Annotated in this window: 95 protein-coding genes, 2 tRNA genes and 1 pseudogene (1 of these 98 only partly in view); 66 read left to right on the top strand and 32 right to left on the bottom strand. The window is 65.7% G+C overall.

Annotated elements, in window-relative coordinates:
- From ASD75_RS23340 to ASD75_RS11790, 17 genes and pseudogenes are all read left to right on the top strand, one after another.
- Window positions 1-97: pseudogene (locus tag ASD75_RS23340) on the top strand (elongation factor Tu); the annotation flags it as partial.
- A gap of 15 nt (window positions 98-112) precedes the next feature.
- Window positions 113-188 (top strand) — tRNA-Trp (locus ASD75_RS11865).
- Between the two features lie 91 nt (window positions 189-279).
- Window positions 280-666, top strand: a complete 387-nt coding sequence (gene secE, locus ASD75_RS11860) for a preprotein translocase subunit SecE (RefSeq protein WP_056745845.1) — start codon at window positions 280-282, stop codon at window positions 664-666.
- Window positions 663-1,259, top strand: coding sequence for a transcription termination/antitermination protein NusG (gene nusG / locus ASD75_RS11855; protein ID WP_015012231.1), 597 nt, complete (start codon window positions 663-665; stop codon window positions 1,257-1,259). The genes secE and nusG overlap by 4 nt, the downstream gene beginning before the upstream one ends.
- Before the next feature lie 160 nt (window positions 1,260-1,419).
- Window positions 1,420-1,851 carry a 50S ribosomal protein L11 gene (gene rplK, locus ASD75_RS11850; protein ID WP_008907082.1) on the top strand — a complete coding sequence of 144 codons (432 nt, stop codon included), beginning with the start codon at window positions 1,420-1,422 and terminating at the stop codon, window positions 1,849-1,851.
- A complete protein-coding gene (gene rplA / locus ASD75_RS11845) occupies window positions 1,852-2,547 on the top strand; it encodes a 50S ribosomal protein L1 (RefSeq protein WP_056059944.1) in 696 nt (231 codons plus the stop codon). It begins immediately after the preceding gene.
- A gap of 241 nt (window positions 2,548-2,788) precedes the next feature.
- On the top strand, window positions 2,789-3,313 hold the full coding sequence (rplJ, locus tag ASD75_RS11840) for a 50S ribosomal protein L10 (RefSeq protein ID WP_056745843.1): 525 nt from the start codon (window positions 2,789-2,791) through the stop codon (window positions 3,311-3,313).
- A 40-nt stretch (window positions 3,314-3,353) separates the two neighbouring features.
- Window positions 3,354-3,731, top strand: a complete 378-nt coding sequence (gene rplL / locus ASD75_RS11835) for a 50S ribosomal protein L7/L12 (RefSeq protein ID WP_008907085.1) — start codon at window positions 3,354-3,356, stop codon at window positions 3,729-3,731.
- Window positions 3,732-3,997: 266 nt separating this feature from the next.
- The gene (gene rpoB / locus ASD75_RS11830) at window positions 3,998-8,110 is read left to right on the top strand and encodes a DNA-directed RNA polymerase subunit beta (protein ID WP_056745841.1); all 4,113 of its coding nucleotides are present in this window, start codon (window positions 3,998-4,000) and stop codon (window positions 8,108-8,110) included.
- A gap of 21 nt (window positions 8,111-8,131) precedes the next feature.
- Complete coding sequence (gene rpoC, locus ASD75_RS11825; protein ID WP_056745839.1) at window positions 8,132-12,367, top strand: DNA-directed RNA polymerase subunit beta'; 4,236 nt, start codon at window positions 8,132-8,134, stop codon at window positions 12,365-12,367.
- Between the two features lie 179 nt (window positions 12,368-12,546).
- Window positions 12,547-13,155: a LemA family protein gene (locus tag ASD75_RS11820; RefSeq protein ID WP_056745837.1), complete on the top strand. Its 609-nt coding sequence runs from the start codon at window positions 12,547-12,549 to the stop codon at window positions 13,153-13,155.
- Window positions 13,156-13,173: 18 nt separating this feature from the next.
- Window positions 13,174-14,646 (top strand): 16S rRNA (cytosine(967)-C(5))-methyltransferase RsmB, encoded by a 1,473-nt coding sequence (gene rsmB, locus ASD75_RS11815; protein ID WP_235511606.1) that lies wholly within the window; start codon window positions 13,174-13,176, stop codon window positions 14,644-14,646.
- A gap of 10 nt (window positions 14,647-14,656) precedes the next feature.
- Window positions 14,657-15,268, top strand: a complete 612-nt coding sequence (locus ASD75_RS11810) for a DUF4390 domain-containing protein (RefSeq protein ID WP_056059932.1) — start codon at window positions 14,657-14,659, stop codon at window positions 15,266-15,268.
- Window positions 15,265-17,559, top strand: a complete 2,295-nt coding sequence (locus ASD75_RS11805; protein ID WP_056745833.1) for an ATP-binding protein — start codon at window positions 15,265-15,267, stop codon at window positions 17,557-17,559. The genes ASD75_RS11810 and ASD75_RS11805 overlap by 4 nt, the downstream gene beginning before the upstream one ends.
- A gap of 42 nt (window positions 17,560-17,601) precedes the next feature.
- Window positions 17,602-18,285 (top strand): response regulator, encoded by a 684-nt coding sequence (locus tag ASD75_RS11800; protein WP_056745831.1) that lies wholly within the window; start codon window positions 17,602-17,604, stop codon window positions 18,283-18,285.
- Window positions 18,286-18,345: 60 nt separating this feature from the next.
- Window positions 18,346-18,421 (top strand) — tRNA-Phe (locus ASD75_RS11795).
- A gap of 169 nt (window positions 18,422-18,590) precedes the next feature.
- Complete coding sequence (locus tag ASD75_RS11790) at window positions 18,591-19,844, top strand: Hsp70 family protein (RefSeq protein WP_056745828.1); 1,254 nt, start codon at window positions 18,591-18,593, stop codon at window positions 19,842-19,844.
- 101 nt (window positions 19,845-19,945) lie between these two features.
- Here the strand turns inward: ASD75_RS11790 and rsmI are convergent, their stop codons facing one another.
- A complete protein-coding gene (gene rsmI / locus ASD75_RS11785; RefSeq protein ID WP_056745826.1) occupies window positions 19,946-20,875 on the bottom strand; it encodes a 16S rRNA (cytidine(1402)-2'-O)-methyltransferase in 930 nt (309 codons plus the stop codon).
- Here rsmI and ASD75_RS11780 point away from each other — a divergent pair.
- From ASD75_RS11780 to ASD75_RS11770, 3 genes are all read left to right on the top strand, one after another.
- Window positions 20,875-21,285: a YraN family protein gene (locus tag ASD75_RS11780; protein ID WP_056745824.1), complete on the top strand. Its 411-nt coding sequence runs from the start codon at window positions 20,875-20,877 to the stop codon at window positions 21,283-21,285. The genes rsmI and ASD75_RS11780 overlap by 1 nt on opposite strands.
- Window positions 21,286-21,375: 90 nt before the next feature.
- Window positions 21,376-21,975 (top strand): SIS domain-containing protein, encoded by a 600-nt coding sequence (locus ASD75_RS11775; protein ID WP_056059914.1) that lies wholly within the window; start codon window positions 21,376-21,378, stop codon window positions 21,973-21,975.
- A complete protein-coding gene (locus ASD75_RS11770; protein ID WP_056745822.1) occupies window positions 21,972-22,637 on the top strand; it encodes a BON domain-containing protein in 666 nt (221 codons plus the stop codon). The genes ASD75_RS11775 and ASD75_RS11770 overlap by 4 nt, the downstream gene beginning before the upstream one ends.
- Window positions 22,638-22,836: 199 nt before the next feature.
- Here the strand turns inward: ASD75_RS11770 and ASD75_RS11765 are convergent, their stop codons facing one another.
- The 4 genes from ASD75_RS11765 to ASD75_RS11750 form a co-directional block, all read right to left on the bottom strand.
- On the bottom strand, window positions 22,837-23,751 hold the full coding sequence (locus ASD75_RS11765; RefSeq protein WP_056745820.1) for an NAD(P)-dependent oxidoreductase: 915 nt from the start codon (window positions 23,749-23,751) through the stop codon (window positions 22,837-22,839).
- Between the two features lie 99 nt (window positions 23,752-23,850).
- On the bottom strand, window positions 23,851-24,987 hold the full coding sequence (locus ASD75_RS11760) for a PilT/PilU family type 4a pilus ATPase (protein ID WP_056059906.1): 1,137 nt from the start codon (window positions 24,985-24,987) through the stop codon (window positions 23,851-23,853).
- Between the two features lie 58 nt (window positions 24,988-25,045).
- Complete coding sequence (locus tag ASD75_RS11755) at window positions 25,046-25,681, bottom strand: Crp/Fnr family transcriptional regulator (protein WP_015012256.1); 636 nt, start codon at window positions 25,679-25,681, stop codon at window positions 25,046-25,048.
- 66 nt (window positions 25,682-25,747) lie between these two features.
- Complete coding sequence (locus tag ASD75_RS11750; RefSeq protein WP_015012257.1) at window positions 25,748-26,791, bottom strand: type IV pilus twitching motility protein PilT; 1,044 nt, start codon at window positions 26,789-26,791, stop codon at window positions 25,748-25,750.
- 37 nt (window positions 26,792-26,828) lie between these two features.
- Between ASD75_RS11750 and ASD75_RS11745 the strand changes: the two genes are divergently transcribed.
- A complete protein-coding gene (locus ASD75_RS11745; protein WP_056745817.1) occupies window positions 26,829-27,548 on the top strand; it encodes a YggS family pyridoxal phosphate-dependent enzyme in 720 nt (239 codons plus the stop codon).
- Between the two features lie 6 nt (window positions 27,549-27,554).
- Here ASD75_RS11745 and ltaE read toward each other — a convergent pair whose 3' ends face one another.
- The 3 genes from ltaE to ASD75_RS11730 form a co-directional block, all read right to left on the bottom strand.
- Window positions 27,555-28,625, bottom strand: a complete 1,071-nt coding sequence (gene ltaE, locus ASD75_RS11740; RefSeq protein ID WP_056745815.1) for a low-specificity L-threonine aldolase — start codon at window positions 28,623-28,625, stop codon at window positions 27,555-27,557.
- 109 nt (window positions 28,626-28,734) lie between these two features.
- Window positions 28,735-29,982: a branched-chain amino acid ABC transporter substrate-binding protein gene (locus tag ASD75_RS11735; protein WP_056745814.1), complete on the bottom strand. Its 1,248-nt coding sequence runs from the start codon at window positions 29,980-29,982 to the stop codon at window positions 28,735-28,737.
- Between the two features lie 54 nt (window positions 29,983-30,036).
- Window positions 30,037-30,687, bottom strand: coding sequence for a TetR/AcrR family transcriptional regulator (locus ASD75_RS11730; protein WP_056745811.1), 651 nt, complete (start codon window positions 30,685-30,687; stop codon window positions 30,037-30,039).
- Window positions 30,688-30,842: 155 nt separating this feature from the next.
- Between ASD75_RS11730 and ASD75_RS11725 the strand changes: the two genes are divergently transcribed.
- Together ASD75_RS11725 and ASD75_RS11720 are read left to right on the top strand one after the other, a co-directional pair.
- Entirely contained in the window at window positions 30,843-32,453 is a 1,611-nt protein-coding gene (locus ASD75_RS11725) for an AMP-binding protein (protein WP_056745809.1), read from the top strand.
- An 87-nt stretch (window positions 32,454-32,540) separates the two neighbouring features.
- Window positions 32,541-35,813, top strand: coding sequence for a carboxyl transferase domain-containing protein (locus tag ASD75_RS11720; protein ID WP_056745931.1), 3,273 nt, complete (start codon window positions 32,541-32,543; stop codon window positions 35,811-35,813).
- Window positions 35,814-35,841: 28 nt separating this feature from the next.
- On the opposite strand, the gene ASD75_RS11715 is transcribed toward ASD75_RS11720, so the two are convergent.
- Window positions 35,842-36,453 (bottom strand): LysE family translocator, encoded by a 612-nt coding sequence (locus ASD75_RS11715; protein ID WP_056745929.1) that lies wholly within the window; start codon window positions 36,451-36,453, stop codon window positions 35,842-35,844.
- A gap of 95 nt (window positions 36,454-36,548) precedes the next feature.
- Entirely contained in the window at window positions 36,549-37,355 is an 807-nt protein-coding gene (locus ASD75_RS11710; RefSeq protein WP_056745807.1) for an AraC family transcriptional regulator, read from the bottom strand.
- 90 nt (window positions 37,356-37,445) lie between these two features.
- Between ASD75_RS11710 and ASD75_RS11705 the strand changes: the two genes are divergently transcribed.
- Together ASD75_RS11705 and ASD75_RS11700 are read left to right on the top strand one after the other, a co-directional pair.
- A complete protein-coding gene (locus tag ASD75_RS11705) occupies window positions 37,446-38,585 on the top strand; it encodes an aminotransferase class V-fold PLP-dependent enzyme (protein ID WP_056745806.1) in 1,140 nt (379 codons plus the stop codon).
- Between the two features lie 33 nt (window positions 38,586-38,618).
- Window positions 38,619-39,914, top strand: a complete 1,296-nt coding sequence (locus ASD75_RS11700) for a DUF445 domain-containing protein (protein WP_056745804.1) — start codon at window positions 38,619-38,621, stop codon at window positions 39,912-39,914.
- Between the two features lie 55 nt (window positions 39,915-39,969).
- Here ASD75_RS11700 and ASD75_RS11695 read toward each other — a convergent pair whose 3' ends face one another.
- The 5 genes from ASD75_RS11695 to purU all read right to left on the bottom strand — a co-directional run bounded on the left by ASD75_RS11695 (window position 39,970) and on the right by purU (window position 44,579).
- Window positions 39,970-40,695 (bottom strand): LrgB family protein, encoded by a 726-nt coding sequence (locus ASD75_RS11695; protein ID WP_056745802.1) that lies wholly within the window; start codon window positions 40,693-40,695, stop codon window positions 39,970-39,972.
- A complete protein-coding gene (locus ASD75_RS11690) occupies window positions 40,679-41,038 on the bottom strand; it encodes a CidA/LrgA family protein (RefSeq protein ID WP_056745800.1) in 360 nt (119 codons plus the stop codon). The genes ASD75_RS11695 and ASD75_RS11690 overlap by 17 nt, the downstream gene beginning before the upstream one ends.
- Before the next feature lie 5 nt (window positions 41,039-41,043).
- Window positions 41,044-42,543, bottom strand: coding sequence for an FAD-linked oxidase C-terminal domain-containing protein (locus tag ASD75_RS11685; RefSeq protein ID WP_056059869.1), 1,500 nt, complete (start codon window positions 42,541-42,543; stop codon window positions 41,044-41,046).
- Between the two features lie 269 nt (window positions 42,544-42,812).
- A complete protein-coding gene (locus ASD75_RS11680) occupies window positions 42,813-43,718 on the bottom strand; it encodes a LysR substrate-binding domain-containing protein (protein ID WP_056059867.1) in 906 nt (301 codons plus the stop codon).
- A 12-nt stretch (window positions 43,719-43,730) separates the two neighbouring features.
- Window positions 43,731-44,579, bottom strand: a complete 849-nt coding sequence (gene purU / locus ASD75_RS11675; protein ID WP_056059864.1) for a formyltetrahydrofolate deformylase — start codon at window positions 44,577-44,579, stop codon at window positions 43,731-43,733.
- A gap of 72 nt (window positions 44,580-44,651) precedes the next feature.
- Here purU and ASD75_RS11670 point away from each other — a divergent pair, with 72 nt between their 5' ends.
- Window positions 44,652-46,973 carry a bifunctional diguanylate cyclase/phosphodiesterase gene (locus ASD75_RS11670; RefSeq protein ID WP_056745798.1) on the top strand — a complete coding sequence of 774 codons (2,322 nt, stop codon included), beginning with the start codon at window positions 44,652-44,654 and terminating at the stop codon, window positions 46,971-46,973.
- A gap of 26 nt (window positions 46,974-46,999) precedes the next feature.
- On the opposite strand, the gene ASD75_RS11665 is transcribed toward ASD75_RS11670, so the two are convergent.
- Window positions 47,000-47,866: a ChaN family lipoprotein gene (locus ASD75_RS11665; protein WP_056745796.1), complete on the bottom strand. Its 867-nt coding sequence runs from the start codon at window positions 47,864-47,866 to the stop codon at window positions 47,000-47,002.
- 71 nt (window positions 47,867-47,937) lie between these two features.
- Between ASD75_RS11665 and ASD75_RS11660 the strand changes: the two genes are divergently transcribed.
- The 4 genes from ASD75_RS11660 to ASD75_RS11645 all read left to right on the top strand — a co-directional run bounded on the left by ASD75_RS11660 (window position 47,938) and on the right by ASD75_RS11645 (window position 51,817).
- A complete protein-coding gene (locus ASD75_RS11660) occupies window positions 47,938-49,884 on the top strand; it encodes a type IV pili methyl-accepting chemotaxis transducer N-terminal domain-containing protein (protein WP_235511605.1) in 1,947 nt (648 codons plus the stop codon).
- On the top strand, window positions 49,881-50,630 hold the full coding sequence (locus ASD75_RS11655; protein WP_056745794.1) for a response regulator: 750 nt from the start codon (window positions 49,881-49,883) through the stop codon (window positions 50,628-50,630). Before ASD75_RS11660 ends, ASD75_RS11655 begins: the two co-directional genes overlap by 4 nt.
- A gap of 271 nt (window positions 50,631-50,901) precedes the next feature.
- A complete protein-coding gene (locus tag ASD75_RS11650; protein ID WP_056745792.1) occupies window positions 50,902-51,315 on the top strand; it encodes a globin domain-containing protein in 414 nt (137 codons plus the stop codon).
- A gap of 130 nt (window positions 51,316-51,445) precedes the next feature.
- Window positions 51,446-51,817 carry a hypothetical protein gene (locus ASD75_RS11645; protein WP_200947587.1) on the top strand — a complete coding sequence of 124 codons (372 nt, stop codon included), beginning with the start codon at window positions 51,446-51,448 and terminating at the stop codon, window positions 51,815-51,817.
- A 129-nt stretch (window positions 51,818-51,946) separates the two neighbouring features.
- On the opposite strand, the gene ASD75_RS11640 is transcribed toward ASD75_RS11645, so the two are convergent.
- The gene (locus ASD75_RS11640) at window positions 51,947-53,053 is read right to left on the bottom strand and encodes a helix-turn-helix transcriptional regulator (protein ID WP_056745791.1); all 1,107 of its coding nucleotides are present in this window, start codon (window positions 53,051-53,053) and stop codon (window positions 51,947-51,949) included.
- A gap of 938 nt (window positions 53,054-53,991) precedes the next feature.
- On the opposite strand from ASD75_RS11640, the gene ASD75_RS23855 reads away from it, so the two are divergent.
- From ASD75_RS23855 to ASD75_RS11545, 18 genes are all read left to right on the top strand, one after another.
- On the top strand, window positions 53,992-54,372 hold the full coding sequence (locus tag ASD75_RS23855) for an IPTL-CTERM sorting domain-containing protein (RefSeq protein ID WP_056745787.1): 381 nt from the start codon (window positions 53,992-53,994) through the stop codon (window positions 54,370-54,372).
- 188 nt (window positions 54,373-54,560) lie between these two features.
- Window positions 54,561-55,232 (top strand): hypothetical protein, encoded by a 672-nt coding sequence (locus tag ASD75_RS11625; RefSeq protein WP_056745784.1) that lies wholly within the window; start codon window positions 54,561-54,563, stop codon window positions 55,230-55,232.
- An 88-nt stretch (window positions 55,233-55,320) separates the two neighbouring features.
- Window positions 55,321-55,992, top strand: coding sequence for an IPTL-CTERM sorting domain-containing protein (locus tag ASD75_RS11620; protein ID WP_056745783.1), 672 nt, complete (start codon window positions 55,321-55,323; stop codon window positions 55,990-55,992).
- 150 nt (window positions 55,993-56,142) lie between these two features.
- Entirely contained in the window at window positions 56,143-56,838 is a 696-nt protein-coding gene (locus ASD75_RS11615; protein WP_056745781.1) for an IPTL-CTERM sorting domain-containing protein, read from the top strand.
- A 381-nt stretch (window positions 56,839-57,219) separates the two neighbouring features.
- A complete protein-coding gene (locus tag ASD75_RS11610) occupies window positions 57,220-58,512 on the top strand; it encodes a nitrate/nitrite transporter (protein WP_056745779.1) in 1,293 nt (430 codons plus the stop codon).
- 20 nt (window positions 58,513-58,532) lie between these two features.
- Window positions 58,533-59,942, top strand: a complete 1,410-nt coding sequence (locus ASD75_RS11605; protein WP_056745778.1) for a NarK family nitrate/nitrite MFS transporter — start codon at window positions 58,533-58,535, stop codon at window positions 59,940-59,942.
- Between the two features lie 39 nt (window positions 59,943-59,981).
- Window positions 59,982-63,785 carry a nitrate reductase subunit alpha gene (locus ASD75_RS11600; protein WP_056745776.1) on the top strand — a complete coding sequence of 1,268 codons (3,804 nt, stop codon included), beginning with the start codon at window positions 59,982-59,984 and terminating at the stop codon, window positions 63,783-63,785.
- A 17-nt stretch (window positions 63,786-63,802) separates the two neighbouring features.
- The gene (narH, locus tag ASD75_RS11595; RefSeq protein ID WP_056745774.1) at window positions 63,803-65,326 is read left to right on the top strand and encodes a nitrate reductase subunit beta; all 1,524 of its coding nucleotides are present in this window, start codon (window positions 63,803-63,805) and stop codon (window positions 65,324-65,326) included.
- Window positions 65,327-65,346: 20 nt separating this feature from the next.
- Window positions 65,347-66,048: a nitrate reductase molybdenum cofactor assembly chaperone gene (gene narJ / locus ASD75_RS11590; protein ID WP_056059837.1), complete on the top strand. Its 702-nt coding sequence runs from the start codon at window positions 65,347-65,349 to the stop codon at window positions 66,046-66,048.
- On the top strand, window positions 66,045-66,776 hold the full coding sequence (gene narI, locus ASD75_RS11585; RefSeq protein WP_056059835.1) for a respiratory nitrate reductase subunit gamma: 732 nt from the start codon (window positions 66,045-66,047) through the stop codon (window positions 66,774-66,776). Before narJ ends, narI begins: the two co-directional genes overlap by 4 nt.
- A 147-nt stretch (window positions 66,777-66,923) precedes the next feature.
- The gene (locus tag ASD75_RS11580; RefSeq protein WP_056745925.1) at window positions 66,924-67,757 is read left to right on the top strand and encodes a peptidylprolyl isomerase; all 834 of its coding nucleotides are present in this window, start codon (window positions 66,924-66,926) and stop codon (window positions 67,755-67,757) included.
- A 36-nt stretch (window positions 67,758-67,793) separates the two neighbouring features.
- The gene (locus tag ASD75_RS11575) at window positions 67,794-68,471 is read left to right on the top strand and encodes a carbonic anhydrase (protein ID WP_015012284.1); all 678 of its coding nucleotides are present in this window, start codon (window positions 67,794-67,796) and stop codon (window positions 68,469-68,471) included.
- Between the two features lie 100 nt (window positions 68,472-68,571).
- A complete protein-coding gene (locus tag ASD75_RS11570; RefSeq protein WP_056745771.1) occupies window positions 68,572-71,016 on the top strand; it encodes an adenosylcobalamin-dependent ribonucleoside-diphosphate reductase in 2,445 nt (814 codons plus the stop codon).
- 59 nt (window positions 71,017-71,075) lie between these two features.
- On the top strand, window positions 71,076-71,753 hold the full coding sequence (locus ASD75_RS11565) for a nitroreductase (protein ID WP_200947586.1): 678 nt from the start codon (window positions 71,076-71,078) through the stop codon (window positions 71,751-71,753).
- Between the two features lie 45 nt (window positions 71,754-71,798).
- A complete protein-coding gene (locus ASD75_RS11560; protein WP_056745769.1) occupies window positions 71,799-72,212 on the top strand; it encodes a hypothetical protein in 414 nt (137 codons plus the stop codon).
- A 125-nt stretch (window positions 72,213-72,337) separates the two neighbouring features.
- Window positions 72,338-72,817, top strand: coding sequence for a hemerythrin domain-containing protein (locus tag ASD75_RS11555; protein WP_225581135.1), 480 nt, complete (start codon window positions 72,338-72,340; stop codon window positions 72,815-72,817).
- Window positions 72,818-73,067: 250 nt separating this feature from the next.
- Window positions 73,068-74,135: an AbrB family transcriptional regulator gene (locus ASD75_RS11550; RefSeq protein ID WP_056745765.1), complete on the top strand. Its 1,068-nt coding sequence runs from the start codon at window positions 73,068-73,070 to the stop codon at window positions 74,133-74,135.
- 123 nt (window positions 74,136-74,258) lie between these two features.
- Window positions 74,259-76,688 (top strand): tetratricopeptide repeat protein, encoded by a 2,430-nt coding sequence (locus ASD75_RS11545; RefSeq protein ID WP_056745763.1) that lies wholly within the window; start codon window positions 74,259-74,261, stop codon window positions 76,686-76,688.
- A 52-nt stretch (window positions 76,689-76,740) separates the two neighbouring features.
- Here ASD75_RS11545 and ASD75_RS11540 read toward each other — a convergent pair whose 3' ends face one another.
- From ASD75_RS11540 to ASD75_RS11530, 3 genes are all read right to left on the bottom strand, one after another.
- Window positions 76,741-77,040, bottom strand: a complete 300-nt coding sequence (locus tag ASD75_RS11540) for a DUF3567 domain-containing protein (protein WP_055392879.1) — start codon at window positions 77,038-77,040, stop codon at window positions 76,741-76,743.
- A 484-nt stretch (window positions 77,041-77,524) separates the two neighbouring features.
- Window positions 77,525-78,676: a DUF3108 domain-containing protein gene (locus ASD75_RS11535; protein WP_056745761.1), complete on the bottom strand. Its 1,152-nt coding sequence runs from the start codon at window positions 78,674-78,676 to the stop codon at window positions 77,525-77,527.
- Window positions 78,677-78,710: 34 nt separating this feature from the next.
- Entirely contained in the window at window positions 78,711-79,493 is a 783-nt protein-coding gene (locus ASD75_RS11530) for an IclR family transcriptional regulator (RefSeq protein WP_056745760.1), read from the bottom strand.
- Window positions 79,494-79,595: 102 nt separating this feature from the next.
- Between ASD75_RS11530 and ASD75_RS11525 the strand changes: the two genes are divergently transcribed.
- Together ASD75_RS11525 and ASD75_RS11520 are read left to right on the top strand one after the other, a co-directional pair.
- On the top strand, window positions 79,596-80,606 hold the full coding sequence (locus ASD75_RS11525) for a fumarylacetoacetate hydrolase family protein (RefSeq protein ID WP_056745757.1): 1,011 nt from the start codon (window positions 79,596-79,598) through the stop codon (window positions 80,604-80,606).
- Between the two features lie 96 nt (window positions 80,607-80,702).
- A complete protein-coding gene (locus tag ASD75_RS11520; RefSeq protein ID WP_056745756.1) occupies window positions 80,703-81,680 on the top strand; it encodes a tripartite tricarboxylate transporter substrate binding protein in 978 nt (325 codons plus the stop codon).
- A gap of 120 nt (window positions 81,681-81,800) precedes the next feature.
- Here ASD75_RS11520 and ASD75_RS11515 read toward each other — a convergent pair whose 3' ends face one another.
- From ASD75_RS11515 to ASD75_RS11505, 3 genes are all read right to left on the bottom strand, one after another.
- Complete coding sequence (locus tag ASD75_RS11515; RefSeq protein ID WP_056745754.1) at window positions 81,801-82,214, bottom strand: VOC family protein; 414 nt, start codon at window positions 82,212-82,214, stop codon at window positions 81,801-81,803.
- A 125-nt stretch (window positions 82,215-82,339) separates the two neighbouring features.
- Window positions 82,340-83,362 carry a zinc-binding alcohol dehydrogenase family protein gene (locus tag ASD75_RS11510; RefSeq protein ID WP_056745752.1) on the bottom strand — a complete coding sequence of 341 codons (1,023 nt, stop codon included), beginning with the start codon at window positions 83,360-83,362 and terminating at the stop codon, window positions 82,340-82,342.
- Window positions 83,363-83,435: 73 nt separating this feature from the next.
- Window positions 83,436-84,593: an alkene reductase gene (locus tag ASD75_RS11505; protein WP_056745921.1), complete on the bottom strand. Its 1,158-nt coding sequence runs from the start codon at window positions 84,591-84,593 to the stop codon at window positions 83,436-83,438.
- A 177-nt stretch (window positions 84,594-84,770) separates the two neighbouring features.
- Between ASD75_RS11505 and ASD75_RS11500 the strand changes: the two genes are divergently transcribed.
- The 4 genes from ASD75_RS11500 (at window position 84,771) to ASD75_RS11485 (ending at window position 89,198) form a co-directional block, all read left to right on the top strand.
- Entirely contained in the window at window positions 84,771-85,688 is a 918-nt protein-coding gene (locus ASD75_RS11500) for a LysR family transcriptional regulator (RefSeq protein ID WP_056745750.1), read from the top strand.
- Window positions 85,689-85,941: 253 nt separating this feature from the next.
- Complete coding sequence (locus tag ASD75_RS11495; protein ID WP_056059812.1) at window positions 85,942-87,105, top strand: iron-containing alcohol dehydrogenase; 1,164 nt, start codon at window positions 85,942-85,944, stop codon at window positions 87,103-87,105.
- A gap of 174 nt (window positions 87,106-87,279) precedes the next feature.
- The gene (locus ASD75_RS11490) at window positions 87,280-88,371 is read left to right on the top strand and encodes an alpha/beta fold hydrolase (RefSeq protein WP_235511603.1); all 1,092 of its coding nucleotides are present in this window, start codon (window positions 87,280-87,282) and stop codon (window positions 88,369-88,371) included.
- Between the two features lie 146 nt (window positions 88,372-88,517).
- Entirely contained in the window at window positions 88,518-89,198 is a 681-nt protein-coding gene (locus ASD75_RS11485) for a type 1 glutamine amidotransferase domain-containing protein (RefSeq protein ID WP_056745749.1), read from the top strand.
- Window positions 89,199-89,376: 178 nt separating this feature from the next.
- Here the strand turns inward: ASD75_RS11485 and ASD75_RS11480 are convergent, their stop codons facing one another.
- A complete protein-coding gene (locus ASD75_RS11480; RefSeq protein ID WP_056745747.1) occupies window positions 89,377-90,279 on the bottom strand; it encodes a LysR substrate-binding domain-containing protein in 903 nt (300 codons plus the stop codon).
- A 180-nt stretch (window positions 90,280-90,459) separates the two neighbouring features.
- Here ASD75_RS11480 and ASD75_RS11475 point away from each other — a divergent pair, with 180 nt between their 5' ends.
- The 5 genes from ASD75_RS11475 to ASD75_RS11460 all read left to right on the top strand — a co-directional run bounded on the left by ASD75_RS11475 (window position 90,460) and on the right by ASD75_RS11460 (window position 95,901).
- Window positions 90,460-91,188, top strand: coding sequence for a pirin family protein (locus tag ASD75_RS11475; protein WP_056745745.1), 729 nt, complete (start codon window positions 90,460-90,462; stop codon window positions 91,186-91,188).
- A 128-nt stretch (window positions 91,189-91,316) separates the two neighbouring features.
- Window positions 91,317-92,009 (top strand): hydrolase, encoded by a 693-nt coding sequence (locus ASD75_RS11470; protein WP_056745743.1) that lies wholly within the window; start codon window positions 91,317-91,319, stop codon window positions 92,007-92,009.
- 160 nt (window positions 92,010-92,169) lie between these two features.
- Entirely contained in the window at window positions 92,170-94,080 is a 1,911-nt protein-coding gene (locus ASD75_RS11465) for an amidohydrolase (protein ID WP_056745742.1), read from the top strand.
- A gap of 5 nt (window positions 94,081-94,085) precedes the next feature.
- Window positions 94,086-94,220 (top strand): hypothetical protein, encoded by a 135-nt coding sequence (locus ASD75_RS24185; RefSeq protein WP_255356270.1) that lies wholly within the window; start codon window positions 94,086-94,088, stop codon window positions 94,218-94,220.
- A complete protein-coding gene (locus ASD75_RS11460) occupies window positions 94,210-95,901 on the top strand; it encodes an MFS transporter (protein WP_056745740.1) in 1,692 nt (563 codons plus the stop codon). The genes ASD75_RS24185 and ASD75_RS11460 overlap by 11 nt, the downstream gene beginning before the upstream one ends.
- A 91-nt stretch (window positions 95,902-95,992) precedes the next feature.
- Here ASD75_RS11460 and ASD75_RS11455 read toward each other — a convergent pair whose 3' ends face one another.
- A complete protein-coding gene (locus ASD75_RS11455) occupies window positions 95,993-98,092 on the bottom strand; it encodes a molybdopterin-dependent oxidoreductase (protein ID WP_056745738.1) in 2,100 nt (699 codons plus the stop codon).
- 137 nt (window positions 98,093-98,229) lie between these two features.
- Here ASD75_RS11455 and ASD75_RS11450 point away from each other — a divergent pair, with 137 nt between their 5' ends.
- The gene (locus ASD75_RS11450) at window positions 98,230-99,378 is read left to right on the top strand and encodes an ABC transporter substrate-binding protein (RefSeq protein ID WP_056745736.1); all 1,149 of its coding nucleotides are present in this window, start codon (window positions 98,230-98,232) and stop codon (window positions 99,376-99,378) included.
- 48 nt (window positions 99,379-99,426) lie between these two features.
- On the opposite strand, the gene argE is transcribed toward ASD75_RS11450, so the two are convergent.
- Window positions 99,427-100,584, bottom strand: coding sequence for an acetylornithine deacetylase (argE, locus tag ASD75_RS11445; RefSeq protein WP_056745734.1), 1,158 nt, complete (start codon window positions 100,582-100,584; stop codon window positions 99,427-99,429).
- Window positions 100,585-100,660: 76 nt separating this feature from the next.
- On the opposite strand from argE, the gene ASD75_RS11440 reads away from it, so the two are divergent.
- The 4 genes from ASD75_RS11440 to ASD75_RS11425 all read left to right on the top strand — a co-directional run bounded on the left by ASD75_RS11440 (window position 100,661) and on the right by ASD75_RS11425 (window position 106,029).
- A complete protein-coding gene (locus ASD75_RS11440) occupies window positions 100,661-101,872 on the top strand; it encodes a M20 aminoacylase family protein (RefSeq protein ID WP_056745732.1) in 1,212 nt (403 codons plus the stop codon).
- Window positions 101,873-101,973: 101 nt separating this feature from the next.
- The gene (locus ASD75_RS11435) at window positions 101,974-103,071 is read left to right on the top strand and encodes a M14 family metallopeptidase (RefSeq protein WP_056745730.1); all 1,098 of its coding nucleotides are present in this window, start codon (window positions 101,974-101,976) and stop codon (window positions 103,069-103,071) included.
- A 157-nt stretch (window positions 103,072-103,228) separates the two neighbouring features.
- A complete protein-coding gene (locus ASD75_RS11430; protein WP_056745727.1) occupies window positions 103,229-104,203 on the top strand; it encodes a LuxR C-terminal-related transcriptional regulator in 975 nt (324 codons plus the stop codon).
- 185 nt (window positions 104,204-104,388) lie between these two features.
- Window positions 104,389-106,029, top strand: coding sequence for a tannase/feruloyl esterase family alpha/beta hydrolase (locus tag ASD75_RS11425; RefSeq protein ID WP_235511602.1), 1,641 nt, complete (start codon window positions 104,389-104,391; stop codon window positions 106,027-106,029).
- A gap of 60 nt (window positions 106,030-106,089) precedes the next feature.
- Here the strand turns inward: ASD75_RS11425 and ASD75_RS11420 are convergent, their stop codons facing one another.
- The 4 genes from ASD75_RS11420 to ASD75_RS11405 all read right to left on the bottom strand — a co-directional run bounded on the left by ASD75_RS11420 (window position 106,090) and on the right by ASD75_RS11405 (window position 109,979).
- A complete protein-coding gene (locus ASD75_RS11420) occupies window positions 106,090-107,256 on the bottom strand; it encodes a mandelate racemase/muconate lactonizing enzyme family protein (protein WP_056745725.1) in 1,167 nt (388 codons plus the stop codon).
- Between the two features lie 52 nt (window positions 107,257-107,308).
- Window positions 107,309-108,007 (bottom strand): SDR family NAD(P)-dependent oxidoreductase, encoded by a 699-nt coding sequence (locus ASD75_RS11415; protein ID WP_056745723.1) that lies wholly within the window; start codon window positions 108,005-108,007, stop codon window positions 107,309-107,311.
- Window positions 107,997-108,959: a tripartite tricarboxylate transporter substrate binding protein gene (locus tag ASD75_RS11410; protein WP_056745721.1), complete on the bottom strand. Its 963-nt coding sequence runs from the start codon at window positions 108,957-108,959 to the stop codon at window positions 107,997-107,999. Before ASD75_RS11410 ends, ASD75_RS11415 begins: the two co-directional genes overlap by 11 nt.
- Window positions 108,960-109,040: 81 nt before the next feature.
- A complete protein-coding gene (locus ASD75_RS11405; RefSeq protein ID WP_056745719.1) occupies window positions 109,041-109,979 on the bottom strand; it encodes a dihydrodipicolinate synthase family protein in 939 nt (312 codons plus the stop codon).
- Window positions 109,980-110,097: 118 nt separating this feature from the next.
- Here ASD75_RS11405 and ASD75_RS11400 point away from each other — a divergent pair, with 118 nt between their 5' ends.
- Window positions 110,098-111,045 carry a LysR family transcriptional regulator gene (locus ASD75_RS11400; protein ID WP_056745718.1) on the top strand — a complete coding sequence of 316 codons (948 nt, stop codon included), beginning with the start codon at window positions 110,098-110,100 and terminating at the stop codon, window positions 111,043-111,045.
- A gap of 33 nt (window positions 111,046-111,078) precedes the next feature.
- Here ASD75_RS11400 and ASD75_RS11395 read toward each other — a convergent pair whose 3' ends face one another.
- On the bottom strand, window positions 111,079-111,546 hold the full coding sequence (locus ASD75_RS11395; protein WP_056059789.1) for a nuclear transport factor 2 family protein: 468 nt from the start codon (window positions 111,544-111,546) through the stop codon (window positions 111,079-111,081).
- 89 nt (window positions 111,547-111,635) lie between these two features.
- On the opposite strand from ASD75_RS11395, the gene ASD75_RS11390 reads away from it, so the two are divergent.
- The gene (locus tag ASD75_RS11390; RefSeq protein WP_056745716.1) at window positions 111,636-112,244 is read left to right on the top strand and encodes a TetR/AcrR family transcriptional regulator; all 609 of its coding nucleotides are present in this window, start codon (window positions 111,636-111,638) and stop codon (window positions 112,242-112,244) included.
- A 52-nt stretch (window positions 112,245-112,296) separates the two neighbouring features.
- Here the strand turns inward: ASD75_RS11390 and ASD75_RS11385 are convergent, their stop codons facing one another.
- A protein-coding gene (locus tag ASD75_RS11385) for a DUF922 domain-containing Zn-dependent protease (protein WP_235511601.1) crosses the window boundary here: on the bottom strand, window positions 112,297-112,583 show its 3' portion. The gene runs 253 nt beyond the window's last position; only the last 287 of its 540 coding nucleotides appear in the window; its start codon lies beyond the right edge, outside the window; the stop codon is at window positions 112,297-112,299.

The following is a 112,583-nucleotide window of genomic DNA, read 5'->3' as shown; positions in this document are numbered from 1 at the left end:
GATCAACCCCATCGCCATGGAAGAAGGTCTGCGCTTCGCTATCCGCGAAGGCGGCCGTACCGTGGGCGCTGGCGTCGTGGCCAAGATCATTGCTTAATCAAGCAAGGTATACAGGGGTATAGCTCAATTGGCAGAGCGTCGGTCTCCAAAACCGAAGGTTGTAGGTTCGATTCCTACTGCCCCTGCCACTTGAATGTGGCCCCCAACAAGCCCGCCAGACCCTGGCGGGCTTCGGTGTCTTAAGTGATGCCGTGAATAGGAAGCAGGAAATACTCAAAGATGGCCACTTCACAGGTTGAAACTGTCAATACAGGCGCAGACAAGGCCAAGCTCGCAGCGGTAGTGGCGTTGGTCATTGCCTCCGTTGCGGGCTTTTATTTGTTGAGCAAGCAAGGCGCCGTCGTGCAGTGGGCGGCATTGATCGTCGGGCTGGTTGCGGCTACGGCGGTGTTTTTGGTGTCGGAATCGGGGCGTCAATTCGTCGCGTTTGCCAAAGACGCATGGCGCGAAGTGAAGAAGGTGGTCTGGCCCACGCGCAAGGAAACCTTGCAGATGACGGCCTATGTGTTCGCCTTCGTGGTCATCATGGCGCTTTTTCTGTGGTTCACGGACAAGACTCTAGAGTGGGTCTTGTACGACTTGATTTTGGGTTGGAGAAAGTCATGACGACCGCTGCGGAAATCACGGGAGCACAAGCTCCTGCAGGCGCTTCTGCCTCGGCCAATCCAGACCTGCGCTGGTACATCGTCCATGCCTATTCGGGCATGGAAAAAGCGGTCGAACGCAACATTCAGGAGCGCATCGGCCGCTCTGGCATGCAAGACAAATTTGGTCGGATCTTGGTGCCGACCGAAGAAGTCGTGGAAATGAAGAACGGCCAGCGCAAGACGACGGAGCGTCGCTTGTTCCCTGGCTATGTGTTCGTTGAGATGGTGATGGATGACGACACCTGGCACTTGGTGAAGCACACCAACAAGGTCACGGGTTTCGTGGGCGGCGCCAAGAACAGGCCTGCCCCCATCTCGGAAGACGAAGTGCAAAAGATCGTCAGCCAGATGCAGGAAGGCACCGACAAACCACGCCACAAGATCGAGTTCATGGTGGGCGAGTTGGTGCGCGTCAAGGAAGGTCCTTTCACTGACTTCAACGGCTCTGTCGAGGAAGTCAATTACGAAAAGAGTCGCGTGCGCGTCTCTGTGATGATTTTCGGTCGCTCGACCCCTGTGGAGTTGGAGTTCGGGCAGGTCGAAAAGACATAAATCTGTCGATCACAAGTCTGACTGCCTCGGCAGCCAGGGCAATGATTTTGGACGCCGCACTTTTCGGCTCGGTGCGGACGTCGTCACGGTGAGTCGTTAACCCGGGGAGCTGGTGGTTGCATGGTGCAACACAAGCGTTATGACCCGTCAGGAGTAAAGCATGGCGAAAAAAATCGTCGGTTTTATCAAGCTGCAAGTTCCAGCTGGTAAGGCCAATCCATCCCCACCGATCGGCCCAGCACTGGGTCAACGTGGCCTCAACATCATGGAGTTCTGCAAGGCATTCAATGCGCAGACCCAAGGTGTGGAGCCAGGTCTGCCACTGCCCGTGGTCATCACGGCGTTCGCAGACAAGAGCTTTACCTTCATCATCAAGACGCCGCCTGCGACGACTCTGATCAAGAAGGCCATCAAGCTCGAAAAGGGTTCTTCCAATGCCCTGAAGACTAAGGTTGGCAAGATCACGCGCGAACAGCTCGAAGAGATCGCCAAGACCAAGATGAAGGACATGAACGCCGCTAACGTTGACGCTGCTGTCCGTACGCTGGCTGGTTCCGCACGCTCGATGGGCGTGACGGTGGAGGGTTTGTAAATGGCCAAGTTGACGAAAAAGCAAAAGGCCCTGCAGGGCAAGGTTGACAGCACCAAGCTGTACGCTTTTGCAGACGCAGTGGCGCTCGTGAAAGAAGCTGCAACGGCCAAGTTCGATGAATCCATCGACGTGGCAGTGCAACTGGGCATCGATGCCAAGAAGTCGGACCAAGTGGTGCGTGGCGCCGTGGTGCTGCCCAATGGCACTGGCAAGACGACCCGTGTCGCTGTGTTTGCACAAGGCGCCAAAGCGGAAGAAGCCAAGGCTGCGGGTGCTGACATCGTTGGCATGGACGACCTGGCTGCCATGGTCAAGGCTGGTGACATGCCTTTCGACGTGGTGATTGCTGCCCCCGACGCTATGCGCGTTGTGGGTACGCTGGGCCAGATTCTGGGCCCTCGTGGTCTGATGCCTAACCCCAAGGTTGGCACCGTGACTCCTGACGTTGCCACGGCTGTGAAGAACGCCAAGGCTGGTCAGGTGCAATTCCGCGTAGACAAGGCCGGTATCGTGCACAGCACCATTGGCCGCCGTTCGTTCGACAACGAAAAGCTGCAAGGCAACCTGGCTGCGCTGATCGATGCACTGAACAAGGCCAAGCCAGCTTCGAGCAAGGGTCTGTACCTGCGCAAGGTCGCTGTGTCCTCCACGATGGGCGTTGGCGTCCGCGTGGATACGCAATCCATCGCAGCATAATTGCGATTGAAATCTTCGGGCCTTTTTCAAAGGGCCTGATGTGGTGGGCTGTGGGTGGTGCAATACCTGCCTGCAGGCCATCCAAGACCGTTGGTGTGTGGCTCGCCGCACTTAATCCCCTTGCGGGGCCAACGCAGATGGCGATCCCGCTGCAGATGGAATTCGTTCCGAAACAGTTGGTCGCTGCAACAAGAGCGCGCAGGAGGGTGCAAGCCTGAGTGCGCAATTTAAGGAGTAGACCTTGAGTCTTAATCGCAGTGAGAAAGAAGCGGTCATCAGTGAAGTGACCAGCCTCGCCGCTAAAGCTCAAACGCTTGTGATCGCGGAATACCGTGGCATCACGGTCGCCGACATGACCAAACTGCGCGTTGATGCTCGCAGCAAGGGTGTGAGCCTGAGTGTTCTGAAGAACACTCTGGCCCGCCGTGCTGTGGCAGGCAGCCAGTTTGACGTGGTGGCAGACCAGATGACCGGTCCCCTGATCTATGGCTTCTCCGAAGACGCCGTGGCTGCCGCGAAAGTGGTGGCTAACTTTGCGAAGACCAACGACAAGTTGGTGATTCGCGGTGGCGCTTTCGGTGGTAAAGCCCTGGACGTCAACGGCGTGAAGCAACTGGCCAACATTCCTTCCAAGGAAGTTCTGCTGGCTCAGATTTGTGGCTTGCTTATGTCCCCCATGTCGCGTACAGCCGTTGTGCTGGGCGCACTGGCGGCGAAAAAAGGCGAAGGCGCAGCCGCACCGGCCGCCGAACCTGCAGCAGCTTGATAGCTGGGCAGTCAACCAACACAATTGTTAGGAAATCAAAATGGCATTCGATAAAGACGCATTTTTGACCGCGCTGGACAGCATGACGGTTCTGGAACTCAATGACCTGGTGAAGGCCATTGAAGAGAAGTTTGGCGTGAGCGCTGCAGCTATGGCTGCTCCTGCTGCCGCTGGTGGTGGCGCTGGCGCCGCTGCTGCTGAAGAAAAGACGGAATTCAACGTGGTGCTGACCGAAGCCGGCGCCAACAAGGTGTCCGTCATCAAGGCAGTGCGCGAAATCACCGGCCTGGGCCTCAAGGAAGCCAAGGACCTGGTGGACGGCGCTCCCAAGAACGTCAAGGAAGGCATTGCCAAGGCCGACGCCGAAGCAGCCGTCAAGAAGCTGGTGGAAGCCGGCGCCAAGGCCGAACTCAAGTAATTCGGTCTTGCTCAAGGGCTGGAGTGCTCCTCAAAGGGCCTCCAGCCTTTGGTGCTTTCAGAGAGCACCCGTAAGCCCCGTCTGCAACGAGGCTTTCGAGTGTCTTCTGACAACCCCGACAGCAGAAGACGCCTTGGTTCGGGTGATGTGCAACGCATCACCGTCCGCCATGGTTGGTAGTGGCCAACCGCCAAGCCCGTAAGGACCACGCTCCTTGCGGGTCAGTCGTCGAAGACCCAGGACTCATGTCTTTGCCCGGAGATCTCATGGCCTATTCCTACACCGAACGCAAGCGAATTCGCAAAAGTTTCGGCACCCGCGATAGCGTGCTCGAAGTTCCTTATCTGCTGCAGATGCAGAAGGACGCATACACCGCTTTCCTGCAGGCAGATACAGCACCCCAGAAAAGAACCATCGAAGGCCTTCAGGCTGCATTCGACGCTGCCTTCCCCATCGTCTCCCACAACGGTTTTGTGGAGATGAAGTTCATTGAGTACAACCTGGCAAAGCCTGCCTTCGATGTGCGTGAGTGCCAGACCCGTGGTCTGACGTTCGCCTCGGCCGTGCGCGCCAAGGTGCAACTGATCATCTATGACCGCGAGTCCTCGACGTCGCAGTCCAAGGTGGTCAAGGAGGTGAAGGAGCAAGAGGTCTACATGGGTGAAGTGCCCCTGATGACCGACAAGGGCTCGTTCATCATCAACGGCACGGAGCGCGTGATCGTGTCGCAACTGCACCGTTCGCCAGGCGTGTTTTTCGAGCATGACAAGGGCAAGACCCACAGCTCGGGCAAGCTGCTGTTCTCGGCTCGGATCATCCCGTACCGCGGCTCCTGGCTCGACTTCGAGTTCGACCCCAAGGACATCCTGTACTTCCGCGTGGACCGTCGCCGCAAGATGCCGGTCACGATTCTGCTCAAGGCCATCGGCCTGAACCCCGAGTCCATCCTGGCGAACTTCTTCGTCAACGACAACTTCCGTCTGATGGACAGCGGTGCGCAGATGGAGTTTGTCTCCGAGCGCCTGCGTGGCGAAGTGGCACGTTTCGACATCACCGACAAGTCGGGCAAGGTGGTTGTGGCCAAGGACAAGCGCGTCACGGCCCGTCACACCCGCGAACTGGAGCAGTCTGGCACCACGCACATCAGCGTGCCAGAAGACTTCCTGATTGGCCGTGTGGTCGCTCGCAACATTGTGGACGCCGACACGGGCGAAATCATCGCCAAGGCCAATGAAGAACTGACTGAAGCGCTGCTCAAGAAGCTGCGTACTGCCGGCGTGCAAGACCTGCAGGTCATCTACACGAACGAACTGGACCAAGGCGCCTACATCTCGCAGACCCTGCGCATCGATGAAACGGTGGACGAGTTCGCTGCCCGCGTGGCCATCTACCGCATGATGCGCCCCGGCGAGCCGCCGACAGAAGACGCCGTGCAGGCCCTATTCCAGCGCCTGTTCTACAACCCCGACACGTACGACCTGTCGCGCGTGGGTCGCATGAAGTTCAACGCCAAGATTGGCCGCGACGAATCCACCGGCCCCATGGTGCTGTCCAACGAAGACATCTTGGCCGTGGTCAAGATCCTGGTGGATCTGCGCAACGGCAACGGCGAAGTCGATGACATCGATCACTTGGGCAACCGCCGCGTGCGTTGCGTGGGCGAACTGGCCGAAAACCAGTACCGCACGGGCCTGGCACGTATCGAAAAGGCCGTGAAGGAGCGTCTGGGCCAGGCCGAGCAAGAGCCGCTGATGCCCCACGACCTGATCAACAGCAAGCCGATCTCGGCCGCCCTGAAGGAATTCTTCGGTGCCTCGCAGCTGTCGCAGTTCATGGACCAGACCAACCCGCTGGCTGAAATCACGCATAAGCGCCGTGTATCTGCCCTCGGCCCAGGCGGTCTGACCCGTGAACGTGCAGGCTTCGAAGTGCGTGACGTGCACGTGACCCACTACGGTCGCGTCTGCCCTATCGAAACGCCTGAAGGTCCCAACATTGGTCTGATCAACTCGCTGGCTCTGTACGCCCGCCTGAACGAGTACGGTTTCATTGAGACCCCGTACCGTCGTGTGGTGGACGGCAAGGTGACCAACGACATCGACTATCTGTCGGCGATCGAAGAAGGCAAATACGTGATTGCGCAGGCCAATGCGCAGCTCGACAAGGACGGTCGTCTGACGGGCGAACTGGTCTCAGCCCGTGAAAAGGGTGAGTCGATTCTGTGCGGCGCAGATCGCGTGCAGTACATGGACGTGTCGCCAGCGCAGATCGTGTCGGTGGCAGCCTCGCTGGTGCCATTCCTGGAGCACGATGACGCGAACCGCGCGTTGATGGGCGCCAACATGTCGCGCCAGGCCGTGCCTGTGCTGCGTCCTGAAAAGCCCCTGGTTGGTACGGGCATTGAACGCGTGGCCGCTGTGGACTCGGGCACCGTGGTGACCGCTACACGTGGTGGTATCGTGGATTACGTGGATGCCACCCGTATCGTGGTCCGCGTGAATGACGACGAAGCCGTGGCCGGTGAAGTGGGTGTGGACATCTACAACCTCATCAAGTACCAGCGTTCCAACCAGAACACCAACATCCACCAGCGTCCTATCGTCAAGAAGGGTGACAAGCTGGTCAAGGGTGACGTCGTGGCCGACGGTGCATCGACGGACTTTGGCGAAATCGCCATCGGCCAGAACATGCTGATCGCGTTCATGCCCTGGAACGGCTACAACTTCGAAGACTCGATCCTGATCTCCGAACGCGTGGTGTCCGAAGACCGCTACACCTCGATCCACATCGAAGAGCTGGTGGTCATGGCTCGCGACACGAAGCTGGGTGCAGAAGAAATCACACGCGACATTCCGAACCTGTCGGAACAGCAACTGAACCGTCTGGACGAGTCCGGCATCATCTACGTGGGCGCCGAAGTGCAACCCGGCGACACGCTGGTCGGCAAGGTCACGCCCAAGGGCGAAACCACCCTCACGCCTGAAGAGAAGCTGCTGCGCGCCATCTTCGGCGAGAAGGCTTCCGACGTGAAGGACACGTCGCTGCGCGTGGACCAGGGTTCGTCCGGCACCGTGATCGACGTGCAGGTGTTCACACGTGAAGGCATCCAGCGCGACAAGCGTGCCCAGCAGATCATCGACGATGAACTCAAGCGCTTCCGTCTGGACCTGAACGATCAGCTGCGCATCGTGGAGGCCGACGCCTTTGATCGTATCGAGAAGCTGCTGACCGGCCGCGTGGCCAACGGCGGCCCACAGAAGCTCGCCAAGGGCACGAAGATCGACAAGGCCTATCTGGCTTCCGTCGAGAAGTTCCACTGGTTCGACATCCGCCCTGCGGAAGACGAAGTCGCCACCCAGCTCGAATCCATCAAGAACGCGCTGGAGCAAACTCGCCACAGCTTCGACCTGGCCTTTGAAGAAAAGCGCAAGAAGCTCACGCAAGGCGACGAGCTGCCTGCTGGCGTGCTCAAGATGGTCAAGGTGTACCTTGCCGTCAAGCGCCGTCTGCAGCCTGGCGACAAAATGGCTGGCCGCCACGGTAACAAGGGTGTGGTGTCCAAGATCGTTCCGGTCGAAGACATGCCCTACATGGCCGACGGCACGCCTGCCGACATCGTTCTGAACCCGCTGGGCGTGCCCTCGCGGATGAACATTGGTCAGGTGCTCGAAGTCCATCTGGGCTGGGCCGGCAAGGGCATTGGTCAGCGCATTGGCAACATGCTCCAGGAGCAGGCCAAGGCGTCCGAGCTGCGCACCTTCCTCGAAGAGGTGTACAACTCGCGCGGCCGCAAGGAAGACCTGTCGCAACTGAGCGACGACGACCTGATGGCCATGGCGGAAAACCTGACGAGCGGTGTGCCTTACGCTACCCCCGTGTTCGATGGTGCTTCGGAAGAAGAAATCAAGGACATGCTCAAGATCGCCTACCCGGACGATATTGCTGAGCGCAAGGGCCTGACACCGACCCGCACACAGGCTTATCTGTTTGATGGCCGCACGGGCGAGCGCTTTGAGCGCCCGACCACCATCGGCTACATGCACTACCTGAAGCTGCACCACTTGGTGGACGACAAGATGCACGCCCGCTCGACCGGTCCTTACTCGCTCGTCACGCAGCAGCCGCTGGGTGGTAAGGCGCAGTTCGGTGGCCAGCGTTTCGGGGAAATGGAAGTGTGGGCGCTGGAAGCTTACGGCGCCGCCTACGTGCTGCAGGAAATGCTGACCGTGAAGTCCGACGACGTCGTGGGCCGTACCAAGGTGTACGAGTCCATCGTCAAGGGCGAACACGCCATCGAAGCCGGCATGCCGGAATCGTTCAACGTGCTGGTCAAGGAAATCCGTTCGCTGGGCCTGGACATCGAGCTGGAACGCTCCTAAGCAGAAAAGGAAAGAGTCACTATGAAATCGCTACTCGACCTGTTCAAGCAATTCACGCCGGACGAGCATTTCGATGCCATCCGCATCGGCATGGCTTCGCCCGAAAAGATCCGTTCGTGGTCTTTCGGCGAAGTGAAGAAGCCCGAAACCATCAACTACCGCACATTCAAGCCCGAGCGTGACGGTCTGTTCTGTGCCAAGATTTTTGGTCCTATCAAGGACTACGAATGCCTGTGCGGCAAGTACAAGCGCCTCAAGCACCGCGGTGTGATCTGCGAGAAGTGCGGCGTTGAAGTCACGCAGACCAAGGTGCGTCGCGAGCGCATGGGCCACATTGATCTGGCCGCGCCTTGCGCTCACATCTGGTTCCTGAAGTCGCTGCCTTCGCGTCTGGGCCTGGTGCTCGACATGACGCTGCGCGACATCGAACGCGTGCTGTACTTTGAAGCCTACGTGGTGACCGACCCCGGCATGACCCCGCTGAAGAAGTTCAGCATCATGTCCGAGGACGACTACGACGCCAAGCGCAAGGAATACGGCGACGAGTTCATCGCCAAGATGGGCGCCGAAGGCATCAAGGACCTGCTGGAATCCATCGATATCGACCTGTCGATCGAACGCCTGCGCGGTGACCTGACCGGCTCCGAAGTCAAGGTCAAGAAGAACGCCAAGCGCCTGAAGGTGCTCGAAGCCTTCAAGAAGTCGGGCATCAAGCCCGAATGGATGGTGCTCGAAGTGCTGCCCGTGCTGCCACCGGACCTGCGTCCGCTGGTGCCGCTGGACGGCGGCCGCTTCGCGACCTCCGACCTGAACGATCTGTACCGCCGCGTCATCAACCGCAACTCGCGTCTGCGCCGCCTGCTGGAGCTGAAGGCCCCTGAAATCATCGCCCGCAACGAAAAGCGGATGCTGCAGGAAGCCGTCGACTCGCTGCTGGACAACGGCCGCCGTGGCAAGGCCATGACGGGCGCCAACAAGCGCGCGCTGAAGTCGCTCGCCGACATGATCAAGGGCAAGTCCGGCCGTTTCCGCCAGAACTTGCTGGGCAAGCGCGTGGACTACTCCGGTCGTTCCGTGATCACCGTGGGCCCAACGCTCAAGTTGCACCAGTGCGGTCTGCCCAAGCTGATGGCGCTGGAGCTGTTCAAGCCTTTCATCTTCTCGCGCCTCGAAGCCATGGGCATCGCGACGACGATCAAGGCCGCCAAGAAGGAAGTCGAATCCGGCACCCCCGTGGTGTGGGACATCCTGGAAGAGGTCATCAAGGAGCACCCCGTGATGCTGAACCGTGCACCTACGCTGCACCGTTTGGGCATCCAGGCCTTTGAACCCATCCTGATCGAAGGCAAGGCCATCCAGCTGCACCCCCTCGTCTGCGCGGCCTTCAACGCCGACTTCGACGGTGACCAGATGGCTGTGCACGTCCCGCTGTCGGTGGAAGCACAAATGGAAGCCCGCACGCTGATGCTGGCCTCCAACAACGTGCTGTTCCCCGCCTCGGGCGAACCCTCCATCGTGCCTTCTCAGGACGTGGTGCTGGGTCTGTACTACGCCACCCGTGACCGTATCAACGGCAAGGGCGAAGGCCTGGTGTTCGCTGACACTGGCGAAGTGCAGCGTGCCCTGGACGCTGGCCAGGTCGAACTGGCTGCCAAGATCACGGTGCGCATGACCGAGTGGACCAAGGACAAGGCCACGGGCGAGTTTGTGCCCTCGACCTCGCTGGTGGAAACCACCGCAGGCCGTGCACTGCTGTCCGAGATCCTGCCCAAGGGTCTGCCGTTCAGCAACATGAACAAGGCGCTGAAGAAGAAGGAAATCTCCAAGCTCATCAACGTGAGCTTCCGCAAGTGCGGCCTGAAGGAAACCGTGGTGTTTGCAGACAAACTGCTGCAAAACGGTTTCCGCCTGGCTACGCGCGCCGGTATCTCCATTGCCATCGACGACATGCTGGTGCCTCCGCAGAAGGCCGGCATCATTGAGCGCTCCGAGAAGGAAGTCAAAGAGATCGAACAGCAGTACGTGTCCGGTCTGGTGACGTCTGGCGAGCGCTACAACAAGGTGGTGGATATCTGGGGCAAGGCCGGCGACGAAGTGTCCAAGGTGATGATGGCCCAGCTGTCCAAGCAAAAGGTCACCGACCGCCACGGCAAGGAAGTGGACCAGGAGTCTTTCAACTCCATTTACATGATGGCCGACTCCGGTGCCCGCGGCTCTGCTGCCCAGATCCGTCAGGTGGCTGGTATGCGGGGTCTGATGGCCAAGCCAGACGGCTCGATCATCGAGACGCCCATTACCGCGAACTTCCGCGAAGGTCTGAACGTGCTGGAGTACTTCATCTCCACCCACGGTGCCCGTAAGGGGCTGGCCGACACGGCGCTGAAGACGGCGAACTCCGGTTACCTCACCCGCCGTCTGGTGGACGTGACGCAAGACCTGGTTGTGACCGAAGAGGATTGCGGCACGGCCAATGGTTCGCTGATGCGCGCCATCGTCGAAGGCGGTGAAGTGATCGAATCGCTGCGCGAGCGTATCCTGGGCCGCACTGCGGCTGAGGACGTGCTGCACCCCGAGAACCGTGCGGTGCTGGTCGAAGCTGGTGTGATGCTGGACGAAGACCTGATCGAAGAGCTCGAAGCCGCTGGCGTGGACGAAGTGAAGGTGCGCACGGCCCTGACCTGCGAAACCCGCTACGGCCTGTGCGCCAAGTGCTACGGCCGCGACCTGGGCCGCGGTGGCCTGATCAACCTCGGCGAAGCCGTGGGTGTGATCGCTGCCCAGTCCATCGGCGAGCCCGGCACGCAGCTGACCATGCGTACGTTCCACATCGGCGGTGCCGCTTCGCGTGCAGCCATCGCGTCGAGCGTGGAAGCCAAGTCCAACGGCGTGATCGGCTTCAACGCCACGATGCGCTACGTGAGTAACACCAAGGGCGAGCTGGTGGTGATTGCACGTTCGGGTGAAATCATCATCCAGGACGAGCATGGCCGCGAGCGTGAGCGCCACAAGGTGCCTTACGGTGCGACGCTGACGGTGAAGGCCGACCAGCAGATCAAGGCCGGTACGATCCTGGCCAACTGGGATCCGCTGACGCGACCCATCATCACCGAGTTCGCCGGCCAGACCAAGTTCGAGAACGTCGAAGAAGGCCTGACGGTGGCCAAGCAGGTCGATGAAGTGACCGGTCTGTCCACGCTGGTGGTGATCGATCCGAAGCGCCGTGGTGCCGCCAAGGTGGTGCGTCCGCAGGTGAAGCTGATCGACGCCCAGGGCAACGAAGTGAAGATCCCAGGTACCGACCACTCGGTGACCATCGGCTTCCAGGTCGGTGCTCTGATCCAGGTGCGCGATGGCCAGGACGTGGGCCCCGGCGAAGTGCTGGCGCGTATTCCGGTCGAAGGCCAGAAGACCCGCGACATTACCGGCGGTCTGCCCCGCGTGGCCGAGCTGTTCGAAGCCCGTACACCGAAGGACAAGGGCACCCTGGCCGAAATGACCGGTACCGTGTCGTTCGGCAAGGAAACCAAGGGCAAGGTTCGCCTGCAGATCACTGACCCTGAAGGTCGCGTGTTCGAAGAGCTCGTGCCCAAGGAAAAGAACATCCTGGTGCACGAAGGCCAGGTGGTGAACAAGGGCGAATCGATTGTGGACGGCCCGGCCGACCCACAAGACATTCTGCGTTTGCTGGGTATCGAAGAACTCTCGCGCTACATCGTCGATGAAGTGCAGGACGTGTACCGCTTGCAGGGCGTGAAGATCAACGACAAGCACATCGAGGTGATCGTTCGTCAGATGCTGCGCCGCGTCGTGGTCGAGAACGTCGGCGAGTCGAACTACATTGCCGGCGAGCAGGTCGAGCGCTCCGAGATCCTCAACACCAACGAGGCACTGCAGGCCGAGGGCAAGATCCCTGCGACCTACAGCAACCTGTTGCTGGGTATCACGAAGGCATCTCTGTCCACCGACTCGTTCATCTCGGCCGCTTCCTTCCAGGAAACGACCCGTGTGCTTACCGAGGCTGCCATCATGGGCAAGCGCGACGAGTTGCGTGGCCTGAAGGAAAACGTGATCGTGGGTCGCCTGATCCCTGCCGGTACGGGTCTGGCCTACCACCAGGCACGCAAGGCCAAGGACGCCATGGACGACGCCGAGCGCCGCGCCATTGCCGAAGCCGAAGCCGCCGAAATGGCAGCCCAGTCGGACGCCTCGGATGTGGACAGTGGCAGCGTCACTGCCACCGACGCAGCGGCAGACTGATAGAAAACAGCAAGGCCTCCCTCAGGCCCTGCTGCGGTCGCCACAGCGCCCCCGTCCTGTCCCAGGCAGGCCGGGGGCGTTTTTGATGGACGTGTGTCTTTTCACCGCCCGTCGTTTGTTTCAACTTTCTGTTTTTCGGGCCGCGACGGGTGCAGCAGCATCCGCTCCGGCAACTGTGCATGCTGTGGTCGTCGCCCCTCTTCTGGATTGCTTTTGCCGTCTTTCTGTTCTGGGCCCTGGGGGCCTACAACCGTCTGATGCGCCTGCGCTCAGCCGTCGTTCAGTCGTTCGGCAGTTTTGACGCACACATGGTGCGGCTGGTGGCCTTGCTTGGCGAGTTCGGTGCGGCGCAGACCGTACAGCGCGGCAGCTTGCTGGCCGATGCAGGTGCGCAAGAGTTGGCTGCGCTGCAGGGTGCCGTGACGCAATTGAGTGCCTCGCTAGCCGTGGCACGTGCCCGCCCGCTGCAGAGTGACGCGGTGGCTGCATTGACTGCCGCCCGCGAAGTGCTGCGAGCAACCTGGGCCACCGCCTTGCAGAAGTTGCTGGCCGACCCTGCACAGCCAACAGCATTGGCCTCGGCTGCAGATACCGCTACGGTGACCCCAGGGTCTGCGCCCGTGGTCCTGTCGGTGTGGCAGGTGCGCTGGGACGAACACGCCGTGCAGAACGAGCAAGCGATTCGCGTGTTCAATGAGGCCGTGGTGCAGTACAACAGTGCCATTGCCCAGTTTCCGGCCAGCCTGCTGGCCTGGGTGTTCGGGTTCAAGGCGGCACGTGCCCTGTAACCCGTTTTCAGGATCACGATGACTCTACCTCCCCACCACCGTCCCCGCCGCACCGGTGGCAATGCGCCGCGTCCCGTGCGCGCAGGCTCCGGCCAGCAGCCTCCGCAGGCGGGTTCTGCTGCGGTCTCACCCAATAGGGCGACTTCGTCGAGTGCCCCGACGGTTCCTCTGTGGCGGTTGCTGACAGCGGTGGCTGGCGCCTTACAGGCGATCCGCGGTGGGCAGTCCGGCACGGCAGCGCTGGCCGCCATAGAGATCGCGCTGCGCCCTGGCGCGCAGGCCCTGTTGTTCCAGGTATTGCGCCAGGCCGGGCGGGCCGAGGCCCTGCGCCGACAGCTGGCCGCCCGTGCCCCCGCACCCGCCGCCGATGCGCTGCTGTGCAGCGCACTGGCGCTGTGCTGGGACCCGCAGGCCTCGCCCTATGAACCCTTCACCCTGGTGAACCAGGCGGTGGAGGCGGCCAAGCACCACCCGGCCACCCGCGCGCAGGCCTCGTTCATCAACGGCTGCCTGCGCCGTTTTCTGCGCGAGCGCGACACCCTGGTGGCCGCCACCGACAACGATCCCGTGGCGCGCTGGAACCATCCGGCGTGGTGGGTGCAGCGCCTGCGCAAGGACCACCCCCAGCACTGGGAGCAGATCCTGCAGGCCAACAATGCCCACGCACCCATGGTGTTGCGGGTCAACGAACAAAAATGCACGGTAGCGCAGTATTTACATGCCTTGGATGCTATTGGTTTAGGAGCGATTGCGGTGGGCCAGCATGGCGTCGCGCTGCGTCAGGCGGTGCCCGTTCAGTCGCTGCCACACTTTGCGGAGGGCTGGGTGTCCGTGCAGGACGCCGCCGCCCAGCAGGCGGCTCCTTTGCTGCTGCAAGGGCTGGATCTGAGTCAGCCCTTGCGCGTGCTCGACGCCTGCGCCGCCCCCGGCGGCAAGACGGCGCACTTGCTGGAGATGGCGGGTCCGCAGTCTCCCTTGCAGGTCACGGCGCTGGAGATCGATGCCACACGCAGCGTCCGCATTGGTGAAACCCTGCAGCGCCTGGGGCTGATGGCCCAGGTCTTGGTGGCCGATGCTGCCCGCCCGCAAGACTGGTGGCAGTCGCAGTGCGGCGGCGTCCCGTTCGACGCCATCCTGCTCGACGCACCGTGCACCGCGTCCGGCATTGTGCGTCGCCATCCAGACGTGCGCTGGCTGCGCCGTGAATCCGACATTGCCCAGCTGGCAACCCTGCAGGCGGCCCTGCTCAATGCCCTGTGGCCGCTGTTGCGTCCCGGCGGGCGCCTGCTGTATTGCACTTGTTCCGTCTTCCGGGCAGAGGGTGATGCCCAGGTGCAAACGTTTCTTGCACACAACACCGATGCGCAAATGCTGCCGTCGCCGGGGCATTTAATTCCCGGCAACGCGGACAAGGTCGGGGCTGTCCCGGACAATCTGACCGGTGACCACGACGGCTTTTTTTACGCACTGTTGCAAAAATCGGCGCAATGAGCCCCGGGGCATGCGCTGGTGGCTGGTGTGCGCGTGGTTTGTGCTGTTTTGGGGGACGGTGCTCTGCTGGGTGCCGCAGGCCGTAGCGGCACAGGCGGCCTCCTCCGAGGTGGGTGACCTGCGGCTCGAACGCGGGGACGACGGTCTGTACCTGAGTGCCAACCTGCAATTTGAACTGCCCGAGCTGGCCGAAGACGCCTTGCAAAAAGGCATTCCCATGTTCTTCGTGGCCGACGCCCAGGTGCTGCGCGACCGCTGGTACTGGTCCGACCGGCAGGTGGCCGAGACCACCCGGTACTTCCGCCTGAGCTACCAGCCGCTCACCCGCCGTTGGCGTCTCAACATCTCCTCCACGCCTTTCACCAACAGCGGGCTGGGCGTGGTGCTGGGTCAGAATTTTGACAATTACGCCGATGCCTTGTCGTCGATTCAGCGTTTTTCACGCTGGAAGATCGCTGAACGCGATGTGATCGAGTCCGATGCCGTGCATACGGTGAACTTCCGCTTCCGCCTCGACATGTCCCAGCTGCCCCGTCCTTTCCAGATCGGTGCGGTCGGCCGGTCGGGCTGGAACCTGCTGGTCTCCCGCAGCCAGCGCCTGGGCGCAGAGCCAGCCAAGTGAGCACGTCCCCTCCATCCACCGGCGTTTCGGCATCGACCCACGCCACCGCCCGCCAGTCCCGCGCAGTGCGCTGGGCCGTGGGCGTGGGCGCCGCCATCATGTCGGCCATCGGTCTGGTACTGCTGTTCTTGCTGACGCTGGCCACCAACAACCGCGTGCTGTACGAGCGCAACTACGCCTGGCTTTTCGGCGTCAACGTGTTTGTGGCGCTGCTGCTGCTGCTGGTGCTGGGCTGGGTGGCGGTGCGATTGGGCTTGCGCCTGCGCAAGGGGCGCTTTGGCAGCCGCCTGCTGGTCAAGCTCGCAGCCATTTTTGCGCTGGTGGGGCTCATGCCGGGGCTGCTGATCTATGTGGTGTCCTACCAGTTCGTCACGCGCTCCATCGAAAGCTGGTTCGACGTGAAGGTGGAGGGGGCTCTGTCTGCGGGTGTCAACCTGGCCCGCGTGTCGCTGGACTCGCTGGCCACGGACATGGCCGCCAAGACCCGCAATGCCAGCGCCCAGGTGGCCCAGGTGCCCGACGCCGCTGCAGGCCTGGTGCTGGAGCGTATTCGCGACCAGCTCGGCGCGACCGACGTGGTGCTCTGGAACGCGTCCGGTCAGGCGGTGGCCAGCGCGGGGCAGTCGCGCTTCAGTCTCAACCCCGAGCGGCCCGGCGCTGCCTTGCTGCGCACGGCGCGCCAGCAGCGCGCCACGGCGCAGATCGAAGGGCTGGACGACATTGCCGACCCGGCTGCGGCGCAGAACGCGCGGGTCAAGGTGCTGGCCCTGGTCAGCAGCCCCAGCGTGGGCCTGTTGATGGAGCCGCGCTATCTGCAGGCCACCTTGCCCCTGCCGCCGGCCTTGGTGGCCAACGCCATCGCCGTGCAGGAGGCCAATCGTGAATACCAGGAGCGTGCGCTGGCGCGGGGCGGGCTGCGGCGCATGTATGTGGGCACGCTCACGCTGAGTCTGTTCCTGGCGGTGTTCGGCGCGGTGCTGCTGGCGGTGCTGCTGGGCAACCAGCTGGCGCGGCCCTTGTTGGTCCTTGCAGAGGGTGTACGCGAGGTGGCTGCGGGCAATCTGAGTCCCAAGGCCGCGCTGCAAAGCAAAGATGAGTTGGGTGGGTTGACGCGCTCGTTCGCGCTCATGACCCAGCAACTGGCAGACGCGCGCCAGGCGGTGGAGCAGAGCATGGGCGAGGTCGATGCCTCCCGCGCCAACCTGCAGACCATTCTGGACAACCTCACCGCAGGTGTCATCGTGCTGGATGCGCAGGGACTGATCCGTTCGTCCAACCCGGGCGCCACCCGCATCCTGCGCGCTCCCATGGCCGCTTATGAGGGGCGGCCGCTGTCCGAAGTGCCAGGCCTCGCGGAGTTTGCCGCGTCGGTCCAGGGCCATTTCGATGCGTTTTTGGGGGACCATGAACGCCATGGCCTGGACCATTGGCAGCAGCCGTTCGAGCTGCATGCCTCCTCCGGCGGCGCCGGACAACACGCCACCAGCCTGGTTGCGCGGGGCGCAGAGCTGCCCGATGCCACCCGACTGTTGGTTTTTGACGACATTTCGGAGATCGTTTCGGCCCAGCGTGCGCAGGCCTGGGGCGAGGTGGCGCGACGGCTGGCGCACGAAATCAAGAACCCGCTGACCCCCATCCAGCTGTCGGCCGAGCGCCTTGAAATGAAGCTGTCGGGCAAGCTGCCGGACCCTGAACAAGCCATCCTCGCCAAGTCCGTCAAGACCATCGTGGACCAGGTCGATGCGATGAAGCGACTGGTCAACGAGTTCCGCGATTACGCGCGCTTGCCCGCCGCCGAACTGCATGCGCTGGACCTCAATGCCTTGGTCGCCGAGGTGCTCCATTTGTATGGGGCAGAAAACGCCACCGTGCCTGTAGAAGCCGAGCTGGACCCGCGCTGCCCCTGGATTGCGGGCGATGCGCAGCAGTTGCGCCAGGTCGTACACAACCTGCTGCAGAACGCCCAGGACTCGACCGAGCAGGCCCGCGCCGGGGCCTCCGAGCCCGTGCCGCCGGTGCGCATCAGCACCCGCTGGAGCGAATCGTCACGCCGTGTGCGGCTCACGGTATCGGACAGCGGCGGTGGCTTTCCGTCCCACATCCTGCAGCGCGCTTTCGAACCCTATGTCACCACCAAACCGCGTGGCACCGGCCTGGGTTTGGCCGTCGTCAAAAAGATCGCAGATGAGCACGGAGCGCGCATCGAACTGTCCAATCGCACCGAAGAAGGCGTGGTGCGCGGCGCCCAAGTGTCGTTATCATTCGCCCCTGAACCAGCGGTGGCGTTATAACAACACCGCCCCGCAGTACCTCCCCAAGGCGCTTCAACACACATGGCAAACATTCTGGTGGTCGACGATGAGCTCGGCATTCGTGATCTGCTGTCGGAAATCCTGAACGACGAAGGTCACAGCGTAGACCTCGCAGAAAATGCGACCCAGGCCCGAGCCGCCCGGGCAGGCAACAGCTATGACCTGGTGCTGCTGGACATCTGGATGCCCGACACCGACGGCGTCTCGTTGCTCAAAGAGTGGGCGACTGCGGGCGTGCTCACCATGCCGGTCATCATGATGAGCGGCCACGCTACCATCGACACGGCGGTGGAGGCCACGCGCATCGGCGCTTTCTCGTTCCTCGAAAAACCCATCACCCTGCAAAAGCTGCTCAAGGCCGTGGAGCAGGGCCTGGCACGCAACGCGGCCCACCAGGCTGCACCCGTGGCTGCCGTGTCCGCACCCGCTGCCGCTCCGGCCGATCCGACGTTCTCGCAGCTGCCTGCCGTTTCTGCGGTGATGGCGGGGGTGGACCCCGGCCCCCACGCCTACCAGGGGTTTGACCTGGATCGCCCCCTGCGCGAAGCGCGCGATGGTTTCGAGAAAGCCTACTTCGAGTTTCACCTGGCCCGCGAAGGCGGCTCCATGACGCGCGTGGCCGAAAAGACGGGCCTGGAGCGCACCCACCTGTACCGCAAGCTGCGCCAGCTGGGCGTGGATCTGGGGCGCGGCAAGCGCGGCTGATCAATTAATTTGTGCCTTTTGCCGGAAGCGCTGATTTTTCTGGCTATAATTTGAGGCTCAGGCCCGGTAGCTCAGTCGGTAGAGCAGAGGATTGAAAATCCTTGTGTCGGTGGTTCGATTCCGCCCCAGGCCACCAAACAAAAGCCCTTGATTTGCAAGAATCAAGGGCTTTTTCAATTTCGTACCGCCGAAGCAGGGCCACACCCAGCTGGGCAGGTGCGCATGCCGAAATCCTGCGTTGCCTTGGTGCTGGTTGCTGCCCGTACCGCGCATTGCCTTCCTTGTTGTTTCTCCCCACGTTCCCCATGCCCCTTCTGCAGGACACCACCCTTGGTATCGACTTCGGCACTTCCAACTCCGCGATGGCGGTGCGGCAGGGCGCGGGCCTGTCGCGGATGGTGGCGCTGGAGGGGGATGCACACACGCTGCCCACGGCGCTGTTCTTCAACGCCGAAGACCAGCGCACGCACTTTGGGCGCGATGCGGTGGCGCAGTACCTCGCGGGCACGGAAGGGCGGCTGATGCGCTCGCTCAAGAGCCTGCTGGGCAGTGCGCTGTTGCAGGACAAGACCGCAGTGCACAACCAGCTGGTCAGCTACCAGGACATCATCGGCCTCTTCTTGCGGATGCTGGCGCAGAAGGCCCGCGACGAACTGGGTGGCATGCCCGGGCGGGTGGTGATGGGGCGGCCGGTGCATTTTGTGGACGGCGATGCCGAGCGCGATCAGCAGGCCGAGGACGCGCTGCGCCAGGCCGCGCTGTCTGCAGGGTTCGAGAACGTGAGCTTCCAGTTCGAGCCCATTGCGGCCGCGCTGGACTACGAGCAGCGCATCGACCGGGAGTCGCTGGTGCTGGTGGTGGACATTGGCGGCGGTACGTCGGACTTCACGGTGGTGCGCCTGGGCCCCGAGCGCATGGCCCGCGCGGACCGCAGCAGCGATGTGCTGGCCACCACTGGCGTGCACATCGGTGGCACGGACTTTGACCGGCGCCTCAGCCTGGACCTGCTCATGCCGCTGCTGGGCTTTCGCCACATCGGTCCGTCGGGGCGCGAGGTGCCCAGCCGCGTGTTTTTCGACCTCTCAACCTGGCACCTGATCCAGTGGCTGTATTCGCCGCGCGCACTGCGTGATGCGCAGAACCTGCGCACCGACTATGCCGATGCCGCGCTGCATGCCCGGCTGATGCGGGTGTTGAACGAGCGGTTGGGCCACCGCCTGGCCAACACGGTGGAGCAGGCCAAGATCGCAGCTTCTCTGGCCGATGCCGAGGCGCCCATGCCGCTGGACTGGGTCGAGGCCGGGCTCGGCGCCGCCGTCACGCCACCCGGATTGGCGCAGTCCCTGGCGCAGCCGCTGGAACAGGTGGTGGCCTGCGCGCGCGACTGCCTGCAGATGGCGGGACTGGGCGATGGGGGGGTGGATGCGATCTACCTGACCGGGGGCTCGTCGGCATTGCGGCCCCTGCGCCAGGCACTGCGCACGGCCTTCCAGGCAACTCCGCAAGTGGAGGGTGATCTGTTCGGCGGGGTGGCTGCGGGCCTGGCGGTTTCGCGGTAGTCACGACATCCAGTTTGCTATCAATTAAATAGCTGATACGGCATATTGCACTAGCGCTACCGCCCGAAACCACTGCAAAAACTGCCCGGGAGCGCCTGGAGTCAGTCGTGTACGCCATCCTCGCGCTTCCACTCCAGCGCGGTGTCGTACAGCACGTTGCGCGACGCGCCCGTGATCTCGGCGGCCAGGCGCACGGCGGTCTTCAGGGGCAGCTCGGCCAGCAACAGGCGCAGCACGCGGTGGCTGTCGCCCGCGTCGCTGACCACAGGTACCGGGTGCAGCAGCACCACGAATTCGCCGCGCGAGCGCTGGGGCGACCCATCCAGCCACGCCGTCAGCGCCTGCGCGGGCTGGGTGGTGACTTCTTCAAACTGTTTGGTCAGCTCGCGCGCCAGGGTGACGGGGCGCTCGCCCAATACGACCAGGGCCTGGGCCAGCTCGCCGATGCGGTGGGGCGCTTCGAGCAGCACCACGCACCGGGGCTCCTGGGCCAGCTGCTGCGCAATCACGTTGGCACGCTCCGCGTTCTTGACGGGCAGGAATCCTGCAAACACAAATCCGCCGTGTTCGGTGCTGTGGGCCACGGCACCGGCCACGCTCAATGCGGTGGTGATGCTGCTGGCGCCCGGCAGGGGCACGGCACGCATGCCCGCCGCCTGCACTGCGGCCACCAGACGTGCGCCGGGGTCGCTCACGCCGGGGGTGCCTGCGTCGCTCACATAGGCCACGCGCTGGCCCTGCTGCAGCCGGTGCACCACGTTCTGCGCGGCTTCGGCCTCGTTGTGTTGGTGCACAGCCAGCAGCTGGCTGGCGCCCTTGTCGATGCCGTAGGCGCGCAGCATCGACTGCGTATGGCGCGTGTCTTCGCAGGCCACCGTGTCGGCCAGTTGCAGCACATGCAGTGCGCGCAAGGTGATGTCGGCCAGGTTGCCGATGGGCGTGGCCACCACGTACAGCGCGCCCTGCGGATAATGCTGCGCAGCAGCGGCGTCGTGCGCCGCGCCCTGGGCTGAAGCGAAAGATGCGCTCAATGAATTTCCTTGGAAAAAGACCACCGGCCCTTGCCACCCCGGGGGCTGCCAAAAAAGCCACCACGCGTGAGCGGGGCAACGCTGCCGAGGACCAGGCATTGGTCCATCTGCAGGCAGCGGGACTGCAACTGGCGGTGCGCAATTATCGGACGCCCGGACGCGGCGGGGGCGAGATTGATCTGGTGATGCGTGACCAGGATGGCACCCTGGTGTTTGTGGAGGTGCGCAGCCGCGCGCATGGCGGCTTTGGCGGCGCAGGTGCCAGCATCAGCGCGACCAAGCAGCAGCGCATCATCTTTGCCGCACGGCACTACCTGATGCGCTTGCCGTCGCCACCGCCCTGCCGTTTTGACGTGGTGCTGGTGGAGGAGGGGGTGCAGTGGCTCAAGGCGGCGTTCGATGCGCAGTAGCGGCGGGCGCCGTACCGGTCGCCAGCGCAATGCGGGTGGCTACCCTTTGCTACAAAAGCTGTAACACGCGGCGGGTATCATCGGGCCCTCATGCTTGAGCAACGCATCCAACAGCATTTCATCGACAGCGCCGACCTGAAGTACCAGGCCGCGCAGACCCTGAGCCACCCCATTGCCGCTGCCGTACAGGCGGTGCTGGCCTGCGTGACCAGCGGCGGCAAGGTGCTGGCCTGTGGCAACGGCCCGTCCGCCGCCGAAGCGCAGCAGTTTGCCGCCTTTTGCGTGGCGGGCTTTGAACGCGAACGTCCCGAGCTGGCCGCGCTGGCGCTCACATCCGACAACACCCTGCTCACGGCGGCTGCGGGAAGCAACGATGCCACCCAGCAGTTTGCGCGCCAGGTGCGCGCCCTGGGCCAGGCGGGCGATGTGCTGCTGGCCCTGACGGTGCACGGCAACGACCCCAACCTGCTGGCTGCCGCCGAGGCCGCGCACGAGCGCGACATGACCGTGGTGGTGTTGGCGGGCCGCACCGGCGGCAAACTGGCCGCCATGCTGCGGGAGACCGACGTCTTGATCAGCGTGCCCCATGACCGTGCGGCACGCGTGCGCGAAGTCCATACGCTGGTACTGCACTGCATCAGCGACGGCGTGGACGCACAGTTACTTGGTGAACAGGAGATCCCACTATGAACCCGACAACCCTGAATCGCACCCGCCGCGTGGTGGGCACTGCCCTGGCTGCTGCCACGCTGGCCGCTGCACTATCGGCCTGCGCGCCCCTGATCGTGGGCGGCGCTGTGGTCGGCGGCGTGATGGCGGTGGACCGCCGCACGGCCGGCACCCAGATCGAAGACGAAGGCATTGAGCTGCGCGCGGCCAACCGCATCCGCGAAGCCCTGGGCGACCGGGCCCATGTCAATGTGACCAGCTACAACCGCCAGGCCCTGCTGACCGGTGAAGTCGCCACAGCCCAGGACCGCCAGGCGGTGGAGCAGATGGTGTCGCAGGTGGAGAACGTGCGCTCCGTGGTCAACGATCTGGCCGTGATGCCCAGCTCCACCCTGAGCCAGCGGTCCACGGACACCTTCATCACCGGCAAGGTGCGTGCGAGCCTGGTGGACGCGCAGGACATCTCGGCCAATTCCTTCAAGGTGGTGACCGAGCGCAACACCGTCTATCTGATGGGCCGTGTCTCGCAGCGCGAGGCCAACCGTGCCACGGACATCGCCCGGGGCGTGAGTGATGTGCGCAAGGTGGTGCGTGTGTTTGAGATCGTTTCGGAGGAAGAGCTGCGCCGCATCGCGCCGCAGCCTGCGCCGGTCACCACGGACACAAAGCCTGCCGGCGGCTGAGGACGGGGTTCAGACCGGAGGGTCAAAGTCCCAGACCGCAGCGCGTGGTCTGGGACTTTTTTCTTGCAGCGCTGGAGCTCCGCTGCGCTGCCACACGTCGCCGGCGTTGCACCCGGGGGTGAGGCTGCGACGACGCCTGCTTTGTCCGACCGCCAGGCCTCCCCTTTGTCGGGGCAGACACCGCAGGCGGCTCTGGGGGTTACTTCAAGCGCTGAATCAGGCTGGACGTATCCCAGCGGTTGCCGCCCATCTTCTGCACATCGGCATAGAACTGGTCCACCAGTGCCGTCACGGGCACGCGTGATCCGTTGCGCTTGGCTTCGTCCAGCACCAGTCCCAGGTCCTTGCGCATCCAGTCCACGGCAAAACCAAAGTCGAACTTGCCGTCCACCATGGTCTTGCCACGGTTGTCCATCTGCCAGCTCTGGGCAGCGCCCTTGCCGATCACTTCCAGCACCTGCTTCATGTCCAGCCCGGCGTTCTGGCCAAACGCCACGGCTTCCGACAGGGCCTGCACCAGCCCGGCGATGCAGATCTGGTTGACCATCTTGGCCAACTGGCCCGAGCCGCTGGCACCCAGCAGCGTGAAGGCGCGCGAGAACGCCATGGCCACGGGCTGAGCAGCCTCGAAGGCTGCGGCATCGCCACCGCACATCACGGTCAGCAGGCCGTTCTGAGCGCCGGCTTGGCCGCCGGACACGGGCGCATCCACAAACTGCAGGCCGAGCACTTGGGCGGCTGCATACAGCTCGCGGGCCACCTCGGCCGAGGCCGTGGTGTGGTCCACAAAAATCGCGCCGGGCTTCATGCCTGCGAAGGCACCGTCCGCACCCAGGGTGACCGAGCGCAGGTCATCGTCATTGCCCACACAGCAGAACACGATGTCGGCGCCTGCCGCCGCCTCGCGGGGCGTGGCTGCATGCTGGGGGGCCTTGGTGCTCGCATACTCTGCGCACCACGCTACGGATTTGGTAGCGGTCCGGTTGTACACAGTGACTTCATGACCAGCCAGCGCCAGGTGGCCTGCCATGGGATAGCCCATCACGCCCAGGCCCAGAAAGGCGACTTTGCGGGAGGGGGTGGTGTCGTAATTGCGGGGGTTAGTGCTTGGCATGGTGTGGCGGCAAGATGTTGCAAAAGTATGTGTGAAAACGAAAACCCGCCCAGGAGGGCGGGTGAAGCTGCGCGAAGGTGTGTGGACCTGGCTCTGGGGTCAAACGATCGCGAAATGCTCGGTGCCCTGTGCCAGGTCGGGTGACTTGGCGCGCTGGCTGTTGAGCTTGATCTGCAGGCGCAAGTCGTTGAGCGAGTCGGCATTGCGCAGTGCGTCTTCGTAGCTGATGACATTGGCCTCGTAGGCATCGAACAGCGCTTGGTCGAAGGTCTGCATGCCCAGGTTGCGGCTCTTCTTCATGATCTCCTTGATCTCGGAGACCTCGCCCTTAAAGATCAGGTCGGAGATCAGCGGGGTGTTGAGCATCACCTCCACCGCTGCGGCGCGGCCCTTGCCATCCTGCTTGGGGATCAGGCGCTGCGACACCATGGCGCGCAGGTTGAGCGACAGGTCCATCAACAACTGTGCGCGGCGCTCTTCAGGGAAGAAGTTGATGATCCGGTCCAGCGCCTGGTTGGCGCTGTTGGCGTGCAGCGTGGCCAGGCACAAGTGCCCGGTTTCGGCAAACGCCACCGCATGTTCCATGGTCTCGCGGTCGCGGATTTCGCCCATCAGGATCACGTCGGGCGCCTGCCGCAGTGTGTTCTTCAGCGCGGCTTCCCAGCTGTCGGTATCCAGGCCCACTTCACGCTGCGTCACCACGCAGTTCTTGTGCGGGTGCACAAATTCGATGGGGTCTTCCACCGTGATGATGTGGCCGAACGAGTTCTCGTTGCGCCAGTCCACCATGGCGGCCAGCGTGGTGGACTTGCCCGAGCCCGTGGCACCCACCAGGATGCACAGGCCGCGTTTGGTCATCGTCACTTCCTTGAGCACCTGCGGCACACCCAGGCCGTCGATGGTGGGCAGCGTGAGCGGAATGGTCCGCAGCACCATGCCGACCTTGCCCTGCTGGATGAAAGCGTTGACGCGGAAGCGCCCGATGCCAGCGGGCGAGATGGCGAAGTTGCACTCCTTGGTGCGCTCGAAGTCCGCCACCTGCTTGTCGCTCATGATGGCGCGCGCCAGCGTGAGCGTGTGGTTGGACGTGAGGGGTTGCGGCGACACCTTGGTCACCTTGCCATCGACCTTGATGGCGGGTGGAAACTCTGCCGTGATGAACAAGTCGCTGCCGTTGCGGCTCACCATCAGCTTGAGCAGGTCATTGATGAATTTACTGGCCTGATCGCGTTCCATCAGAAGTTCTCCCGGGGGTGGTCGTCTGCCGGACGATCTTGTGTCGTGGATAGGTGCATCATTTCTGGTTGTCGCTCAGGCGTGCGCTCACCACGCGCAGGCGCAGCGACAGCTTGCGCGCCAGCAGGGCAATCAGGCTGGCGGCCAGTTGCGGATCCTTGGTCATCATGTCGTCCATGGCCTCGGCGGAGAGCACGGCGATCTCGCAGTCGGTCAGCGTGGTGCAGGCCGAAAAGCGGATGCCGCTGTCCAGCAGCGACATCTCGCCCAGGATGTCCCCAGGGCGTGTCTCGGCCAGGCGCAATTGTTCGCCCCAAGGCTGCACGCGGTCCACGGCGATGGTGCCGGTGAGCAGCACCACCATGAAGTTGCCGTACTCATCCTGGCGAATCACGTCGCGATTGGACGGGACGGCCGCAAATTCAAAAAAGCGCTCCATGCGCTCCACGGCGTCCTTGTCCAGGTGCGCCATGTACTTGTCCTTGGCCCACAGGCCTTGCAGCAGTTTGCCGCCCCGGCTGGTGGGCAGGCGCTTGGCGCCCACTTCCACGGCGCGCGCCTCCCAGGGCACCAGCATGGAGTCGTCCACACCCTGGCCCGCAAACGCGGTGGAAAACAACACGGAATCCGTGTGGTCGTCCGATGGCTTGCCGCTGCGGGCTTTCATTTTCAGAAGGCTCAAAATGCCTTTCATATCGCGCTCCGGTATGCGGCGCCTGCAGGGGCCGCAAAGTCGTTCATGGGGGATGCTGTCGGGGGCTCAGCCGGGGAAGTTCTCGGGGATCTTGGCCTTGCTGCGTGCTTCGGCCGGACTGATGATGTTGCGGCGCACGAGGTCGGTCAGGTTCTGGTCCAGTGTCTGCATGCCCACGCTGTTGCTGGTCTGGATGGTGGAGTACATCTGCGCCACCTTGGCCTCGCGGATCAGGTTGCGGATGGCGCTGGTGCCCAGCATGATCTCGTGCGCAGCCACGCGGCCGGAGCCGTCCTTGGTCTTGCACAGCGTTTGCGAGATCACGGCCTGCAGCGATTCGGACAACATCGCACGGACCATTTCCTTTTCTTCGGCGGGGAACACGTCGATGATCCGGTCGATGGTCTTGGCGGCGCTCGAGGTGTGCAGCGTACCGAACACCAAGTGGCCCGTTTCAGCAGCCGTCATGGCCAGGCGGATGGTTTCCAGGTCGCGCATTTCGCCCACCAGAATGGCGTCCGGGTCTTCGCGCAGTGCGGACTTCAGGGCCGCCGCGAAGGACAGCGTCATCGGGCCGACTTCACGCTGGTTGATCAGGCACTTCTTGGACTCGTGCACGAATTCGATCGGGTCTTCCACCGTGAGGATGTGGCCGTATTCGGATTCGTTGAGGTAGTTGACCATGGCGGCCAGCGTGGTGGACTTGCCCGAGCCCGTGGGGCCGGTCACCAGCACCAGGCCCCGTGGCTTCAAGGCCAGGTCGCCGAAGATCTTGGGGGCGTTGAGCTGCTCCAGCGTCAGGATCTTGCTCGGAATCGTCCGGAACACGGCGGCCGCGCCCCGGTTCTGGTTGAAGGCGTTGACGCGGAAGCGGGCCAGGCCTTCGATCTCGAAGGAAAAGTCCACCTCCAGGAACTCTTCATACGTCTTGCGCTGCGCGTCGCTCATGATGTCGTACACCATGGCATGCACCGTCTTGTGGTCCAGCGCATCGACGTTGATACGCCGCACGTCGCCGTGGACCCGGATCATGGGCGGCAGACCGGCGGAGAGGTGCAGGTCGGAGGCCTTGTTCTTCACGCTGAACGCGAGCAATTGGGTAATGTCCACGGAGTCCCTCTATCGTTTGGTACGCTTGCCAAACATTATGACCACGATTGCTAACAACCTCCAACAGGTTATGGGCCGGATCGCCCAGGCGTGCCGGGCTGCCGGGCGTGACCCGGGCCAGGTGGGCCTGCTGGCCGTTTCCAAGACCTTTGGCGCCGATGCAGTGCTGGAGGCGGTGGCCGCAGGCCAGCGCGCCTTTGGCGAGAACTACATCCAGGAGGGCGTGGACAAGATTGCCGCCGTGCGGGCTGCCTTGCCCGGCGTGGCGCTGCAGTGGCACTGCATTGGCCCTATCCAGAGCAACAAGACCCGCCTGGTGGCCGAGCACTTTGACTGGGTGCACACGGTGGACCGGCTCAAGATCGCCGAGCGCCTGTCGGCCCAGCGGCCCGATCACCTGCCGCCGCTGCAGGTATGTATCCAGGTCAACATCGACGGTGGGCCCACCAAGTCGGGCGTGGCCCCGTCCGAAGCCCTGGACCTGGTGCGCGCTGTCGCAAAACTGCCACGGCTGGTGGTGCGAGGACTCATGAGCATTCCGGACCATGCTCCTGAATTTGAAGCGCAATTGGCAATCCACACTAGCGCCAGAAGGCTATTTGACGAGATATCGGCAGTGGGAGAGCCAGGCCTGGGGCAGTTTGACACCCTGTCCCTGGGCATGACGGCCGATCTGGAGGCCGCCATTCAGGCAGGCAGCACGCTGGTGCGCGTGGGCACCGGCGTGTTTGGTGGACGGACCTATCCCGCCGCCTGAGCGGGCTCAGCCCGGCAGCGTGAAGCGCGCCACGCAATCCAGCGCTGCCGTCACGTCCGCCTCGCTCACATCCAGGTGCGTCACCCAGCGCAGCCGGGTGGCGCCGCCATACAGGCTGCTGGTCACGCGCACGCCATGCTGCGCCAGCCAGGCGGTGAAGGCGGGCGCAACCTCCGCATGCAGGTCGGTGAACAGGATGTTGGTCTGCCATGGCAGCACGGTGAGCTTGCCCTGCAGCATAGGGTGGCTGCGGTTGGCTTCGGCCAGGCCTTGGGCCAGACGGTCCAGGCGGGCGTGGTCTTCCGCCAGGCGCCGCACATGGTGCTGCAGCGCGTAGTGGCCGGCAGCCGCCAGGACACCTGCCTGCCGCATGCCACCGCCCAGGATCTTGCGGGTGCGGCGCGCCTGCCGGATGAAGTCGCGCGAGCCCAGCACCAGCGAGCCCACGGGCGCGCCCAGGCCCTTGCTCAGGCACAGCGATGCGGAATCAAAGTGGCTGCACAGCGCGCGCGCTTCCGCATACACATCGGTGCCGTTGCGCGCGGCATTGGCCGTGGCAGCGTTGAACATGCGTGCGCCGTCCAGGTGCATCGCCAACCCCCGGCTGCGCGCCAGTTGGGCCACCTCGGCGATGTAGGCGGGCGGCAGCACCTGGCCGCCGGTCGTGTTCTCCAGCACCACCAGGCGGGTGCGCGCAAAGTGCGGGTCGTCCGGTTTGATGGCTGCCGCGATGTCGGCCACGCGCAGGGTGCCGTCAGGCTGGGTCTCGACCGGCTGGGGCTGGATGGAGCCCAGCACGGCCATGCCGCCTGCCTCCCAGCGATAGGTGTGCCAGCTCTGGCCCACGATGGCCTCGTCGCCGCGCTGGCAGTGGCCCCACAGTGCGATCAGGTTGGTCTGCGTGCCCGAGGGGGCGAACAGCGCAGCCTCGAAACCCAGCAGCTCGGCGGCATGGTCCTGCAGTGCGTTCACCGAGGGGTCGTCGGCAAACACATCGTCGCCCAGCGGGGCCTTGAACATGGCCTCGCGCATGGCGGGCGTGGGCTGGGTGACGGTGTCGCTGCGAAAGTCGGGCATGGGCGCGGTCCTTGTGGGTCGGGTCAATGAATGCAATGACCGGCCATGGTAGCGGCGGCCTGTGGCGGTTGCCGCTGTGGGGATTTCGGCGCCCTTCGGCGCCGTGGCATCAAGGCCGCGTCATCTTGCACTCGGTGCCTTGGGCTATTTCATTGCCGGTGTAGGCCGCATCGGTGCGAAAGCCATAGTTGGTGCCTTCCCAGCCCACCTTCACGGCCTTGCCGTCCACGGGCGCGATGGTGTTGACCACCTGGGGCAGCAGCAGCTGGTGGTCTTCGCCGCGCATGCGCACCGGGCCCACCACCGAGTCGAGGGTCAGGTCTTCCAGCGCGCGGGCCACCTTCACCGGGTCGGTGGACTGGGCCTTGTTGATGGCGGCGGCGAGGAAGCGCGGCGTCATCTCGATGCGCGGCGCAAGGAAGTCCTTGCCCGTCTTGGCCTTGTAGGTCTTGGCCAGCGCGTCCACCTTGGGGGTGTCGGCCTGGCCGGGGTGCCATTCGGCCACCCAGGTCAACTGGCCCTGCTTGGCCTGCGACACGGCCAGCACCGTGCCGGGGATGGACCCTGCGCTGTGGTTGAAGTAGCGCAGGTTGTAGCCCGCGTCACCCGCCGCCTTGAGCAGCAGCGTCATGTCCTGTCCCCAGTTGCCGGTGATGACCGAGTCAGCCTCGGTGCTCTTGACCTTGGCAAGGTAGGGTGCAAAGTCCTTCACGCGGCCGATGGGGTGCAGCGCCTCGCCCACAAACTGGATGTCGGGCCGCGCCAGGCCCACCATCTCGCGGCCATAGTGTGCCCACTGCTTGCCATGGGCGTAGTCCTGGTTCAGCAGGTACACCTTCTTGATGTCCGGCTGCTTCTTGATGTAGTTGGCGATGGCCTTCATCTTCATGGCCGTGTTGGCCTCGAACTGGAAGTGCCAGAAGTTGCACGCCTTGCCCGTGAGTTCGGGGTCGATGGAGGAGTGGTTCAGCACCAGGATCTCCTTGCCCGGGTTGCGCTGGTTGTGGCGCGCTGCCGCCTGCACCAGCGCCGTGACCACGGAGGAGCCCGAGCCGCCCGTCACGATGGCCTTGGCTCCCTGGTCAATGGCGGCCTGCAGCGCGCTCTGGCTCTCTTGCGCCGAGAGCTTGCTGTCGAACTGCAGCAGCTGCAGCTTGGTGCCCTTGAGCACGCCGCCCTTGGCGTTGATGTCCTCGATGGCGTACTGCGTGTGCGTGAGCATCAGCTCACCCACGTTGGCGAACGGGCCCGACAGCGGGTCGATGTAGGCAACCTTGAAGGTCTCCTGCGCGCTGGCGGCTGTGCCGATCAGCAGGGCCGCCGCAGCGGCCAGGGGGGTGAGGAACACGGTTTTCATGGGTTTTGTCTCCGGTGGTTGTTGTGCTTGGATGTAGGGGCGCTGCGGTGCGCGTCAGGCTGAGTTGCGCTTGCGGGTGCGCCGCAGCCCCAGCACGCGCCAGGCCAGCTGCGCCAGCTCCTGCGCCACCTCGTCTTGCGACAGGCGGCCGTCAGGGCGGTACCAGTTGTAGAGAAAGCCGGGCAGGCTGCAGGCGGCCAGCGCGGTGATCTTGGTGTCGTTGAACTCGAACATGCCGTCGTCGCGGCCCTGTTCGAGCAGCGCGCACAGCCGGTCGTAGAAGTGGTTCGCCAGATCCTTCTGCGCCGCCAGGTACTCGGGCCGGTACACCTGCGGCTCGCGGTAGGGGAAGAAGGCCGACGGGTGGTGCTCCAGCGTGGCGCGGATCAGCCGCTCGATGCCCTCCGTCACCTTCACATGCGCAGGTCGGTCATCGTCCGCCGCAAAGTCCATCGCAGTGAAACACGCCACGGCAGGCGCCCACGACAGCGTCTCGAAGATCTCCTGCTTGTTGCGAAAGTAGTAGTACACAAAGGGCTTGGTCACGCCCAGCTGCTGCACGATCTGCTCGATGGTGGTGTTGGCGTAGCCCTGCGCATCAAACAGCGCCTCGGCCGCGCGCAAGATGCGTTCGCGCTTTTCGTCCGACCCGGCCGTGGCGGCCTTCTGGCGGCCGCTGGCCTGCACGGGGGGCTGCTGGTTCATCGGTGTCCTTTGCGCGACGGTTGATTTATACCCATGGGTAGCATTGTTCTACCGAGCGGTATATATTGGCAAGACGCTGGCGGGTGAGGGCGCTCAGAGAAAACCCTGAGTGGCCGCCAAGAACCAGCGCTTCCAGACACCTCGGAGACAACGCCATGCCTTCTGCCGCACCGCAGCTGCCGCTGCACGAACACCTGCGCCGCCACGCGCGCGAAACGCCCGACCACATCGCCTACCTCTGGTACGGCCAGCCCCTCACGTGGGCGCAGCTTGATGCGGCCAGTGATGCATTTGCCGCGCGCCTGCAGGCGCTGGGTGTGGCCAAGGGCGAGCCCGTGGCACTGTTCATGAACAACTGCCCGCAGTACGTGATGGCGCACTACGGCATCCAGAAGATCGGCGCCATCGTCTGTCCTTGCGGGCCGCTGAACAAGGAGCATGAGCTGGAGTACCAGCTCACCGACCTGCAGGCGCGCGTGATCGTCGCGGCCGATGTGCTGCTGCCCGTGGTGGACAAGGTGCGCGCCAAGACCGCGCTGCAGCAGGTGTTTGTGGTGCGCTATGCCGAGCTGCTGCCCGAGGGCGCGCCCAGCATCGACGTGCCCGCCGAGCTGCTGGCCATGCGCGCCGCCATGGGCCCGGTGCCTGCGGGCTGCGAAGACTTCCTGGCCGCCACCCGCACCGGTGCGCGGCCTGCGCCCGTGGCGTTGTCGATGGACGACGTCTCGCTCATGACCTACACCTCGGGCACCACCGGGTTGCCGAAGGGCGCGATGCTGAGCTACGGCAACGCCACCTTCAAGACCGCCGCATCGGCGGACTGCAATGGCATGACGCCGAACGAAACGCTGCTGGCGGTGGCGCCGCTGTACCACATCGCCGGCATGGTGATGGGCGTGAACCTGCCGGTCTACACCGGCGCCACCGCCGTGCTGCTGTACCGGTTTGACCCACTGGGCGTGGCCCAGGCGCTGGAGCGCCACCGCGTGACCTGGTGGTACAGCATCGCACCCATGAACGGCGCGCTCATGCAGGTGCCCGGCGCACGCGACATGGACTGGAGCGCGCTGCGCCGCAACCCGGTCACCAGCTTTGGCATCACCTTCACCGAAGCGCTGGCCCAGCAGTGGCAGCAGTTCGCGCCGAACTGCATCTCGCACGAGGCGGCCTATGGCCTGTCGGAAACGCACACCGTGGACACCGCCATGCCGGTGGACGCGATCCGCTGGGGCACCCAGGGCAAGCCCGTGCCGGGCAACACCCTGCGCATCGTCGACCCCGACACCGGCGCACCGCTGGCCGTTGGCGAGGTGGGCGAGATCACCATCCACGGCCCCGGCAACTTCAAGGGCTACTGGAACAAGCCCGAGGCCACGGCCAAGACGCTGCGGGATGGCTGGGTCTACACCGGCGACATGGGCAAGATCGATGCGGACGGCTATGTGACCTTCATCGGCCGTTTCAAGGAAATGATCAAGGTTTCGGGCTACAGCGTGTTCCCCGAAGAGGTCGAGACCCTGCTCATCAAACACCCTGCCGTGGCACAGGCCGCGGTTATTGGCGTGCCCGATGCAGAAAAGGGTGAGGTGGTGCGCGCCTTCATCGTCAAGAAGTCCGGCCAGGAGGTGGACGCCGCCGGCCTGGTGGCCTGGTGCCGCGAGAACATGGCGCCCTACAAAGCCCCGCGCGAGGTGCGTTTCATCGACGCACTGCCCGCCACGGGCGCGGGCAAAGTGCTGCGCCGCTTGCTTCGGGATATTGCGTGATTGAATGAGAAATTGGCTGCTGGCGCCTGATGAATATGCGCTGGCAGCTATAAAAAATAGAGCGACTGCCCCATGCCATCTTCTGTTCTGTTCACCAAAGTGCTGGTTGCCAATCGGGGCGAAATCGCACTGCGCACTGTGCGCGCCCTGCACGACCTCGGCATCGCCAGCGTGGCCGTGTATGCCGACGATGACGCCGCCAGCCCCCATGTGCACGCAGCCAGTGCGGCCGTGGCACTGGGCGCCACCGGCCCGGCGGCGTACCTGGACGGTGCGCGCCTCATCGCGATTGCGAAGGCGCAGGGCTGCGATGCCGTGCATCCGGGCTACGGCTTCTTGAGCGAGCGCGCCGACTTCGCCCGCGCCTGCGCCGAGGCCGGGTTGCGCTTCATCGGCCCCACGCCTGCGCAGCTCGCGCTGTTCGGCGACAAGGCGCAGGCCCGTGCGCTGGCGCAGCAGCAGGGCGTGCCGCTCATGCCCGGCACGCAGGCGGCGGTGACGCTGCTGGAGGCACAGGCCTTCTTTGCGCAGCACGCCCATGCCGGCATCGTCATCAAGGCCATCGGTGGCGGCGGCGGGCGCGGCATGCGCGCGGTGGCGTCGGCCGATGACTTGCCCGCTGCCTACGCGCGCTGTCGCAGCGAGGCGCAGGCCGCCTTTGGTGTGGACGGCGTGTACGTGGAGCGCCTGATGGGCAACGCCCGCCACATCGAGGTGCAGGTGCTGGGCGATGGGCGCGAGGTGATCGCGCTGGGCGAGCGCGAGTGCACGCTGCAGCGGCGCTTTCAGAAGGTGGTGGAGATCGCGCCCAGCCCTTCGCTGCCCGCAGTGCTGCGCGAGCGGATCACCACCGCCGCACTGTCCATGGCGCGGGCGGTGCAGTACGAAGGCCTGGGCACCTTCGAGTTTCTGGTGGACTTGGCGTCGAGCGACCTGCCGTTTGTCTTCATCGAATGCAACCCACGCCTGCAGGTGGAGCACACCATCACCGAAGAGGTCACCGGCGTGGACCTGGTGCAGGCGCAGATTGCGCTGGCCGCAGGCCGCACGCTGCAGGACATCGGCCTCGACCCTGCCGCACCGCCTGCCGTGTTGGGCTTTGCCGTGCAGTGGCGCATCAACGCCGAGACGCTGGACGCACAGGGCAACGCCACCCCCGGCAGCGGCATGCTCAGCCGCTTTGACCTGCCCGCAGGCCCAGGCGTGCGCGTGGACACGCACGGCGCAGCAGGCGTAACGCCGTCGCCGCACTACGACACGCTGCTGGCCAAGCTCATCGTGCACACGCGCGGCCCGCGCTTTGCGGACGCGCTGCGCCGCTCGCAGCGCGCGCTGGCCGAGTGCCGCATCGACGGTGTGGCCACCAACCTCGCGCTGCTGCAGGCGCTGGCAACATGGCCCGAAATGGAGAGCCAGCAGGTGCACACGCGCTGGCTGGAGTCGGTGCTGCCGGATCTTTTGGTTGCTACTGAAAATATAGCTATCAAGGCAGATTCGACTAGCGCTACAGGGCAAAAAGACCCGCATATCGCCTCTGACACCCCTGACGGCGCAGTGCTGGCCCCCATGCCCGCCCGCCTGGTGCAGCTGAGCGTGGCCGAGGGCGACGTGGTCGCCGCCGGCGCCGAGCTGGCCGTGCTTGAAGCCATGAAGATGGAGCATGTGCTGCTGGCCCCGCACGCAGGCCGCGTGGGCGCGCTGCTGGCCGTGGCCGGTGGCTACGTCGCGCAGGGGCAGCCGCTGCTGGTGCTGGACGCGGTGGATGAGGGGGCCGATGTCGAAGTGCAGGGCGGTACGGTACATGACCCGGACCACATCCGCGCCGACCTGCAACGCGTGATCGACCGCCACGCCTTCACGCTCGACGCCGCGCGCCCCGAGGCCATGGCCAAGCGCCACGCGCAAGGCGGCCGCTCCGCGCGCGAGAACATTGCCGACCTGTGCGACGAAGGCAGCTTCATCGAATATGGTGCTCTCGCCATCGCCGCGCAGACGCGCCGTCGCAGCAAGGAAGACCTGATTGCCAACACGCCCGCCGACGGCATGGTCACGGGCATTGGCGGCATCAATGGTGCACTGTTTGGCGACGAGAAATCCCGCGCCGTGGTCATGTCGTACGACGCCACCGTGCTCGCAGGCACCCAGGGCGCACGCAATCATGCCAAGACCGATCGCATGCTCGGTATCGCGCTGGCGCAGAAGCTGCCGGTGGTGCTGTTCGCCGAGGGCGGCGGCGGGCGCCCGGGCGACACCGACATGCCTGTGGTGGCGGGGCTGCATGTGCACACCTTCGCCAGCTACGCGGCGCTGTCGGGCCAGGTGCCAGTCATCGGCATCGCCGCCGGGCGCTGCTTTGCGGGCAACGCGGCGCTGCTGGGTTGCAGCGACGTGATCATCGCCACGCGCGCCAGCAACATCGGCATGGGCGGCCCGGCCATGATTGAAGGGGGTGGTCTGGGCGTCTTCAAGCCCGAGCAGATCGGCCCGAGCCGCGTGCAGCATGCCAACGGCGTGATCGACGTGCTGGTCGATGACGAGGCCGGGGCGGTGCAGGCCGCGCGCCACTACCTGTCGTTCTTCCAGGGCCGCACATCGCAGTGGTCTGCACCCGACCAGCGCCTGCTGCGCGCCGTGGTGCCCGAGAACCGACTGCGCGTGTACGACACCCGCACCGCGATGTCGGGCCTGGTGGACGATGGCAGCCTGCTGCTGCTGCGCACAGGTTTTGGCGCCGGCATCCACACCGCGCTGGCGCGCATCGAAGGCCGCCCCGTGGGCCTGCTGGCCAACAACCCGCAACACCTGGGCGGCGCCATCGACGCCGATGCGGCCGACAAAGGCGCGCGCTTCATGCAGCTGTGCAACGCGCATGGTCTGCCCATCGTGAGCCTGGTGGACACGCCCGGCTTCATGGTCGGCCCCGAGGTCGAAGCCACGGCCCAGGTGCGCCACGTGAGCCGCCTGTTCGTCACCGCAGCCAGCCTGCGCGTACCCACCTTCAGCGTGGTGCTGCGCAAGGGTTACGGCCTGGGCGCCATGGGCATGACGGCCGGGGGCTTCCATGCGCCCGTGTTCACTGTCGCCTGGCCCACGGGCGAGTTCGGTGCCATGGGGCTCGAAGGCGCCGTGCGCCTGGGCTTTCGCAAGGAACTGGAGGCGCTGCCCGAGGGCGCCGAGCGCGACGCGCTGTTTGCCAAGCTGCTGGCCAAGTCCTACGCCAACGGCGAGGCGATACACATGGCCGCCACGCTGGAGATCGACGCGGTGATCGACCCGGCGGACACGCGGGCCTGGCTGGCGCGGGGGCTGGCGTCGGCGCAGGTGGCTCCGCTGGGTCCACGTTGCATCGATACCTGGTGAAGCAGCACGGCACCTGGCACGGTGGTGCCTATCGGTGCATCAGGGCGAGCTTTGCGCCGAGCCCGACAAACGCGGCCGCAAAGCCGCGGCGCAGCCACACCAGCGCGCCGGGGCGCTGCAGCACCTGGTCACGAAACCGGGCGGCAAAGACGCCATAGCCCAAGAACACCACAAAGGTCATGGCCATGAAGACCAGCGAGAGCTGGACCATTCGCCACGCGGGCTGCGCTTCACCCGGTGCGATGAACTGCGGCAGAAAGGTGAGGAAGAACAGCGACAGCTTGGGGTTGAGCAGGTTGATCAGCATGGCTTCCGCGATACGCCCACCGGCTGTGCGTGCGGGTGCGTCAGTGCGAACCTCCAGTGTGGCGGGCGAGCGCCACGTGGCCCAGCCCATGTAGACCAGGTAGGCGACCCCAGCGTAGCGCAGGACTTCGAATGCCGTGGCGCTGGCGTTGAGAAGTGCGGCCAGCCCGGTGACCGCCGCCAGCAGGTGCGGCACGATGCCGAGCGTGCAGCCCAGCGCCGTCACGGCGGCGGCTCGCGCGCCGCCCGAGAGCCCGGCCGCCACGGTCAGCAGGGTTCCTGGCCCCGGCGAGACGACTACGATGAGAGAGGTGATGAGAAATTCGATGCCCATGGCGAGAGGCCGCGCGGCGGCGTGAAGTGGCGATGCCCGCAGCATCCGCCAACCCCCGCACAACGGTCTTGAACGAAATTGCAGGGGCCGGGCTGTCAGCCGCGTGTGCGGACGTAGGCGCCGGGTGTGATGCCAAAGCTGCGCGTGAAGAGGCGCGTCAGGTGGCTTTGGTCGGCAAAGCCACTGGCTGCGGCGACGTCGGCCAGGGGCGTACCCGCACCCATGAGATGGCGTGCAAGCTGCAGTCGGCGCTGCAGCAGGTAGGCGTGCGGCGTCAGGCCCGTGGCCTGGGCAAATTGGCGCACGAGCTGGTAGCGGCTCAAACTTGCTGCATCGGCCAGTTGTGCGAGGCTCCAGGGCGCGGTGGGATCGTCGTCCATCATGGTGCGAGCCCTGGTGATGGACGCGGCGGACTGTTGGTGACCCTTCGGCCGCAGCAGGCCGCTCAGCACCCGCAACAGGCATTCCTCCACATGCAGCGCTGCGGCCGAGTGGTTGGGGCGGTGGGTGGCCGCGTCGAACAGTGCCAGTACCTGGGCCGCCAGCCGCGCATCGCGCATCGTCGGAGCATGGAATTCGAAGGCGGAGCCGAGCGGGCCCGGATGCACCTCTGCCGCCAATCGCGCCACCAGGGCGGGCTCCAGGTAGAGCATGCGCCAGGCGCGTCCACGCTCGTCCAGCGGCATGCCATCGTGGACTTCGCCGGGGTTGACCGTGATGGTGTCGCCTGGGCCCGATTCCACAATCCCCCGGCCGCTGGCCGATTTCTGCGCACCCCGCTCGATCACGCCGAGGCCGAACTGCAAGTGCATGTGCCTGCCGAAGACGAGGCGGGAGTCGGCCTGCATCGCTTCGATGCCGGGCAGTGCGGTGGGCAGGAATCGGAAGGGTTTTTGCTGCATGGCGCGCGGCCTTGGGGTGGCGCGGGGCCATGATAAGCTGACCTGATCGTCCCTTTTTCCTCCCTCAGTTTCACACGCGGAGACTCCTCTATGCCCTGCCTTTTGCCCGATATCGACCCCGATGGTTTGCTCGAATTTTCGGTGGTCTACACCGACCGCGCGCTCAACCACATGTCCAAGCGCTTCACCGGCGTGGTGCAGGACATTCTGGGCACGCTGAAAGAGGTCTACCACGCCCACACGGCCGTGCTGGTGCCCGGCAGCGGCACCTTCGGCATGGAGGCCGTGGCGCGCCAGTTTGCCAACAAGGAAAAGGTGCTCATCGTGCGCAACGGCTGGTTCAGCTACCGCTGGACGCAGATCTTTGATGCCGACAAGGGCCTGGGGGTTGGCTCCGTGGTGTGCAAGGCGCGCCAGCAGGGCAGTGGCCCGCAGGCGCCCTGGGCGCCATGCCCCGCTGAAGAAGTCGCCGCCACCATCCGCGCTGAAAAGCCCAAGGTGGTGTTTGCGCCCCATGTGGAAACGGCCAGCGGCATCATCCTTTCGGACGACTACATCCGCACGCTGACGGCAGCTGCGCATGAGGTGGGCGCGCTGTTTGTGCTGGACTGCGTGGCGTCGGGCGCGATGTGGGTGGACATGCAGGCCGCGGGCGTGGATGTGCTCATCAGCGCACCGCAAAAGGGCTGGAGCGGATCGCCTTGCTGCGCCATGGTGATGCTGTCCGAGCGTGCGCGCGAAGCCATCGAGGGCACCACGAGCAGCAGCTTCTCGTGCGACCTCAAGAAGTGGATGCAGATTGCCGAGGGCTACGAAAAGGGCCAGCACGCGTACCACACCACCATGCCCACGGATGCGCTGGTGCGCCTGCGCGAGGTGATGGGCGAGACGCGTGAATACGGATTTGCCAAGGTGCGTGACGAGCAGATCGAATTGGGCGCCAAGGTGCGCGCGCTGCTCGAATCGCGCGGATTCCCCAGCGTGGCGGCCGACGGCTTCAAGGCGCCCGGCGTGGTGGTGAGCTACACCACCGACCCCGGCATCCAGAACGGCAAGAAGTTCATGGAAGTGGGCCTGCAGACGGCTGCGGGTGTGCCGCTGCAGTGCGATGAGGGGCCGGACTTCAAGACCTTCCGCATTGGCCTGTTTGGCCTGGAGAAGTGGCACAACGTGGACCGCACGGTGGGCCACCTGTCGAAGGCGCTGGACCAGATTGCGGCGACTGCCTGACGCATTGGGGTCGAGGTCGGCGGGCTGGCCCGGATGAAGCCAGAGACTGACAGCGCAACCGTCGCCCTGCGGCGTGCCAAACGGCAGGCGCTGGGACTGTTGCTGCTGGTGACGGCGGTGTTCATCGCCACCAGCGTGGTCGAACGCGGACTGTGGCTCAACGGTGTGAAGGCCATGGCCGAGGCCGCCATGGTGGGTGCGCTGGCGGACTGGTTTGCGGTGGTGGCGCTGTTCCGGCGCCCGCTGGGCCTGCCCATTCCGCACACGGCGGTCATTGCGCGCAACCAGGCGCGCATCGGCCGCAACCTGGCCACCTTTGTGCGCGACAAGTTCCTGGACGTGCCTTCGCTCGTGTCGCTGATCCGCCGGCACGACCCGGCCGAGCGTCTTGCGCAGTGGCTCACGGCGCCAGGCAACGCCGCGCTGCTGGGGCACCAGGCCACGCGCCTGGCATCGGCCGCGCTGGAGACGGTGCAGGACGCGCAGGTGGAGCGCTTCATCCAAAAAGCCGCGCGTGCCTTGATCGGGCAGGTGGATATGTCGCGTGCCCTGGCGGCGGTGCTCGACACCCTCACGCACAACGGCCGTCACCAGGCGCTGCTGGACGACGTGCTGGCCAAGCTCATCGAACTGCTGCAGAACGAGCAAACCCGCACCTGGGTCGCGCAGTCCATCGTGGTCTGGCTGAAGAAGGACCACCCGCGCACCGAGAAATTGCTGCCCAGCGACTGGCTGGGCGACAAGGGCTCGGCCCTGCTGGCCCGCGCGCTGGAGAGCCTGATGGCCGATGTGGCCGCCAACCCGCAGCACGCATTGCGTGCGCAGTTTGATGTGGCGGTGCAGCGCTTTATCGAGCGCCTGCGCAGCGACCCGGAATGGGAGCGCAAGGGCGAGGAGATCCGCACATGGTTGCAGACCGACGCCACGGTGGCAGGTTATGTGCAGACCTTGTGGTTGGATCTGCGCGGCGCTCTGCAACGCGACCTGGCCGATGCCAACTCGGTGCTGGCGCGGCAGGTGGGCAAGCTGGGGTTATGGCTGGGCGAGTCGCTGGCGGGGGACGCGGCGCTGCGGCAGTCGTTCAATGACAGGCTGGAGCGGTGGGTGGAGGGGCTGGCGCCGGATGTGTCGGCGTTCATTGCGCAGCACATTGAGGACACGGTGCGGCGGTGGGATACGGAAGAGATGACGCAGCTGATCGAGCTGAACATTGGCAAGGACCTGCAGTACATCCGCATCAATGGCACCGTGGTGGGCGGGCTCATCGGGCTGGTGCTGTTTGCTGTGTCGCATGTGGGGGAGATGGGGCGGGCTTTGTGGGGCGGGTGAGGGCCGCTGAGCGCGGCGCAGCGTGGGACAAGAGGTGATGCCCCTGCCGCACCCCTCACAACAACCGGAACACCAGCGGCATCAGCACCGCAGCCAGCACCACCTGCAGCCCCAGCGCTAACCCTGCATACGCCCCCGCTTCGGCATGCACCTGCAGCGCATGCGCCGCTCCGATGCCATGTGACGCCGTGCCCAGCGCAAAGCCCCGCAGTGCCATGCCTTGCGCGTCGGTGGGCAGGCGCATCAAGCCAAACAACCAGCGCGCAGACAGCGCCCCCACCATGCCCGTCAGCGCCGCGAACACGGCGGCCAGGGCGGGCACGCCGCCGATCTGTGCGGCGATGCCCATGGCGACCGGGGCGGTGACGGATTTGGGGGCCAGCGACATCAGCACATCACCCGGCAGGCCCAGTGCCCAGCCCAGGCCCACAGCACTGGCGGCCGCCGCGCTGCCACCCGCCAGCGAGGCCAGCGCCAGCCGGCCCCAACGCGAGCGCAAGGCCGCGCGGCGCTGCCACAGGGGCCAGCCCAGCGCCACCACCGCAGGGCCCAGCAAGAAGTGGATGAACTGCGCGCCCGCAAAGTACGTGGGATAGGCCGTGCCGGTGGCCAGCATGACCGTGGCCAGAATGGCCACCGACAGCATCACCGGGTTGGCCCAGGGCGCGTGCCCCGAGCGCACCGACAGCGCCTGCGCCAGCACATACACCGCCAGCGTTGCGGTCAGCCCGAACAGTGGGGCCGATGCCAGGTACACCCACAGCTCAACGAAGTTCGCCATGGTTCTCCTTGGGCTGCAAAAGACGCAGCACCAGCGCCGTTACGGCCATACCCACCCAGGTGGACAGCACAATCACCGCCACCAGCTGCAGGCCATAGGTGCTCAGCAGCGCCAGATGGGTCATCACCCCCACGCCCACCGGCACAAACAGCAGCGACAGGTGCTGGAGCAAGAAGCCCGCCGCCGGGGCTACGGCATCCCGCACGGGCTGCCAACGCAAGGCCAGCAAGAGCAGCACCATGCCGACCACCGGCCCTGGGACCGGGAGCTTCAAAAAGTGAGACAGCGCCTCGCCCCCCGACTGCATGAGCAGAAGAAAGGCCAGCCCTTGCAGCGCCTTCATGGCGATCAGAAACGCGGCAGGTCGGGGTGCTTGATCTGCCCCCCACGCACCAGCATCTTCCCGTACTCCGCGCACCGGTTCAGCGTGGGGATCACCTTGCCGGGGTTCAGCAACCCTGCCGGATCAAACGCGTGCTTGAGCCCGAACATCTGCGCGTTCTCCGCCGCAGAGAACTGCACGCACATGCTGTTGAGCTTTTCCACGCCCACGCCATGCTCACCCGTCACCGTGCCGCCCATGGCGACGCTGGTCTCCAGGATGTCGGCGCCAAACAGCTCGCAGCGGTGCAGTTGGTCGGCATCGTTCGCATCGAACAGGATCAGCGGGTGCAGGTTGCCGTCGCCCGCGTGGAACACGTTGGCGCAGCGCAGCTGGTATTTCTTTTCCATCTCCTGGATGGCGAGCAGGATGTCCGCCAGGCGCTTGCGCGGGATGGTCGAGTCCATGCACATGTAGTCGGGGCTAATGCGGCCGCTGGCGGGGAAGGCGTTCTTGCGACCGCTCCAGAAGCGCAGGCGCTCGGCTTCGTCGTTGCTGACCGAAATGGCGGTGGCGCCTGCAGCGCGCAGCACGTCGCTCATGCGCCCAATTTCTTCCTCTACCTCTTCGGGTGTGCCGTCGCTCTCGCACAGCAGGATGGCTTCCGCAGTCAGGTCGTAGCCCGCGTGCACAAAGTCCTCCACGGCAGCGGTCATGGGTTTGTCCATCATCTCCAGGCCAGCCGGGATGATGCCCGCCGCGATGACGGCAGCCACCGCGTCGCCCGCTTTGCGCACGTCGTCAAAGCTGGCCATGATGCAGCGCGCCAGCTGGGGCTTGGGGATGAGCTTGACGGTGACCTCGGTGGTCACGGCCAGCATGCCCTCGCTGCCGATCACGGCGGCCAGCAGGTCGTAGCCGGGGGCGTCGAGTGCCTCGCTGCCGAATTCGACGGGCTCGCCTTCCACCGTGAAGCCCTTTACCTTGAGCACGTTGTGCACGGTGAGGCCGTATTTGAGGCAGTGCACGCCGCCCGAGTTCTCGGCCACATTGCCGCCGATGGTGCAGGCGATCTGGCTGCTGGGGTCGGGCGCGTAGTAGAGGTTGTAGGGGGCTGCCGCCTCGCTGATCGCCAGGTTGCGCACGCCACACTGCACCACGGCCGTGCGGCTTTCGGGGTTGATGTCGAGGATGCGGTTGAACTTGGCCAGCGACATCGTCACGCCCAGGGCGTGCGGCATGGCGCCGCCCGACAGGCCCGTGCCCGCACCGCGCGCCACCACCGGCACCTGCAGCCGGTGGCACACCTGCAGCACGGCCTGCACCTCGTCGTAGGTTTCCGGCAGGCACACCACCAGCGGGCGCTGGCGGTAGGCGGTGAGGCCGTCGCATTCGTAGGGCGTGGTGTCCTCGTTGTGCCAGAGCAGTGCGTGGGCGGGCAGCACGCGGCCCAGGGCCTGGACAACCTCGGCCTGGCGCGCGGCGCGTTCGGACAGGGCTACGGTGGGGTCGGCGGCAGTGTTCATGGCTGTCACTGTAGGGGATGGTTCGGTGCCCGGGCTTGAGCTTTTCTTCAGGGGATTGTGAAAAACACCGGATTGCTCACCAATTGATAGCTGCTGGTGCCTGTTGGGCAAGCGCTGGAGGCAAATTTACCTGAACCTGATGGAGGCGAGCGTGACTCGGGCGAGGGCAGCCGAGCAAGGGCCGCCCCGCAGCTAGGGCTGCGTCCCCCTTCCCGGCGCAGCGGAGAGAAAGGAGAAGGCGCCCAAGGCGACTCAGGGGGATACCTCTACTACGCCATGGTTTTGCGCAGCCATTCGGCAAACGCTGCGCATTCCCACCGGTCCATGGTGCCCGTGCGCCAGCACAGGTAGTGCGCGTGGGGGCTGGCGGTGTCGGTGTCAAACAGGCGCACCAGTGTGCCGTTCTCCAGCCAGGGCGCGCCCAGCTTCAGGCGTACCAGCGCCACGCCCATGCCGGCAGCGGCGCCATCACACATCAGGCCGATGTCGTTGAACTGCGAGCCCTCGCTGGGCTCGGCCCAGTCGAGACCCGTGGCAGCAAACCAGGTGCGCCAGGGCTCCAGCGGGCTGCGCAGCAGGGGCACGCCCTCCAGGTCCTCGGGGCGGTCAAAGGGCCCGTGCTCGCGCACAAATGCGGGCGAGGCCAGGGGCGTGACCACGTCGCGCGCCAGCTCCACATGCTCCACGTCGGCATAGTGGCCGGGGCCAAAGCGCACCATCAGGTCGGCGTCTTCGGCCACCACGTCCAGCAGCGGGATGGAGACCTGCAGCGCCAGGTCGATCTCGGGATAGGCCTCGGTGAACTGGCGCAGGCGGGGGATGAGGATGGTGCGCGCAAACGTGGGCGTCACGGCCAGCTTGAGCCGCCGCCGCCCGGGCGCGGCCGCCTGGCCGGGGAACCGCTGCAGCGCGCCCAGCCCCTCGCGCACATGGGCCAGGTAGGCGCTGCCCTCGGTGGTGAGCGAAAAATCGGCCCGGCCAAACAGCCGCACCCCCAGGATCTGCTCCAGCTGCTTGACGCGGTGGCTCACGGCGCTGGGTGTCACGCACAGCTCGTCGGCCGTCTGCGTCACGCTGCGCAGGCGGGCCAGCGCCTCGAAGGTCAGCAGGCACTGGATGGGCGGGATGCGCCGTGCAGCGCTGCTGAGGAAGGAGGACGGGGCTGCCGTGGCCATGGGAAAGCTGGACTAGCGGAAGATGACTGTCTTGTGGCCGTTCAGGATCACGCGGTGCTCGCTGTGCCACTTCACGGCGCGGGCCAGCACCTGGCTTTCGGTGTCGCGGCCGCGGGCCGTGAGGTCTTCCACGGTGTCGGTGTGGTCGGCGCGGGCCACGTCCTGCTCGATGATCGGGCCTTCGTCCAGGTCGGCCGTCACATAGTGGGCCGTGGCGCCGATCAGCTTCACGCCCCGGTCATGGGCCTGGTAGTAAGGCTTGGCGCCCTTGAAGCTGGGCAGGAAGCTGTGGTGGATGTTGATGGCCCGACCGGCCAACTTTTGACATAGGTCAAGAGAAAGTATCTGCATGTAACGGGCCAATACCACCAACTCGGCCCCTTCGCCCTCGATAATCTCAAACTGTTTGGCTTCGGCCTGGGCCTTGGTGCTGCCCGTCATCGGGATGTGATGAAACGGCACGTTGTAGCTGGCCGCCAGCTGGTAGAAGTCGCGGTGGTTGCTGATGATGGCGCGGATGTCGATGGGCAGCAAGCCACTCTTCCAGCGGAACAGCAGGTCGTTGAGGCAGTGGCCTTCCTTGCTGACCATGAGCACGGTTTTCATGGGGGCTGCGGTGGCGTGCAGGCTCCAGTGCATGTTGTAGGGCTCGGCAAAGCTGGTCAGGCGCGCTTTGAGGGTGGGGTGGTCATGCTGGTCGCAGGCAAACTGCACCCGCATGAAGAACAGGCCCGTGGCGTGGTCGTTGTACTGCGCGGCTTCTTCGATGTTGCCGCCATGCTCCAGCAAAAAGCCGGAGACGGCGTGCACCAGCCCCAGGCGGTCGGGGCAGGACAGGGTAAGGATGTAGGCGTTGGTCATAGCTGTGCAATTGTCGCAGCAAGGGCCAAAGGCCGTGAAACCGTGAAATCAACAAGGAGCGCAAGAAGCGCAATGGGCAACGAGGGCTATGCCTCATCACTGGTCCCCTGGCGGGGCATGCTGCTGTACCTGGTGCTGGGGGTGGCCTGGGTGTTTGCGGGCGATGTGTTGCTGGCCCACTGGGTGACCGACCCGGCCCTGTTGACCCGTTTTCAGACCTGGAAGGGCTGGGGCTATGTGGCGCTGACCAGCGGCCTGGCCTGGTGGCTGCTGCGGCGCATGCGCCGTGCCGAAAAGGTGCGCATGGCCATGGCGCAGGAGCTGACGCAGATCGTGCGCCATGCGCCGGCCGGGTTTGCGCGGGTGGCGCTGGACGGCAGCTTTCTGTGGGCCAACGCCCGCCTGTGCGACCTGCTGGGGGCCACGCCCGCGCAGACGCTGGGCCTCAATTTTCGCGATGTGATGATCGACCAGGACCCTGACTGGGCGGCGTCGCAGCTGGAGCGCCTGCTGGCTGGCGAGATCGACCACTATGTGGGCGAGCGCCACTGCCTGCGGCTGGACAACGGCCGCCGGGCGCCTGTGCTGTGCACCGTGACACTGGCGCCCGAAGTGGGCGATGAGCCCGCGCACCTGGTGTGTGTGGTGCAGGACCTCGACGAGATCAAGGCCGCGCGTGCGGCGCTGCAGCGCAGCGAGGCCCGCCAGCGCCTGGCGGCCACGGTGGTGGACAACACCATGGAGGGCGTGGTGGTGACCGACGCCCACAGCCGCATCCTGTCGGTCAACGCGGCGTTCACCCGGCTGCTGGGCTATACCGAGGAGGAGCTGCTGGGCAAGACCCCGCGCGTCTTCAAGTCGGGCCGCCACGACAAGGCTTTTTATGAGGCGATGTGGTCGGCGCTGACCGAAACCGGGTACTGGCAGGGCGAGATCTGGAACCGCCGCAAGAACGGCGAGATCTTCCCGGAGCACATGTCCCTGTCGGCCGTGCGCGACCCGGCGGGCGAGATCACGCACTACGTGTGCATGTTCACCGACATCTCCGAAGAAAAGGCCCAGCAGCGGCAACTGGAATACCTGGCGCACAACGACCCGCTCACGGGCTTGTCCAACCGCACCTGGTTCGGGCACCAGCTGGAGCTGGCGGTGCAGGAGGCGCAGGGCAGTGGCGAGCACATCGCCGTGCTGCTGCTCAACCTGGACCGCTTCAAGGACGTGAACGACAGCTACGGCCATGCCACGGGCGACGAGGTGCTCAAGCACATTGCGCGGCAGGTGCAGTCCGCCCTGCGGCCCGGAGACGTGCTGGGGCGCATGGCCGGCGACGAGCTGGCCGTGGTGGCGCGCAACCTGCGCCATGCCGATGGCGCCGCCGCCGTGGCGCGCCACCTGATCCGCGCCGTGGCCGAGCCCTGGCGTTCGCCCGACGGGCTCGAGGTGGTGGCGGGCGTCAGTGTGGGCATCTGCATGTTCCCTGAGCACGCTGGCACCACCGAACTGCTGCTGCAGGGCGCCCACGCGGCGGTCTATGGCGCCAAGGCGCGCGGCCGGGGGGCGTGGTGCTTCTTCCACGAGGCCATGACCCAGGCGGCCCGCGAGCGGCTGGAGCTGGAGTCGCGCCTGCGCCTGGCGCTGGCCCAGGGCCATCTGCAGATGTACTACCAGCCCCAAATCGACATTGCCACCGGTCGCATCCAGGGCGCCGAAGCCCTGGTGCGCTGGAACGACCCGCAAGAGGGGCTGATCTCCCCCGCGCGCTTCATTCCCGTGGCCGAGACCTCGGGCGTCATCGGCCCGCTGGGGGAATGGGTGGTGCGCGAGGTCTGCCGTCAGGGCCAGCAATGGCGTGATGCCGGGCTGCCACCGCTGACCCTGGCGCTGAATGTGTCGCCGCGCCAGTTCCACCTGACCGACTTGGCCGGTTGCACGGCGGCCGCGCTGCAGGCCAGCGGGTTCCCCGCGGCACTGCTGGAGCTGGAGATCACCGAAAGCGCCCTGGCCGAACGTACCGAAGAAGCCCGCCAGGTGCTGGTGCGCCTGCGCGAACTGGGGGTGCGCATCGCGGTGGATGACTTTGGCACCGGCTATTCGTCGCTGGCGCAGCTCAAGCGGTTTCCCATCGACGTGCTCAAGATCGACCAGGGATTCATCCGCGATATTCCGCAAAGCGAGGACGACATGGCCATCAGCGCCGCCATCATCGCCATGGGGCATAGCATGGGCCTGTCGGTGCTGGCCGAGGGGGTGGAGACCGAGGGCCAGCTGGCCTTCCTGCGCGAGCGGGGCTGCGACGCCTACCAGGGCTACCTGTGCAGCCGCCCTGTACCTGCCGACGATTTTGTGGCGCTGCTGCGCGCGCAGGCGGAGACTGCTGCCGCCGCGCAGGGCTGAATAGGGTGAACAGGCCCTGAGTGCGCTCAGACCTTCTGTCCGGGGGGCGCAGGGCGCCACTGCTCGCGCAACTCTGCGCACACATCACGCGGAGGCAGCGCCGGGGTCTGGACCACGGCATCTGCTTGTGCACCTGATTTGATAGCGGCTGGCGCATGATCCACCTGCGCTATCACCACTTTTGACACCAGATTTGCCGGCCAATGCGTTGGCACGCCCAGGTGGCGCAGCACATGGCCGCCGCCAGCCACCAGCAGCACCGTCTGGCCGGATCGCAACGCTTCCTGGGCCGTCCGGGCCATGCTCGCGTCGCGGGCGATCTGGATGCGGGCCATGGGCGCAATTTGCGACTCCGGTAGCAGCCCGCAATGGCCGTCGCGCAGCGCCTGGTGTTGCTCCGCCAGCGCGGGTGCGGGCAGGTGCCGGTCCCAGGTGGTCTCCGCCATGGCGGCCCGCATGCGGGCGCGGGGCAGGTTGCCTCCCAGCACGGGCACGCCGGCGCCCACGGCCGCCATCACTACCGGGCCATAGGACTGCCATGGCCAGGCGGCGTTGTCCCATTGCAGGGCGGCCTGGGCTTGCGCTTCGCTGGCATCGCGCGGCAGGCCCCGGGTGCTGTGGCCCCGCTCGGCCATCTCCATCACCACGGCCGCCAGCTGCCCGCGCGAGGACAGCCACGCCACGGCCTCGCGCTGCAGGCGCTGGTGGTCGGGTGCATCGTGCTGCTCGCCCAGCAGCAGTACATCGGCGGGAAGCAGGCTCTGCAAGCGGTCGGTCCAGAGGGGGGAGGGCGGCGTGCCCGGGGCAGGGGCGTAGGCGCAGCCAGCCAGCGCCACGGTGGCGCTTCCCAGCACCAGCCAGGTGCGCAGGAGAGGGAGGGGCAGTCGTTGCATGGCTCCATGCTACGCGGGCCGCTCTTGACCCAGGTCAAGGTTGTGGCCATGCCCCTTCCCTACACTGCGCCATGCGCTCCCGTCCCACGCTCTCCACCAAACTCCTTGCCATGGGCGCGGGCTTCTTGTTGGTGGCGCTCGCTTCCATCGGCCTGACCCTGTGGGTGACCTGGAAGCTCGAAGGTGGCGCAGCGGCGGTCAACGAGGCCGGCCGCCTGCGCATGAACATGTTGCGCATGGTGCTGGTGCTGCAGACCGAGCCACCCGAGGCCGTTCAAGAACGCGCCCGCCAGTTCGACGCCAGCCTGGAGTTGCTGCGCACGGGCGATCCGTCGCGCCCGCTGTTTGTGCCGTGGAGCGATGAGACACGTACGCGGTTCGATGGCATCCGCGCCCGGTGGGCCGAGGCCCGCACCGGGTGGGTCAGCGCATCGCCCCCGGACCGCGCCCGGAACCTGGCAGAGGCCGATGCCTTTGTGCAGCAGGTCGATGGTTTTGTGGACGCCATCGAGATCCAGATCGCGGGCTGGACCGCCGCGCTGCACCTGTTCCAGCTGTTCATGATGGCGCTGGCCATCGTGGCTGCCGTCACCTTCATGGCCGTGAGCTATCTGCTGGTCATCAATCCCGTGGCACGTCTGCAGCAGGCCCAGGCCCGGCTGCGCCAGGGCGAGCTGGGCACGCGGCTGCCGGTGGATACGGATGACGAGTTCGGTCAGCTGTCGGCGGGCTTCAACCTCATGGCGCATGCACTGCAGGCATCGCACGACGAGCTGGAGCACAAGGTGCGCGAAAAGACCGCCAGCATCGCTGTGCAGAACCAGCGCCTGGCCGCGTTGTATGAGGTGAGCGCGCTGGCCAGCACGGCGGGCAGCCTGGAGCTGCTGGCCCAGGGTTTTGTGCAGCAAATCCGCCGCGTGGCGGGGGCCGACGCAGCCGCCGTGCGCTGGTCCAATGAGGCCAACGAACGCTACGTGCTGCTGGCGGGCGACGGCCTGCCGCGCACCATGGCCGAAGGCGAGCACTGCCTTCACACGGGCACCTGCCTGTGTGGCCAGCCGCAGGCCCAGGCGCGCACGCGGGTCATTCCCATCACACCGTCCACCACCGTTGCCTTGCCCCATTGCCGCGAGGCGGGGTTCCAGACCATGGTCACCATCCCGGTGCAGATGCTGCAGCGCCTGCTGGGCGAGGTGGATCTGTTCTTCCGCTCGCCGGTGGAGCTGACCGATGAACTGCGCGACCTGCTCGAAGCCATGACGCGCCACCTGGCCAGTGCCATGGAGGGCCTGCGTGCCACCGCGCTGGAGCGCGAGGCGGCGGTGGCAGAGGAGCGCAGCCTGCTGGCGCGGGAGCTGCACGACTCCATTGCCCAGTCGCTGGCCTTCCTCAAGATCCAGACCCAGCTGCTGCGCGATGCCGTGGCGCGCGGCGATGAGGCCAAGCGCGACCGCAGCATCGGCGAGCTGGATGTGGGGGTGCGCGAGTGTTATTCCGATGTGCGCGAGCTGCTGGTGCACTTCCGCACCCGCACCAGCGAGGAAGACATCGAGTCAGCGCTGCGCGCCACCTTGTCCAAGTTTGAGCACCAGACCGGCATGGCCACCACGCTGGGCATGGTGGGCCACGGCTTGCCGCTGGCGCAGGACGTGCAGATCCAGGTGCTGCACATGGTGCAGGAGGCATTGTCGAACGTGCGCAAACATTCGGGCGCCACGCGGGTGGATGTGCTGGTGCACCGCCATCCACGCTGGCGCTTTGAGGTGCAGGACAACGGCACTGGCTTTGAGGTGGCCTCCGTGCCACCGGACTCGCTGCATGTAGGCCTGGGCATCATGCGCGAGCGGGCCCAGCGCATTGGCGCAGTGGTCCAGGTGGAGTCCGCTCCGGGGCAGGGCACCCGCGTGTGCATCGAGCTTCCCTCGGTCGCACCCACCCAGCCTCACCAGCCCGCCGCATCCACCCATTCAGCGGGTTCGATATACGCCGTAGCCCCCCAACAAGCCACCATGCCATGACGACCTCCGTATTGCCCGTTGCCACAACCCCCGCGTCAGCGCCGACGACACCGCCGGTCACGCTGCTGGTGGTGGACGACCACACGCTGTTCCGTCGCGGGCTGATCGCGCTGCTGAGCCAGTATGAGGGCCTGTCCGTGGTGGGCGAGGCGGGGGATGCCGCGCAGGCCCTGCGGCTTGCGCCCCAGCTGCAGCCGCAGGTGATCCTGCTCGACAACCACCTGCCCGGGGTGATGGGCGTGGATGCCATCCAGGGCCTGCGCGAAGTCTCGCCCGCCTCGCGCGTGCTCATGCTCACCGTGAGCGAGGACGCGCAGGACCTGGCCACCGCGCTGCGCAACGGCGCGCAGGGCTACCTGCTCAAGACCATCGACGGCGACCTGTTGGCCCAGGCTATTCGCCGTGCCGCCCGGGGTGAGCCCGTGGTAAGCCCCGAACTCATGGGCAAGCTGGTGGCGGCGTTCCAGTCGCAGGGTGCGCCCGAGATAGCGCCCGTCGCGTCCATACCCGCCGATGCCGCTGCGGTCGCTGCAGGCGCCGCCAGCGGCTTCACACCCCTCTCACCGCGCGAGGAAGACGTGCTGCGCGAGATTGCACGCGGCGCAAGCAACAAGGAGATCGCGCGCACGCTCGACATCGCCGAGACCACGGTGAAGATCCACGTGCAGCACATCCTGCGCAAGCTGGGCCTGAGTTCGCGCGTTCAGGCGGCCGTCTACGCGTCAGACCGGCAGCGCGCAGAGTAGCGCGGCAGTGCAACCGCCGTGGTCGGCCAGGGATTTGCCGCTGACCACTCTGCGGGCAAGCCGGTGCACCTGCGCAAGCGCGCGCTGCGCAAGGCCCGGCGCATGAAGCCATCGCGCCCGTTACATCGCCAATCGCACATAGCGCGTCGCCCATAGCGCCTGCCGTCATGCAACCCCTGGGGGTGGGGCTCAGCGCGGGGGAACTTCATAGACTTCTTTCCAGTGTTCTACCTGCCACTGGCCAACGGCCGCATTGCTGAGGAAGCCTTTGATGTCCCCCGAACAAATCCATCTGGTTCGCCAGAGCTTTGCGCAGGTTGCTCCTGTCGCCGCGAAGGCGGGTGCGCTGTTCTACGCCAAGCTGTTCGCGCGCGATGCCGCTATCAGCGGGCTGTTCGCCTCGTCCGACATGAACGAACAGGCGCGCAAGCTGCTGGACATGATCGGCAGCGCCGTGCGCATGCTCGGCCAACCCGAGCAGCTGGACGCCGCACTGCGCGCACTTGGCAAACGGCACGCGGGCTATGGCGTAGAGGCCGCGCACTACGACACGGTGGGTGCGGCGCTGCTCGACACACTGGCCGAAGCACTTGGCGGCGCCTTCAACCCCGCCACGCGCGAGGCATGGGGCGCCTTGTATGCCCACGTGGGCACCACCATGCGGGCGGGGGCCGCAGGGGCGTAGCATTGCAGCGGCGGGCGGTTTGCTTGCCCGGGTGACCGATCCTTGTCTGGTTGCACGCCCCGGGGCATGATGCTTTCGCCAGCACCTGGTGCCGGGGCGCAGGCCCCCATCGATACAGGAGCAACAACGCATGAAAACCACCTCCTTGCGCCGCTTCGGCGCAGCCGCAACCCTGGCAGCAGTCTCCCTTGCTACCGTCTTCGCCTCTGTCACTGCCGTGGCCGACACCACCAAGCCGCTGCTGTTCAAGATCGTTACGGTCAAGGACGATGTCATCGTTGCCGTGCCGCCGGACGAGGCCGGTGCCCCGCGCCCCGAAGCCGCCGCCATTGGCCAGGCTCTGGCCGCCAAAGGCGCGCTCACCCTCTGGCAATACGCCACACGCAAGGCAGCCGACGGCGCACTGGAAATGGCCCCCCGGGCCAAGATCAGCGTGCTGGCGCACGACAGCCTGCGTGTGGAGCCCTACACACCAGCGGTGCGTGTTGTGCCGGTGCCGTAGTGGCGCTTGCCTGGCCTGGAAGGACTTGCCCTGGTCGGGCTGAAAAAAAGCCGAAAGGAGCGAAGCCCGTGTGTTTCTTCATGAAGCCCCTTTTGAACGGGCTCTTACCCTCGCCCCACCAGAGGCTCCTCAACGGGGCGCCAGCAGACGGGCTTGCAGCTCCAGCCGGTTTTGCACGCCCAGCCGCGTGTAAATCTGGCGGCGGTGGTAGGTAGCGGTGTTGGCGCTGATCCCCATGCGTTCGGCAATCTGCGCTTCCGGCAAGCCCCGCGCCAGCCAGTAGGCCAGTTCGTGCTGGCGCTGCGGCAGGCCCAGCGCACGCAGTGCGGGCAGCAGGTGCGCCACGCGCGGCACCCGGTGGGTGATCTGAATGCCCACCGCCTGGCCTTCGCCCGCTGCGGCGGCCATCTGCGTGGCGCGCAGGCTGAACCAGCCGCTGGCGTTGTGCAGGTCCAGCTGGGGCAACGCTGCCGCAGGGCCATTGCGGCTGTCACCATGCCGCCCCGCAAAATGCAGGCGCTGCAGCAGAGCCTGCAGCGCGGGGGGCAGCTCAGAGCGGCGGTGCCAACTGGGACCAAAGGCCTGCGCCAGCAGCTGATTGGATTTTTGTGACGTCCACAGCAACCGTCCCTGGGGCGTGGTCACCAGCATGGCACTGTCGTGCACCACGCTGTCCTGCGTGTCCAGCTCCCCCGGCTGCAGAATCCGCGCCAGCCACGGCTCCAGCCGCCCTAGCATGGCCAGGTCCCGCACCCCAAAGCGCGACGCAGCCATGCTGCGGTACAGCTTGATCGTGCCCAGGCCCTCGCCCTGCGGCGTGCGCAGCACCAGGCTCAGCAAATCAAACACCTCCACCGGCCGCAGCGTCACGTTGTAGAAGTCGCTGCGCAGCAGTTCGCTGATTGGCACCGCCAACAGCTGCTCCAGCCCCTGCGCCCCGTGGTCAAAACTCACCGCGTCGGCAAACTGGTGGGCACTGCGGCGCATCACCTTGCGCTCGCTGGCCATCACCTGCGGGTCAAAGTAGGTGTGGATCGTGTCCCGCCCCATAGACGGCTCCAGATATGCATCCATCCCCCCATTGCCGCCCGGATAGAAGTACGCGCCCGAGTCAAAGCTGATGAGGTAGTGCAGCTCGTGCAACACGGGCTCGATGAGCTGAGGCCCGTTGAAATCAAGGCAAGCCATCTGCTGCAGGCGCGCAATGGCCCGCTGCTGAATGCGGGTGAGGGGCATGGACGTGACTGAAAAGTTTGCTGCAGCGCATCAATGCAATGCGTATGTCGCAACGTAGCACATCGAATGTGTTGTTGCCCAACCCTTGGGGGTGGGGCGCCGCGCGGGGGGGCTCCATAAAATTTGTTGCAGCCCAACCCCTTCTATCGAGGGCTTTCGTGCTCTCTTTTGAATAGCGGGCCTGAAAAGCCAGCCATCGCAGACCATGCCATGAAAAGAACCGCTGTTTTCCGCGCTCCGGCCTGCCACAAGGTCTGCGCAGGGGGCCGCGTGGGCGGTGAATCGTCTGTCTTTGCAGACTCTATTTGCTCATTGAAAGATAGCTTTTAGCGCTTGCTGGATAAGCACTAGAGCCCATTTTTATGAAATTTTCAGGCAGACCTCCTATGAAGAAATACCTTGTACTCCTGGCTGCAGTCCTTCTTCAGGCCAGCGCTTGTGCTGCCATTTACACCTTCACGGGCCCTCTCTACACCAACCTGACCCCGTTCACCACCCCGTGCGCCACGCCCACCTGCGCCGACTTCTCCACGGCCATGCGGCAAACGGGCAGCTTTGCCACCGCCGCACCGTTGGCGCCCAACCTGGTCAATACAAATATCACTAGCTTGGTCCAGTCGTTTTCCTTCGAGGATGGGCTCATGCAATACAACAGCGGGGACTCCGCCACTCGGTTGAACTTTGCCTTCGTCTCCACGGATGCGGCCGGCAACATCCTGAACGAAAACATTGCAATTTTTCATTGGCAAACCGCAAGCCACGGTGTCAATGAACGGATAGACGTGTTCAGGGTCAACTTGAGCAGCTATTTCAACGGGTACTGCCAAGCCCTGAATGGCTCCGGCGCTTGCACGCTATTCGGCACAGATGCTTCTACCAGCAGGACTTTGGCCTACATTGGGGCAGGTGGGTGGGTTACTTCCGCATCTCCGCCACAGGTGGCCCCCACCATCACCAGCGCCACACCACCCGGTGGCACCGTGGGCGCCCCCTACCACTTCACGGTGGTGGCCACGGGCACGGCTCCCATCGCCTTCACCGACGCAGGAACCCTGCCGCCAGGGCTTGTTATCGACCCCAACACAGGTGTCATCACCGGCACGCCCACCAGTGCGGTCAACCAAGGTGTGACCATCACTGCCAACAACGGTGTGATGCCCAGCACGGTGCAGACATTCATGATGGCCATCGCCCCCGCCGCCGCGACCTCGGTGCCCACGCTCAGCGAATGGGGCTTGCTGCTGATGGCCTGTCTGGTGGGTGGCGCAGGCTGGTGGCAGGTGCGGCGCCGTGCCACGTCGCGCTGGCCCGCGGCATGAGCGTGCAAACACGTCCAGCAGCGGTGGTAGCGCCCGCGCCGGACTCCGCTGGGGCGAGGCTGCTTGTGCTCTTTGCACACACATCGCACTGCGCAGTTGGTCTGGTTTGCTATCCAAGTGATAGCTTGATGCGATTTGCATACGGGCGTTCGCGCCTGCTTTTATTGAAATTTTCAGACAGACGCTTCATGAAAAAATACCTCGCACTCCTGGCTGCGGCCCTTCTCCAGACCGGAGCCTGGGCCGCCACCTACACCTTTGCCGGCCCCACCTACACCAGCCTGCAAGACTACTCAGCGCCTTGCGCTGTCGTCACCTGCGCCAACTTCAACGCGGCCATGCAGCAAACGGGCCACTTCACCACCAGCCAGCCGCTGCCACCCAACCAGAGCAGCCTGGACATTGCGCCCCTCATCACCTGGTACGACTTCAATGATGGTGTGACGAGTTACACCATGAACGGGCTCAACACCCGGCTGGCAACGGCCAAGGTATCCACCGACGCAGCGGGCCAGATTGTCGATACCGACATCGTTTTCCAGTGGTGGCAAACCGGCAGCCATGGTGTGGGCGACCGGTTGAGCTACATGTCGGTCAACTTTGCCAGCTACTTCAATCGGACCTGCACGTCTCTAGAAAGCCCCGACGTCTGCAATACCTTCGGTGACGACAGCGCCGCCAGCCACGGCTTTGCCCACTTTGCCGAAGGTAGTGACGGCTGGACGAGCGATGTCCCCGTGGTGGCGCCGGGCGGGCCGCAGTCCGTGCCCGTTGACAACCCGTTTGCCCTGGCGCTGACCGCCGCCGGCTTGCTGGGCCTGGCATTGCGCGCGCGGCAGAAGCTGCTCTTCAAAACATAGCTGCTTGTGCTTTTCTGAAAAGTGCTGAAGGCGATTTTTGCATCCACCCGTCCACCCACCCAGTTCGCGTATTTGGCGATAGAGCACCATGAAAAAATATCTTGTACTCCTGGCTGCGGCCCTTCTTCAGGCGGGCGCCCGGGCTGCCACTTATACCTACACGGGCCCTGCCTACAACGCTTCAGAACTGCACAATTTCGCGGCTTGCCCCCCGGGTACGGGCAATTGCGGGGCCTACACCACGGCAATGGCGGAGACTGGCTCGTTCACCACGGCCGTCCCTGTGGCCGCCAATCTCAATAGTGAAGACATCACGTCGCAAGTCACTTCGTTTTCCTTCTCCGACGGGCTGACTGTTTACGCCAGCGGTGACCCCCAGGTCACGCTCATGAGCGTGGTGGCTACCACCACAGGCGGCGTGCTTCAGTTCTCTGTGACGCTGCTGCGCTGGCAAACGCCTGCCCCCCATGCGAGTGGAGACCATCTCGACCGGATTTCGCTGAGCCAAGGCGGTCAGCACAACGCTGTGTGCAGTGATGTTGGGCTGAATCCGCAAGGGGATCAGTGCTATGCCTCTAGTGCGGGCGACGTGTTTTCCAGTTGGCGGAATGACGATTTGGTGAACGGCATTTGGGTAGCCTCCGGCCTTCCGCCCGTGGCCTCCACCGCAGTTCCCACGCTGGGCGAATGGGGCCTGTTGCTGCTGGCCTCTCTGATGGTCGGGGCGGGCTGGATGGCGGTGGGTCGGCGCCGTATGTGAGTGCGAATTCTGCCCAGCGGCCTGCAGGCATTCACCATCAAGTCTGCTATCCAAAAAAATAGCTGTTTGCGCTTGCCAGATAAGCGCTAGAAGTAGTTTTTTCATCAAACCACCCTCACTTCCACTTCGCGCACCTGGCGACCCATCCCCGTGAAAAAGTACCTCGTATTTCTGGCCGCAGCCCTGGTGCAGGCGGGCGCCTGGTCGGCCACTTACACCTACGCGGGTGTTCCGTACACAGCCGCAGCCATCACCAACTACAGCAGCTGCACGGCTGGAGCCTGTGGCAACTTCACGGCGGCGATGGCGCAATCGGGGTCGTTCACCACTGCGGCCCCGTTACCCGCTAATTTGAACAACGCCGACATCGCTTCGCTGATCACCAGCTTTTCATTCAGCGATGGGTTGACCCAGTACAACAGCGCTGACCCCGACACCACCTTGGTCGGCGCCCAGGCCTCCACCAATGCCAGCGGGGGTGTGTTGGCGATAGAGCTCAGCTTTCAACATTGGGCAGACAACAGCCCCCATGTGCTGGGCAGCCGCATGGGCGTGATGATCCTGCGCCTTTTGGCGCGCAAGAATAGCCAGTGTCAAGGCGTCGTATTCCAGTCGCCCAGTGGTCGAGACGTGTGCCAACACGTGGATTTCGATGCGGCCAGCAGCCGGGTCACTCTTTCAGCGCCTGGCACCCCTGGGGCGTGGACTGTCACGGGCCTTGGCCCCGTGGCCGCCAAGGCCGTTCCCGCGCTGGGTGATTGGGCGGTGCTGTGCCTGGCGTGTGCACTGGCTGGCATGGGTTGGTGGACCACCCAGCGCCGCCGGTTTATCCACCGTTCGGGCTGAGCCTGTAGAAGCCACGGCCTGTTTCGGTGAGTGCCGTTCCCACTGGAACTGTTCACTGAGCGCAGTCGAAGCGCCGCGCAAGGCGTCGACAAGCCTGTCCTGAGCCTGTCGAAGGGCTCAGCCAGAACGGCTGCTTCAAGTTCAAAGGTGTCGACTGAATAACGCACTGTCACGCGTTTGGCTGGTGGCACAGCGCTCCGCAGCCTGCGTTTGCTCGCTTGCCTGCCCGGGATGCTTGCCGCAGGGAGTAGTTCTTTCGGATGATGTGCCCCACAGCGCGGCCTAGTCCTTCTGCCGCGCCCCGGCTGGTCGAGTGAAGGATGTGCAAAGGGTGCCACGAACGCGACCATTCCTCTCATGCAAAAAGAGAGGAATCGCGCAATGGCCAACGCAACCCTGCCCCCGGGCGACAGCCCTCAGCGCACTCGCCAGGCTTGGTCGGTGCTGATCGTCAGCACCTTCGCCTTCACGGTCTGCTTCATGGTGTGGATGATGTTTGGCGTCATCGGCATCCCCATCAAGAAGATGCTGAACCTGAACTCCACGCAGTTCGGGCTGCTGATGTCCATGCCCGTGCTCACGGGCTCGCTGGTGCGGGTGCCCCTGGGTATCTGGACCGACAAGTTCGGTGGCCGCATCGTGATGGCGGCCGTCATGGCCACCGCCGTGCCTGCCATCTGGCTCATGAGCTATGCCACGGAGTACTGGCACTTCCTGACGATCGGCCTGTTCGTGGGCTTGGCCGGGGGCTCGTTCTCAGTGGGTACGCCGTATGTGGCGCGCTGGTTCCCCAAGCATCGCCAGGGCACGGCCATGGGTGTGTATGGCGCGGGTAACTCGGGTGCAGCCGTGAACAAGTTCGTGGCGCCGGTGCTGCTGGTGGCCTTCGGCTGGACCATGGTGCCGCAGGTGTATGCGGCCATCATGCTGGGCACCCTGGTGCTGTTCTGGCTGTTCAGCTACAGCGATCCGGCCCACCTGGTGCCCAGCAACGTCAAGTTCACCGACCAGCTCAAGGCGCTCAAGGACCCCAAGGTCCTCAAGTACTGCCAGTACTACAGCATCGTGTTTGGCGGCTACGTGGCGCTGTCGCTGTGGATGGTGCAGTACTACGTGGGCGAGTTTGGCCTTGATATCCGCGTGGCGGCACTGCTGGCCGCGTGCTTCTCGCTGCCCGGTGGTGTGCTGCGCGCCATTGGAGGCATGCTGTCCGACAAGTACGGCGCCCACAGCGTGACCTGGTGGGTGATGTGGGTGAGCTGGATCTGCCTGTTCCTGCTGAGCTACCCCCAGACCGATTTCACCATCGTCACCGTCAACGGCCCCAAGACCTTCCACATCGGCCTGAACGTGTACCTGTTCACCGGTCTCATGTTTCTGCTGGGCATTTGCTGGGCCTTCGGCAAGGCCAGTGTCTTCAAGTACATCAGCGACGACTACCCCCACAACATCGGCGCCATCAGCGGCATCGTGGGTCTGGCTGGTGGCCTGGGCGGGTTCGTGCTGCCGATCCTGTTCGGTGCGCTGATGGACCTTACCGGCATCCGCTCCAGCGCTTTCATGCTGATGTACGGCGTGGTGTGGGTCTCGCTCATCTGGATGTACTTCACCGAAGTGCGCAACACCCGTCTCATGGGTTCGCAGGGCGCTGTTGCGCAACCAGCCACCCGTTGATCTTTCAAGGAAAACTCACCATGTCTGCCACCACCACCAGCGGGCGCCAGGGGCGTCTGCTCACCCTCTGGGCCCCGGAGGACAAATCGTTCTGGGAGCGCGAAGGCGAAGCCATCGCCAAGCTCAACCTGTGGATCTCGGTGCCTGCGCTGTTCCTGGCCTTTGCCATCTGGCAGGTCTGGAGCGTGGTCGCCGTGAGCCTGCCGGGCCTGGGCTTCAAGTATTCGACCAACCAGCTGTTCTGGCTGGCGGCGGCACCCGCGCTCTCGGGCGCCACGCTGCGCATCTTCTACTCGTTCATGGTGCCGCTGGTCGGTGGCCGCCGCTGGACGGCGATCTCCACCGCCTCGCTGCTGATCCCGGCCATCGGCATCGGCTTTGCGGTGCAGGACAACACCACCGCCTACCCCACCATGCTCATCCTCGCGCTGCTGTGTGGCCTGGGCGGCGGCAACTTCAGCTCCAGCATGGCCAACATCAGCTTCTTCTTTCCGAAGGAGCGCAAGGGCTCCGCGCTGGGTGTGAATGCGGGCCTCGGTAACCTGGGCGTGTCGGTGGTGCAGTTCCTCAGCCCTCTGGTCGTTACGGCCGGTATCTTTGGGGTCTTTGGTGGCGATGCACAGACCATTGTGAAGAACGGCCAGACCGCGCAGGTGTGGACGCAGAACGCCGCCTTCATCTGGGTGCCATGGATTGCGCTGACGGCGCTGGCCGCCTGGTTCGGCATGAACGACATTGCCGATGCGCGTGCCTCGTTCGCTGCGCAGGCCGCCATCTTCAAGCGCAAGCACAACTGGCTGATGTGTGTGCTGTACCTCGGCACCTTCGGGTCGTTCATCGGCTATGCCGCAGGCTTTCCGCTGCTCATCAAGAGCCAGTTTCCTAACATCAATCCCCTGGCCTACGCGTGGCTGGGGCCGCTGGTGGGCGCGGTGGTCCGGCCGTTTGGCGGGTGGCTGGCCGACAAGCTCGGCGGCGCGCGCGTCACGCTGTGGAACTTCATCGTCATGGCGATTGCCGTGGTGGGCGTCACGGTGTTCCTGCCATCCGCAGGCAATGAAGGTCAGTTTGCAGGCTTCTTCGTGTGCTTCCTGGTGCTGTTCCTCACCACCGGCATCGGCAATGGCTCCACCTTCCGCATGATCCCCGTGATCTTCCTGACCGAAGCCATGCGCGGTGTGGACCCCCGCAACACTGCAGCCGTGGCCCAGGCCAACAAGGAAGGCAACACCCTGGGCGCCGCCACGCTGGGCTTCACGGCCGCCATGGCGGCCTACGGCGGGTTCTTCATTCCCAAGAGCTATGGCAGCTCCATTGCGCTGACCGGCAGCCCCCATGCCGCGCTGTGGACGTTCTTCGCCTTCTACCTCGTTTGCATCGTGATCACCTGGTGGCACTACGCGCGCAAGAACGCCGCCATGCCTTGCTGATGACCCCTGAACAGAACAGAACAGAACAAGGAGCCCCCGATGAGCCATTTCCTCGACCGCCTTTCGTACTTCTCGCAGCCCCGCGAGACCTTTGCCCAGGGCCATGGCGAAACCAATGGTGAAGACCGCACCTGGGAAGACGCCTACCGTGACCGCTGGGCACACGACAAGATCGTGCGCAGCACCCACGGCGTGAACTGCACGGGCTCCTGCTCGTGGAAGATCTACGTCAAGGGCGGCATCGTCACCTGGGAAACCCAGCAGACCGACTACCCCCGCACACGGCCCGACCTGCCCAACCACGAACCCCGTGGCTGTGCACGCGGCGCCAGCTACAGCTGGTACCTGTACAGCGCCAACCGCGTGAAGTACCCCATGGTGCGCGGCCGCCTGCTCAAGCATTGGCGCGCCGCCATCGCCCTGGCCAAGAGCCCGGTGGACGCCTGGGCCAGCATCGTCGAGAACGATGCCTCCAAGCGCGAATGGCAAAAGCAGCGCGGCCTGGGCGGCTTTGTGCGCAGCACCTGGGACGAAGTCAACCAGATGATCGCTGCGGCCAACGTGTACACCATCAAGAAGCACGGCCCGGACCGCATCATCGGCTTCTCGCCCATCCCGGCGATGTCGATGATTTCGTACGCTGCAGGCAGCCGCTACCTCAGCCTGATGGGCGGCGTGTGCATGAGTTTTTACGACTGGTACTGCGACCTGCCTCCCAGCAGCCCGCAGACCTGGGGCGAGCAGACCGACGTGCCCGAGTCGGCCGACTGGTACAACAGCTCGTACATCATTGCCTGGGGCTCCAATGTGCCCCAGACGCGCACGCCGGATGCGCACTTCCTGACCGAGGTGCGCTACAAGGGCACCAAGGTGGTGTCCATCACGCCAGACTACTCCGAAGTCGCCAAGCTGGGCGATCTGTGGATGCATCCCAAGCAGGGCACCGACGCTGCCGTGGCCATGGCCATGGGCCATGTGATCCTGAAGGAGTTCTACTTCAAGGACGGCGGCAAGGGCCGTTCGGCGTACTTCGACGACTATGCGCGCCGCTACACCGACCTGCCGCTCCTGGTGGTGCTGAAGGAAAAGACGCTGCCCGATGGCCGCACGGTGATGGTGCCCGACCGCTATGTGCGCGCCAGCGACTTTCCGAACAAGCTCGACCAGTCCAACAACCCCGACTGGAAGACCGTGGGCTACGACGAACTGGGCCAGGTCACGCTGCCCAATGGCTCCATCGGCTTCCGCTGGGGGGCCGACGGACGTGCCGACCAGGGCCTGTGGAACCTGGAGAACAAGGAAGCGCGCACCGGCAACACCGTCAAGCTCAAGCTCTCGGTGATCGAGGACGGCGCGCAGGCCCATGATGTGGCTGATGTGGCCTTCCCGTACTTCGGCGGCGTGGCAACGCCCAACTTCACGGCCAACGAACAAGGCGGCGATGTGATGGTGCGCCGCGTGCCGGTGTCCCACCTGGAGCTGGCCGGGCACGAAGCCCAGGGCCGCGTGATGGTGGCCACCGTGTTCGACCTGCTGGCGGGCAACTACGGCATTGACCGAGGCCTACCGGGCGAAGAGCCCGGTGGCGGTTACGACGCCGACCGCCCCTACACCCCTGCCTGGCAAGAGGCCATCACCGGCGTGCCGCGCGAGCAGATCATCACCGTGGCGCGCCAGTTTGCCGACAACGCCGACAAGACGCATGGCAAGTCCATGGTGATCATCGGCGCGGCCATGAACCACTGGTACCACAGTGACATGAACTACCGGGGCATCATCAACATGCTGATGCTGTGCGGCTGTATTGGTCAAAGCGGTGGCGGCTGGGCGCACTATGTGGGCCAGGAAAAGCTGCGCCCACAGACGGGCTGGACGGCGTTGGCCTTTGCGCTGGACTGGATCCGCCCACCGCGCCAGATGAACAGCACGAGTTTCTTCTACGCCCACACCGACCAGTGGCGCTACGAGAAGCTGGGCATGGAGGAAATCCTCTCGCCCCTGGCTGACAAGAAGGCCTACCACGGCGCGCAGATCGACTACAACGTGCGCGCCGAGCGCATGGGCTGGCTGCCATCAGCGCCCCAGCTCAAGACCAACCCCATGCAGGTGGCCAAGGATGCCGCTGCAGCGGGTATGGACGCGAAGGATTACGTCGTCAAGTCTCTGAAGGACGGCACGCTCACGATGAGCTGCGAGGACCCGGACCATCCGTCCAACTGGCCGCGCAACATGTTCGTGTGGCGCTCCAACATCCTGGGCTCGTCGGGCAAGGGGCATGAATACTTCCTCAAGCACCTGCTGGGCACCACCCACGGCGTGCAGGGCAAGGACCTGGGCAAAGACGAGGCCAAGCCTGAGGAAGTGCAGTGGCACACCAACGCACCCGAAGGCAAGCTGGACCTGCTGGTCACGCTCGACTTCCGCATGAGCACGACCTGCCTGTATTCGGACATCGTGCTGCCCACGGCCACCTGGTATGAGAAGAACGACCTCAACACCAGCGACATGCACCCCTTCATCCACCCGCTGTCCACGGCGGTGGACCCTGCCTGGCAGGCCAAGAGCGACTGGGAGATCTACAAGGGTTTCGCCAAGGCTGTGAGCGAGGTCAGCGTGGGCCACCTGGGCGTGGAAAAGGACGTGGTGCTTACACCCATCATGCACGACACGGCGGGTGAAATGGCCCAGCCCTACGGCGTGCGCGACTGGAAGCGGGGCGAGTGCGAACTGATCCCCGGCAAGACGGCGCCGCAGGTCACCGTTGTCGAGCGCGACTACCCCAACCTCTACAAGCGCTTCACCGCCCTGGGCCCCTTGATGGACAAGGCAGGCAACGGCGGCAAGGGCATCGGCTGGAACACGCAGACCGAAGTCGGCCAACTGGGCGACCTGAACGGCCGCGTGAAGGAAGAGGGCGTGACGCAGGGCATGCCCCGCATCGTGACCGACATCGACGCCACCGAAGTGGTGATGATGCTGGCGCCCGAAACCAACGGCCACGTGGCCTGCAAGGCCTGGGAAGCCCTGGGCAAGCAGACTGGGCGCGACCATGTGCACCTGGCTCTGCACCGCGAAGACGAGAAGATCCGCTTCCGCGATATCCAGGCGCAGCCGCGCAAGATCATCAGCTCGCCCACCTGGTCTGGCCTGGAAAGCGAAAAGGTCAGCTACAACGCCGGCTACACCAACGTGCACGAGTACATCCCATGGCGCACCCTCACGGGCCGCCAGCAGTTCTACCAAGATCACCCGTGGATGCGTGACTTTGGCGAAGGCTTCGTGAGCTACCGCCCACCCGTGCACCTCAAGACGCTGGAAGAAGTGGAAGGCAAGAAGCCCAACGGCAACCGCGAGATCGCGCTGAATTTCATCACGCCGCACCAGAAGTGGGGCATCCACAGCACGTACAGCGACAACCTGATGATGCTCACGCTCAACCGGGGTGGCTCGGTGGTGTGGCTGAGCGAGGACGACGCCAAGGTCGCTGGCATCGTGGACAACGACTGGGTCGAACTCTTCAACGCCAACGGTGCCATTGCAGCCCGTGCGGTGGTGAGCCAGCGTGTAAACCCCGGCATGGTGATGATGTACCACTCGCAAGAGAAGATCATCAACACCCCAGGCTCCGAGATCACCGGCACCCGTGGCGGTATCCACAACTCGGTCACGCGCATCGTGCTCAAGCCCACCCACATGATTGGCGGCTACGCACAGTACAGCTACGGCTTCAACTACTACGGAACCATCGGCACCAACCGCGACGAGTTCGTGCTAGTGCGCAAGATGGACCGCGTGGACTGGCTCGACGATGAGCCTGTGTCCAGCACCGCAGCCCACGCCTGAAGCCAAGGAGAAACACGATGAAAATTCGCGCACAAATCGGCATGGTGCTGAACCTGGACAAGTGCATTGGTTGCCACACCTGTTCCGTCACCTGCAAGAACGTCTGGACCAGCCGCCCCGGGGTGGAATACGCCTGGTTCAACAACGTCGAGACCAAGCCCGGCATCGGCTACCCCAAGGAATGGGAAAACCAGGACAAGTGGAATGGCGGCTGGGTGCGCAGCCCCGACGGCTCCATCGCACCCCGCCAGGGCGGCAAGTGGAAGCTGCTCATGCGCATCTTCGCCAACCCCAACCTGCCGCAGATCGACGACTACTACGAGCCCTTCACGTTCGACTACGACCACCTGCAGTCCGCGCCTGAAACCAAGGCCGCACCCACGGCCCGCCCGCGCAGCCTGATCACCGGCAAGCGCATGGAGAAGATCGAGTGGGGCCCGAACTGGGAAGAAATCCTGGGCGGCGAGTTCAGCAAGCGCAGCAAGGACAAGAACTTCGACGATGTGCAAAAGGACATCTACGGCCAGTTCGAAAACACCTTCATGATGTACCTGCCGCGCCTGTGCGAGCACTGCCTGAACCCGGCGTGCGTGGCATCGTGCCCCAGCGGCTCGATCTACAAGCGCGAGGAAGATGGCATCGTGCTGATCGACCAGGACAAGTGCCGTGGCTGGCGCATGTGCGTCTCAGGCTGCCCCTACAAGAAGATTTATTACAACTGGCAATCGGGCAAGGCCGAGAAGTGCATCTTCTGCTATCCCCGCATCGAAGCGGGCCAGCCGACCGTGTGCTCGGAAACCTGCGTGGGCCGCATCCGCTACCTGGGTGTGCTGCTGTATGACGCAGACCGCATCCAGGAAGCCGCCAGCGTGGAACGCGACCGCGACCTGTACCAGGCGCAACTCGACATCTTCCTGAATCCGAACGACCCCGATGTCATCAAGCAGGCCCGCATCGACGGCATCCCGGACAGCTGGATGGACGCCGCCCGCAACAGCCCCGTCTACAAGATGGCGGTGGACTGGAAGGTGGCCCTGCCGCTGCACCCCGAGTACCGCACGCTGCCCATGGTCTGGTATGTACCGCCCCTGTCGCCCATCACGGCCGCTGCCAATGCCGGCCATGTGGGCGTGAATGGCGAGATCCCCGACGTGTCGCAGCTGCGCATCCCCGTACAGTACCTGGCCAACCTGCTCACCGCCGGTGACACCGGACCCGTGGTGCGGGCGCTGGAGCGCATGCTGGCCATGCGCACCTACCAGCGCGACAAGCATGTGGAGCAGCGCCAGAACCTGTCGGTGCTCAAGCAGGCGGGCCTGTCGATGGCCGAGGTCGAGGAGATGTACCACGTGATGGCGATTGCCAATTACGAGGACCGCTTCGTCATCCCATCGGCCCACCGCGAGTACGCAGAAAACGCGTTCGACATCCGCGGCGGTTGCGGCTTCTCGTTTGGCAACGGTTGCTCCGACGGCGCCACCGAGACCAGTATGTTTGGTGGCAAGAAGCCGCGGACCATTCCCATCAAAGCGACTGTTTGAGCGACACGGAAGGAATCACCATGTTCAAGAAGAACCCGACCTCCGTGCGCCTGACCCTGCGCGCCCTGGGCTACCTGCTGAGCTACCCCGATGCGCAGCTGCGCAGCGTGATGCCACAGCTCATCGACGCCCTGCAGGCCGAGCAAGCCCTGACGGCCGAGCGCATGGAGGAGTTGAAGGCGGTGTGCGAGCACCTGGCTGCACTCGACCCGCTGGAAGCCGAAGCCCGCTACGTGGACAACTTTGATCGCGGCCGCCAGACCTCGCTGCACCTGTTCGAGCATGTGCACGGCGACTCGCGTGACCGGGGCCCGGCGCTCATCGACCTGTTGCAGACCTACGAGAAGGCAGGCCTGCAGTTCCAGGCCGAGGAGCTGCCCGACCACCTGCCGGTGGTGCTGGAGTTCGCCTCTACCCAGCCGCCCGAAGTGGCCAGGGATTTTCTGGGCGAAATGGCCCACATCCTCAATGCGCTGTTCAGCGCCCTCGTGGCGCGCAACAGTCCCTACGCCAGCGTGATCGCCGCCGTGCTCGAAGTCTCGGGCCAGCGTGTGCAGTCGGTGGCGCTCACGCCCGAGCCGCCCATGGACGAGGTCTGGGCCGAGCCCGAAGCGTTTGGCGGTTGCAGCACCCAGGGCCAGTCCAAGCCCGACCAGCCGCAGCCCCTGCATTTTGTTCGTACCCCCCGCGCCGAGCGGGCACCCGAAGGAGTCTCAGCATGACCACCTGGCTTGACACCCTGCTGTTTGGCATCTATCCGTACATTTGCCTGGCCGTGTTCTTCATCGGCAGCTGGGCGCGGTTTGACCGTGACCAGTACACTTGGAAGAGTGATTCGTCGCAGCTGCTGCGCACCGGCAGCCTGCGCTGGGGCAGCAACCTGTTCCACATCGGCGTGCTGTTCCTGTTCTTCGGCCACACGGTGGGCATGCTCACGCCGCACTTTGTGTACGAGCATTTCATGAGTGCGGGCGCCAAGCAGCTCATGGCCATGGTCTCCGGCGGGATCGCGGGCACGCTGGGCTTCATCGGCCTGTCCATCCTGCTGCACCGCCGCCTGTCGGACCCTCGCATCCGCGCCACGTCCAAGACCAGCGACATCCTGATTCTGGTGCTGCTGTGGCTGCAACTGGCACTGGGCCTGGCCACAATTCCGCTGTCGGCGCAGCATCTGGATGGCTCCATGATGATGAAGCTGGCCGAGTGGGGGCAACGGGTGGTGACCTTCCGCAGTGGCGGGGTGGAGCTGCTGGCCGAGGCGGGCTGGATTTTCAAGGCCCACATGTTCCTGGGCATGAGCATCTTCCTGATCTTCCCCTTCACCCGTCTGGTGCATGTGTGGAGTGGCTTTGGCACGCTGGCCTATGTGCTGCGCCCCTACCAGGTGGTGCGTGCGCGCCGCTTGAACCTGCCCCCAGGCCACATGCAGTCGCAAGACCGCCGCGCCTGAAATCCACCGACTATCAAGGAGCACACCATGAGCGGATGTGGAACCGGGAGCTGCGGATGCGGCTCCACTGACAGCGGCGTGGCGGCAGCACCTGCCAGCACGCTGACCCCGACGCAGGCTGCGGCCTACGAGGCCCTGGTCGCAACGATGGACGATGTGCCTCTGCAAGCCACCCTGGCACCACAAGCCGGCGCCTTGGGGGGCAGGGGCTTGGTGGCAGCCGAGGTGGCACGCGTCAATGGCGTGGCCCTCAATGCCCCGCACGAGTCGCTGGACGAAGAGGCCCTGCGCCAGCGTGCGTGCACCGAGCTGCTGCGTCAGGCGGCGCAACAAGCGGGTCTGCTGCCCGCGAGCGATGTGCTGGGCGTCGAGGGGGCCATCAGCGTCCAGGCCTCCGATGCCATTGAGCAGTTGCTGGAGCGCGAGCTGGACCTCCCTGATCCTTCAGAAGAAGCCTGCCGCCGCTACCACGAGGCCCACCCTGCGGCCCATGCCCAGGGGGAGCGTGCGCAACTGCGCCATGTGCTGTTTGCGGTGACACCGGGCGTGGATGTGAAGCAGCTGCGCCTGCGGGCCGAGGCCTTGCTGATCGAGCTGCGCTGCGCCGACGATGGCGGTGCACAGTTCGCCAAGGCCGCCGCCCAGTGGTCCAACTGCCCCAGTGGTCAGCAGGGCGGTGACCTGGGCTGGCTGACCCGCGCCGAATGCGCCCCCGAGTTCGCGCGCGAGGTGTTTGGCGGCGCCGAGATCGGCGTGCTGGCACGCCTGGTGCACAGCCGCTTTGGTCTGCATGTGGTGGAGGTGGTGGCGCGTGACCCGGGGCAACAGCCCTCGTTCGAAGAGGTGCGCCAAGCCATTGCGCTCACCCTGCGCCAGCAGGCCTGGGTGAATGCGCTGCGCCAATATTTGCAGCTGCTGGCGGGCGCCGCCGTGGTCGAAGGGGTGGCGCTGGACGCGGCCGACACACCGCTCGTACAGTAGTTGCTCCACACACCACCGATATCTGATTGCCTGCCCATGCCCGACGAGTTGCTGGACCGCTTGCGCCGCTTCCATGACGACGCTTTCCCCCAGTATCGCCAGCAGTTCCAGGCGCTGGTGGACGAAGGGCAGCATCCCACCACCTTGTTCATCGGGTGTTCCGACTCCCGCCTGGTGCCCTATCTGCTGACTGGTGCGGGGCCGGGCGAGCTGTTTCTAGTGCGCAATGTGGGGGCGTTCATCCCGCCGTACGACGGGTCGCATGGCCACCATGGCACCACGGCGGCCATCGAGTTTGCTGTGCTCAACCTCCAGGTGCGCCGCATCGTGGTGTGCGGCCACAGTCACTGTGGGGCCATCAAGGCGATGTATGGTGAGGTCTCGCCCGAAGCACCCAACCTGAACCGCTGGCTGGACCTGGGGCGCGAGGCCCTGTTGCCCATGCAGCCGGGTCCCGAGGTATTGCGCCGCACCGAGCAGCGCGCGGTGGTGCTGCAGCTGGAGCGCCTCATGGAGTACCCCATGGTGCGCAGCCGGGTGCAGTCGGGCCAGATCAGCCTGCACGGTTGGCACTATGTGATCGAGGACGGCGAAGTGCATGTGTTCGATGTCCAGACCGGTGGATTTGTGCCCGCTTCGCAGTCGGACCACAGCGGCACCGGCCCCTACCAGCCCTACGTGGAGCATGATGGGCAGGTGCTGGTGGACGAGTGAGCGGCCACTGACTTGCCATGGCGCTGCATTCGGAGTGGAATGAGCGCTCCTTGACGGAACGCAACCCCGTTTCAGCCTGAAACCCAAATCATCGGCCCCCATGAAACGCGAACCCCAGCCCCCACTCAACCCCACCTCGTCCCTGCAGCCCATCAGCCTGGATGTGCTGCGGGAGAAATACCTCAAACCCGGCGAAACCACGGCCGACGAGCTGTACCAGCGCGTGGCACGGGCCCTGGCCTCGGTCGAAAAACCCGAGCTGCGCGCAAAGTACGAGGCCCTGTTCCTCGCCAACCTGAAGGCGGGCGCCATCGGCGCAGGCCGCATCATGAGCGCAGCGGGCACCGACATCCAGGCCACCCTCATCAACTGCTTTGTGCAGCCCGTGGGTGACTGCATCCAGGGCGTGGATGACGAAGGCTTTCCGGGCATCTACGAAGCGCTGCGCGAGGCGGCCGAGACCATGCGCCGTGGCGGGGGCGTGGGCTACGACTTCTCCCGCATCCGCCCCAAGGGCGCACAGGTGAAGGCCACCGCCTCCATGGCATCGGGGCCGTGCAGCTACATGAACGTGTTCGACCAGTCCTGCTCCACCGTGGAGAGCGCTGGCGCACGCCGGGGTGCGCAGATGGGCGTGCTGCGCATCGACCACCCCGATGTGCACGAGTTCATCACCGCCAAGCGCACGCCAGGCCGCTGGAACAATTTCAATGTGTCGGTGGGGGTGTCGGACGAGTTCATCCAGGCCGTGCAGAACAACGCACCGTGGGAGCTGGTGCACAAGGCCCGCCCCGGCACCGCACTGCTGGCCCAGGGCGCTCGCCAGCGCGCCGATGGCCTGTGGGTCTACGCCACCGTGGCCGCGCGCGAGCTGTGGGACACGATCATGAAGTCGGCCTACGACTTTGCCGAGCCTGGCATCCTGTTCCTGGGGCGCATCAACGAAGACAACAACCTGCACTACTGCGAAGACATTGCGGCGACCAACCCCTGCGGAGAGCAGCCGCTGCCGTCCTATGGCTGCTGTGACCTGGGCCCCATCATCCTCACCCGCTTTGTGCGCCACCCCTTTGGTTTTGGCGGTGTGGCCGCGTTTGACTTTGACGCATTCACCCAGGCCGTGGCACTGCAGGTGCGCGCACTCGACAACGTGCTCGATGTGACCTACTGGCCGCTGCCGCAGCAGCGCGACGAGGCCATGGCCAAGCGCCGTATTGGCGTGGGCTTTACCGGCATGGGCAACACGCTGGCCATGCTGTGCCTGCGCTACGACTTGCCCGAGGGTCGCACGATGGCGGCACGCATTGCCGAGTACATGCGCGACGCCGCGTATGCCGCGTCGGTGGATCTGGCGCGCGAGAAAGGTGCGTTTCCAAAGTTCGATGCGCGGGGCTACCTGGCGGAAGGCACGTTTGCGAGCCGGCTGCCCGAATCGCTCAAGGCCGCGATCCACCAGCACGGCATCCGCAACAGCCACCTGTTGTCCATCGCGCCCACGGGCACCGTGAGCCTGGCCTTTGCCGACAATGCCTCCAATGGCATCGAGCCGCCGTTCTCGTGGATGTACAAGCGCAAGAAGCGCGAGTCCGACGGCAGCACCACCGAATACGCGGTGGAAGACCATGCCTGGCGCCTGTACCGCGAGCTGGGCGGGGATGTGGAGGCGTTGCCGGACTACTTCGTCTCGGCCCTGGCCATGCCGGCCGAAGGCCACATCGCCATGATGGAAGCCGTGCAGCCTTTTGTGGACACGGCCATCTCCAAGACCGTGAACATTCCCGCGGACTACCCCTACGAAGGGTTCAAGGACCTGTACCTGCAGGCCTGGCGCGCCAAGCTCAAGGGCCTGGCCACCTACCGGCCCAACAGTATTCTGGGTTCGGTGCTCGAAACCCATGCGGAACCTGCGCCTGCGCCCGCTGCGGCGCCTGTGGCGCCACCCGCACCCCCGGTGGACCCCATGCGCACCGTGATCGAAAGCCGTCCGCAAGGGGGCCTTTCGGCGGTGGCTGAGAAGCTTGAGTACTGGACACAGGAAGGCCACAAGACCCTGTACCTCATCGTGTCCTTCCTGCCCGTGCCAACGGGCGTGGGCAACGGTACGGTGGACCGCGCCATCGAGTTCTTCATGCCGGTGGGCCAGAGCGGCGAGTCGCAGCAGTGGATCACGTCCAGCATGCGCATGCTGTCGCTCGCAGCGCGTGGCGGTTTTCTGGAGCGGGCGCTGTCGGACATGCGCAAGGTCGCCTGGGACCGCGGCCCGGTGCGCCTGGGCACCCACCGCAAGGACGACGGCACGCTGGTGCCCATGTGGCACGACTCCGAAGTGGCGGCCATGGCCTATGCCATCCAGAACATCCTGGCGCGCCGCGTGGCCGACCCGGTGCAGCAGCAACTGCCGCTGGACGAGCCCGCCCCGCTGCCCGTGGCCGTGCCCCAGGCCATGGCGGGCAAGAAGTGCAGCGAATGTGGCGCCCATGCGGTCATCCGCAAGGACGGCTGCGACTACTGCACGCAGTGTGGGCACCTGGGGAGCTGTGGATGAATGGTCGGGTCCCGCATCGGCCTTCCCGGGACACACGGTAAGCATTGGAAGGATTCCCCATGTCTGTCATTCCCTGGCCGTTGAACCCTTCGTCTCGCGCGCAGCCTGCTGCGGCGCGGGCCAGTGCGCCTGACGATGTGGCCGGGCTGGCGGCGGCGTTGATCCAGTCACGCCAGACCATTCTGCCCAAGCGCCTGGGCGGGCCAGGCCCCAATGCGGCCGAGCTGGCGCAGATCCTCCAGGCCGCAGCCCACGCGCCAGACCATGGCCAGCTGCTGCCCTGGCGCTTCATCCTGGTGCCGCAGGCCGCGCGTCCGCCGCTGGCCGATGTGTTTGCGCAGGCCCTGCTGGAGCGCGACTCTGCCGCCACCCCCGAGCAGACCGAGCAGGCACGCGAGAAGGCGTACCGCTCCCCGGTGTTGCTGTTGGCGGTGGTGGATGCCGAGCGGGGCGACGCCGAGATTGATCTGGCCGAGCGCACCGTCTCTGCCGGCTGTGCCGTGCAGAACATGCTGCTGATGGCCACCGCGCAAGGCTACGGTTCGGCACTGACCAGCGGCAAGGCGCTGAAGGCGCCGAGCCTGCGGGCCTTGTTTCAACTGGCGGCCTCCGAGCAGGCCTTGTGTTTCATCAGCATCGGCACCGTGTTGTCGCGCAAGGCGGTGCGCGCACGCCCTGCGGCAGGCGCCTATGTGAGCACACTGGATGCCAAGCGGGGCGTGGTGCCTGGATTTTGAAGCGCGCTGGTGGCTCCCACCTTTCATTGATTGCGAGACCTTTTCATGGATATTTCCAGTTTTGACGACCTGCTGCAGGCTGCGCGCATGCAACCCGAGCCGCAGCGCCTGCTGTTCGTCTTCGCGGCGGTGGAGCTGCCCGACGACGCCACCCCCGCGCAGCGCGCGCGCTTCGAGGCCGGGCAGGGCGGTGCCCTGGTGCCTCTGATGTGTGTGGACAAGACGCCGCAGGAACTGGCATCGTTCGACGCACTGGCGACCGAGGCCCGCCAGTTCACCGCCCCGGGCCACGACTGGGCCATCGTGTTTGCGGCGGCGATGTCCGGCACGCTGAACCAGGCGCCCAGCAGCGCCGATGCCGAGACGCCCTTGCAGCGCATGGTGGATGCGATCAAGGGTGGGGCGCATGGGGCGTTCATTCCGTTTGACCGCCAGGGCCACCCTGTGCGGTTTGGCTGAGGCCTGCCATGGCACAGGCGTCCGTACCTGCGTCCGCATCCGCATCCGCACCCGTATCTGCTGCCGCGCCAAGGCATCTGCCCGGCTTCAGCGCACCGGCCGTGGGCTTTGAGCAGCCTTTTGCCATGCTGGAGGCCTGCCACGAGCGCGTGCAACGCACGCTGGGTTTGCTGGGCCGCTTGCGTGAGCATGTGCGAAAGCAGGGCGTTGACAACGATGCCCGCCAGGCCGCGCGGGATGTGCTGCGTTATTTCGACATCGCCGCACCGCTGCACCACCAGGACGAAGAACTGCATGTGTTCCCCCTGCTGCTCGCCCAGGCCACGCCCGAGGTCCGGGCGCTGGTCACGCGCCTGCAGCACGACCACGTGGCCATGACCACCGACTGGGCAGCGGCCCGGCCCGGGCTGCAAGCGTTGCTGGATGAAAGCGCCACCGGCTTCACGCCCCAGGACGAGGCCGCGCTGGACCGTTTTGCCATGCGGTACGACGCCCACATCGCCGCCGAAGAAGGCGTGGCCTACCCTGCTGCTGCCGCTTTGCTGCCGCCCGCGTCCTTTGCGGCGATGGGGCAGGAGATGGCTGCGCGGCGGGGTGCGATCTGATTGCTATCAAAAATATAGCTTCAAGCGCATATTCGACTAGCGCAAGAGGCCGCTAGGGCTGAAATTTGGCGCCTGCTGCCCCCAGGGACTGCTTGGCGCCCGGTGCCAAGCGGCCGTTGCCCGGTGGCGATGCCAGCCGTTCCGTCTGGGCAGCGCCTTGGCGGCTGCAGGGGCGGTGGCTCGCGCGATACTGCGGGGTTGCGCGCGCGCCCCGCCGCGCCTGTTTGCTTGCCTGCCTGCCGTTTCCCGTATGCGCCCCCTCTTTATTGTTCGCACCCTGGCCACCCTGGCCTTGGCGTGGGCCGCTGCCGCCGCCTGTGTGGCCCTGCAGACCCCGCTGCCCTGGATGATCGGCCCACTGCTGGCCACTTCTGTCGTGTCGATGGCCGGCGGCCCCACCGAAAGCTGGGGCCCGCTGCGCAACGCCGGGCAATGGACCATTGGCGCCGCGCTGGGCCTGTATTTCACGCCCCAGGTGGTCGCTCTGATCGGCGGCCTGTGGTGGGCCATCGTGCTGGGCATTGCGTGGGCGCTGTTCCTGGGCTGGCTGTTTGGTGCGTGGCTTTACCGCGTGCATGCGCCCCGCATGCACGGTGTTCCTGCACCGATGCTGCGCGCCACCAGCTACTTTGCGGGCGCGATTGGAGCGGCGTCCGAGATGACCTTGTTGTCCGAGCGCGAAAACGCACGCACTGACCTGGTGGCCGCCAGCCACAGCCTGCGGCTGCTGATCGTTACGGTGACCATTCCGTTCGCGCTGCAGTTCAGCGGCCTGCACGGCCTCGATATCCTGCCGCCCACGCTGCGGGTGGTGAACTGGTCGGGGCTGGCGCTGATGGCGCTGCTGACCGGTGCAGGGGCGCTGCTGATGGACCGGCTGGGCCGCGCCAACCCGTGGTTCATGGGGGCGATGCTGGTGTCCATGGGCCTGACCATGGCGGGCCAGAGCCTGTCGGCGGTGCCCCAGGGCATGGTCAACGCAGCGCAGCTCGTGATCGGGGTGAGCCTGGGCGTGCGGTTTCGCGCGGAGTTCTTGCACACTGCGCCGCGTTGGCTGGCGTCGGTGGCGCTGGGCACGGTGGCGCTGATGGGCGTGTGTGCACTGTTTGCCGGCGCCTTGGCCTGGGCGACGGGGCTGCCCTGGGTCACCTTGCTGCTGGGCACTTCGCCCGGCGGCATCACCGAGATGGCCATCACGGCCAAGGTGCTGCAGCTGGGGGTGCCCGTGGTGACGGCGTTCCAGGTGTGCCGGCTGATTGCGGTGCTGATGCTGGTGGACCCGCTGTACCGAAAAATTTACCCGCCTCCCGGGACCTGATGCCTCGCAGCGGCCGATTGTGGTGGGTGGGGCCACGGCCTCCCGCACAATCAGGGTCCATGGCGATGCGTTCGCCCATACAACCATCTTGCGCGCGGCCCTGGACGGCTGCATATCCTGAACATGAGCATCAAGTACAACTTGGGCGGCCGCCCTCCACAGAGTCTTCAGACCCAGCAATCGGCATTGTTCGAACAGGCCCTGCGTTTGCACCAGCAGGGGCAGTTGGCACAAGCCAATCAAATTTACAACGCCATCCTGCAGGCCAATTCGCGCCATTTTGGCGCCTTGCACATGCTCGGCGTTCTGGCGTACCAGACGGGGCACCACCAGGCTGCATGTGACTTGATGGCGCAAGCGATTGCACAGCAGCCAAAGGACCCCGCGCCCCATGTCAATCGCGGGCTTGCCTTGGGTGCATTGGGACTGCGCGAGGAGGCGCTGGCGCATTTTGATCGTGCCATTGCCCTGCGCGCTGATTTCGCCGAGGCCCATGTCAACCGCGGAAAGACACTGGTGGAGTTGGGGCGGGTTCCAGAGGCCCTCCAGAGTTACGATCTGGCCATCGCAACCCAACCCCGCATGGCAGCCGCCCACAACAACAAGGGAACCGCGCTTCGGACGCTGGAACGGTTGGATGAGGCCTTGGAGTGCTACCAGCGGGCGTGTGCGTTGGATGGCAACTATGTTGATGCGCTGCTGAACATGGCAACGCTGCACGCGGCACTTGGCCAGGCAGATGAGGCGCTGGCTGGCTTCGACCAGTTGCTCGCGCTGCAACCTCAACACGCCCAAGCCCACAACGGCAAGGGCGCGATCCTGGCCCAGAAGGAGCAGTGGGCGTTGGCGGTACCGCACTTCCAGGCCGCCATTCAGTCGGACGAGAAGCTGGTGTCAGCACACAAGAATCTGGGGCAGGCATTGCATGCGCTGGCCCAGTATGCCCAGGCCGTGCCTGTATTGCGAAAGGCTGCAGAGCTGCAACCCGATGACCTGGACATCCTGGCCTTGCTGGCCGTCGCGCAGACCGATGCAGGGCAGTTTGCCGACGCGCTTGGCACATACGACTTGGCCATCTGGATGGCCCCGGACAGGCCTGGCTTGTACTTCAACCGCGCGGGTCTCCACGTACGATTTAACAGACATGCGCAGGCGCTGGCAGACTTCATGGCGGCGTCCGATATGCAGCCGGACAACCAGCATTTGTTCGGCTGGATTGCGAACAGCCGTGTTCACGCGTGCGACTGGAGCGGGCTGTCTGCCGATTTGAAGCGCTGCGAAGAAAGTATTCGTGCTGGGGAAAACAATGTGCCGCCTTTTGTGGCGTTGTCGTTGTTTGACTCCCCCGCATTGCAGATGCAGGCTGCTATCAATCGCGTAGCGGCAGACTTCCCGGAAAACCATTCTCTGGGCGCCATTTTTCAACGTGCGCCCTCTCAAAAAATCCGCGTGGGCTACTATTCCGCAGATTTTTACGGCCATGCGACTGCATTCCTCATGGCGGAGCTTTTTGAAAAGCACGACCGGCAGCGTTTTGAGTGGTTCGCGTTTTCCTACGGGCCGAATGTCCAGGACTCAATGCGAGAACGCCTGGCCGCCAGCTTCGATCACTTTATCGACGTGCGTGAGCACAGAGACATTGATGTTGCCCGCATGTCCAGAGAGTTGGGCATAGATATCGCCGTCGATCTGAAGGGCTTCACAACAGACCAGCGCTTTGGAATTTTTTCCCATCGCTGTGCTCCCGTGCAGGTCAGTTACCTGGGATATCCGGGAACGACAGGGGCGCCTTATATGGACTACGTCGTGGCCGACAGGGTGGTCATTCCGGAAAAGGAGAGAGAGTTCTTTACCGAGAAGGTGGTGTACCTGCCGCACAGCTACCAGGTCAATGACGCGAAGCGCAGAATCAGTGACAGGGTGTTCACGCGTGAGGAACTGGGGCTTCCAAGCAGTGGTTTCGTATTTTGTTGCTTCAACAACAATTACAAGATTCGTCCCCCGGTTTTCGACAGCTGGATGCGCATCCTGCAAGCGGTGCCGGGCAGTGTCTTGTGGCTCTTCGAAGGCAATGCCAGCGTCATGGACAACCTGCGCGCTGAGGCGCAGTCCAGAGGCGTCGCCGGTGATCGCCTGGTGTTTGCGCCGCGCATGCCGTTGTACGATCACTTGGCGCGGCACCGCTTGGCCGACCTGTTCCTTGATACCTTGCCGTACAACGCCCACACCACTGCGAGTGACGCGCTCTGGGCAGACCTGCCAGTCCTGACGCGGGCAGGCCAATCGTTCGCCGCGCGAGTGGCCGCCAGTCTGCTGCAGGCGGTAGGAATGCCGGAGTTGGTGACCCACACTGCAGAGGAATATGAAGCGCTCGCCATTGCGCTGGCACAGGACCCTGTCCGGTTGCAGGCGCTGCGCGACAAACTGGATGCGGAAAAAAACCAAGCCCCGCTATTCAACGCAAAACAGTTTGCGAGCGACATTGAGGCGGCGTATCTGGCAATGCACGCGCGTTGTGTGCAAGGCCTGCGTCCCGATCACATCGAGATTTGAGTGGCTGGTAGCCGCCCCCGAGCGACGGGGGCGGGACTCGATGCTCCAGCTTTCAGTGCACCACCACCGGGTTCTGCGCCAGGCCCGCGTAGCGGTCCAGTGCGTCTTCCACTTCTTCCTGGGTGGGCGTGTCGCGCTGCCAGGCCAGGATCTGTTCCTGGAACATCTCGGCCCAGGAACCGTCCAGGTAGACCTCTTTGCCGGAGCGCTTGTCCACGATTTCAAAACCATGGCGTGCAAGCTGGGGAACGGCGGGGGCGGTGTCGTTGAGCACCTGGGCGCTCTTTTTCTCCACGGCATCGGGCAGCATATGGACCACCACGAAGGATTCTGAGTCGTAGAGCATGTGCATCGTGTTCCCCTTGTCGATATAGATGTCAGATGACAGCGGGTGCGCAGAGTTCAAGGGCCTTAGAACCTGTTCAAAGTCTTTTTGGAGATTGCATTGGAGTGCAATCGGGATGAGTGGAAGCTTCGGATGCGCCGCACGGGCTCGTGCCCATGCAAGCAGCCGGGGCGTTCAATCGCCCGATTTCACTCCAACCCTTCGGGCAAGTGCCTTGCCGGGCGGTCTGCGGCGTTGCGGCGCTTGCCGATAGCATGGGCTATCGGCCGCGCACGGCGCCTTGCATCCCATCCCGGTAAGGTACTTGTGCAACTCCAAAAAGACTTTGAACAGGTTCTTAGGTAAACCACGGCTTTAGTCCCCTGCTGCGTTGCAGTATTTCATGAAAAACGGAGCACGCCGGGTTCGCGGGGGTTTTTTGCCCGGATGGCGTATGGGCGCAACACTCCGTGCGGCGCGAGCCATCGGAGGCAGTGCTTTGAACAGGTTCTCAGGGTGGGCTGCTGGCGCGCAGCAGCAGGTCGGCGAAATCGCCGTTGGCCTGGGTGAGCTTGATGCGCACGGGCAGATAACCCAGCCCCGGCGCCACCCAGAGTTCGGCCTTCTGGTCGTAGTCCTTGCGGGGCAGGCGCAGCAGCTTGAGGGCAGGCGTGGGCCCGGCGGGCAGGTCCAGGGTTTCGGGGCCTTCCACGGTGAAGGTCCAGCGGTCGGCGCTGCGGGCGCTCACCGTGGTCAGCGTGATCTGGGTGCCAGGCACAAACCGGCCCGGGTCTGCGGCCAGCATCGCGCCCAGCTGGATGAACAGGCTCAGCCGGTCCTGCACGCCGGGGCCTGCCACGGCATCGGGCGTGTTGGCGCTGAAGGTGACGCGGCCCTTGTCGTAGTCAAAATGCGCGGCCTGCTCGCTGCGGGATTTGTCGGAGAACTTCTCGGGCAGCAGTCCTTGCTCCGTGACCGTGCCCACGCTGCGCTGCGTGCGGGTGCCTACCAGAAAGGCGCTGATCTCCTGGCGCGCCTCGTAGCGGTTGCCGACCTGCTGCCACAGCAGCTCGGCCCGGGCGCTGTAGGCGAATTTTTTGGCCTGGCCGCTCACATCAAACGCGAGGCGCGTGGGGGCAGGCATGCGCACGGGCGGCGGCGGGGCGCCGGCACTGCGGCCGGTGCCTCCGGGCGGGCGGATGTCCACGCCCGTGCCGGGCTGGGCGTCTTCAGCCGTGGGCTCTGGGGGGGCGGCCGGTGCCGATGCCGCAGGCGCGGGCGCCGGGGCGGCGTCGTTGGCAGGCGTGTCAGAGGTTGCGCTGGCCACGGGGGTTGTGGCACCAGGGTCCGCAGGCGCGCCGGCTTCTGTGACAGGGGCGGCCGCCAGTGGCGCCTCGGGACGGTCTGCGGCGACAGGGGCTGGGGGGCGCTTGGGGGAGGGCGCCTTTTTACGGGCCGGGGGCTGCGGTGCGGCAACGGGGACGGCGGTCACGCCGGAGGGCGCAACGGCTGGTGGGGGCGGTGCGGGCGCGATGCTGCGCGTGCTGAACACCTGGCTGGACGGCTGTGCAGGGCTGTCCCAGGCCAGGGGCACGCCGCTGAGCACCAGCCAGTGCAGGGCCAGCACCAGGGCCGTGATGAAAACCAGCGCGCGCCGTGGCATCTGCTCGCTGCTTGTGTGTGCGGGTACGGGGCCGTCAGGCGCTGCCTGCGCCCAGGTCGCTGGACAGCTGGGCTGCGGCCGCGCGCAGCGGTGCATCAATGGCGCCGCCCCATTCGGGGTCAAAGGTGGCGATGGATCCCAGCGTGGTGATGCCCAGCTCCAGGTGACCGTCGGCATCGAAAACCGGCGCGCAGAAGGCGACGATGCCCGGCAGCAGCGTGTCCACCACGCGGGCGGCGCCGCGCTCGCGCACCTCGGCCAGCAGTGCGTTCACTTCGGCCATGGTGGCGGGCAGGTCGGTGCGGCGCATCTTCACGGCGCGGGCCAGCTCCTCTTTGAGCAGCGGCGCCACCACCTCGGGCGACATGAAGGCCGCAAAACACCGGCCCGTGGCCGACGACAGCAGCGGCATCACGTCGCCCAGGCGCAGGTTGGCGGTGACGGCCTGGGGCGATTCCTCCCAGTGCACGATGGTGGGGCCGTGGTTGCCCCACACGGCCAGCGCCAGCGTGTGGCCGATGGTTTCCATGAGCGCGGGCATGCGTTCGCGGGCCAGGCGCGCGCCATCGAGCCGCGTCAGCGAGGCCAGCCCCAGCTTGAGTGCGGCCGGGCCCAAGTCATAGCGCGCGGTGCGGGGGTCTTGCGTGACCAGGCCCAGGCGCTGAAAGCTCACCAGATACCGGTGCGCCTTGGCCGCGCTCATGCCCGCCGAGGCGGCCACATCCTTGAGCATCAGCGGTCCGCGCGAGCGCGTCAGCCCCTCCAGCAGGGCAAAACCCACCTCGACCGATTGAATTCCTGCACGTTCTTTGTCCATGTGCACTAAAATTTGCGAGTTTTGTTTAGTTAAATCAATTTACCCAAGCGTAATTCGTGTTGGGTGAAACCTTCAACCCCTTGAGACAAAGGTCCTGCCACCATGAAACTCGCTACCTACAAAGACGGCTCGCGCGACGGCCAACTGGTTGTCGTCTCCCGCGACCTGGGAACGGCCCATTATGCGACCGGCATTGCCAGCAAGATGCAGCAGGTGCTGGACGACTGGGGCTTCCTCTCGCCCCAGCTGCAGGACCTGTACGACCAGCTCAACAGCGGCCGCGCGCGCCACGCCTTCCCCTTCGACCCCGCCCAGTGCATGGCCCCGCTGCCTCGCGCCTACCAGTGGGCCGACGGCTCGGCCTACATCAACCACGTTGAACTGGTGCGAAAAGCGCGCAACTCCGAAGTGCCCGAAAGCTTCTACACCGACCCCCTGATGTACCAGGGCGGCAGCGACGACTTCATCGGCCCCTGCGACGATGTCGTGGTGCCCAGCGAAGCCATGGGCATCGACTTCGAGGCCGAGATCGCCGTCATCACTGGCGACGTGAAGATGGGCACCAATGCCGACCAGGCGCTGGACGGCATCCGCCTGGTGATGATTGCCAACGACGTGAGCCTGCGCAACCTGATCCCGGCCGAGCTGGCCAAGGGTTTTGGTTTCTTCCAGAGCAAGCCCGCCACCGCCTTCGGCCCCGTGGCCGTCACACTGGACGAGCTGGGCGACGCCTGGGACCACGGCCGCGTCAACCTCACCGTGCAGTCCACCTGGAACGGCCGCAAGGTCGGCATGTGCGACGCGGGCCCCGAAATGACCTTCCACTTCGGCCAGCTCATTGCCCACATCGCCAAGACGCGCAACGTGCGCGCCGGCTCCATCGTGGGCAGCGGCACCGTCAGCAACAAGGGCGTGGAGCAGAACGGCCGCATGGAATGGCCCAAGGGCTACAGCTGCATCGCCGAAAAGCGCTGCATCGAAACCATCCAGGACGGCAAGCCCAGCACCGACTTCATGAAGTTTGGCGACACCATCCGCATCGAGGTCAAGGGCAAGGACGGCGCCAGCATTTTTGGTGCCATCGACCAGGCCATTGCCGCACCGGCCGCCTGAGGCCCCGCAGAGCAAAATTTGAATAAAAACGGCTGCATGCGATAGAGGAACATGCGCTTGCAGCTATCAAATTCATAGTATCAAGGAGACAACCCCATGCAACGCCGTACCCTCTTGTCCGCCCTGGCCGCCGCAGGCGCTACTACCGCCGCGCCCTGGGCCGCCGCCCAATCCGCCTGGCCCGACCAGCCCCTGCGCTGGGTGGTGCCGTACCCCGCCGGTGGCGGCACCGACGTGCTGGCCCGCACCGTGGCCGAGGCCATGCGCCAGACGCTGGGCCAGCAGATCGTGGTGGACAACCGCCCTGGCGCCTCCACCAACATCGGCGGCCAGATGGTGGCCACGGCCAAGCCCGACGGCAACACCTTCATGTCGGCCGACAACGCCATCCTGGCCTACAACGAACACCTGTTCACCAAGCTGCCGTTCAACCCTGAAAAGGACTTCACCTACGTGGGCGGCATCAGCCGCTTTCCGCTGGCGCTGGTGGTGCACCCGGCGTTTGAAGCCAAGACGGTGAAGGAATTCCTCGCCTACGCGCGCGCCAACCCCGGCAAGCTCAACTACGCATCGCCCGGCAATGGTTCGCCACACCACCTGGCGATGGAGATGTTCAAGAACCGCACCAAGACCTTCCTCACCCACATTCCCTACCGCGGCGCCGCGCCCGCGCTGCAGGACGTGATGGGCGGCCAGGTGCCCTGCATGTTCCTGGACCTGGCCGCTGGCCTGCCCGTCATCACCTCGGGCAAGGTGCGTGCGCTGGCCATTGGCTCGGCCAAGCGCGTGGCCGCGCTGCCGGACGTGCCCACCTTGGCAGAAGCCGGTGTGCCCAACACCGAAGTGTTTGCGTTCCAGGGCATCCTGGCGCCCGCCGGTCTGCCCGCTGCGATCACGGCGCGCCTGAACGGCGACCTGAACAAGGCCTTGCTCAACCCCGCCGTGGTCAAGCGCATGGCCGACTTCGGCATGGAAGCCCTGCCCGGCACGCCCGAGCAGTTCCGCGCCATGGCACGCTCCGAGTCCAAGCGCTGGGGCGAGATCATCAAAGCGGCAGGCGTGAAACTCGACTGACCCCCCTGAGCGGCTGCGCCGCTTCCCCCCAGGGGGACGCACCCGGTGGCCTGGCAAAGCCAGTTCCACGGGGGCACTCGCTTGGCGGCGCGCCCTCTGCGGAGGGTGCAGCGGTGTTTCTTACTCCGGCAGGTGGCACACCGCCTCGATGTTGTTGCCCTCGGGGTCGATGACAAACGCGCCGTAATAGTGGGGGTGGTAGTCGGGCCGCAGGCCCGGGGCGCCGTTGTCTTGGCCCCCGGCTTCGATGGCGGCGCGGTAGAAGGCATCGACCTGGGCCCGCGTGGTGGCCCGCCACGCCAGGTGGCAGCCCGTGGTGGCGGGCGGGCCGCCGTAGGGCGAGGGGCCGTCGATGAACCACACATCCGCCTTCTTGCCGTCGGGCTCGGACGGAGCCGGGTAGGCATAGCCCAGCATGTTCGAGCCGTAGTTGCCTTCAAAACACAGGCTGTAGCCCAAAGGCGCGAGGGCGGCGGTGTAGAACGCCTTGGTGCGGGCGATGTCGGTGACACGGAAGGTCATGTGGTCCAGCATGGGAGGTCTCCTCAGTTGTGAGCCTCGTTTTATACCTGAATAACTGTTTATAAATACAGTATTTTCAACCCGATACACAAGCCACTGCACTGATGACGCGGCGCCCCTGGGGGGGCCGCAGTGCTTCAGGCCCACCCCTCCAGCACCAGCTTGCCCCGCGCCTTGCCGCTCTCGATCAGCGCATGCGCGCGCTTCAGATTCTCGGCATTGATCGTTCCAAAGCGCTGGTCCAGCGTCGTGCGAATCAGCCCCGCATCCACCAGCTGTGCCACCTCGGTCAGCAGCCGGTGCTGGCCGATCATGTCGGCGGTGCCGAACAGTGCGCGGGTGAACATCAGCTCCCAGTGCACCGACACTGACTTGCGCTTGAATTTCGTCACGTCGAGTGAGACGGGGTCGTCGATCAGTGCGAACTGGCCCTGCGGCGCGATGGCCTCGACGATCTGGTCGAAGTGCGCGTCGGTCTGCGTGAGGCTCACGATGATGTCCACCGTGGGGTGGCCGATGCGGGTCAGCTCTTGTGTGAGCGGCTGGCTGTGGTCGATGACGTGGTGGGCGCCCAGGTCGCGCACCCACTGCTGCGTTTCGGGGCGCGATGCGGTGCCGATGATCGTGAGGCTGGTGAGCCGCGCCGCCAGCTGCGTGAGGATGGAGCCCACGCCGCCGCTCGCGCCAATGATGAGCAGGGTCTTGTGGGTGGGCTGCTTGCCAGGGGCCACACCGAGGCGGTCAAACAGCAGCTCCCACGCGGTGATGGTGGTCAGCGGCAGCGCGGCGGCTTCGGCAAAGTCGAGCGATTGGGGGGCATGGCCCACGATGCGTTCATCCACCAGGTGCAGTTCGCTGTTGGTGCCCTGGCGTGCGATGGAGCCCGCGTACCAGACGCGGTCGCCGGGCTGGAACAGCGTCACATCAGGGCCCACGGCGCGGACGATGCCGCTGGCGTCCCAGCCCAGCACCTTGTAGTCGGGCCCGTCGCCGCTGCGCGAGCTGCTTTTGCGCACTTTCGTGTCCACGGGGTTGACCGAAACGGCGTGCACTTCCACCAGCAGATCGCGGCCGGTGGCCACCGGGTTGGGCAGGGTGATGTCGAGCAGCGACTCGGGGTGGTCGATGGGGTGGGCGGTTTGGTAGCCAACGGATTTCATGATGGGTCCTTGAGGTGCAAAGGGAGTTGAAGCGGGGGATATGCGGAGTCCGGAAGGGCGCGTGGTGCCGTTTTCAGGCCACTTCAGCCGCGCCAGCCCGGGCCTTCGGCGCAGCCAGCGCATGGGCCGGTGCGTAGTCGCTGTAGCCGTGTGCGTCGCCGCCAAACAGCGTGGCCGCATCGAACGGTGCCAGTGGCAGCCCGGCGGCATAGCGCGAAGGCAGATCGGGGTTGGCAATGAACGGGCGGCCAAACGCCACCAGGTCGGCCATGCCGGACGCGAGGATCTGTTGCGCGCGTTCGGGTGTGTACTGGCCCGCCACCATCACACGGCCGCTGAAGGCGGTGCGTAGAGCCTGGCGGAATTCATCTGGAATGCGGGGGGCGTCGTCCCAGTCGGCCTCTGCCAGGTGGATGTAGGCCAGGCCCAGCGTGTCCAGCTCGCGCGCCAGGTGCAGGATGGTGGGGATGATCTCCGGGCAGTCCATGCCGCGCTGCGTGATGAACGGGGCCAGGCGCATGCCCGTGCGTTCGGCGCCGGCCTCGCTGGCCACGGCTGCGGCCACTTCGCGGGCGAAGCGGGTGCGGTTTTCCAGCGGGCCGCCATAGGCGTCGGTGCGGTGGTTGGAGGTCGTGCGCAGAAACTGGTCAAGGAGATAGCCGTTGGCGCCGTGGATCTCCACGCCGTCGAACCCTGCGCGCATGGCGTTGGCGGCGGCACGGCGGAAGTCGTCCACCACGCCAGGAATCTCGGCGGCCTCCAGCGCGCGGGGCACGGGGCAGTCGAGCATGCGGCCCACGCCGTCTTCGCCTGCCACCCATACCCGTGCCGCCGGGGCCAGGGCCGAGGGCGCCACGGGCAGCCCATCGGCATGGAAGCTGGCGTGCGACATGCGGCCCACGTGCCACAGCTGCAGCACCATGCGCCCGCCCGCGGCGTGCACCGCTTCGGTCACGCGGCGCCAGCCTTGCACCTGCGCGTCGCTGTAGATGCCGGGCGTGAAGCTGTAGCCCTGGCCTTGGCGAGACACCTGGCTGGCCTCGCTGACGATGAGGCCCGCACTGGCGCGCTGGGCGTAGTAGTCGGCCATGAGCGCGTTGGGCACGTCGCCCGGCTGGCTGCTGCGGGCGCGCGTCATGGGCGCCATCACGATGCGGTGGGGCAGTGCCAGCGGCCCCATCTGCAGGGGGCGGAACAGGGCGGGTGTGGCGGTGTGTGGGGTGGCGGTCATGGCAGGGGCTCGGGTCGGCGGCAGGCCGGTGTGGAACATGACGTGAATGGTGGGCTTTCTGCAGTAGTTTTTAAATAGACGGTTGATTGAAATAATATTCAAAGAAAATTTGAATATCAGCCCCTGGTGGTGGTGTCGTTCCATCGCCTCGTCTTCCCTTTCCCATCCACCCTCGCCATGAAAAGCCTGCAAGACCTCGACATCTTTGTGCGCACCGTGGACAGCGGCAGCCTTTCGGCCACGGCCCGTGCGCTGGACCTCACCCCCGCCGCCACGAGCGCCGCGCTCAAGCGGCTGGAGGCCGAGCTGGGCGTGGCCCTGTTCGTGCGCTCCACGCGCAGCCTGCGGCTCACGCAGGAGGGCGCGCTGTTCCTGGAGCACTGCCGCCCCGCACTCGCCGCGCTGCAGCAGGTGCAGGGCCAGCTCGCCAGCGGCCGGGCGGGCGAGCTGCGTGGCCTGCTGCAACTGGCGGCCCCGTCCGACCTGGGGCGCAATGTGCTGCTGCCCTGGCTGGATGCCTTCCAGGCGCTGCACCCCGGCATCGACATCCGCCTGCAGCTGTCGGACCGCATGGCCAATGTCTACGGCGAACCGGTGGATGCCGCCTTCCGCTACGGCAAGCCGCAGGATTCGAGCCTGGTGGCGCTGCCGCTGGTCGCCGAACACCGGCGCGTGCTCTGCGCCGCCCCCTCCTACCTGGCAGCGCACGGCACGCCTGATACGCCCCACGCCTTGGCTGCGCACGATGGCCTGTGCTTCATGCTGGGCGAGGACGTGCACGACCGCTGGCGCTTCTGGGACGCATCGGGCCAGGAAGTGGTGGTGCGCGTGCGCAGCCGCAACGTGGCCAACGACGGCGACGCGGTGCGCCGCTGGGCCGTGCTGGGCCGGGGCATTGCGTACAAGTCGTACTTTGATGTGGCCGACGACCTGGCCGCCGGGCGCCTGGTGCCGCTGTGCCCCGGCTGGACCACCGAGGCCGTGCCGCTCTTCCTGGTGGCCCCCAGCCGCAGCCAGTTCACGCCGCTGGTGCGGGCGCTGCGCGACTTCATGGCCGAGCGGCTGCAGGCGCTGATGGAGCGGGCGCCGCACTGAGTGCCTGTTGACGACCCCCGCTGGATCGTCAACAGGCTCCCAGCGCTAGCAGCAGTCGCATGCGCTGCGCCCGATGTGCTGCATGAGGCTCTGCTGGCTGCAGGGCTATCGCACGCGCGACCGGCACCGGGACCCCGTGCGCCGCACAATCGCGCCCTTGCTGTCGCTACCCAGGGCGGCGCGCCCCCTGCGCCCACCCGCGCGGCCGGGTTCCTGGTGATGCAGCGACGGCCTTTGACGGAGAAAGATCAACATGCTGAATTTCGACTTCCACAACCCCACCCACATCGCCTTCGGCCAAGGCCGCATTGCCGACCTGGCCAAGCTCGTGCCCGCTGCCGCCAAGGTGCTGATCCTGGTGGGCGGTGCCAGCGCCGAAAAGACCGGCACCCTGGCCGAGGTGCGCGCCGCGCTGGGCGAGCGCCAGCACGCCACCTTCAGCGGCATCGAGCCCAACCCGAGCTACGAGACCTCCATGAAGGCCGTGGCGCAGATCCGCGAAGGCGGGTTTGACTTCTTGCTGGCCGTGGGGGGCGGTTCGGTGATCGACGCCACCAAGTTCATCGCGGCCGCTGTCCGTTTTGAAGGCGATGACCCCTGGGCCATCCTCGAAAAGCACGGCCGCAACATCAAGGGCGCCATGCCGTTTGGTTCCGTGCTCACGCTGCCCGCCACGGGCTCGGAGATGAACAACGGCGGCGTCATCACCCACCGCGCCAAGGGTGCCAAGCTGTCGTTTGGCAGCGTGCACACCTACCCGGTGTTCTCGGTGCTCGACCCCACCAAGACCTACACCCTGCCACCCCAGCAGCTGGCCAATGGCGTGGTGGATGCGTTTGTGCACACGGTCGAGCAGTACCTGACCTACCCGGTCAACGCACCCGTGCAGGACCGGTTTGCAGAAGGCATCCTGCAGACGCTGATCGAGATCGGCCCGCGCCTGCTGACTGCCCCCGAGCCGGTGTACGACGACCGCGCCAACCTGATGTGGGCCGCCACCATGGCGCTCAACGGCCTGATCGGCGCGGGCGTGCCGCAGGACTGGGCCACGCACATGATCGGCCACGAGCTGACGGCGCTGCATGGCATCGACCACGCGCGCACCCTGGCCATCGTGCTGCCCGCGCTGCTGAACGAGCGCCGGGTGGCCAAGCGCGCCAAGCTGCTGCAGTACGGCGAGCGCGTATGGGGCATCACCACCGGCACGGATGACGAGCGCATCACCGCCGCCATCGAGCGCACGCGCGATTTCTTTGAGAGCATGGGCATCGCCACGCGCCTGTCTGGCTACGGCCTGGGCAGCGAGGTGGTGAACACCGTGGTGGCACAGCTGGAAGCGCACGGCATGGTGACGCTGGGCGAACAGCGCGAGATCACCCCGGCGGTGAGCCGCCGCATCCTCGAAGCTGCGCTGTAAATGGTGGTGGGCGGGGAGGGCGGGGTCCTAGGCCCTCTCTCCTGCTTGCCCCGCCTGCGCTGCATTTCGCGCCGCGCAGCAGCGTTTCGTCGCAGGGCGCTGGAGCCCGCCCCTTGCGCCGCCTACAGTGCCGTCAAGCCACCTCCTTGGGTGGCATTTGACGAAAGGCGCACCGTGACCCTCATCCTCATCCTGGCCCTCCGCTCCGCGTGGCGCAACGCCCGAGCCCCGCTGCTGGCAGCTTTTGTGGCAATGCTGGCCTGGGCCGCGCCGGCATCGGCCCAGTACGCCGGCCTGCGCACCCTGGTGGTACCGGGCGCAGAGCCCGTGACCGTGGCGCTGTTCTACCCCACGCCGGTGGTGGCGCGCACCCAGCCCATGGGGCCCTGGCGGCCCGTGGTCACGCCGGGCGCCCCGGCGGCAACCGCGCCCCTCAAGGGCCTGATCCTCATCTCGCACGGCACGGGCGGCCATGAACTGGGGCACCACAACCTGGCCACGCGCCTGGCGGCCGACGGCTATCTGGTGGCGGCGTTGCGCCACCCGGGCGACAACTGGGAAGACCGGTCGATGATTACCTCAGGCCGCTACTTCAGCGAGCGCCCCCGCCAGGTGAGCCGCGTGCTGGACGCGCTGCTGGCCAGCCCCGAATGGGGCCCGCGCATTCCGGCCGGGCGCATTGGTGCCGTGGGGCATTCGGCAGGTGGCTACACCGTGCTGGCCCTGGCCGGTGCGCAGGCCGAACCGGCCAGGGCGGCGCAGCACTGCCGCAGCGCGTCGGACGACCCCGGCTTTTGCAGCCTGGGCAAGCTGCCCGCCCGTGGCCAGACCGCCCAGACTTCCAAGGAGGCACCTGCGGCCGCCACTGCGGCGTCCACACAGGCCGGCGCCCCCGCGCTCGATGGCCCGCTGGTCTCGGTGGCAGACCCCCGCATCCGCGCCGTGGTGGCCATGGCGCCCATGGCGGTGGTTTTCACGCCAGACAGCCTGAAGGCCATCAGCGTGCCCGTGCGGCTGATGGTGGCCGAGCGCGATGCCGTGCTCGTGGGCCCCTACCATGGCGGCTATGTGGCAGCGAGTTTGCCGTCTGCACAGGCCAACACCGTGCCGGGTGCAGGCCACTTCGCCTTCATGGCCCAGTCTGTCTGGCCTCTGGCGTCCGAGGCGGGCGACGCCGCCGCCAACCCCGAAGGCTTTGACCGCGTGGCCTACCACGCCACGCTGGAGAACGAGGTGGCGGAGTTCCTGGCCAGGCAGCTGCGTTGACAGGTTGAGGGCCCGCGGGTGCGGTAGCGCCGTGCTGTAAGCCAATGCCGCAAACCTGCCTGCATCGCGGGACAACGGGCCCGACGGCTGGTACGGTGGTGGTTTGGTTTTTCCGATCAACCCCCCCCACACCGAAAGCGACTTCCATGGCACATATCCTCATGGTTCTGACGTCCCACGACCAACTGGGCGACACCGGCAAAAAGACGGGCTTCTGGCTGGAAGAGTTTGCTGCACCGTACTACGTGTTCAAGGATGCAGGCGTGCAGATCACGCTCGCATCGCCCCACGGCGGCCAGCCGCCCCTGGACCCCAAAAGCGACGACGAAAACGCCCAGACCGATGCCACGCGCCGCTTCAAGGCCGATGCTTCAGCGAAGCAGCAGCTGGCCAGCACCGTGCCCCTGTCCAGCGTGAAGGCCGAGGACTTTGATGCCGTGTTCTACCCCGGCGGCCACGGCCCGCTGTGGGACCTGGCCGAAGACGCGCAGTCCATCGCACTCATCGAAAAGACCTTTGCGGCCGGCAAGCCGCTGGCGCTGGTGTGCCACGCACCCGGCGTGTTGCGCCACACCAAGGCGCCCGACGGGTCGCCCCTGGTCAAGGGCAAGAAGGTCACGGGTTTCACCAACACCGAAGAAGACGCTGTGCAGCTGACCCAGATCGTGCCGTTCCTGGTGGAAGACATGCTCAAGGCCAACGGTGGTGTGTATTCCAAAGGCCCTGACTGGGCACCCTATGTGCTGACCGATGGCACGCTGATCACGGGGCAGAACCCGGCATCGTCAGAGCAGGGCGCCCATGCCTTGCTCAAGCAATTGGGTTGATGAGGGAAAGGGGCTTCGGCCCCATATTTGCGCCGGGTGGATGCACCGGGTTATCCGTGTTCCACATTGGAAGCAAAAAGGGCTGCCAGCGCTTTATCCATCAGCGCAAGCAGCTATCAAATTGAAAGTGATCGTGTGGTGATGCCTGTCGCCAGCCCACGCAACGCTCTCGCTTCATTCAATACGGCAGGATGCCTGGCAACAGCGGGCGGTCTAGCCGGTGGCGCCACCACTTGAGTGCCTCGCCCATGTGCTCGGGTCGCCAGGCCAGCCAGAAGGTTTCGTCCGGGCGGGGCTCCTCCACCTGCAACTCCACCAGAATGCCGGTCTCCAGCTCCACGCGCGCACAGGCGCGGGGCACAAAACCGTGGCCCAGACCTGCGGCCTGGCAAGCGATCTTGGCCTGCATCGATGGCACGGTGATACGGCGCTGGCCTGACAGCAACCCCACCGTGCGGTCGTTCAGCGAGCGCGCCCCGTCGCCCACTACCACGGCCGTGTGTTCCAGCAAGTCGCCGCGCGTGAGCGGCCGCTGCAGCTTGGCCAGCGGGTGTGTGGCCGTCACGCAAAAAGCGAAGGCCAGGCTGCCCACGGCCACCGCCTTGTAGCCACCCCCCGCTGGGCCTTCGCCTGCGGCCACGACGATGTCTGCGCGCCCTTCGCGCAGCGCCTCCCAGGTGCCTGTCAAGGCTTCGCTGCTGATGCGCAGTCGGGTGCCGCAGTGCAGGTCTTCAAACGCGCAGATGTCCTGGTTGAACGCGTGCGTTGGGATGAGCGAGTCGTGCATCAGCCGCAGCTCGGACTCGAAGCCCGTGGCAATCTGCCGCATCCGCGATTCGAGCTGCTGCGCGGCGGCCAGCAGCCAGCGCCCCTCCTTGAGCATCTCTTGGCCGGCAGGGGTGAGCGCGACGCGCGGGCCGTTGCGGGTGAACAGGGCCAAGCCCAGCTGGTCTTCCAGCTTGCTCACGGCGTACGAGATGGTGGACGGCACCTTGTGCAGCCGCTCGGAGGCACCTGCAAACGAGCCGTGGCGGGCAATGGCGTCGATGGTTTCAATGGCTTCCAGCGTGAGTTTCAACATGGCCCAATTCCTTGATCTGCATCATCGAAATTATCGATGATGAGTTGGAAAACCTTTCAGCATACGCCCCGAAACGGCGCGAGATACTCTCTTCACCGCAGCACTGAAGCCTTGATGAATAGGGCGGTGAGGCAAACACCTCCCAGTGTGAATCACATCGACGAAGAAAGGACCTGCACCATGCTCGACATCCGCAAAGCCCAACACCGCGGCAACGCCAACCACGGCTGGCTCCATTCGCGCCACACCTTCTCGTTCGGCCACTACCACGATGCCAACCAGCAAGGCTTTTCCGACCTGCTGGTCATCAACGACGACCGCGTGGCCCCGGGCAAGGGCTTTGGCACCCACCCGCACCGCGACATGGAAATCTTCTCGTACGTGCTGGAAGGCGCGCTGGAGCACAAGGACTCCATGGGCACGGGCTCGGTCATCCGCCCCGGTGACGTGCAGATGATGAGCGCCGGCACCGGCGTGCGCCACAGCGAGTTCAACCATTCGGGCGTTGAGCCCGTGCATTTCCTGCAGATCTGGATCGTGCCTGGTGTGCGCGGCGCCGCGCCCCGCTACCAGCAGGTGCATTTCAGCGAGGCCGACAAGCGCGGCCGCCTGCGCCAGATCATCTCGCCCGAAGGGGCTGACGGATCGCTGGCCGTGCACCAGGACGCCCGGGTTTACGCCGGCTTGTTCGACGGCAGCGAAGAGTCGGCCGATCTGGACGTGGGCCCGGGCCGCAACGTGTATGTGCACGTGGCCCGCGGCAGCCTGGAGGTGAACGGCGAGCGTCTGTCCGAAGGCGACGGCGCCCGCATCCGCGACGCCGGGGCCCTGCGCTTTGCCAACGGCGAAGGCGCCGAGGTGCTGGTGTTCGACCTGCGGCCCAACGAGCTGCCCACGATGCCGCACTGAGCGCATGGGGCGCACTGAGGAGCGGGGTGGGCGATGCCGCCCATCCCTTGCGCCCCGGCCCGCCGCATTGCCTTGTCTATTTTTGTTTTTCTCGACGTCCTTCATCTTCAATTTCCAGGGAGTTCACCATGACCAACGCCAACACGACCGCCGCAGCCAACGCCACCGCCCGCCCCGTCGCCTACGCCAAGCCCGGCGCCACGCTGCTCAACGCCGACGACCACACCCTGGTCATGATCGACTTCCAGTCGCAGATGGCCTTTGCCACGCACTCCATCGATGCGATCACGCTGCGCTCCAACGCCGGCCTGGTGGCCAGCGCGGCCGCCGGGTTTGGCGTGGACACCATCCTCACCACCGTGGCCGAAAAGAGCTTTAGCGGCCCCATGTTCGAGGAAGTGACTGCACCATTCCCCGGCCAGGCGCTGCTGGACCGCACCTCCATGAACACCTGGGAAGACGAGGCCGTGATCGCACGGGTCAACGCCATCGGCAAGCCGCGCATCGTGCTGGCCGGCCTGTGGACCAGCGTGTGCATCGTGGGCCCGGCGCTGTCGGCGCTGGACCAGGGCTTCGAGGTGTATGTGATCGCCGACGCCAGCGGCGACATCTCCGTGGAAGCGCACAACCGCGCCATGGAGCGCATGGTGCAGGCCGGCGCGCGGCCCATCACGTCGCTGCAGTACCTCCTGGAGCTGCAGCGCGATTGGGCGCGGGGCGAGACGTATGACATGACGACGGGCATCGCCCAGAAGTTCGGTGGCGGCTATGGCCTGGGCATCACCTACGCCAAAACCATGTTCAACGCCCACGAAGGCTAAAAAAGGGTGCATTGGCCTACTGCGCGACCCGATCCCGCACCTGCGGTTCTCGCCGTACGCTTGTACGGCTGCGGTCCTCGATGCAGGCTAGGGCCGCTCGCTACGGCCACTGCACCCTTTTTGCGCTCTGCCATTGCTGAAATTCTCTGAGCCCCAAGACATGAACCAACCTGCCACCACTCCCGACCTCATCCTGCGCAACGGCCGCTTCACCACGCTGGACCGCGCCAATCCCACGGCCAGTGCGGTCGCCATTGCGCAAGGGCGCTTTACCAAGGTCGGTGACGACCGCGAAGTGATGGCGCTGGCCGGTGCGGGTACGCGGGTCATCGACCTGGGCGGGCGCAGCGTGCTGCCGGGGCTCATCGACAACCACCTGCACATCATCCGCGGCGGCCTCAACTTCAACATGGAGCTGCGGTGGGACGGCGTGAAGAGCCTGGCCGACGCCATGGCCATGCTCAAAGCCCAGGTGGCGGTGACGCCCGCGCCGCAGTGGGTGCGCGTGGTGGGCGGCTTCACCGAGCACCAGTTTGCGGAAAAGCGCCTGCCCACACTGGCCGAGCTGAACGCCGTGGCGCCGGACACGCCCGTGTTCATCCTGCACCTGTACGACCGCGCGCTGCTCAACGGCGCCGCGCTGCGCGCCGTGGGCTACGGCAAGGACACGCCCGCGCCACCCGGCGGCGAGATCGTGCGCGACAGTGCGGGCAACCCCACGGGCCTGCTGCTGGCCAAGCCCAATGCGGCCATCCTGTATGCCACGCTGGCCAAGGGCCCCAAGCTGCCGCACGACTACCAGGTCAACTCCACGCGCCACTTCATGCGCGAGCTCAACCGCCTGGGCGTGACCGGCGCCATCGACGCGGGCGGCGGCATGCAGAACTACCCGGATGACTACGACGTGATCCAGGAGCTGGCCGATGCCCACCAGCTCACCATTCGCCTGGCCTACAACCTGTTCACGCAAAAGCCCCAGCACGAGAAGGAGGACTTCCTGAACTGGACGGCCACCTCGCAGTACAAGCAGGGCACGGACTACTTTCGCCACAACGGCGCGGGCGAGATGCTGGTGTTCTCCGCCGCCGACTTCGAGGACTTCCGCCAGCCCCAGCCCGAGCTCGCGCCCGGCATGGAAGGCGAGCTGGAAGAGGTGGTGCGCATCCTCGCGCAGAACCGCTGGCCCTGGCGTATGCACGCCACCTACGACGAGACCATCGAGCGCGCGCTCAACGTGTTCGAAAAGGTCAACCAGGACACACCGCTGGCCGGCCTGAACTGGTTTTTCGACCACGCCGAGACCATCTCGGAAAAGTCCATCGACCGCATCGCCGCCCTGGGTGGCGGCGTGGCAGTGCAGCACCGCATGGCCTACCAGGGCGAGTACTTCGTGGAGCGCTACGGCGCCGCGGCGGCCGAGGCCACGCCCCCGGTCAAGCGCATGCTGGAGAAGGGCGTCAACGTGTCCGCCGGCACCGACGCCACCCGCGTGGCCAGCTACAACCCCTGGGTGTCGCTGTCCTGGCTCGTCACCGGCAAGACGGTGGGCGGCCTGCAGCTCACGCCGCAGCGCAACTGCCTCACCCGCGACCGGGCCCTGCGCATGTGGACCGAGAACGTCACCTGGTTCAGCAACGAGCAGGGCAAGAAGGGCCGCATCGAAGCGGGCCAGCTGGCCGACCTCGTCGTGCCCGACCGCGACTTCTTTGCCTGCCCCGAGTCCGACATCGCCGACACCACGGCCCTGCTCACCGTGGTGGGCGGCAAGGTGGTCTATGGCGTGGGCGACTTCGCGCGCTTTGACGACGCGGCACCGCCGCCCGCCATGCCCGACTGGTCGCCCGTGCGCACCTTCGGCGGCTACGGCGCCTGGGGCGCCCAAGGTGCCCAGGGAGGGCCGGACGGCGCGCCGCTGCAGGCCGTGCTGCGCAACGCGGCGGCGAACTGCGGCTGTGCCAGCAATTGCAACCTGCACGGCCACGCCCATGCCACGGCCTGGAGCAGCAAGCTGCCGGTGTCCGACCTGCAGGGCTTTTGGGGTGCGCTCGGCTGCGCCTGCTGGGCGGTGTGACGGTGTTGCACGCATTGCAAACCGCAGCCACCGCGCCCTGGGTGCAGACGCTGGCGCTGCTGTGCCTGTGCGCCGCCTACCTGCAGGGCGGCATGCTGCTCGTCGCCTGGCACGACCTCGGAGGCCACCATGCCAGATAAACACCACGATCATCATCACCACCAACCCGCATCCGCACCGGCAACCCCCGCGCCTGCGGTTTCCGGCAGCTTCGCACCGCTGGCCATTCCCGTCTTTGCGGTGCTGTGGGCCGCCACGGTGCTGGGCAACATCGGCAGCTTCATGCGCGACGTGGCCAGCGCCTGGATGGTGACCGAGCTCTCGTCCAGCCCCACGGCGGTCGCGCTGATCCAGACCGCCGCCACGTTGCCGGTCTTTCTGCTCGCCATTCCCGCAGGTGTGCTGTCGGACATCCTGGACCGCCGCCGCTTCCTCATCGGCGTGCAGGTGCTGCTGGCGGCCGTCAGCGGCACGCTGCTCATCCTGGCCAACACCCACACGCTGACGGTGGAGTGGCTGGTGGCGCTGACCTTCGTGGGCGGCATCGGTGCCGCGCTCATGGGCCCCACCTGGCAGTCCATCGTGCCCGAGCTGGTGCCGCGCAGCGAGCTCAAGAGCGCTGTGGCGCTCAACTCGCTGGGCATCAACATCGCGCGCGCCATCGGCCCGGCGGCGGGCGGCCTGCTGCTGGCCAGCTTCGGCGCGGCCATGGCCTACGGCCTGGACGTGCTGAGCTATGTGTTCGTGATCGCCGCGCTGCTGTGGTGGAAGCGCCCCAAGGCTGAGGCGTCGGGCCTGAACGAGCAGTTCTTCGGCGCCTTCCGTGCCGGCGTGCGCTACGCCCGCGCCAGCCGCGAGCTGCACGTGGTGCTGCTGCGCGCAGCCGTGTTTTTCTTGTTCGCCAGCTCCGTCTGGGCGCTGCTGCCGCTGGTGGCGCGCCGCATGCTGGGTGGCTCGGCAGGCTTTTACGGCGTGATGCTGGGCGCCGTGGGCGCGGGCGCCATCCTGGGCGCCGTGCTGCTGCCGCGCCTGCGCCAGCGGCTCGACACCGACGGCCTGGTGCTGCTGGCCTCGCTGCTGACCGCGGCCGTCATGGGCGTGCTGACCGTGGCCCCGCCCCAGTGGGCCGCCGTGGCGCTGATGCTGGTGCTGGGCCTGGGCTGGATCATCGCGCTGACCACCCTCAACGGCGTGGCCCAGGCCGTGCTGCCCAACTGGGTGCGCGGCCGGGGCCTGGCCATCTACCTCATGGTCTTCAACGGTGCGATGGCAGCCGGCAGCCTGGGCTGGGGCCTCATCGCAGGGCAGGCCGGCTTGCCGGTCACGCTGCTGATGGGCGCGGCCGGCCTGGTCGTGGCGTCGCTCATCTTTCACCGCGTGAAGCTGCCCACCGGCGAGGCCGACCTGCAGCCCTCGAACCACTGGCCCGAGCCCCTGCTGGCGGAGCCCGTGGCGCACGACCGGGGCCCGGTGATGGTGCATATCGAATACCGCATCGCCAAGCCCGACCTGCCCGCCTTCCTGCAGGCCATGCAGTACCTGTCCCAAGAGCGCCGCCGCGACGGCGCCTACGCCTGGGGCGTGGCCGAACACACGGGCGAGCCGGGCCGGGTCATCGAGTGGTTCCTGGTCGAATCGTGGGCCGAGCATCTGCGCCAGCACCACCGCGTGTCCAAGGCCGATGCCGACCTGCAAGCGGAGGCATTGCGTTTCCATGTCGGACCGGAGCGGCCGGTAGTGCACCACTTTCTGGCACTGACGCCGGGGGGCGTGGGTGAAGAGGGCGCCGCCCCGTCAACGAACGCTTCGCACGCGCACTGAGGGGGTTTAGTAAAAATAGCCTGTAGCGCTAGTGGAGTATGCGCTGGATGCTATCAAATTGATATCAACTCGGTTGTGCAGATGAATGCGATCACACAGATGCCAACGTCGGCGTTTCCACGGTGCTGGCTTCCACCTCCACCAGGCAGTCATAAAACGTCGGCGCGCGGCCCAGGTCCGTGAGGGCCTGGCTGGTGACCTCGTTCACGTTGGTGCCGTTCAGCCCCAACTTGCGCCACCAGATGCCCAGGCCGTTGACCACACCGGCCCGCGCGCGGCGCGAGACGGTGGCGTGGCATAGGTAGCTGCCCCGGTCGTTGAACACGCGCACCACGGCGTCGTTGGCAATGCCGCGTGCTTCGGCATCGTCGGGGTGGATCTCCAGCACGGGGCGGCCCTCGATGTTGCGCAGGCTCTGCACGTTCACGAAGGTGGAGTTCAAGAAGTTGCGCGCGGGCGGCGAGATCATGGCCAGCGGGTAGCGGGCGTCCGTGCCCTGCAGTTCGTAGTTGGGCAGGTGGTCGGGCAGGCCGTCCAGGCCCTGGGCGGCCAGGCGGGCGCTGTAGAACTCGCACTTTCCAGAGGGTGATGGGAAGTTGCCTTCGGCGAACGGCGCATCGGGCAGCGCCAGCGTGGCAAAGCCTTGGCTTTCGAGCAGTGCGTAGTCCACTGCGTCGCCAAACGCCTGGCGGCACAGGGCCTCATCGCTCTCGTCAAAACAGGGCTCGGCAAAGCCCATGCGCGCCGCCAGGTCGCGGAAGATCTGCGTATTGCTGCGCGCCTGGCCCTGGGGCGCAATGGCGGGACGGTTGAGCAGCACGTCGGTGTGGCCGTAGCTCAGGTGCACGTCCCAATGCTCCAGCTGCGTGGTCGCGGGCAGGATGTAGTCGGCGTAGTCGGCCGTGTCGGTCTGGAAGTGCTCCAGCACCACCGTGAACAGGTCTTCGCGTGCAAAGCCTTGCACCACCTTGCCCGAGTCGGGGGCCACGGCCACGGGATTGCTGTTGTAGACCACGACGGCCTCCACCTTCGGGCCGAACGCGGGCGAGGCCTCGCGCAGCAGGTCGTCGCCAATGGTGGACATGTTGATGGTGCGCGGTATCTGGGCCGGCATCAGGTCGGGTCGCTGCAGCACGGCGCGCTGCGCGGGGAACTGGCCCGAGCTGGACAGCAGCACGCCGCCCGCGCGGTGGCGCCAGGCGCCCGTGAGCGCAGGCAGGCAGGCCACGGCGCGCACCGCATTGCCGCCGCCACGCACACGCTGCATGCCGTAGTTCAGGCGGATGGCGGCGGGCTTCGTCGTGCCGTAGTCCTTGGCCAGCTGGCGGATCTGCTCCACCGGAATGCCGCACACCTCGGCCGCGCGTTCGGGCGGCCACTGCAGTGCGCGCTCGCGCAGCTGGTCCCAGCCCAGCGTGTGGCGGGCGATGTAGTCGTGGTCCAGCCAGTCGTTCGCGATCAGCTCGTGTATCAGCGCCAGTGCCAGCGCCGCGTCGGTGCCGGGGCGCAGGGCAATGTGCTCGTGGCATTTGTCGGCCGTCTCGCTCTTGCGGGGGTCAATGCACACCAGCTTGGCGCCATTGCGCTTGGCCTGCTGGGCATAGCGCCAGAAGTGCAGGTTGCTGCCGATGGAGTTGCTGCCCCAGATGATGATGAGCTGCGATTCGGCAAAAAACTCCACCTTCATGCCCACCTTGCCGCCCAGGGTCTGCACCAAGGCCTCGGCCCCGGCGGATGCGCAGATGGTGCGGTCCAGCTGCGAAGCGCCCAGCTTGTGGAAGAAGCGCCGGTCCATGCTCTCGCCCTGCACCATGCCCATGGTGCCCGCGTAGCTGTAGGGCAGGATGGCTTCGGGCGCGCGCGCGGCGATGGTCTGCAGGCGCTGGGCGATGTCGGCCAGGGCCTCGTCCCAGGTCACGGGCACGAACTGGCCGGCGCCCTTGGCGCCCGTGCGCTTGAGCGGCGTGAGCACGCGCTTGGGGTGGTAGCTGCGCTCGGTGTACTTGCTCACCTTGGCGCACAGCGCGCCGTCGGTGTGGCGGTGGTCGGGGTTGCCCTGCACGCGGGTGGCCACGCCATGCTCGTCCACGGTGGTGAGCAGGGCGCAGGTGTCGGGGCAGTCGTGGGGGCAGGCGCCGCGCACCTGAATCAGTGCCGATGGAGGGGAATTAGCGTCAGAAGGCGTGGGCATTCGGGGGCTGGATCGTTAAACTGGCTGTCAGGGTTGGAACGGGCGTGCATATGGGTCCCCCGTTTCCAAGGGGCTGCCTACCGGCAGTGCAGAGGGGCATGCCCCTTCTTTCTTCTTACAAGAGCAGAGATTTCACCATGAACCAGACAGTATTGGGGCGCAGGCAGTTTTCGGTGGGCATGGGCGCCGTGGCGCTGGGCGGGTTCGGCCTGGCGCGTGCGCAGGGCGAGGGGCGCATCGTGCTGGGGCAGTCGGCCGCCTTCACCGGCCCGGCGGCGCAGCTGGGCGTGCAGTTCAACCAGGGTGCCAAGCTCTTTTTTGACCAGCTCAACGCCCAGGGCGGCGTGGGCAAGCGCATGGTGGAGATCCGCACCATGGACGACGGCTATGAGCCCGACCGATGTGCCGAGAACACCCGCAAGCTGATTGCCGACGAGGTGTTTGCCCTGTTTGGCTACATCGGCACTCCCACCAGCCTGGCGGCGCTGCCGCTGTTCACCAAGGAGAAGGTGCCGTTTTTTGGCCCCTTTACCGGTGCCGAGGCGCTGCGCCAGCCGTTCAACCGGCTGATCTTTCATGTGCGTGCTTCCTACTACGACGAAACCGCACTCATCGTGCGCCAGCTCACCAACCTGGGGCTCAAGAAGATTGCGGTGTTCTACCAGAACGACGCCTACGGCAAGGCGGGGCTCGATGGCGTGAACCGCGCGCTGGCCGAGCTGAAGCTGACACCTGTGGCGACGGCCACCGTGGAGCGCAACTCCACGGACGTGAAAGCGGCCGTGGACAAGCTGGTGCCCGCCACGCCCGATGCCGTGGTGCAGATCACGGCCTATGCGTCGGCTGCCGCGTTTGTGCGTGCGGCGCGCAAGGCGGGCTTTGGCGGCACGTTCTACAACGTGTCGTTTGTGGGCACCCAGGCGCTGGCCGACGAGCTGGGCAAGGACGGTGCGGGTGTGGTGGTGTCGCAGGTGGTGCCCTCGCCCTACCAGCCCTCGCGCCAGATCACGCGCGAGTTTCTGGAGGCCATCAAGAAGGGCGGCGACAAGGTGCAGCCCAACTACTCCAGCATGGAAGGCTATCTGGCTGCACGCGTGTTCGCCGAGGGCCTGCGCCAGGCCCAGGCCGGCGGAAAGATCACGCGCGAGAGCTTCATCACGGGCACCGAGTCCATCGGCAACCAGGTGATCTCGGGCTTTCCGGTGTCGTTCAGTGGCACCAGCCACGCAGCCTCGAAGTTTGTCGAGATGTCGATGCTGACCGGGGACGGCCGGGTCAGGACCTGATCCCGAACGGGTGGCGGGCGCGCGCCGGCCACCGCCGCCCCGAAGCGATCAGCCCAGCGTGCGCGTGCGCGCCAGCCCCTGCATGAACGCCTCGCAGCGTCCCAGCTGCTCCAGGCTCACGTACTCGTCGGGCTGGTGGGCCTGCTGGATGCTGCCGGGGCCACACACCACGGTGGAGATGCCCGCGTTCTTGAACAGCCCCGCTTCGGTGCCAAAGGCCACCAGGGTGGTGCCTTTTTCGCCCGACAGCTCTTGCGCCAGGCGCGTCACCGGGTCGTCCTTGCTGCCCAGGAAGCTCGGGATTTCGCAGATGGTCTCGAACTCGAAACCCGCTGCGGGCGCCACCTTCTTCATGGCGGGCTCCAGCGATTTGGCGTAGGCCACCACCTCGGACTGCATCTGCGCGGCGTTGGCCGTGGGCAGGTCGCGGAACTCGTAGCGGAACTCGGCGTCGCGCGGCACCACGTTGTCGGCAATGCCGCCGTGGAACTGGCCCACGCTGCTGGTGGAGAACGGCACGTCAAAGCCCTCAAAGCGGGGCTCGTTCTTTTCAAAGTCTTCCGCCATGTCGCGCACCCGGCCCACCACGCGGGCGGCCATCTCGATGGCGTTGACCGAATGCGGCGTGAGGGACGAATGCGCCTCCTTGCCACGCACGCAGCACTTGTAGCGGTACACACCCTTGTGCGCGATGGCGGGGATCATGCTGGTGGGCTCGCCCACGATGCAGGCCAGGGGCTTGATGTTCGCGTCGCGCAGGTCGGCGATGAGTTCCTTCACGCCAAAGCAGCCGATCTCCTCTTCGTAGCTGAATGCCAGATGGACCGCAAAAGGCGCGTCGCTGTTCAGGAACTGCTCTGCGTGCGACACGGCAATGCCAATGAAGGCCTTCATGTCGGCACTGCCGCGCCCGTACAGGTTGCCGTCCTTGACCAGGGCACTCAGTGGGTCCATGGTCCAGTCCTGTCCATCCCACGGCACCGTGTCGGTATGGCCCGAAAGGATCACGCCCGCCGGCTTGCCCTCGCCCAGGGTGGCGAACAGGTTGGCCTTGGTCTTGTCGTCGTTGAAGGTCAGGCGGCTTTTCACGCCCAGCTTGGCCAGGTGGTCGCGGATGAAATGGATCAGTTCCAGATTGGAGTTATGGCTGACGGTGTTCATGCGCACCAGGGTTTGCGCAAGTTCGAGGGCGTGGGCAGAAATCATGGGTGGCTAGCGAATAACCCGGGTTGGCACGTGTGTTGCTGTCGGGCTAGACTGTGAGATCGTAAGGACACATATCATGAACGTTATTGACTCCATCGTCACCCAGGCGGCCAGTATTGCAGCGGTGCGCCGGGACATTCACGCCCACCCCGAGCTGTGCTTCGAAGAGGTGCGCACCGCCGACGTGGTGGCGCAAAAGCTCACCGAGTGGGGCATTCCCATCCACCGGGGTATGGGCAAAACGGGCGTGGTGGGCATCGTCAAGGGGCGCGACGGTGGCGCCAGTGGCCGCGCGATTGGCCTGCGCGCCGACATGGACGCACTGCCCATGCAGGAGTTCAACACCTTCGCCCACGCCAGCAAACACCAGGGCAAGATGCACGCCTGCGGCCACGACGGCCATGTGGCCATGCTGCTGGCGGCGGCCCAGCACTTTGCCAAGCACCGCAACTTTGACGGCACCGTGTACCTGATCTTCCAGCCCGCCGAAGAGGGCGGCGGCGGGGCCCGCGTGATGATCGAGGACGGCCTGTTCGAGCAGTTCCCCATGGAAGCCGTGTACGGCATGCACAACTGGCCAGGCATGCCGGTGGGCACCTTTGCCGTGAGCCCCGGCCCGGTGATGGCATCGACCAGCGAGTTCAAGATCACCCTGCGTGGCAAGGGCGGCCATGCGGCGCTGCCGCACACCGGCATCGACCCGGTGCCGATTGCCTGCGGCATGGTGCAGTCCTTCCAGACCATCATCAGCCGCAACAAGAAGCCCGTGGACGCTGGCGTGATCTCGGTCACCATGATCCACGCGGGTGAGGCCACCAACGTGATTCCCGACAGCGTCGAGCTGCAGGGCACGGTGCGCACCTTCACCACCGAAGTGACGGACCTCATTGAAAAGCGCATGCGCCAGATCGCCGAGAACCACTGCGCTGCGCACGATGCCACCTGCGAGTTCGAGTTCGTGCGCAACTACCCGCCCACTGTCAACTCGCCCGTCGAGGCCGAATTTGCCCGCAAGGTCATGACTGGCATCGTGGGGGAAGAGCGTGTGGTGGTTCAGGAGCCCACCATGGGCGCTGAAGACTTTGCCTACATGCTGCAGGCCAAGCCCGGTGCGTACTGCTTCATTGCCAACGGCGACGGCGCCCACCGCGAGATGGGCCACGGCGGCGGACCCTGCATGCTGCACAACCCCAGCTATGACTTCAACGATGACCTGATCCCGCTGGGCGCGACCTACTGGGTCAAGCTGGCCGAGGAATGGCTGGCCCAGCCCGCCAAAGCGGCCTGAAGCAGCTTGGCGCGCCGTTGATCCTCCTCCACCCGGGCGTGCGCAGCGCGCGTGCCCGGGTTTTCTTTTTGTCTTCCCACTGACTCCTGAAAGCCCTGCCCATGACCGGAATCGTTGAAGCCTTCTCGCCCAGCTACGCCCAGGCGCGCACAAAGTTTCTGGAGGCCGCCGCAGCCGCCGGCCTGTCCATCGAATCGCACGCCCACCCGCTCAAGGGCCGCGATGGCGAAGACCTGGCCATGGACGTGGTGCGCGACGGCCCGGCCGATGCCAACAAGCTGCTCATCGTGAGCAGCGCCTGCCACGGCGTCGAGGGCTACTGCGGCAGCGGCGTGCAGGTGTTTGCGCTGCACGATGCCGAGTGGCGCGCCAAGGCGCGCGATGCCGGTGTGGCCACGCTCTACATCCACGCGCTCAACCCGTATGGCTTCTCGCACGTGCGCCGCTTCACACACGAGAACGTGGACCTGAACCGCAACTTCCAGGACTTCAGCAAGCCCCTGCCCGTGAACACGGCCTACCGCGAGGTGCAGCCCCTGCTGCTGCCCGAGCAGTGGCCACCAGGCCCTGAGAACCAGGCAGCGGTGGCGGAGTACATCGCCACCAAGGGCGAGGCCGCGTGGCAGGCCGCCATCTCGCAAGGCCAGCACGAGTTTCCGCAGGGCGTGTTCTTTGGCGGCACCGAGCCCACCTGGAGCAACCGCACGCTGCGCCAGGTGCTGCGCCAGCACGGTGCGGCCGCGTCGAAGATCGCCTGGATCGACCTGCACACGGGCCTGGGCCCCAGCGGCCATGGCGAGCGCATCTACGCGGGCAATGACAACGCCGTGGCCGTGGCCCGGGCGCGCGCCTGGTGGGACGGCGGCGGCGCCACGCCGGTCACGTCGATCTACGACGGCTCGTCCACCTCGGCCTTCCTCACCGGCCTGATGTGGACATCGATCTACGACGAGTGCCCCCACGCCGAGTACACCGGCATTGCCATGGAGTACGGCACCGTGCCCGTGCTCGACGTGATGAACGCCATCCGTGCCGAACAATGGCTCCAACTGCACCCCGAAACTCCGGCTGACAGGGCTGCCCAGATCAAGGCGCAAATGCTGGCGGCCTTCTACACCGACACGGACGCGTGGAAGGGCCAGATCATCAGCCAGGCACGGCAGTCGATGTTCCAGGCGGTGAACGGGTTGACGGCCTGATTTTTTGCTCCAGAGGCCTCAGGCGCTAGTGCTATATGCCTGAGATGCTATCAATATGGTAGTGTGTGCGCAGCGGTTTGGCGGGTAGTACGGGTTCAGGAGCGTTGGGGTTGCCACCGTGGGGCGGCTACCATCGCCCCAAAAACCAGGAGACACCATGGCCTCTGACCCTCTGCGTGCGCTGAGCCGTAGCCTGCTCCGGCTGTCGGAGCAAGCCCAGCAGGTGGCACCGCAGGACTTGCTGCACCAGGCCATGCAGACCTTGCAGGGGCTGGTGCCTTTTGATTCCGCCTGGTGGGGCGAGGTCTCGGCGGGCGATGTGCAGGTGGCACCCCGCAACTGGCTGCACGGCAGCATTGGCCTGAGCCGCAGCTTTGCCGAGGAGTGGAATGCGCTGGCGGCGGTGGACCTGTTTGGGCTGCAGTCCATGCAGCAGCTGGGGGTGGTGATCCGTGAGCGTGACGTGGTGGGCCCGTTACCCGAGCACCCGGAGGTGGCCGCCTTCAGCCAGCGCCACGGCCTGTACCACTGCATGGCCCTCACGGCCGAGCTGCCCCACAGCGGGCTCATGTTTTTTGTCTCCATCTACCGCCCGCCAACGCGGCCGGAATTCTCGGACGGAGAGACCGTGCTGTTCGGCGAATTCGTCCTGCACCTGCTGCAGCAATGGCACCACCGTCTGCAGCGCCTGCAAAGCGACACGCCCGGCCGCCCCTGGGACAGCTTTGCCCTGGCCCGGCCGTCGGGCGAACTGCTGTTTGCCGGGCTGCGCATCAGCCGGGCGTTGGGCGAGGCCAGCCCCGGCTGGCACGGCACCCACCTGCCGCCGGTGGTGGCGCAGGCGCTGGCGGGCGCGCCCTGCACCCTGTCGGTGGGCAAGGCCTGCCGCCTGCGCTTGGAGCCCTGCGGGCCACTGGTGGCCGTGAGCCTGGCGTCGCGCCAGCACAAGCAAGCCCTGGCACCGCGCGAGTTGAGTGCCGCCATGCTGTACGCCCAGGGCCGCTCGCACAAGGACATTGCGGCCACGCTGGGCCTCACGCCCGCCACGGTGCGCACCTACCTGCGCACGGCCTATGCCGCGCTGGGCGTGAGCAACAAGCTGGAGCTGGTGGCCGCGCTGCGCCACCAGTAGCGATCGGCGGCGGGGCGCCACGCGCGAGTTTGCAGGGCTCGGTAGTTTCCCGCTCCCTCTGCATTTGCAGAGGCTGCAACCACGCCGCCTTTTCCTATCGTCCGCACCGGAGTCCAGTCGCTGGTGCCGGTCATGCCGCCGCCCCGCTGGGCTCCTGAAGAACCGTCATAACAGGAGACCCTTGCATGTTCCCGAACCCCCACCCCTTCGCCGTGGCGTCCCGACGCCACCCTCACCCCCTGGCACGCGCAGGGCGATGGACCGCTGCCTGCACCCTGGGTGCTGTGGCAGCCCTGGCCCTGACCGCCTGCGGCGGCGGCAGCGACGCCAATCCCCCGCTGGCCAGCAAGCCCCTGGCTGAGGCCTGCGCCGCCTACGCATCCACCGCCTTGCCCCATGGCGCCAAGGTCACCCGTACCGAGCTGCGCAAGGCCGAGGGCACGTTGCCCGACGTGTGCATCGTGCGCGGGCAGATCGTCTCGTCGCCCGAGTCCACCATCAACTGGGCGGTGGAGCTGCCCACGCTGACCCAATGGAACGGCAAGACGCTGACCATTGGTGGTGGCGGTTTTGACGGCTTCATCCCCACCGACGACCCGTGGTACCAGCAGCTGGTGGGCCCGTCGGCCAACCCGTACGTGAAGATCAGCTCCGACTCCGGTCACCAGATCCGCGGCTTTGCCTGGGGCAAGAGCGACGTGGCGCTGCGCAACCACGCGTTCGATGCCAACCATTTCGTGCTGGAGGTGGGCACCACGATCGCCACCGAGTTCTATGGCAAGCGCCCCGTGCGGCGCTACCATATGGGCCATTCCAACGGCGGTCGGTCGGGGCTCATCTCCACGCAGAAGTACCCCAAGGACTACGACGGCGTGGTGGCCATGGAGCCCGCCATCAGCCAGCAGGCGCACCAGGTCAACCTGGGGCCCACGGTGCTGCGCCACATCTTCAAGAGCCGCGACAACTGGATGAGCCCCGCCAAGATCGCGCTGTATGCCAAGGCCGAGGTGGCGGCGTGTGATGGCCTCGATGGCCTGAAGGACGGCATCATCGGCAACATCGAGGCGTGCAACTACGTGCCCACTGAGCTGCTGTGCCAGGGTGCGGACAACGACAGCTGCCTCACGGCCGGCCAGATCGAATCCATCCGCCTCATCTACAGCGACCACAAGACACCCGTGACCCTGTCGCGCGGTGCCGTGGGCTACCCGCGCTATGGCCGGGGCGGGGCGTCCACGTCGGACTGGCAGTCGTACATGTTCGGCACCAGCTTTGACATACCCGATTCGTTCAACCACATGGCCGTGACGGAAGCCGCGCGCCTGGTGGAGGGCAACCCCAACGCCAACATCCTGAGCCACGACCCCACGCAGTACCAGGCGCAGTACGCGCGGCTGGCCGAGATGATCGATGGCACGGACCCCGACATCTCCGCCTTTGCCGACAACGGCGGCAAGCTGCTGATCTGGTACGGCCTGGGCGACACCTGCGTGTCTCTGTACCGCACGGCAGACTATTTCGACACGGTCAAGCAGCGCCTGGGCGCCAGCAAGGTGCAGGGCTTTGCGCGCATGGTCACCTCGCCCTCCAACGGGCATGACCTGGACGGCGCAGGCACCGAGTCGCGCTCCATCGACCTGCTCGCCGCCATGGACGCCTGGGTGGAAAAGGGTGCGGCGCCTGACAAGCTGGTCGCCACGAAGTTCGCCCCCGGCACCAGCACCCCCTTGGCCCAGCGCCCGGTGTGCGAGTACCCCAAGTTCCCGCGCTACAACGGCACGGGCGATCCGGCCAAGGCCGAGAGCTTTACCTGCTCTGCGACCTGAACGCGGTGCTGGATGCAAAAAGGCACGCCCCTGGGCGTGCCTTTTTTGTGTGTCCAGTCGTCAGGATGCCAGCGCGCGCATCTCTGCGATCAGGTCCGACTTGCCTTCGAAGCCGATGCCCGGCAGCGGCGGCAGCGTCACGTAGCCGTTCTCGACCTTCACGCCATCGGGGAAGCCACCGTAGGGCTGGAACAGGTCGGGGTAGCTCTCGTTGCCGCCCAGGCCCAGGCCTGCCGCGATCGCCAGCGACATCTGGTGGCCCCCGTGTGGAATGCAGCGGCTGGGGGACCAGCCGTATTCCTTGAGCATGTCGAGCGTGCGCAGGTACTCCACCAGGCCGTAACTGAGCGCGCAGTCAAACTGCAGCCAGTCGCGGTCTTTGTGCATGCCGCCGTGGCGGATCAGGTTGCGCGCGTCCTGCATCGAGAACAGGTTCTCGCCCGTGGCCATCGGGCCCTTGTAAACCTCGCCCAGCTTCGCCTGCAGCTCGTAGTCCAGCGGGTCACCCGCTTCTTCGTACCAGAACAGCGGGTACTGCGACAGGGCCTTGCCGTAGTCGATGGCGGTGGCCAGGTCGAAGCGGCCGTTGGCGTCCACTGCCAGTTGCTGGCCCGGGCCCAGAATCTTGAGCACCGACTCGATGCGCTCGCAGTCTTCGGCCAGCGTGGCGCCGCCGATCTTCATCTTGACCACCGAGTAGCCGCGCGCCAGGTAGCTTTCCATTTCCTTCTTGAGGCCGTCGAGCCCCTTGCCGGGGTAGTAGTAGCCCCCGGCGGCGTAGACAAACACGCGCGGGTTGGGCGTGCCGTTGCCGTAGCGCTCGGCCAGCAGCTGGTACAGCGGCTTGCCTGCAATCTTGGCTGTGGCGTCCCACACGGCCATGTCGATGGTGCCCACGGCCACCGAACGCTCGCCGTGGCCGCCGGGTTTTTCGTTGATCATCATGCGGGTCCAGACCTTGTGCGGGTCCAGGTTCTCGCCCGTCTCGTCCAGCAGGCTGGCCGGCTCAGCCTCCAGCACGCGGGGGATGAATCGGTCGCGCATCAGCGCGCCCTGGCCGTAGCGGCCGTTGGAGTTGAAGCCGTAGCCGATCACCGGCTTGCCATCGCGGATCACGTCGGTGACCACGGCCACGAGGCTCAGCGTCATCTTCGAGAAGTCGATGTAGGCGTTGCGGATGTCCGACTTGATGGGACGGGTCGATTCGAGGATGTTGACGATCTTCATGGTGGTCGCGTTCGTTGGCAAAGAGGGAAAGGGGCGGGATAAGAATGAAAGATCAGCGGGCGAGCGAAGAGCCCCCGCAGATCGCGATGTCCTGCCCCGTGATGGCGGCGGCAGATTCAGACAGAAGAAAGCCCACCAGTGCGGCAATCTCGGCAGGCTCGATCAGGCGGCCGATGGGCGGCAGGCGCGGTGCACTGCCCTGGCGGGCGGGGTCGTTCAGCATGCCGGTGGCGGTGGCTGCGGGCGAGACGACATTCACCGTCACGCCCTGCGCGGCCACCTCGGCCGCCCAGCTGCGCGCCAGTGCAATCAGCGCGGCCTTGGTCGCGGCGTACTGCCCGCGCCCGGCCATGCCCTGCGCCACGCGGCTGCCAATGAACACCACGCGCCCCTGACCGCGCTGGGCCATGCCGGGCACGATGGCATCGGCCAGCCGGGTGGCGGCATCCACATGCAGGCGCCACATCAGCTCGCCGCCCGCATGGTCGAGCTGGCCCAGCGGCCCCACGCGCAGCACGCCGGCCGCATGGACCAGCACGTCCACGTCGGGCAGTGCAGCGGCCACGCGGGCGATGTCTGCGCCATCGGCCAGGTTGACCGGTGTATGGGTGAACGAGGGGTGAACGACCGTCGCCTGGGCCACATCCAGGCCCGTCACGCGCCAGCCGCCGGCCAGCAGCGACTCGGCGATGCTGCGGCCTATGCCGCTGCTGCTGCCGGTGACGATGGCGTGGCGGGCATTACTCGACACGGATGTTCCCTTCGGTGACGATCTTCTGCGAGCGCTCCATGTCGCTGCGCTGGAACTTCGCAAAGTCCTCCACGCTGCCCGGCGTGGTCAGCAGCCCTTGTTCCTTGAGCTTGGGCGTCATCTCGGCTAGGGCCTTGTTCACCTCGGTGTTCAGCCGCTGGGTGATGTCCGTCGGCAGCTTGGCCGGTCCCCACAGGCCATACCAGCTGTAGAACTCGTAGCCCGGAATCGTCTCGCCCACCGTGGGCACGTCGGGCAAGCTCGCTGCGCGCTGGGCCGAGGTCACGGCCACCACGCGCAGCATGCCGCTCTTGTGGTACTGCAGAGACCCCAGGATCGGATCGATGAACCCGTCGATCTGCCCGCCGATCAGGTCCTGGAACGCAGGCGCCGTGCCCTTGTAGGGCACGATCAGGTAGTCAAGGTTGCCTGCGCGCTTGAGCAGTTCGGTCGAGAGGTGCCCGGCCGACCCGATGGAACCCACGGCGAAGGTCATCTTGCCGGGGTTGGCTTTGGCGTAGGCCATCAACGACTTGATGTCGGTGACCGGCAGGTTCTTGTTGATGGCCACCGACAGCGGGGCCTTGGCCACCAGCGCCACGGGCGTGAAGTCCTTGACCACGCCGTAGGGCACGGACTTCATGGTCATGGGCGCCGTGGTGAAGGTGGATGCGTTGAACAGCAGCGTGTAGCCGTCGGCCGGGGCCTTGGCCACCACGTCGCCGCCGATCACGCCGTTGCCGCCCGCCTTGTTCTCGACGATGAAGTTCTGGCCCATCTGGTCGCCCAGCTTTTGCGCGAGCATGCGGCCCACGGTGTCGAGCGTGCCGCCTGGCGGAAAGGGGATGACCATCCGGATGGGCTTGGCGGGGTAAGCCTGCGCAAAGCTGCTGGCCGCCATCGCGAGCGTGGCTACACCCAGGGCGGCGCGGAGGAAAAGGTGGCGTTGCATGGTGTCTTGTCTCCTTGTCGGTTTTCTTGTGTGCAATCAGGCGCGGGGGACTCAAAATCCCCCGCGCCTCGCAGGGACCGCTCAGCGCTTGAGCAGGCCGGCCTGCTTCACTGCAGCGCGCAGCGCTTCGACTTCCTTGGCGTTGGGCGCCTCGGTCGGTGGGCGCACGGTGGCGTCGTCGATCACGCCTGCCAGGTACATGCCACCCTTCATGCGGGCGTGGGCCTCGCCAGTGGGCTCGCCGCCGCCATACACCGCGTCCTTCAGGGGCGTGATGACAGCCTGCACCGCCATGGCTTTCTTCAAGTCGCCGGCCTTCACCGCATTCCACAGATCGATGATGAGCTGGGGGATGAAGGTGGCAAAGCCCACCAGCGCGCCGTCCACGCCCTGCACCATCGAGGCCAGCAGGTACTCGTCGTGGCAGGTCAGGATGGCCTTGGACGCGTCGGCCTCGCGGATCGCCTGGATGTCGCGGGCGTACTTGTTCATGTCGCGCTGGCCCACCTTGAAGGCCTGCAGGTAGGGCAGCCGGGCCAGGTCGGCCAGCAGCTGCGACGAGTACGAGGCGCGCGTCCAGGCCGGGTAGACGTGGCAGACCAGATCGGCGTTGGGCGCCGCCTTGTGGATGGCCTCGAAGTACTGCAGTGCATGGCCGGGCGTGAAGCCAAAGCGCAGCCAGTGGTGCGGGGGCATCACGTCCAGCGCCACGGCACCAGCCTCGACGGCAGCGCGGGCATGGTCGGCCGCGTCGGCCAGGCCTTCGCAGACGATGGACGAAATGACAGGCATGCGCCCCTTGAGTTCGTCGGCCACGATGCGGGTGACCTCGGCGCGTTCAGCCGGTGTGAGGGAGAACACCTCGCCGGTGTGGCCGTTGGTCATGACGGCCACCACGCCCTCGTGGCCTGCCAGCCAGGCGGCGAGCTTGCGCAGCGCGGGCTCGTCGATGCGGTGGTCGGGGGTGAAGGGGCACGAGATGGCGGGGATGATCCCGCGATAATTCGAGATGGCAGGCATGCTTTCTTGTCTCCGTTGGAAAAGCTGGTGAACAACGGGGTGGATCATTCCGCGCCATGCTGCAGCGGTCCAATACTCGAATCGCATACAACTATCTACCGATCCATCGCGGAGACACATGGGACCCGGCAACCGACCCCTGGACCTGGAATGGCTGGAGGATTTCCTCGCCCTGGCCGAGACGGGCAATTTCTCGCGCGCGGCGGAGGCCCGCGCCATTGCCCAGCCCGCCTTCAGCCGCCATATCCGCGCACTGGAAGACTGGGTGGGCGTGGAGCTGTTCGACCGCAGTGCCCATCCTGCGGCGCTCACGGCGGCAGGCCAGCGCTTTCTGCCGCTGCTCGAAACCATCCTGGCCAATCTGGAGGCTGCGCGCATCAAGGCCCGCGCTGCACACGACTTGGCGGCTGCCAGCCTGCGCTTTGCGGCCACGCACGTGCTCTCGCTCACGTTCTTTCCGCGCTGGCTGGTGGGCATGGAGGCCCGGCTGCGGCTGGGGCCCATCCAGACCATGTCCGACAGCTCGCAGGCCTGCGAAGACCTGATGCTCCAGCGGCGTGTGCAGTTTGTGCTGTGCCATGGCCACGCCGAGGTGCCGGGGCGCCTGGACGAGGCGCAGTACCCCATGTGCCGCCTGGCGGACGACCGGCTGCTGCCAGTCAGTGCGCCGCAGCCCGGCGGCGCAGCAGGCCAGCCGTTGCATGCGCTGGGCCAGCAGGCCTCGGTGCCCGTGCTGGCCTACAGCGAGGCGTCGGGCCTGGGCCGCATCATGCGGGCCCGCATGCGCGGGGTGTTCGCTGACGGTGCTGACGGCCCGGTGGCGGTGGTGTTCACCGCGCACCATGCGGTGTTGCTCAAGACCCTGGCCCAGGAAGGGCGGGGCGTGGCCTGGCTGCCCGAAAGCCTGATTGCCGACGAGTTGCGCGCCGGCACGCTGGTGGCTGCCGGGGGCGCAGACTGGAACGTGCCGGTGCAGATCCGCCTGTACCGCCAGCGTGCCGAGATGTCGCCAGTGGCCGAGTCCTTGTGGGAACTGGCGGTGGCGCAGGTGGCACCGCAGGCCTGAGCGCTTGCCGTTCCCCTGGCTGGCAGCCGATTCTTAAAGGCCCAGGTCGCTCAGCCCCGGATGGTCGTCCGGCCGGCGCCCCAGCGGCCAGAAGAACAGCCGGTCTGCGGCCTGGATGGGGCGGTCGTTGATGCTGGCGTGGCGTACGGCCATCAGGCCTGCGTCGTTGAACTCCCAGTTCTCGTTGCCGTAGCTGCGGTACCACTGGCCTGCGTCGTCATGCCATTCGTAGGCAAACCGCACGGCGATGCGGTGGCCGCTGAACGCCCACAGCTCCTTGATGAGGCGGTAGTCCAGTTCGCGTGCCCACTTGCGCTCCAGCAGCTGCCGGGCGGCCTCGCGGCCCACGGGGAACTCGGCGCGGTTGCGCCAGCGCGTGTCCTCGGTGTAGGCCAGGGCCACGCGGGCAGGGTCGCGCGAGTTCCAGCCGTCTTCGGCCAGGCGCACTTTCTGGACGGCGGTGTGTTGGGTAAAGGGGGGCAAAGGCGGGCGTGTTTCCATGGGAACCTCGACGGTGAAGGGTTGATGTAGACAGGTCTGTCTACGTGCCATCATAAAGTCATGTAGACAGACTTGTCTACAATGAGCGAATGACCTTTGATCCGCTCCCTCCCGGCTGGCAAGACCTGCCCGCCCGAGACCGCCTGCTGCACACGGCGCACGCGCTGTTCTACCGGGATGGCATCCGCGCCACGGGCATCGACCGGGTGATTGCGGAGTCTGGCGTGACCAAGGTGACCTTCTACCGGCATTTCCCGAGCAAGAACGCGCTCATCTGTGCGTATCTGGAGTACCGGCACGCGGGCTGGATGGGCTGGTTCGCCGACGCGCTGCAGCGCCATGCGCACGCGCTGCCCTCAGGGGCGGATCGCACGCGGGCATTGGCGCCTGCCCTGGCGGAATGGTTGGGCAGCAAGCACTTTCGGGGCTGTGCCTTCATCAACAGCGTGAGCGAGCTGGGAGACACCGTGCCGGAGGTGCTGGAGATTGCGCAGCGCCACAAGCGCGACATGACGGCGTTGCTGGCTGCCTTGTTGCCAGCGCCTTCCCACCGTGCGGAGGACGCGCAGGCGCTCACCCTGGTGGTGGAGGGCGCCATCGTGCGTGCGCAGATGGGCGAACCCGTGGCCGCGGTGGTGGCCGCAGTGTCCCGCCTGACGGATGCGCTGGTGGCGGCGCCTCCTCAGCGCAAGGGGTGAGCCTGTCGGCCGATAGGAAAGATGGGAACGTTTCTGGCGGCCGCCCGCATGGTCAGTCCAGCCGTGCGCCTTGTGTGGCACCGTGGCGGGTGCGCTGGTCGTACTGCTTCTCGCGTGCCACGTGGTCCTGCAGCAGCCGGTGGCCCAAGGCGTTGGCTTCGCGCTCCAGCGTGGCGCAGTCGGACGCTGCGGGCATCTGGCGGATAGCCTTGTCAATGGCCTGCGCTGCATCGCGCCCGATCTGCACATGGCCTTGCTCGTGGTGGGACAGCGCCTGCAAATAGCGGTCAAAAACCGCCTGCTGCGACGGGCTGGCGGCCTGCAGGTCGGGCAGCTGCA

Origin of the sequence: Acidovorax sp. Root568 (assembly GCF_001427445.1) — a bacterium.
Lineage (GTDB): Bacteria > Pseudomonadota > Gammaproteobacteria > Burkholderiales > Burkholderiaceae_C > Acidovorax > Acidovorax delafieldii.
Note: the sequence above shows the minus strand (reverse complement) of the source record. Positions and strands in the feature narration are given on the sequence as shown.

Bases quoted from the DNA above. Each gene is read 5' to 3' on its own strand.
- secE (WP_056745845.1), top strand. From the start codon at position 280: ATGGCCACTTCACAGGTTGAAACTGTCAATACAGGCGCAGACAAGGCC.
- nusG (WP_015012231.1), top strand. From the start codon at position 663: ATGACGACCGCTGCGGAAATCACGGGAGCACAAGCTCCTGCAGGCGCT.
- rplK (WP_008907082.1), top strand. From the start codon at position 1,420: ATGGCGAAAAAAATCGTCGGTTTTATCAAGCTGCAAGTTCCAGCTGGT.
- rplA (WP_056059944.1), top strand. From the start codon at position 1,852: ATGGCCAAGTTGACGAAAAAGCAAAAGGCCCTGCAGGGCAAGGTTGAC.
- rplL (WP_008907085.1), top strand. From the start codon at position 3,354: ATGGCATTCGATAAAGACGCATTTTTGACCGCGCTGGACAGCATGACG.
- rpoB (WP_056745841.1), top strand. From the start codon at position 3,998: ATGGCCTATTCCTACACCGAACGCAAGCGAATTCGCAAAAGTTTCGGC.
- rpoC (WP_056745839.1), top strand. From the start codon at position 8,132: ATGAAATCGCTACTCGACCTGTTCAAGCAATTCACGCCGGACGAGCAT.
- ASD75_RS11820 (WP_056745837.1), top strand. From the start codon at position 12,547: ATGCTGTGGTCGTCGCCCCTCTTCTGGATTGCTTTTGCCGTCTTTCTG.
- rsmB (WP_235511606.1), top strand. From the start codon at position 13,174: ATGACTCTACCTCCCCACCACCGTCCCCGCCGCACCGGTGGCAATGCG.
- ASD75_RS11810 (WP_056059932.1), top strand. From the start codon at position 14,657: ATGCGCTGGTGGCTGGTGTGCGCGTGGTTTGTGCTGTTTTGGGGGACG.
- ASD75_RS11800 (WP_056745831.1), top strand. From the start codon at position 17,602: ATGGCAAACATTCTGGTGGTCGACGATGAGCTCGGCATTCGTGATCTG.
- ASD75_RS11790 (WP_056745828.1), top strand. From the start codon at position 18,591: ATGCCCCTTCTGCAGGACACCACCCTTGGTATCGACTTCGGCACTTCC.
- ASD75_RS11780 (WP_056745824.1), top strand. From the start codon at position 20,875: ATGAATTTCCTTGGAAAAAGACCACCGGCCCTTGCCACCCCGGGGGCT.
- ASD75_RS11775 (WP_056059914.1), top strand. From the start codon at position 21,376: ATGCTTGAGCAACGCATCCAACAGCATTTCATCGACAGCGCCGACCTG.
- ASD75_RS11770 (WP_056745822.1), top strand. From the start codon at position 21,972: ATGAACCCGACAACCCTGAATCGCACCCGCCGCGTGGTGGGCACTGCC.
- ASD75_RS11765 (WP_056745820.1), bottom strand. From the start codon at position 23,751: ATGCCAAGCACTAACCCCCGCAATTACGACACCACCCCCTCCCGCAAA.
- ASD75_RS11760 (WP_056059906.1), bottom strand. From the start codon at position 24,987: ATGGAACGCGATCAGGCCAGTAAATTCATCAATGACCTGCTCAAGCTG.
- ASD75_RS11755 (WP_015012256.1), bottom strand. From the start codon at position 25,681: ATGAAAGGCATTTTGAGCCTTCTGAAAATGAAAGCCCGCAGCGGCAAG.
- ASD75_RS11745 (WP_056745817.1), top strand. From the start codon at position 26,829: ATGACCACGATTGCTAACAACCTCCAACAGGTTATGGGCCGGATCGCC.
- ltaE (WP_056745815.1), bottom strand. From the start codon at position 28,625: ATGCCCGACTTTCGCAGCGACACCGTCACCCAGCCCACGCCCGCCATG.
- ASD75_RS11735 (WP_056745814.1), bottom strand. From the start codon at position 29,982: ATGAAAACCGTGTTCCTCACCCCCCTGGCCGCTGCGGCGGCCCTGCTG.
- ASD75_RS11730 (WP_056745811.1), bottom strand. From the start codon at position 30,687: ATGAACCAGCAGCCCCCCGTGCAGGCCAGCGGCCGCCAGAAGGCCGCC.
- ASD75_RS11725 (WP_056745809.1), top strand. From the start codon at position 30,843: ATGCCTTCTGCCGCACCGCAGCTGCCGCTGCACGAACACCTGCGCCGC.
- ASD75_RS11715 (WP_056745929.1), bottom strand. From the start codon at position 36,453: ATGGGCATCGAATTTCTCATCACCTCTCTCATCGTAGTCGTCTCGCCG.
- ASD75_RS11710 (WP_056745807.1), bottom strand. From the start codon at position 37,355: ATGCAGCAAAAACCCTTCCGATTCCTGCCCACCGCACTGCCCGGCATC.
- ASD75_RS11705 (WP_056745806.1), top strand. From the start codon at position 37,446: ATGCCCTGCCTTTTGCCCGATATCGACCCCGATGGTTTGCTCGAATTT.
- ASD75_RS11700 (WP_056745804.1), top strand. From the start codon at position 38,619: ATGAAGCCAGAGACTGACAGCGCAACCGTCGCCCTGCGGCGTGCCAAA.
- ASD75_RS11695 (WP_056745802.1), bottom strand. From the start codon at position 40,695: ATGGCGAACTTCGTTGAGCTGTGGGTGTACCTGGCATCGGCCCCACTG.
- ASD75_RS11690 (WP_056745800.1), bottom strand. From the start codon at position 41,038: ATGAAGGCGCTGCAAGGGCTGGCCTTTCTTCTGCTCATGCAGTCGGGG.
- ASD75_RS11685 (WP_056059869.1), bottom strand. From the start codon at position 42,543: ATGAACACTGCCGCCGACCCCACCGTAGCCCTGTCCGAACGCGCCGCG.
- ASD75_RS11680 (WP_056059867.1), bottom strand. From the start codon at position 43,718: ATGGCCACGGCAGCCCCGTCCTCCTTCCTCAGCAGCGCTGCACGGCGC.
- purU (WP_056059864.1), bottom strand. From the start codon at position 44,579: ATGACCAACGCCTACATCCTTACCCTGTCCTGCCCCGACCGCCTGGGG.
- ASD75_RS11670 (WP_056745798.1), top strand. From the start codon at position 44,652: ATGGGCAACGAGGGCTATGCCTCATCACTGGTCCCCTGGCGGGGCATG.
- ASD75_RS11665 (WP_056745796.1), bottom strand. From the start codon at position 47,866: ATGCAACGACTGCCCCTCCCTCTCCTGCGCACCTGGCTGGTGCTGGGA.
- ASD75_RS11660 (WP_235511605.1), top strand. From the start codon at position 47,938: ATGCGCTCCCGTCCCACGCTCTCCACCAAACTCCTTGCCATGGGCGCG.
- ASD75_RS11655 (WP_056745794.1), top strand. From the start codon at position 49,881: ATGACGACCTCCGTATTGCCCGTTGCCACAACCCCCGCGTCAGCGCCG.
- ASD75_RS11650 (WP_056745792.1), top strand. From the start codon at position 50,902: ATGTCCCCCGAACAAATCCATCTGGTTCGCCAGAGCTTTGCGCAGGTT.
- ASD75_RS11645 (WP_200947587.1), top strand. From the start codon at position 51,446: ATGAAAACCACCTCCTTGCGCCGCTTCGGCGCAGCCGCAACCCTGGCA.
- ASD75_RS11640 (WP_056745791.1), bottom strand. From the start codon at position 53,053: ATGCCCCTCACCCGCATTCAGCAGCGGGCCATTGCGCGCCTGCAGCAG.
- ASD75_RS11625 (WP_056745784.1), top strand. From the start codon at position 54,561: ATGAAAAAATACCTCGCACTCCTGGCTGCGGCCCTTCTCCAGACCGGA.
- ASD75_RS11620 (WP_056745783.1), top strand. From the start codon at position 55,321: ATGAAAAAATATCTTGTACTCCTGGCTGCGGCCCTTCTTCAGGCGGGC.
- ASD75_RS11610 (WP_056745779.1), top strand. From the start codon at position 57,220: ATGGCCAACGCAACCCTGCCCCCGGGCGACAGCCCTCAGCGCACTCGC.
- ASD75_RS11605 (WP_056745778.1), top strand. From the start codon at position 58,533: ATGTCTGCCACCACCACCAGCGGGCGCCAGGGGCGTCTGCTCACCCTC.
- ASD75_RS11600 (WP_056745776.1), top strand. From the start codon at position 59,982: ATGAGCCATTTCCTCGACCGCCTTTCGTACTTCTCGCAGCCCCGCGAG.
- narH (WP_056745774.1), top strand. From the start codon at position 63,803: ATGAAAATTCGCGCACAAATCGGCATGGTGCTGAACCTGGACAAGTGC.
- narJ (WP_056059837.1), top strand. From the start codon at position 65,347: ATGTTCAAGAAGAACCCGACCTCCGTGCGCCTGACCCTGCGCGCCCTG.
- narI (WP_056059835.1), top strand. From the start codon at position 66,045: ATGACCACCTGGCTTGACACCCTGCTGTTTGGCATCTATCCGTACATT.
- ASD75_RS11580 (WP_056745925.1), top strand. From the start codon at position 66,924: ATGGACGATGTGCCTCTGCAAGCCACCCTGGCACCACAAGCCGGCGCC.
- ASD75_RS11575 (WP_015012284.1), top strand. From the start codon at position 67,794: ATGCCCGACGAGTTGCTGGACCGCTTGCGCCGCTTCCATGACGACGCT.
- ASD75_RS11570 (WP_056745771.1), top strand. From the start codon at position 68,572: ATGAAACGCGAACCCCAGCCCCCACTCAACCCCACCTCGTCCCTGCAG.
- ASD75_RS11565 (WP_200947586.1), top strand. From the start codon at position 71,076: ATGTCTGTCATTCCCTGGCCGTTGAACCCTTCGTCTCGCGCGCAGCCT.
- ASD75_RS11560 (WP_056745769.1), top strand. From the start codon at position 71,799: ATGGATATTTCCAGTTTTGACGACCTGCTGCAGGCTGCGCGCATGCAA.
- ASD75_RS11555 (WP_225581135.1), top strand. From the start codon at position 72,338: ATGCTGGAGGCCTGCCACGAGCGCGTGCAACGCACGCTGGGTTTGCTG.
- ASD75_RS11550 (WP_056745765.1), top strand. From the start codon at position 73,068: ATGCGCCCCCTCTTTATTGTTCGCACCCTGGCCACCCTGGCCTTGGCG.
- ASD75_RS11545 (WP_056745763.1), top strand. From the start codon at position 74,259: ATGAGCATCAAGTACAACTTGGGCGGCCGCCCTCCACAGAGTCTTCAG.
- ASD75_RS11540 (WP_055392879.1), bottom strand. From the start codon at position 77,040: ATGCACATGCTCTACGACTCAGAATCCTTCGTGGTGGTCCATATGCTG.
- ASD75_RS11535 (WP_056745761.1), bottom strand. From the start codon at position 78,676: ATGCCACGGCGCGCGCTGGTTTTCATCACGGCCCTGGTGCTGGCCCTG.
- ASD75_RS11530 (WP_056745760.1), bottom strand. From the start codon at position 79,493: ATGGACAAAGAACGTGCAGGAATTCAATCGGTCGAGGTGGGTTTTGCC.
- ASD75_RS11525 (WP_056745757.1), top strand. From the start codon at position 79,596: ATGAAACTCGCTACCTACAAAGACGGCTCGCGCGACGGCCAACTGGTT.
- ASD75_RS11520 (WP_056745756.1), top strand. From the start codon at position 80,703: ATGCAACGCCGTACCCTCTTGTCCGCCCTGGCCGCCGCAGGCGCTACT.
- ASD75_RS11515 (WP_056745754.1), bottom strand. From the start codon at position 82,214: ATGCTGGACCACATGACCTTCCGTGTCACCGACATCGCCCGCACCAAG.
- ASD75_RS11510 (WP_056745752.1), bottom strand. From the start codon at position 83,362: ATGAAATCCGTTGGCTACCAAACCGCCCACCCCATCGACCACCCCGAG.
- ASD75_RS11505 (WP_056745921.1), bottom strand. From the start codon at position 84,593: ATGACCGCCACCCCACACACCGCCACACCCGCCCTGTTCCGCCCCCTG.
- ASD75_RS11500 (WP_056745750.1), top strand. From the start codon at position 84,771: ATGAAAAGCCTGCAAGACCTCGACATCTTTGTGCGCACCGTGGACAGC.
- ASD75_RS11495 (WP_056059812.1), top strand. From the start codon at position 85,942: ATGCTGAATTTCGACTTCCACAACCCCACCCACATCGCCTTCGGCCAA.
- ASD75_RS11485 (WP_056745749.1), top strand. From the start codon at position 88,518: ATGGCACATATCCTCATGGTTCTGACGTCCCACGACCAACTGGGCGAC.
- ASD75_RS11480 (WP_056745747.1), bottom strand. From the start codon at position 90,279: ATGTTGAAACTCACGCTGGAAGCCATTGAAACCATCGACGCCATTGCC.
- ASD75_RS11475 (WP_056745745.1), top strand. From the start codon at position 90,460: ATGCTCGACATCCGCAAAGCCCAACACCGCGGCAACGCCAACCACGGC.
- ASD75_RS11470 (WP_056745743.1), top strand. From the start codon at position 91,317: ATGACCAACGCCAACACGACCGCCGCAGCCAACGCCACCGCCCGCCCC.
- ASD75_RS11465 (WP_056745742.1), top strand. From the start codon at position 92,170: ATGAACCAACCTGCCACCACTCCCGACCTCATCCTGCGCAACGGCCGC.
- ASD75_RS11460 (WP_056745740.1), top strand. From the start codon at position 94,210: ATGCCAGATAAACACCACGATCATCATCACCACCAACCCGCATCCGCA.
- ASD75_RS11455 (WP_056745738.1), bottom strand. From the start codon at position 98,092: ATGCCCACGCCTTCTGACGCTAATTCCCCTCCATCGGCACTGATTCAG.
- ASD75_RS11450 (WP_056745736.1), top strand. From the start codon at position 98,230: ATGAACCAGACAGTATTGGGGCGCAGGCAGTTTTCGGTGGGCATGGGC.
- argE (WP_056745734.1), bottom strand. From the start codon at position 100,584: ATGATTTCTGCCCACGCCCTCGAACTTGCGCAAACCCTGGTGCGCATG.
- ASD75_RS11440 (WP_056745732.1), top strand. From the start codon at position 100,661: ATGAACGTTATTGACTCCATCGTCACCCAGGCGGCCAGTATTGCAGCG.
- ASD75_RS11435 (WP_056745730.1), top strand. From the start codon at position 101,974: ATGACCGGAATCGTTGAAGCCTTCTCGCCCAGCTACGCCCAGGCGCGC.
- ASD75_RS11430 (WP_056745727.1), top strand. From the start codon at position 103,229: ATGGCCTCTGACCCTCTGCGTGCGCTGAGCCGTAGCCTGCTCCGGCTG.
- ASD75_RS11425 (WP_235511602.1), top strand. From the start codon at position 104,389: ATGTTCCCGAACCCCCACCCCTTCGCCGTGGCGTCCCGACGCCACCCT.
- ASD75_RS11420 (WP_056745725.1), bottom strand. From the start codon at position 107,256: ATGAAGATCGTCAACATCCTCGAATCGACCCGTCCCATCAAGTCGGAC.
- ASD75_RS11410 (WP_056745721.1), bottom strand. From the start codon at position 108,959: ATGCAACGCCACCTTTTCCTCCGCGCCGCCCTGGGTGTAGCCACGCTC.
- ASD75_RS11405 (WP_056745719.1), bottom strand. From the start codon at position 109,979: ATGCCTGCCATCTCGAATTATCGCGGGATCATCCCCGCCATCTCGTGC.
- ASD75_RS11400 (WP_056745718.1), top strand. From the start codon at position 110,098: ATGGGACCCGGCAACCGACCCCTGGACCTGGAATGGCTGGAGGATTTC.
- ASD75_RS11395 (WP_056059789.1), bottom strand. From the start codon at position 111,546: ATGGAAACACGCCCGCCTTTGCCCCCCTTTACCCAACACACCGCCGTC.
- ASD75_RS11390 (WP_056745716.1), top strand. From the start codon at position 111,636: ATGACCTTTGATCCGCTCCCTCCCGGCTGGCAAGACCTGCCCGCCCGA.